This is a genomic window from Nocardioides lentus, from assembly GCF_039529515.1.
Taxonomy (GTDB): Bacteria; Actinomycetota; Actinomycetes; order Propionibacteriales; family Nocardioidaceae; genus Nocardioides; species Nocardioides lentus.
The window spans coordinates 1-113,624 of record NZ_BAAAMY010000007.1 but is presented as its reverse complement, the minus strand read 5'-3'; the positions used below and the strand labels follow the sequence as shown (position 1 = coordinate 113,624).

The window sequence follows — 113,624 nt, the reverse complement described above, 5'->3', positions numbered from 1 at the left end:
GAGGTGCTCGGGCCAGACCTCGCGCACGGCGTCGAGGGCCTCGATGAGGAAGCGGGCCCGGTTCTCCAGGCTGCCGCCGTAGGCGTCGGTGCGGGTGTTGGCCAGCGGCGAGTAGAAGCTGGCGCCGAGGTAGCCGTGGGCGAAGTGCATCTCCAGCCAGCGGTAGCCGGCCTCGTGCGCGCGCACCGCGGCCTCGGCGTACTGGCGGTGGATCGCGCGGATCTCCTCGACGCTGAGCGGGTGCACGGGGTAGGGGCGCTTGCCGAAGCCGTAGGGCACGTCGGAGGGGCCGACGACCTGCCAGCCCTCGGGGTGGTCCGGGGGCAGCTGGACGCCGAGCCCGCCGCCGACCCACGGCTTGAGCTCGCTGCCGTTGCGGCCGGTGTGGCCGAGCTGGATGGCGGCGACCGAACCCATGGAGTCGATCATCGACGTCACGCGGGCGTGGCCCTCGACCTGGTCGTCGCTCCAGATCCCGGCGCAGTGCGGGGTCGTGCGGCCGTCGGGGGCGATGGCGACCTGCTCGGGGAACACCATCCCGAAGCCGCCGGCGGCGCGGGCGCCGAGGTACATCACGTGGAAGTCGTCCATGCGCCCGTCGGTCGAGCGGTACATGGTCATCGGCGACATCGCGATGCGGTTGCGCAGCGTGACGTCCTTGAGCGTGTAGGGGCTGAAGAGGTGGGGCATCGGGGGCCTCCGGCGGGACGGGGACGGCGACGGGGTCGTGGACGGGACCCATCCCACGCCCGCCGCCGACCGGGGCGGTGTCGGCCGTGTGACGTCTCGCGAACGTCGACCTCACGGCCGCACAGCCCCTCCCACCGCCGCCGGTGGAGAGGGTCAGTACGAGCCGGCGGCGAACTCGAAGGACTCGACGCCGCCGCGCACCTCGGCCCAGGCGAGGGTGACCCCGGGCAGGAGGGTGTCGTCGAGGTTGGCCTCGACCCGGGCGCCCGAGCCGTCGACGAGGGTGACGCTCCCGACCGAGGAGCCGTCGCGGGTGGCGATCGCGACCAGGCCGAGCGCGGGACCACGGCCCGGGGGCTCCGCCGAGCTGGTGTCGAGCACCCGCCCGCTGAGGTCGGCGAGGTCGCCCACGTCGACCCGGGTGGACAGCCCGTCGCGCTCCAGCAGGAGGAGGGAGCCCCCGGAGGACGCGAGCCGGAGCTCGCCCGCCTCGGCGCGCACGGCGCCGTCGGCGAGGGCCGTCAGGTCCGGGTCGCCGCTGGTCTCGGCGCGGTCGGCGAAGTCGCGCCAGCCCTGCACCAGCCAGTCCGGGAAGGCACCGGGGGCGAACGTGTCGGGCGTGGAGTGGTTGGCGACGCCGAGCCCGATGCTGCGTCCCGCCTCCTCCGAGTAGCCGGTGGCGGGCGGCTCGAGGTCGGGGTTCGCCACCCGGGGGTCGGGCAGGTCGACCTGGGTCGGCGAGGTGCGCACGGCGCCGGGCACCTCGGCGAGGATCCGCTCCTGCAGGGCCGCGAGGTCCTCCGGGAGGTCCGGTGAGGCCTGGACGCCGTCGCCGTCGGGGTCCTCGGCCGCCGTCGGGCTCGGTGCGGCCGGGGCGGGGACCGGGGTGCCCTCGCCGCCGAGGACCAGGAACGGTCCGCCCACCAGCACGGCCACCGCGAGCGCGGAGGCGCCGGTGACCGCGAGGCGGTGCCCCGTACGACGGCGGCGTCCGGCGCGGCGGATGTCCGCGAGGCGCCGTGGCTCCAGCGGGGTGGGGGAGTCGGCGTGCAGCTCGCGCTCGAGGCGCTCGACGAGGTCGGTCATCGGGTGGTCCTTCCGGTGGTGCGCCCGCTGTCGGGGACGGGATCGGGGACGGTGTCGGAGAGGGGGTCGGGGGCGGGTGCGAGGCCGTCGCGGAGCTTGGCCAGCGCCCGGGAGAGGGTGCTCCTGACGGTGCCGCGGGCCACGCCGAGCTCAGCGGCGACCTGGGCCTCGGGGAGGTCGTAGTAGTGGCGCATCACCACGATCCGCCGCTCCTTGACGCTGAGGTCGGCGAGCAGCCGCACGACCTCGTCGCGGTCGGCGACGGTGTCGGCGGCCGGGCCCGCCGCCTCGGCGCCGAGCAGGGCATCCCCTCCCACCTCGGTCACCCCGAGCCGGCGGCGGTGCCGGTCGATGTTGAGGTTGACCAGCGTGCGGCGGGCGTAGGCGTGCGCGTCGGCGCGGCGTACCCGGCCCCAGGCGGCGTAGGTCCGCACGAGGGCGGTCTGCGCGAGGTCCTCGGCGAGGTGCGCGTCGCCGCACAGCAGGTACGCCGAGCGGCGCAGCCGGGGCCACGCCCCGGCGGCGAACTCGTCGAAGTCCGCGTCCTTGTCGCTCATGGTCCCCCGTCCGTGTGCGTGCCCTGTCGTCGATCCCTACGCAGCGCCCACGACGGAGGTTGAGCTCAGCGCAGGATCTTCTCCATCGCCTTCCCGCGGGCGAGCTCGTCGACGAGCTTGTCCAGCAGCCGGATCCGTCGCATGAGCGGGTCCTCGACGTCCTCGACCCGTACGCCGCAGACGACGCCGGTGACCAGCTCGGCGCGCGGGTTCAGCTCCGCGTGCTCGAAGAAGTCCGCGAACGTCGTGCGGGCGTCGAGGTGCGCGCGGGGGGCGGGCCCGTCGTACCCGGTCAGCCAGGTCGTCACCGTCTCGACCTCCTCGGCCGGGCGCCCCTTCCGCTCGGCCTTCGCGACGTAGTGGGGCCACACGTCCGCGACGGGGGTGGTGAAGATCCGGTGCACCCGACGAGGCTAGGCGAATCGGCGGCTTTGGGATGTCGAGGACGCCCGGACGGTTCCGTCCCCGGGGTGGAGGCGGCCACGATGGGCCGCACGACACGGAGGAGACGACGACATGAAGTACCTGCTGCTCAAGCACTACCGCGGCGGCCTCGGCATGGTGAACGACGTGCCGATGGACCGGTGGACCCCCGACGAGGTCGGCGCCCACGTGCAGTTCATGGAGGACCTGGCCGCGCGGCTGGAGGCGTCGGGGGAGTTCGTCGACGCCCAGGCGCTGTCGCCCGAGGGCTCCTGGGTGCGGTACGACGGGCCCGGCCGCCCGCCGGTGACCGACGGCCCGTTCGCGGAGACCAAGGACCTGATCGCGGGTTGGATGGCGATCGACGTCGACAGCCACGAGCGCGCCCTCGAGGTCGCGGCCGAGCTGTCCTCGGCGCCCGGCTCCGGCGGCGAGCCGCTGGGGGAGTGGCTGGAGGTGCGGCCCTTCCTGTCGCAGCCGCCGACCGTCACGGAGTGAGCCGCAGGTGAGCGGACACCCCGTCGACGAGCACGTCGTGCGGGCGCTGGTGCCCCGGGTGATCGCGGCGCTGGTGGGCCGCGGCGCCGACTTCGCCTCCGCCGAGGACGCCGTGGCCGACGCGCTCCTCGACGCGGTCCGCACCTGGCCTGCCGACCCGCCGCGCGACCCGCAGGCGTGGCTGGTCACTGCGGCCTGGCGGCGGTTCCTCGACGCGACGCGGGCCACCTCGGCGCGACGGCGCCGCGAGGAGCGGGTCGACGACGAGCCCGGCCCCGGCCCGGTCAGCGCGCGCGACGACAGCCTCGGGCTGTTCTTCCTCTGCGCGCACCCCTCGCTGACGGCCTCCTCGGCGGTCGCGCTGACGCTGCGGGCGGTGGGCGGCCTGACCACCCGCCAGATCGCCGGGGCCTACCTCGTGCCGGAGGCCACGATGGCCCAGCGCATCAGCCGGGCCAAGCGCACCGTCGCCGGCGTCCGCCTCGACGAGCCCGGTGACCTCGCGACCGTGCTGCGGGTGCTGTACCTGGTGTTCAACGAGGGCTACTCCGGCGACGTCGACCTCGCCGCGGAGGCGATCCGGCTGACCCGTCAGCTGGCCGGCCTGGTCGCCGGTCGCGACGACGGGGGCGCCGAGGAGGTCGCGGGGCTGCTGGCGCTGATGCTGCTGCACCACGCCCGCCGCCCCGCGCGGACCCGTCCGGACGGGAGCCTCGTGCCGCTGGCCGAGCAGGACCGCTCGCGCTGGGACACGGACCTGATCGCCGAGGGCGTCGAGATTCTCCAGGCGGCCCTGGCCCGCGACCGGCTCGGCGAGTACCAGGCCCAGGCCGCGATCGCCGCCCTGCACGCCGACGCACCCCGCGCCGAGGACACCGACTGGGTGCAGGTCGTCGAGTGGTACGACGAGCTCGTCCGCCTCACCGACAACCCCGTCGCCCGCCTCAACCGGGCCGTCGCCGTGGGCGAGGCCGACGGCGCCCGGGCCGGCCTCGCGGCCCTGGTCGAGCTGGACCCGTCACTGCCCCGGTACGCCGCGGTCTCGGCGTACCTGCACGAGCGGGACGGCTCGGTCGACGAGGCCGCGCGCCTGTACGTCGAGGCCGCCCGCGCTGCGTCCAACCTCGCCGAGCGCGACCACCTCACCCGGCAGGCCGCGCGTCTGCGGTCGTAAGCGCCGAGTCGTCGCGAAGTCCCGGGGTCGGGAGCGTCGAGTCGTCGCGAACTCCCGGGGTTCGAGGGGCTTCGATCCACCGCGGTGGCGTCGTGAGCACGAGATCCGAGTGGCCGCTGTCGACCTGCCGCGCGGCGCGGACTGGTCCGCGGGAGCTCGTGCCGGCTCGGGGGTCGTACGGCGGGAGCTCGTGCCGACTCGACGGGGCCTGCGCGCCGTGACGCGGTCCGGCGCGGTTGACTCCGGGGTCATGGCGACCCGGATGCTCCTGCTGGCCGACACGCACCTGCCGAAGCGGGCGAAGGTGCTGCCCGCCGAGGTGTGGGACGCCGTCGATGCGGCGGACGTCGTCGTCCACGCCGGGGACTGGGTCGACGTCGCGCTGCTCGACGAGCTGGAGGAGCGCTCGGCCCGGCTCGTCGCCGTGTGGGGCAACAACGACCACGGCGAGCTGCGGGAGCGGTTGACCGAGGTCGCGCGGGTCGAGGTCGAGGGCGTGCGGTTCGGGGTCGTGCACGAGACCGGCGACGCGAAGGGTCGGGAGCGGCGGTGCGCCGCGGCGTACCCCGACCTCGACGTGCTCGTCTTCGGCCACAGCCACATCCCGTGGGACACCACGACCGACACCGGCCTGCGCCTGCTCAACCCCGGCTCGCCGACGGACCGTCGCCGTCAGCCGCACTGCACCTACCTCACCCTCACCGTCGACGCCGGGGAGCTGCACGACGTCACGCTGCACCGCCTGCCGCCCCGCTGATCTTGCCGGAACGGCAACATAGTTTGCCGACGATGGTCCCCGGGTGCACGCTGGTCGCATGACGACGGAGCACGCAGACCACCAGCACGGCGAGGGCCACGGTCACGGCCAGCCGGCCACGACCGACCAGCCGGACATGTTCGAGCCCGAGGCGTGGGAGGACCGGTACGCCGGGGACGAGACGATGTGGAGCGGCAACGCGAACCCGCAGCTCGTCGCGGAGGTGCCGGCGCTGACCCCCGGGACGGCGCTCGACGTCGGCTGCGGCGAGGGCGGCGACGTGGTGTGGCTCGCCCGGCAGGGCTGGCGGGTGACCGGGGCGGACTTCGCGGCCAACGGCCTGGCCCGCGCCGCCCGGCACGCCGAGCAGGCCGGCGTCGCGGAGCAGTGCGACTGGTGGCAGGTCGACGCCCGCACGTTCGACCCGCAGGGCCGCACCTTCGACCTCGTGACCACGCACTTCCTGCACCCGCCGGACGCCGGCATGGGCGACGTCGTACGCCGGCTCGCGACCGCGGTCGCGCCGGGCGGCCACCTGCTCGTGGTCGGGCACGCCCCGTCGCCGCTGTTCACCCAGCTCAGCGAGAGCCGCCGGCGCGCGATGTGGCACGCGGCGGAGCTGGTGCCGAGCCTGCCCGAGGGGTTCGAGGTGGTCGTGGCCGAGGAGCGCCCCCGCACCACCGTGCGCGACGGCGTCAGCCACGAGATCGAGGACGCCACGCTGCTCGCGCGACGGGTCGGCTGAGCCGTCAGGACACGCACGAGCCCGGCCCGCCGGACGACGGCGGGCCGGGCTCGGCGGGGTCTCAGACGTCCTTGACCAGCGGGGCGACCTCGGTGCCGAGCAGCTCGATGCCGTGCAGCAGGTCCTCGTGGGCCAGGCGCGGGTTGGTCATCTGCAGCGAGAGCCGGTCGACGCCGCCGAGCTGGTCGGAGACCCGGCGGATCTTGTCGGCGACGGTCTGCGGGTCGCCCATGAAGAACGCGCCGTCGGGGCCGGCGGTGGCGTCGAACTGCAGCCGGCTGGGCTGACGGAAGCCGCGCTCGGCCGAGATCTTCGCGAACATCTCGTGCCAGCCCGGGTAGATGGTGTCGGCCGCGGCCTTGGTGGAGTCCGCGACGAACCCGAAGACGTGCAGGCCGACCTTCAACTTCTCCGGCGGGTGGCCGGCCTGGGCGCCGGCGCGGCGGTAGAGGTCGACCAGCGGGGCGAACTGGCGCGGCTCCCCGCCGATGATCGCGATCATCAGCGGCAGGCCGAGCAGGCCCGCGCGGGCGAACGACTCGGGGGTGCCGCCGACACCGACCCAGATGGGCAGCGGGTCCTGCAGCGGCCGGGGGTAGACGGTCTGCTCGACCAGCGGCGGACGGTGCTGGCCCGACCAGGTCACCGGGCTCTCGTCGCGCAGCTTGAGCAGCAGGTCGAGCTTCTCGGAGAACAGCGAGTCGTAGTCGGCCAGGTCGAGGCCGAACAGCGGGAACGCCTCGGTGAACGAGCCGCGCCCGACCACGAGGTCCATCCGGCCCTTCGAGATCAGGTCGAGGGTCGCGAACTGCTGGAACAGCCGCACCGGGTCGGTCGCCGACAGCACGGCCACGGCGCTGCCGAGGCGGATCTGCTCGGTGCGCGCGGCCGCGGCCGCGAGGATCACCGGGGGAGCGGAGTCGTAGTACTCGCTGCGGTGGTGCTCACCGATCCCGAACGAGTAGAGCCCCGTGCGGTCGGCGAGCTCGATCTCCTCGAGCAGGTGCGCCATGCGCTCCTCGGGGCCGATCACCCGCTCCGTCCGAGGGTCGGTCACTGCGGCCACGAAGCTGTCGATCCCGATGTGCATGCCGCCGGAACCGGTCGCGGCGGACCGCTATTCCGCAGCGGCCCGCAGCGGCGCCTGTGCAGCGGCTCAGAACCCGCCGAAGTCGAAGCCGCCGCCCATGTCGGCGCTGCCGCCGCCCTCGAAGCCGCCGAAGTCACCGCCCCCGCCGTCGCCACCACCGTCGCCGTAGTCACCCCCGCCGTCGCCTCCGCCCTCACCCGAGCCGTCGCCGTACGAGCCGTCGAAACCGCCGCCGGGCATCATCATCGACGACAGGAACATCATCGGGAGCAGGCCCGAGAGCACGAAGCCCCCGAAGTAGCCCTGCGCGTACGCGCCGTACGCCGGGCCGGCCTCGTAGTAGGGCACCATCCGGTTGCCGTCGCGGACCTTGCGGACGTCGGGCTCGGCGCCGGCGGCGACGCGGTCGGCGTCGGCCGCGCAGACGGGCACGTCACGCTCGACGCCCCCGGGCGGCGCCCAGTTGATGTCGCGGTCGGCCGGGCCGTGGTTGGGGTTGAAGAAGCACGGGGGGCGCCGGGTGGGCAGGTCGCGCCCGTCGCGCCGGGCGAGCACGCACGCCATCGCGTAGCGACCGTCCTCGAGCGCGGTGGTGACCTGCTTGAGGTCCTCCGAGGTCGTGGCGTCCTTGAGCAGCTGCTTGGCGTGCTCGTAGGAGTCGAGCGCCCGCTGGTAGTCCTGGCGCATCGGGGTGTCGAGCGTGTCGGTCAGCGTCTCGACGTGGAGGTCGGAGAGCTCCTCGCCGAAGCGCGTCACGTCCTCGTCGATCGGCACGCGCACCTTCGCGAAGGCATCGGCGGCCTCGAGCTCCTTCGCCTTCTTGGTGCGGTTGCTCGACACGAGGGCCACGCCGCCGATGACGGCGACGAGCAGCAGGACGATGAGCAGCTCTCCCATGACCCGAGTCTAGGTCGCGGCCCCGACCGCGCGACCCCGCGAGAAGTACACGGCTGTAGTTAGTGAGAATCACTCGCGTTACGCATGTGACGCGTGGTGCCATCGAGGCCATGCGTCCCCCGACCCGCCGTTCCCTGCTGCCCCTGGCCCTCGCCCTGGCGGGTGGGTGGCTGCTGGCCCCCGCCGCCCCGGCCGCCGCGGAGGGGCCGTCGCAGGTCACGTTCGAGGGCCACGGCTACGGCCACGGCATCGGGATGTCGCAGTACGGCGCCTACGGCGCGGCGCGCGAGGGCCGCACCCAGCGGCAGATCACGGCGTTCTACTACCCCGGCACGGAGGTGGGACGGGCCTCCGGCAAGGTCCGCGTGCGGCTCTCGGGCGACGCCGACGGCGACGTGGTCGTCGAGGCCCGCCCCCGGCTGCGGGTCCGCGACCTGGGCCGCAGCGGCGCCGCGGCCCTGACCCGCCTGCCCGACAACGGCGCCCGGCAGTGGCGGTTGCGCCCGGGCGCGGGCAGCGGCGGCGCGGTGGTCTCGTTCCGCGACGACCGGCAGTGGCGCTTCTGGCGCCGGCTGTCCGGCGGCGGCGAGCTCGACGCGCAGGGGGCGGCCGTGACGCTGGTGACCGCCGCCGGCCCGCGGCGCTACCGCGGCGCCCTGCGCCTGGCCGTCGGCGAGACGGTGAACGTGCTCGGCCTCGACAACTACCTGAAGGGCGTCGTCCCGCTCGAGATGCCGGCGGCCTGGGCGCCCGCCGCCGTGCAGGCGCAGGCCGTCGCCGCCCGCAGCTACGCCGCGTGGGAGCGGCAGCACCCCCGCGGCGACCACTTCGACGTGCACGACACGGTCACCAGCCAGGTGTACGGCGGGTTCGGGGCGGAGCACCCCGACTCCAACCGGGCGGTCGAGCGCACCGCCGGGGAGGTCCGCACCAGCGGTGGGCGCCCCGCGTTCACCCAGTTCTCCTCCTCCAACGGCGGCCACACCGCCCCCGGCTCGCAGCCCTACCTCCGCGCCCGCCCCGACCCGTACGACGGGTGGTCCGGCAACCCCAACCACGACTGGCGCACGAGCGTCCCCGCCTCGGCCTTCGAGTCCCGGTGGCCCGGGATCGGCGACCTCACCGGCGTGCGCGTCGTCCGCCGCGACGGCCACGGCGAGTGGAACGGCCGCGCGCTGCAGGTGCGGATCACCGGCAGCCGCGGCTCGACCACCGTCAGCGGCCCGGACCTCCGCTTCGCGCTGGGCCTGCGCTCGCACTGGTTCCGCGTGGTCTGACGCCCGCGGGGTCTCGTGGCTCGTCGCCAGGGCTCCTCGCGCCTCGACCTCCGGTGGGTCCCGGGCTCCTCGCGCCTCGACCTCCGGTGGGCGGGCCGGCGGGGTCTCGTGGCTCGTCGCCAGGGCTCCTCGCGCCTCGACCTCCGGTGGGTCCCGGGGCTCCTCGCGCCTCGACCTCCGGTGGGTCCCGGGGCTCCTCGCGCCTCGACCTCCGGTGGGTCCCGGGCTCCTCGCGCCTCGACCTCCGGTGGGCGGGCCTGCGGGGTCTCGTGGCTCGTCGCCGGGGCTCCTCGCGCCTCGACCTCCGGTGGGTCCGGGGCTCATCGCGCCTCGACCTCCGGTGGGTCCGGGGCTCCTCGCGCCTCGACCTCCGGTGGGTCCCGGGCTCCTCGCGCCTCGACCTCCGGCGGGCCCGGAGGTCGAGGTGCGACGTGCCGAGGGACGAGGCGCGGAGCCACGACACCCGGTGACCCGTACGCGCGGCCCGCGGGGCCGCCGTGCGGCGGGCTCAGACGCCCAGCGGACGCAGGAAGCCGTCGGGGACCTCGACCACGTCGGGGCCGAGCTGGTCGATCGAGGACAGCCCGAGCCCGAGCAGGGCGGAGTCGATGCCGGAGCGGAGCACGTCCAGGACGTTGCCGACGCCCTCCTCGCCGTTGGCGGCGAGCCCCCACAGGTAGGCACGGCCGATCATCACGGCGCGGGCGCCGAGCGCGAGCGCCTTCACGACGTCCGAGCCCCGCCGGATGCCGCCGTCCATGACGACCTCGACCTGGCCGCCGACGGCCTCGGCGATCGGGTGCAGCACGCGGATGGTGGCGGGGGTGCCGTCGAGGTTGTTGCCGCCGTGGTTGGACACCGAGATCGCGGTGACGCCGGCGTCGACGGCGCGCTTGGCGTCGTCGACGCGGCACACGCCCTTGAGCATGAAGGGGCGCCCGCTGATCTGCGACCAGGTCTCGCGCATCCAGTCGACGTCGTCCCAGGTGGGCGGGGTGGTGGTCATCCACTCGTAGTAGGCGCCGAAGAAGGTGGGGGCCTCGCCGCCGTCCGGCGGGGCCAGGTTGGGGGCGCGCAGGTCGGGGATCGTGCCGGTCCTGCCGAACTCCCACAGCCACCGCGGCTTGGTCGCCACCTTGGGCGCCATCCGCACCATCGTCTTGAGGTCCACCTTCTCGGGGATCTCGGGGCTGCCCCAGTCGCGACCCATCGAGAAGGACCAGTCGAGGGTCGCGATGAGGCCCTTCGCGCCGGCGGCGTGGGCGCGCTCCATGCGCTGGACCATCACGTCGCGCTGACCGGTCCAGTACATCTGGAAGAAGGTCCGGTCGTTGACCGCGCAGACCTCCTCGACGGACTTGGAAGCGAAGTTGGACAGCCCCATCACGGTGCCGCGCGAGGCGGCGGCGCGGGCCACGGCCACCTCGCCGTCCGGGTGCACCGCCTGCACGCCGGTCGGGCTGATCACCACGGGCAGGGAAATCTCCTGGCCCATCAGCGTGGTCGCCATGCTGCGCTCGGCCTGGTGGCCGGCGACGTGGGGCGCGAACTGGATCTCGGTGAACGCCCGCTGGTTGTCGTCGATGGTCTGGCCGCGCTCGGAGCCGGCGACCAGCGCGCCGTACACGGGGGCCGGCAGGCGCTTGCGGGCTCGCTCCTGGGCGACCGCCACCGACTCGAACCACGGGTTCTGCTTCCAGGGGTTCTGCAACCAGGTGGGCTTCGAGCTCATGGGACCTCCCCGTGACGGGGTACGACGGCGGATGGGACGGTGGTGCGGTGCGGTCGCTGTGACCTGCGCCACTCACGTTATGGCACCCTGGGCCACAACGGAACCGTCCGACCGGGTAGGAGGTGCACCGCCGTGACCACGACACGTCGGACCGCCCTCGGCCGCCCCAGCGCGACCACGCACGCCGAGATCGAGCGTGTGGCGTTCGCGCTGTTCGAGGAGCGCGGCTTCGACGCCACCCCGCTCGAGCTGATCGCCGCCGAGGTCGGGGTCGGGCGCCGCACGCTGTTCCGCTACTACCCGTCCAAGAACGACATCCCGTGGGGGCTGTTCGACCGCACCGTCGAGGACTTCGCCGCGCTGCTCGACGCCGCGCCCCTCGACGCCCCGCTGTGGGAGACCGTGCACCACGGCGTGGTGGCCTTCAACGACTTCCCCCGCGACGCCGACCCGCCCCACGAGCAGCGGATGCGCCTCATCCTGCGGACCCCGGCCCTGCAGGCGCACTCCGTGCTCCGCTACCGCCAGTGGCGCGAGGTGATCGCGGCGTACGTCGCCCGCCGTACCGGCGCGTCGCCGAGCGACCTGCAGCCGCGCACCGTCGGCCACGTCAGCCTCGCGCTCAGCCTCGCGGCGTACGACCGCTGGCTGGACGACCCGTCCGCGTCGCTTCCCGGGCTCGTCGACGAGGCCATGCAAGGCCTGCGCGCCCACCTGGACTGAGCCCCGGCCCCGGCCCCGGCCCCGCAGGGCCCAGGGAGGCTCAGGACAGGACGAGCACGAGGTCGCCGCCCTCGACGGACTGCGGCCCGCCGAGCGCGATCCGCTCCACCGTGCCGGCCTTCGGCGCGGTGATCGAGGCCTCCATCTTCATGGCCTCGATGGTCGCCACGGTCGCGCCGTCGGCGACCTCCTGGCCCTCCTCGACCACGACGGTGACGACGCCCTGGAACGGCGCGGCGACGTGGCCGGGGTTCGAGGCGTCGGCCTTCTCGGCCGCGGCGGAGTCGGCCTGCACGCTGCGGTCGCGCACGGCGACCGGGCGCAGCTGGCCGTTGATCGTGCACATCACGGTGCGCACGCCGCGCTCGTCGGGCTCGCTGACGGCCTGCAGGCCGAGGATCAGCGTCACGCCCTCCTCGAGCTCGACCTCGTGCTCCTCGCCCTGGCGCAGGCCGTAGAGGTAGTCGCGGGTGTCGAGCACCGAGGTGTCGCCGTAGGTCGAGCGGGAGTTGCGGAACTCCTCGGTCGGGCCGGGGAAGAGCAGCTCGTTGAGCGTCTCGCGGCGCCGCGTGGAGTCCAGCGCCTCGGACTGCTCGTCGGTGAGGTCGGAGTCCTTCGGCTCCCAGGTGCGACCCTCGAGCGCCTTCGCGCGGAAGGGCTCGGGCCAGCCGCCGGGCGGGTCGCCGAGCTCGCCGTGCAGGAAGCCGATGACGGAGTCCGGGATGTCGAAGTCGTCGGGGTCGGCCGCGAACGCGGCCGGGTCGGCACCGACGGCGACCAGGTGCAGGGCCAGGTCGCCGACCACCTTCGACGACGGGGTCACCTTGACGACGTTGCCGAGGATGTCGTTGGCCGCGGCGTACATGTCCTCGATCTGCTCGAACCGCTCGCCGAGGCCCAGCGCGACCGCCTGCTGGCGCAGGTTGGACAGCTGGCCGCCGGGGATCTCGTGGCGGTAGACGCGACCGGTGGGAGCCGCGAGGCCCGACTCGAAGGGCGCGTAGACGCGGCGCACGGCCTCCCAGTAGGGCTCCAGCGCGTTGACGGCCGCGAGGTCGAGGCCGGTCTCGCGGGGGCTGTGGTCGGTCGCGGAGATCAGCGACGACAGCGCCGGCTGGCTGGTGGTGCCGGCCATCGCGGCGCAGGCCGCGTCGACGGCGTCGACGCCGGACTCGATGGCCGCGGTCAGGGTGGCGAGCTGGCCGCCGGGGGTGTCGTGGGTGTGGAGGTGCACCGGCAGGTCGAAACGCTCGCGCAGCGCCGTGACCAGGGTGCGGGCGGCCGGGGCGCGCAGCAGGCCGGCCATGTCCTTGATCGCCAGCACGTGGGCGCCGGCGTCGACGATCTGCTCGGCGAGGCGCAGGTAGTAGTCGAGCGTGTAGAGCTTCTCGCCCGGGTCCGACAGGTCGCCGGTGTAGCAGAGCGCGACCTCGGCGACGGTGGTGCCCGTCGTGCGCACGGCGTCGATCGCGGGTCGCATCTGCGAGACGTCGTTGAGGGCGTCGAAGATCCGGAACACGTCGATGCCGGTGGCGGCCGCCTCGGCGACGAACGCGTCGGTCACCTGCCGCGGGTACGGCGTGTAGCCCACCGTGTTGCGACCGCGCAGCAGCATCTGCAGGCAGATGTTGGGCACGGCCTGCCGCAGGCTGGCGAGCCGCTCCCAGGGGTCCTCGGCCAGGAAGCGCAGGGCCACGTCGTACGTCGCGCCGCCCCAGGCCTCGAGGCTCCACAGGTCGGGCGTCGTCCGGGCGACGTGGCCCGCGACGCCGAGCAGGTCGCGGGTGCGCACGCGGGTGGCCAGCAGGCTCTGGTGGGCGTCGCGGAACGTCGTGTCGGTGACGGCGACGCGGTCCTGCGCGCGCAGCGCCGCGGCGAAGCCGTCGGGGCCGAGGGCGAGGAGCTGCTGGCGGGTGCCGTCGGGCGCGGGCACCGCGAGGTCGACCTTCGGCAGCTTGGCGGCGGGGTCGATGGAGACCGGCGCGGGCCCGTGGGGCTGGTTGACGGTGACGTCGGCCAGGTAGGTGAGCAGCTTGGTGCCGCGGTCGCCCGACGAGCGGGCGGTCAGCAGGTGCGGGTGGGTCTCGATGAACGACGTCGTGACCCGCCCGGCCGCGAAGTCGGGGTCCTCGAGCAGCGCCTGCAGGAAGGCGATGTTGGTCGCGACGCCGCGGATCCGGAACTCCGCCACCGCCCGTCGCGACTTCGCGACCGCGGTCTCGAAGTCGCGCCCGCGGCAGGTGAGCTTGGTCAGCATCGAGTCGAAGTAGCCCGACACCTCCGCGCCGGTGTACGTCGTGCCGCCGTCGAGGCGGACGCCGCCGCCGCCGGGGGAGCGGTACGTCGTGATCCGGCCGGTGTCGGGGCGGAAGCCGTTGGCCGGGTCCTCGGTCGTGATCCGGCACTGCAGGGCGGCGCCGCGCAGCGAGACGGTCTCCTGCGACAGCCCGAGGTCGGCGAGGGTCTCGCCGGAGGCGATGCGCAGCTGCGACTGCACGAGGTCGACGTCGGTGACCTCCTCGGTCACCGTGTGCTCGACCTGGATGCGGGGGTTCATCTCGATGAAGACGTAGTTGCCCTGCGGGTCGAGGAGGAACTCGACCGTGCCGGCGTTGCGGTAGCCGATCTCGCGGGCGAACCGCACGGCGTCCGCGCAGATGCGGTCGCGCAGCTCGGGGTCCAGGTGCGGGGCCGGGGCGATCTCGACGACCTTCTGGTGGCGCCGCTGCACCGAGCAGTCGCGCTCGAAGAGGTGCATGACCTCGCCGGTGCCGTCGGCGAGGATCTGCACCTCGATGTGGCGCGGCTCGACGACGGCCTGCTCGATGAACACGGTCGGGTCGCCGAACGCGCCGTCGGCCTCGCGCATGCAGGCCTCGACGGCCTCGCGCAGGTCGGACTCCGCCTCGACCCGCCGCATCCCGCGCCCGCCGCCGCCGGCGACGGCCTTGACGAACAGCGGGTAGTCGAGCCCGGCCGCCGCCTCGATCAGCGCGTCCGCGTCGTCGGTCGGGTCGACGCTCGACAGCGTCGGCACCCCGGCGGCCTTGGCGGCCGCGATGGCGCGCGCCTTGTTGCCGGTCAGGGTCAGCACCTCGGCGGTGGGCCCGACGAAGGTGATCCCGGCCGCGGCGCAGGCCTCGGCCAGCGCCGGGTTCTCCGACAGGAACCCGTAGCCGGGGTAGACCGCGTCGGCGCCCGCGCGCACCGCCGTCGCGACGATCGCCTCGGGGTCGAGGTAGGCGCGGACCGGGTGGCCGCGCTCGCCGATCTCGTAGGCCTCGTCGGCCTTCAGTCGGTGCTCGGACCAGCGGTCCTCGTGGGGGAACACCGCGACCGTGCGCGCCCCCAGCTCGTACGCCGCCCGCAGGGCACGGATCGCGATCTCGCCACGGTTGGCCACCAGCACCTTCGAGAACATGGGCCGCAGGCTAGCGGCGCCGGGCTGTGGGCTGGGTCACCACGGACGTCCGTGGACACCCGGGCCGTCCACCCGGGTCAGGTCCTGCGCGACCGGCCCCGGACCGTGGTGACGGCGAGGGCGATCGCGGCCAGGACGGCGGTGACGGTCAGGCCCGCCAGCACCCCCGAGGTGACGCCGCCCACGGTGCTGCCGGCCTCGGACGCGGCGAACGGCGAGGCGTCCGGCGAGCCCGTCGGCAGGCCGGTGACCCACTCGGTCAGCCGGGTGCCGGCCTCGCCGAGGAACTGCGGGCGCTCCTGCTCGTACGACGCGCCCTCGGGCGCCCAGCGGTGGCCCGGCGTGGCCTCGAGGTAGCCGTCGTCGGGGCCCTGCCAGAGCACGACCAGCGCGGGCTCGCCCGTCTCCTCGCCGAGCGCCCACGCCATCTGCTCGGCGGCCTGGATCGGGTGCTCGTAGCCGGCGAACCAGCTCGGCTCCCAGACCGTGACGTAGACCGGCAGGTCCCGCTCGACGATGGCCGCGAAGACCCGGGCCTCGGCGGCCGGCGGCAGCATCGCCCGCCCGTCCGCCGGGACGTGGACCCGGTCCTCGAGCATCCCGGCGACGGCCTCGGTGACCCGGTCCCCGGCGCCGCCGTAGCGCTCGACGCGCTGCTCGGCCACGGAGCCGGGTCCGGGCAGCACCAGCAGGAGGGCGGTGGCCAGTCCCGCGCCCGCGACGACCTCGGCCGCGAGCCGCGTGGCGGTCCTCACCGGCCGACCTCGCGTCGGGATCGCAGGTCGTCGGCGACGTGGGTCCAGAGCTCGTCGACGAAGGCGCCGTAGCCGGTGCGCGACCAGACGGTGTCCTGCTCGAGGTAGGGCTGCTGTCGGCGGCGCCACCGGTCGCCGGGGACCTGCATCACCGCGAGCCGGCTCGCGGGACGACGCTCGCAGGCCTCGCACACCGGCAGGTCCAGGGTCCGGTCGCCGACCGGCACCTCCCGGGTGCCCGTCGCCTCCCCGTGCCGCGGGTCGAGCGTGCAGCAGGCGTACGGCGTCGGCGCGGACGGCTCGCGGCGCCGGCGCCGCGGACCCCGTCCGGTGGTCGACTGCGCCTCCCGCAGCGCGGTGCGGGTCAGCACGAGGGCCCCGACGAGGTCGGCGAGGTGCTCCGCCTCCGGGTCCGCCGGCAGGCGGTCGGCGAGCCGGCGGGCGGTGTCGAGACTGCCGTCGCGCCGCTCGCGCCGCTCGGGAGCCGGGGACCCCTCGGTGCCGGCCGCCGCGGCCACCGCCTCCGAGGCGGCCGTCAGCTCGAGGTCGAGACGACGTCGTACGGAGGCGGCGTCGTGGAGGTCGTCCGGGCGGTCGCGCCGCCCCGACGTCGACGACGGGAGCCAGGTGGACGCCGGGGGTGCCGCGACCCGGAGGCGACGGACGGCCTCGGTCACGACCACGACCCCGCCGGTGACGGCCACGAGCAGCAGGGCCGGACCGAAGACGGCGTCGGAGGCGTCGGGGGGAGGGACGGCAGGCTCCCAGACGTCGGTCTCGGCCCACGGCGCGGTCGAGGCGTAGGCGTCCCAGGCGTCGTCGTCGACCCCGGCGTCGTCGAGCAGCACCTCGAGGTCGCGGGCCAGCACCCCGGCCGGGGTCACGCCGGCGGTCGCGCCGCCCTCGAACGCCGCGCCGGGCTGCCGCGCGAACAGCTCGTCGCGTCCCGGCGCCTCCCCGAAGCCGACCACCTCGTGGGTGTAGGACTCCGCGCCGAGGTGCACGAGGTAGGTGGCGTCCGCGTCGCCGGAGGCCTCGAACAGCCGGCTCGCGAGGTCGGCCGCCGGGTCGCTGCCGGAGAGGTCCGCGGGAGGGTCGACCATCACGACGTACGTCGGCAGGTCGGCGGCGGCGACCAGCTCACCGAGCTCCTGGCGCACGGCGGCGGTGTCGCCGTTGCCGAAACGGGGACCCACCAGCACCGGGTCCTCCGCCAGCGCGGCCGCGATCTCGTCGACCGTCGGGGGCGACGCGGCACCCGCCGCGCCCGCACCCGCAGCGCCCGCACCCACAGCGCCCGCGCCCGGCGCGGCGGCACCGGTCCCCGACCCGCTCACCGGGTCCGCCGGTGGAGCCGGGTGAGCAGGTCGGGGTCGAGCGCCCCGAAGCCGCTGGAGGCCCAGGGCTCGCGGTCGGTCTCGAAGTAGTGGGCCGGCGCCCCGCGGTGGACGACGTCGAGGATGTCGGGCCGGCGGCCCGCCTCCAGGTCGTGGCGGCACCGGCGGCAGACGGGGGCGTCGACGCCGGTGCCCGCCACCTCGAGCGGACGCGGGTCGGTCGCGGTGCCGTGCAGGGGGTTGAGGAAGCAGGGGCGCGGCGGGGCGAAGGCCGAGCCCCGTCTCGCCGCCTGCAGCGCCACCTCGCCGCGCTCGGCCAGCACGAGGGCGCCGACCGCGTCGAGCACGTCGACCTCGGCGCCGGCCTCGGCGTCCCCCGCGGCGTCGGAGGTCGCCGGCAGCAGCCGGCCCGCGGCGTCGTAGTGGTCGAGCGCCGCCTGCCAGGAGTCCAGCGCCGCGGGCCCGGCCCCGGGGTCCAGGTCCGTGGCGTCGATCCGCTCGCCGAGGGCCAGCACGGCGGTGCGGGCCCGTCGTACGGCGTCGGCGTCGCCGGCCTCGCGGACGCGCTCCAGCACGGAGGCCGGCAGCGCGAAGGGCTGGTCCGCCCCGCGTCCGGGCCGGGCCCGCGCCCGACGACGCAGCAGCAGCAGACCCGCCGCGGCGGCCGCGACCACGACGGCCGCCACGAGCGCCACCGGCAGCCAGTCGCCGGCCGTGCCGTCGGCGTCGTCGTAGGCCTGCGCCCGGGCCGCGGACGCCTGCTCCGCGACCTCGGTGAAGGTGCCGTCGGCCAGCGCACCGGTGACCTCGAGCAGACCCGCGCCCAGCTCCTGGGCCTGGCCCTCGTCCCCGTGGGACAGGATCCCGTCGACGTCGAACGAGACGTCGGTGGAGCCCGCGACCTCGCCCCACTGCTGCACCGACACGCGGACGCCGTCGTCGCCGACGAAGGGCTGCACGACGAGGCCGTCGGTGGTGGTGCTGACGAAGCCGTCGGAGACCCGGTCGACGCCGAGGTAGAGGCCGTCGCGGCCGGTGGCGTCGTGGAGCCGGAAGGCCAGGTCGCTGCCCCAGCTGCCGTCGGCGCCCTGCGGCGGGGCGGCGAGGACCACGAAGACCGGCTCGTCGGCGGCCGCGACGTTCGCCTCGAGCTCGCGGACCTCGGCCGGGTCGAGCCAGTCCTCGGCGCCGCGGCCGACGTACACGCCGTCGCGGGCGAGCTCCGCGGCGACGTCGTTGACGAGGGCGTCGTTCATCTCCGCCACCTTTCCCCGAGCCGTGCGACGGAAACCCTCTCAGGCCGGTCGCTCGTCGCCGCGGCCCCCTACCCTGGGTCGACGTGAGCCTCCTCCGACGCGCCGCCACCCTCGCCCTGCGGCACGGGCCGACCGTCTACCGCCAGGTCAGGGCCGCCCAGGCCCGCCGCACGGCGACCGCGGACCCGCGCCCCCCGACCCCCGGCCCGGCGCCCACCACCGGCGCGGGCTCGTCGTACGCCCCGCAGGCCGACGGGGAGCCCGACCCCGGCGAGGTCGTGTGGGGGTGGGTGCCCTACGAGGACGACCCCTCCCAGGGCAAGGACCGGCCGGTCCTGCTGGTCGCCGAGCGCGACGGCCGCTGGCTGGGGCTCTACCTGACCTCGAAGGACCACGACCGCGACGCCGCCGACGAGGCGCGGTGGGGCCGGGAGTGGATGGACGTCGGCACAGGCGGCTGGGACGCCCGCCGCCGGCCCAGCGAGGTGCGCCTCGACCGGCTCGTCGTGCTGGAGCGCTCCGCGATCCGCCGCGAGGGCGCCGCCCTGCCGCGCCCCGTCTTCGACGCCGTCGTGGCCCGCGCCCGGGGGCTCGGCACGCTCTGAGCCAGGACGGCGGACGTCTGGTGCCAGCTCGCGGCACCGCCGACCTGAGCCCGCTCGCCACGTGATGGAGGTACTGCTGGGTCACCTGGTGACCCAGCAGTACCTCCATCACCCCTCGGCGGGCACTCCGGGCACCGGACCAGCTCGCCGGTCAGCCGAGCTGCTGCATCAACGCCGCCGGTCGGGCCGCCGTGGGCGCGCTCGACCCGGTGCAGGTACGCCCGCTCCAGGAGCGAGCAGGCGCCGACCGCCAGGTCCGACAGCACGCCGGCGAGGAACGGTCGTCCTCGCACCCGGCGGCCGCGTCGAGCACCGCCTCCTCCACCCGCACCCTCGGTGGGGCGCGGTCGAGCTGAACCCTCGCCGCCAGGTCGACGACACGGTGGACCGTCACCCCGGTCGTCGCGCGGACCCTGCGACCGGCGTCGACGGCCACGTGGACGGGCCCCTCGCCTCCCCGTCGCTGCCGGATCCCGGGCCCGAGGGCCCGGGATCCGTAGAGCGCCGCGGGTGCCGCCCAGAGCACGGCCGCCCACTCCCGCTGCCGGGTGGTCAGCGCCCCGGTGTGGAGGACGTGGACCCCGTCGTGCCCTGGCGTCAGGAGCCGACCCCGACGCCGGCACCTGACCTCGTGGGGCTCCACCCCCGCGGCGACCAGCTGTCGCCGGCTGACGACGCCGTCCTGGTGGCGCGCCAGCGCGGCGACGGCGGGCGGGAGCTCGGGCACCGCGTCACCGTGTCGCGCCCGGGCCGGCAGCAGGACGAGCGGCCGGGGGTCTGCGGAGGAACGCGGCACCCGTGCGACGGAGGACGGCAACGGGCTCGTCTACCCCTCCCTCCCTCGGGGTACGGCGGGGCCATGACGCGATTCGGCTACACCCTGATGACCGAGCAGTCCGGCCCGAAGGACCTGGTGCGCCACGCGGTGGCCGCCGAGCGGGCCGGCTTCGACTTCGAGGTCTCGAGCGACCACTACTTCCCCTGGCTCTCCGCCCAGGGCCACGCGCCGTACGCCTGGACCGTGCTGGGCGCCGTCGCGCACGCCACCGAGCGGGTCGAGCTCATGACCTACGTGACCTGCCCGACGCTGCGCTACCACCCGGCCGTGGTCGCGCAGAAGGCGGCGACGCTCCAGCTGCTGGCCGACGGCCGCTTCACGCTCGGCCTCGGCTCGGGCGAGAACCTCAACGAGCACGTCGTCGGCGAGGGCTGGCCCGCCCTGGACGAGCGCCAGGACATGCTCGTCGAGGCCATCGAGATCATCCGCGCCCTCCACGAGGGCGGCCTGGTGACCTGGGCCGGCGAGCACTACCGGGTCGACTCCGCCCGGATCTGGGACCTGCCCGAGGGGGGCGTGCCGATCGGCGTCGCGATGGGCGGGCCGAAGGCGGTCGAGCGCTTCGGCCCGCTGGCCGACCACCTGATCGCCACCGAGCCCTCCGCGGACCTCGTCGGCGCCTGGAACGACACCGACGGCACCGCGACCATCGGGCAGGGCGCCCGCGCCATCGGCCAGATCCCGATCTGCTGGGACCCCAGCCGCGAGCGGGCGGTCGAGCGGGCCCACGAGCAGTTCCGCTGGTTCGCCGGTGGCTGGTCGGTCAACGCCGACCTGCCGACCACGGCCGGCTTCGCCGCCGCCACCCAGTTCGTGCGGCCCGAGGACGTGGCCGACAACATCCCCTGCGGCCCCGACCTCGACGCCATCGTCGAGGCGATCCGGCCCTACTGGGAGGCCGGCTTCACCGACGTCGCGCTGGTGCAGGTGGGCGACGAGGGCGTGGACCCGTTCTTCGAGCAGGCCGCCGAGCCGCTGCTCGACAAGCTGCGCGCCGCCGCCGGCTGAGCCGGCCACCGAGGGGAGACAGAGGTACTTCCGGGCCACCAGGTGACCCAGAAGTACCTCCCTCAGGTGGCGGGGGGTCAGGCGGCCGTGGTCAGACGATCTCGCAGACGACGGCGCCGTTGGTGAGGGTCGCGCCGACCTCGGCGGTGAGGCCGCTGACGGTGCCGGCCTTGTGGGCGGTCAGCGACTGCTCCATCTTCATGGCCTCGATGACCACCACGGTGTCGCCCTCGGCGACGTCGTCGCCCTCGGAGACGACGACCTTGACCACGGTGCCCTGCATCGGGGAGGTGACGGCGTCGCCCGAGGCGGCCGCCGCGCCGCCGGACTTCTTGCGGGAGCGCTTCGCCGGGGCCGCGGCCCTGCCGCCCCCGCCGCCCAGGGACAGCCCGCCTGGCAGCGACACCTCGAGACGCCGCCCGCCGACCTCGACGACGACGCTCTGGCGCTCGACCGGCTCGTCGGCCTCCCCGGCCTCCCCGTCGTACGGCGTGATCCGGTTGTCGAAGTCGGTCTCGATCCAGGTGGTGTAGACGTCGAAGGAGCCCTCGCCGGAGGGGTTCGAGGCGCCGACGTACGCCGGGTCGGTGACGACCGCGCGGTGGAACGGGATGACGGTGGGCATGCCGTCGACGTCGAACTCGGCGAGCGCGCGACGCGAGCGCTCGAGCGCCTGGGTGCGGTCGCGGCCGGTGACGACGAGCTTGGCGATCAGGGAGTCGAAGCTGCCCGGGATCGTCTCGCCGTTCTCGTAGCCCCCGTCCAGCCGTACGCCGGGCCCCTGCGGCGGGCTCCACCGCGTCAGCGTGCCGGGGGCCGGCATGAAGTTGCGGCCGCCGTCCTCGGCGTTGATGCGGTACTCGATGGAGTGCCCGCGGATCTCGGGGTCGCCGTAGCCCAGCTCCTCGCCGGCGGCGACGCGGAACATCTCGCGCACGAGGTCGATGCCGGTGACCTCCTCGGAGACGCAGTGCTCGACCTGCAGGCGGGTGTTGACCTCGAGGAAGGAGATGGTGCCGTCCTGGCCGACCAGGAACTCGCAGGTGCCGGCGCCGACGTAGCCCGCCTCGCGCAGGATCGCCTTCGAGGCGGTGTAGAGGCGCTCGACCTGGTCGTCGCTGAGGAAGGGTGCGGGCGCCTCCTCGACGAGCTTCTGGTGGCGGCGCTGCAGGGAGCAGTCGCGGGTGGAGACGACCACGACGTTGCCGTGGGCGTCGGCGAGGCACTGGGTCTCGACGTGACGGGGGCGGTCGAGGAACTTCTCGACGAAGCACTCGCCCCGACCGAAGGCCGAGACCGCCTCGCGCACGGCGGACTCGTAGGCGTCGGCGACCTCCTTCATCTCGCGGGCGACCTTCAGGCCGCGGCCGCCGCCGCCGAAGGCGGCCTTGATCGCGATGGGGAGGCCGTGCTCCTCGGCGAAGTCGACGGCCTGCTGGGCGTCGTCGAGCGGGTCCTTCGTGCCGGGGGCGAGGGGCGCGCCGACCTTCTCCGCGATGTGGCGCGCGCGGACCTTGTCACCGAGGGACTCGATGGCCTCCGGCGGGGGACCGATCCAGACCAGGCCGGCGTCGATCACGGCGCGGGCGAAGTCGGCGTTCTCGGCGAGGAAGCCGTAGCCCGGGTGCACCGAGTCGGCACCGGACTCGCGGGCGACCCGCACGATCTTCTCGATGTCGAGGTAGGACTCGGCCGGGGTGGAGCCGCCGAGGGCGTGGGCCTCGTCGGCGATGCGCACGTGGACGGCGTCGCGGTCGGGGTCGGCGTACACCGCCACGCTGCCGATCCCGGCGTCACGACACGCCCGGATGACGCGGACGGCGATCTCCCCGCGGTTGGCGATGAGGACCTTCTGCAGCGGTGTGACCTGCGACGTGACCTGCGACGTGGACATCCCGGCGGCTCCTGGCTGTGTGTGGCGGACGGGGACACGCGCCCCGGCGCGCAGGTTAGCGCCCGTCGGTCCGCGGCGGACACGTCCTAGGGTGTGGGCGGCGCCACTCGGGCGCCCGGTGAGGAGATGCTCGTGCTTCCTGGATTCCTGTCACGCGAGCGGACGGTGGCCGGCCCCGGCTTCAACCGCTGGCTGATCCCCCCGGCGGCGCTCGCCGTGCACCTCAGCATCGGCCAGGTCTACGCCACCAGCGTGTACCGCGCCGCGATGCAGGAGCACTTCGAGGCCTCGCAGACCGCGATCGGGTTCATCTTCTCGATCGCGATCGTGATGCTCGGCCTGTCCGCGATGGCGATGGGCACGTGGGTGGACCGCAGCGGCCCCCGCGCGGCGATGTTCGTGTCGGCCTGCTTCTGGGTCTCCGGCTTCCTCGTCGGCGCGCTCGGCATCGCCTCGGGCCAGCTGTGGCTGGTCTACCTCGGCTACGGCTTCCTCGGCGGCATCGGCCTGGGCATCGGCTACATCTCGCCGGTCTCCACCCTGATCAAGTGGTTCCCCGACCGCCCGGGCCTCGCGACCGGCATGGCGATCATGGGCTTCGGCGGCGGCGCGCTCGTCGCCAGCCCGTTGTCGGGCCGGCTGCTCGGGCTCTACGACAGCGACTTCGACCCGTCCGTCTCGGGCTCCATCGCCTCCGGCGGCGCCCTGGTCGGGCTGTTCCTGACCCTGGCCGCGATCTACGCCGTGTTCATGATGTTCGGCGCCTTCATCGTGCGGGTGCCCGCCGACGGCTGGAAGCCCGACGGCTTCGACCCGTCCACCGTGAAGGCCAAGGCGATGGTGACCACGGCGAGCGTGACCGCGCACAACGCGATCCGCACGCCGCAGTTCTACCTGCTGTGGATCGTGCTGTTCTGCAACGTCACCGCCGGCATCGGGATCATCGAGCAGGCCTCCGGCCTGATCCAGGACTTCTTCCGCGACGGCGCCGGCGGGGAGTCCTCGGTCTCCACCGCCGCCGCGGCCGGCTTCGTCGGGCTGCTCTCGATCGCCAACATGGCCGGTCGCTTCGTGTGGTCCTCGACCTCCGACGCGGTCGGGCGCAAGCCGATCTACATGGCCTACCTCGGCGCGGGCGCGCTGCTCTACCTGGCGTTCGCCACGGTCGGCTCCAGCTCGATCACGCTGTTCCTGCTGCTCGCGATCGTCATCCTGAGCTTCTACGGCGGCGGGTTCGCCACGATCCCGGCCTACCTGCGCGACCTGTTCGGCACGCTGCAGGTCGGCGCGATCCACGGCCGCCTGCTGACCGCGTGGTCCGCGGCCGGCATCGCCGGGCCGCTCATCCTCAACAGCATCCTCGACCGCGCCGGCGAGCCCGGCACCCTGGTCGCGGCGGACTACCGCCCCGCCCTGTTCGTCATGGTCGGCCTGCTGGTCGTCGGCTTCGTCGCCAACCTGCTGGTCCGCCCGGTGTCCGAGAAGTACCACGAGAAGGGGACCGATCCGGCCCTCGAGGGGAGCAAGGCGTGAACGCGCTCGTCAACAGCAAGGGCTTCATCGGCATCGCCTGGGCCCTGGTCTCCATCCCGCTGCTCTACGGCCTCGTCGAGACCGCCATCCGCGTCTCGCGGCTCTTCACCCAGTAGGACCCACGGCCCGGACAGTGGTCGTCGACCCCCGCGGACCTCGCGTCCGCGGGGGTTAACGATCGCTAACCTCCTCGGGTAGCCTGGGTCACATGACGACCCCAGGTTTCGGTGAGCTCTCCCGCGAGCACGAGGAGTTCCGTCAGAGCGTCCGCGACTTCGCGGAGGCCCAGATCGCGCCCCACGCGGCGCAGTGGGACCGGGAGCACCACTTCCCGGTCGACGTGGTCCAGCAGATGGGGAAGATGGGCCTCTTCGGCCTCACCGCCCCCGAGGAGTACGGCGGCGCCGGGCTCTCCGGCGAGGACGGCGGCTTCACCTCGCTGTGCCTCGCGATCGAGGAGATCGGTCGCGTCGACCAGTCGATGGGCATCACCCTCGAGGCCGCGGTGGGCCTGGGCATCAACCCGATCCTCGAGTTCGGCACGCCCGAGCAGAAGGAGCGCTGGCTGCCCGACCTGGTCTCCGGCCAGGCCCTCGCCGGCTTCGGCCTCACCGAGCCCGGCGCCGGCTCCGACGCCTCGGCCTCGCGCACCAGGGCCGCCCTCGAGGGCGGCGAGTGGGTCGTCGACGGCTCGAAGCAGTTCATCACCAACTCCGGCTCCGACATCACCTCGCTGGTCACCGTGACCGCCCGCACCGGCACCCGCACGGCCGCCGACGGCCGCGAGAAGCCGGAGATCTCGACCATCGTCATCCCCTCGGGCACGCCCGGCCTCGTCGTGGGCCCGGCGTACGACAAGCTCGGGTGGCACGCCTCCGACACCCACCCGCTGACCTTCGAGGGCGTACGCGTCCCCGAGGACCACCTGCTGGGGGAGCGGGGCCGCGGTTACGCGCAGTTCCTCGCCACCCTCGACGACGGCCGGGTCGCGATCGCCGCCCTGGCGGTCGGCTGCATCCAGGCCTGCCTCGACCTGTGCGTGACGTACGCCGGGGAGCGCCAGACCTTCGGCGGCCCGATCGGGCGCAAGCAGGGCGTCGCCTTCCAGATCGCCGACCTCGAGGTGCTGCTGCGCTCCGCGCGCCTGCTCACCTACGCCGCCGCCGCGATGAAGGACCGCGGCGCGCCCCAGAAGGAGTTCAAGCAGGCCGCCGCCGTCGCCAAGCTCCAGACCACCGAGGCCGCGGTGACCGCGACCCGGATCGCGACCCAGGTGTTCGGGGGATACGGCTTCATGGAGGAGTACCCGGTCGCCCGGTTCTACCGCGACGCGAAGGTCCTGGAGATCGGCGAGGGCACCTCGGAGATCCAGCGGATGCTCATCGCCCGCGGGCTCGGCCTGCCCGTCGAGTGAGGGTCGGTCCGCTTCACCCGCTCTGGCGGGTGAAGCGGACCTCGTCGAGCTCGGCCAGACGGTCGTCGCGGGCGAGCCAGTAGAGCGCGCCGAGGTCGTCCCACGACATCTCGTCGTCCGAGCGGGCCGCCGGGGGGCCGCCGAGCCTCGGCTCGGAGCCGACCTGCAGCACCGGACGCCACCGCAGGGGGTCTGCGGCGACCTCGGCCTCGACCGGGTCCTGCACGTGGTGGGCCCACCCGCCGAGCTGGTGCACGACCTCGTCGGGGCTCAGGTCCGGGGGTGCGAGGTGCGCGGCGAGCGCGGCCCGGAAGGCCTCGGCGTTGACGGGGTGGGACATCCAGCGGCGGTGGGCGGCCAGGCCGTCGCCCGCGGCCGGGTCGCCGAGCTCCTCGACCAGGGCGACGTCGGCCCAGCCCGGCGTGCTCACCGTGCCGCGGCCCCGCAGCACGCGCTCGGGGTAGACGTGCAGGCCCGCCGGCCCGTCGGCGGGCACCCGCGCGGCCGGGTCGTCGTCCAGGTGCAGCAGCCGCGACGCCGCCCGGGTGCCGGGGTCGTCGACGTCGACGACGCCGTCGGGGTCCTGCAGGAACGGGCCGTCGTAGTGGAACGCCAGCAGCCGGCCGCGCCGCGGCAGCGCGAGGCCCGGGTCGAGGCCGGCGGCGCGGACGGCGCCGAGGTCGACCTCCGCGACCAGCGGCAGCGGGCCGTGGCCCTCCCAGACGGGCCAGACGAAGCCGGGCGGCACGTCGGGCAGGCCGCCGAGGCGCCCCACGCGCGGCAGGTCGTCGTACGACGCGCCGCCGACGGGGCTGAGCAGCTGCACCGCCGGGCGCACCAGGCGCAGCCACCGCCGCGCCGTCTCGGGGTCGAGGTGCTCGTGCGCGAGACGGGTCACCACGGACTGCGGATCGTCATCGGGCGCGACCATGCCCACGACGCTAGCGAGCCGGGCCGATCCGCCGGGCGGCCGGGCGGCCCGCCACGGGCTCCGGGATGGCGTCCGCGGCCCCGGGCGCGGGTACCCTCCGTCCGTGGAGACGTGGAAGCGGCGCGGCAAGGAAGGCCTGCGCTTCGCCGAGGTGGGGGCCGCGGCGACCCTGGTCTCGCTGCTGCTGTTCAACCTGCTGCTCCACGGCATCTGGATCTACGACGACCCGTGGCTGAGCGGCTGGCCGGTCACGGCGTACGTGCTCGCCAACACCGTCGGCATGGGCGTCGCCTACGTCGGCAGCCGCACCTGGGCGTTCCGTGGGCGCGAGACCCAGGACAAGGACGGCGGCGTCGTGAAGTTCGTCGTCATCAACGTGGCGACGATGACGATCCCGATCGCCTGCCTGGGGATCAGCCGCGGCGTGCTCGGCCTCGACGACGCCCTCAGCGACAACGTCTCGGCCAACCTGATCGGGCTCGGTCTGAGCCAGGTGGCCCGGTTCTACCTGTTCCGCCGCTACGTGTTCGTCCGCCCCGCGGCCCCCGCGCCGGCCGCGCCGGCCACGCCGGCCACGGCCACCCCGGTCGCCCGCCCCGCAGCCTGACCCGCCGCCGCCTGGCGCGCGAGCCCGGGCCTCAGGCCCAGAGGTCGGTCCAGGCCACGTCGAGCCGCAGGCACATCTCGCGCAGCAGCGGCAGGCTGAGCCCGACCACCGCGTGGTGGTCGCCCTCGACGCCGCGCACGAACGCGCCGCCGAGGCCGTCGACCGTGAACGCCCCCGCGACGTGCAGCGGCTCCCCGGTCGCGACGTAGGCCGCGATCTCGGCGTCGGTGACGTCGGCGAAGTGCACCCGCGTCGAGGCGGTCCCCGCCTCGACCCGTCCGTCCGGCGCGCGCAGGCAGTGGCCCGAGTGCAGGACGCCGGTGCGCCCGCGCATCGCCTCCCAGCGGCGCGTCGCCTCCGCGGCGTCCGCCGGCTTGCCCAGGGCCTCGCCGTCGAGCTCGAGGACCGAGTCGCAGCCCAGCACCAGCGCCCCCGCGGGGACGTCGTGCCCGTCGGCCACCGCGTCGCACTTCAGGTGGGCCAGGGCCTGCGCCAGGTCGGCCGGCGCGAGGCCGGTCACCTGCGACTCGTCGACGCCGGAGACGATCACCGTCGGCTCCACCCCGGCGCTGCGCAGCGTCGCCAGCCGCGCGGGGGAGGCCGAGGCCAGGACCAGGTGGGGTCGCCCGTCGCTCACCGCGGCAGACCGCTGGCGCGCCACGCGCCGAGGCCGGGGTGGTGCGGGGCGCGCAGCCGGCGGGCCGGCCGCGCCCACTCCGTCGTCCGACGGGGGGCCGAGGCCTCACCGCCCGACGCCGCGGCGACCACCGCCACGAGCGCCGCCAGCTGCTCCGGGGTGGGGTCGCCCTTGACGATGCGGAGGGCTGGGTGCTCGTCGGTCATGCGCTCTCCTTCAGGTTCCGGACCAACCCTCTCGGGTCGGCCTCTGGTTGTCGACCGCACGGGGCTGCCCGGATCGCCGAGTCGGCACGAGCCTCCTGCGCTCGCTGGCGCTCGCTGCGTCGTTCGAGCCGACTCGGCTCCGGTGCGCCCCGGCGCCGCCGCCGGGCACCGGGCGCTCGCCGCGTCGTTCGGGCCGACTCGGCTCCGATCCCGCTGCGCGGCGACCCTCCGGGCCGCCTTACAGCGGGATGTTGCCGTGCTTCTTGGGGGGCAGCGTCGCGCGCTTGGTGCGGAGCAGGCGCAGGGCGCGGACGACCTCGGCGCGGGTCTCGTGGGGGGTGATGACCGCGTCGACGTAGCCGCGCTCGGCGGCGATGTAGGGGTTCGCCAGGTGCTTGTCGTACTCGTCGACGAGCTCGGCGCGACGGCCCTCGGGGTCGTCGGCGTCCTTCAGCTCGTTGCGGTAGAGGATGTTGACCGCGCCCTGGGCGCCCATCACCGCGATCTGCGCGGTCGGCCAGGCGAGGTTGATGTCGGCGCCGAGGTGCTTGGAGCCCATGACGTCGTAGGCCCCGCCGTAGGCCTTGCGGGTGATGATCGTGACCAGCGGGACGGTCGCCTCCGCGTAGGCGTAGATCAGCTTGGCCCCGCGGCGGATGATGCCGCCCCACTCCTGGTCGGTGCCCGGCAGGAAGCCCGGCACGTCGACGAACGTCAGCACCGGGACGTTGAAGGCGTCGCAGGTCCGCACGAAGCGGGCCGCCTTCTCCGAGGCGTCGATGTCGAGGGTGCCCGCGAACTGCATCGGCTGGTTGGCCACGACCCCGACGGGGCGACCCTCCACGCGCCCGAAGCCGATCACCATGTTGGTCGCGAACAGCGGCTGGACCTCGAGGAAGTCGCCCTCGTCGACCACGGCCTCGATCACGGTGTGGATGTCGTAGGGCTGGTTCGGCGAGTCGGGGATCAGGGTGTCGAGCGCCCGGTCCTCGTCGGTCGGCTCGAGGTCGGCGAGCGACAGCTCCGCGTCCGGGTCGTACGGCGGCTCGTCGAGGTTGTTCTGCGGCAGGTGGCTCAGCAGCGCCTTGACGTAGTCGAGGGCGTCCTCCTCGTCGGAGGCCATGTAGTGGGCGTTGCCCGACTTGGTGTTGTGGGCCCGGGCGCCGCCCAGGTCCTCCATCGTCACGTCCTCGCCCGTGACCGTCTTGATGACGTCGGGGCCCGTGATGAACATGTTCGACGTGCCGTCGACCATCACGGTGAAGTCGGTGACCGCGGGGGAGTAGACGTGGCCGCCGGCGCACGAGCCCATGATCAGGCTGATCTGCGGCACGACGCCGGAGGCGTGCACGTTGCGGCGGAAGATCTCGCCGTACAGGCCCAGCGAGACGACGCCCTCCTGGATCCGCGCGCCGGCGCCCTCGTTGATGCCGATGATCGGGCACCCGGTGCGCATCGCGAGGTCCATGACCTTCGTGATCTTCTCGCCGTACACCTCGCCCAGCGAGCCGCCGAAGACGGTGAAGTCCTGCGAGAACACGCAGACCTGACGGCCGTCGACCGTGCCGTAGCCGGTGACCACGCCGTCGCCGTAGGGCCGGCGCTCCTGGAGGCCGAACGCCGTCGAGCGGTGGCGCGCCAGCTCGTCGAGCTCCACGAAGCTGCCCTCGTCGAAGAGCTGCTCGATGCGCTCGCGGGCCGTCTGGCGGCCCTTGGCGTGCTGCTTCTCGATGGCCTTCTCGGACCCGGCGTGGACGGCCTCGTCGAGGCGTCGGTCCAAGTCGGCGAGCTTGCCGGCGGTGGTGTGCAGGTCGAGGTCCTCGGGGACCTCGGTGCCCGCCCCGCTCACGTCCGGGGCCGTGCCCTCGTCAGTCTGTGCGCTCACGTGCGCCAACCTAGTACCCGTGAGCGCCCCGTCCGAGCACCGTCCGCCCCTGGACCCGGGCCGCCTGGGTCCCGACCGGCTGCCCGCGGGCGTCCGCCTCGAGGTGGTGGACGCCTCCCCGTCGACCAACGCCGAGGTCGCCCGCCGGGCCGTCGCCGGGGAGCCCGCGGGGCTCGTGCTCGTCACCGAGCACCAGACCGCGGGCCGGGGCCGTCTGGACCGCGTGTGGACCACCCCGCCACGGGCCTGCCTGACCTTCTCGGTGCTGCTGCGCCCCGAGGTGCCGATGCCCCGGTGGCCCTGGCTGCCGCTGCTGACCGGGTACGCCGTGTGGGAGGTGCTGCGCGAGCACACGCTGACCGTCGGGCTGAAGTGGCCCAACGACGTCCTGGTCGCCGACCGCAAGGTCGCCGGGATCCTGGTCGAGCGCCACGAGACCCCCGTCGGGCCCGCCGCGGTCGTCGGGATCGGTCTGAACGTCACCCTCACCGAGGACGAGCTGCCCGTGCCCACGGCGACCTCGCTGCTCGTCGCCGACGGCGCCGCGCCGCCCCGCGAGGACCTGCTCGTCGGGCTGCTGGACCGTCTCACCGCGGGCGTCGCGGCCTGGGAGGCCGACCCGGCCGCCGACCGGCAGCGGGCGGCGTACGCCCGGGCCTGCACGACCGTGGGTCGCCGCGTGCGCGTCGAGCTGCCGGCCTCGCCGCCGCTGGTCGGACGGGCCGTCGACATCGACCCCGGCGGGCGGCTGGTCGTCGACGACGGCGAGCGGCTGGTCCCGGTGGGCGCCGGGGACGTGGTCCACGTCCGCCCCGACGCGCGCACGTCGTACCGCTCCGACTCCGAGATCCGCTAACCGCTCGCCGCGGTGGTGACAGACTGCGGACGTGGCCTTCCCGAGCAGACTCCTCAACGAGGGCGAGCGCGTCGTGGTCTCGACGCGCACCCACGTCAAGGTGCTGCTGGTGCCCCTGCTCGTGCTGCTGGTCACGCTCGTCGCGGCCGGCCTCGTCAGCCGCGTCGGCACCGGCACCACCGAGCAGGTCCTCGACTACGTCGCGCTCGGCGTCGCGGTCGTCGTGGTCCTGTGGTTCGTGGTGCGCCCGTTCCTGCGGTGGCTGACGACGACGTACACGTTCACGGACCGCCGCTTCATCGCCCGCTCCGGGATCATCGCGAAGGAGGGCCGCACGATCCCGCTCAACCGCATCAGCGGCGTCGACTTCGACATCGGCGTGCTCGACCGGCTGCTCGGCTGCGGGACCCTCGTGGTCTCCGACGCGAGCGTCGAGGGTCGCGTCGAGCTGCACGACGTCCCCCGGGTCGAGCGGGTGCAGCTGATGGTCGCGCAGGAGCTCCACGAGCTCGGCGAGGGTCGGACCCGCGGTGACGATGGCGCCTGATCCCGAGGGGCGCGACCAGCGCTCCCGTCTGGAGGAGGCCATCCTCGGCGAGCGGCCGACCCTGACCGGCGCCGAGGTGGTCGAGCGCGCCGGCGTCGACCCCGACCAGGCCCGTCGCCTGTGGCGGTCGCTGGGGTTCCCCGAGCTCGACGGCGAGCCCGGCAGCACCGACGCCGGCGGCACGACCACGACGATCGGCTTCACCGAGGCCGACGTGGCCGCCGTCCGGGACCTCTACGCCACCGCCGGCGAGGGCCTGATCGACCTCGACACCGCGGTGAACCTCACCCGTGCGGTGGGCCAGACGATGAGCCGGCTCGCCGAGTGGGAGGTGGCGACCCTCGTGACCCGCATCGAGGAGCTCGAGGCCCAGGGGTACGGCGTGACCGCCCGCGAGGACGGGACCGCCGGGACCCCGCCCACCCGCGCCGACCTCGCGCTGCGGCTCGTCAAGGACATCGGGTCGGGCTTCGAGACGATGCTGGTCTACGCCTGGCGGCGCCACCTCGCCGCCGCGGTGGCGCGGCTCGAGGCCCTCGGCGCCGCGGACGAGGACCTCCACGTCGCCCACGTGACGGTCGGCTTCGCCGACATCGTCAGCTTCACCGCCCTGTCCAACACCCTCGAGCACGACCGCATCGGCGACCTCGTCGAGCTCTTCGAGCAGCGCTGCCACGACGTCGTGCGCAACGACCGCGGCCGCGTCATCAAGTCGATCGGCGACTCCGTGCTCTTCCTCCACGACGACCCCGTCGGCGCGATGCGGTCCGCCGAGGGGATCATCCGGGTGATCGGCAAGGACCGGAAGATGCCCGACGTCCGCGTCGGCCTCGCCAGCGGCACGGTCTCGCTGCGCATGGGCGACGTCTTCGGGCCGCCGGTCAACCTGGCCGCCCGCCTCACCGCCGTCGCCCGCCGCAACCGGGTGATCATCGACGCCGCCACCGCCGAGCTGCTGCCCCCGTCGTACGAGACGTGGCGGCTGCCGGCGCGTCCGGTCCGCGGCTTCGGGCTGATCGAGCCCGTGGCCGTGCGCCGCAGCTGATCCTCGCGCACCCGGCAGGGCGAGTTTCCGGATTCTCCTGCCGGCGGCCTGACGGCTGCTTATCGTCGGACGGGTGCTCATCGGCCAGGACGTCAGCCTCGACCCCAACGCGCGCCAGGCCTGGCGGGCGGGGGTCCCGGTGGTGCTGACCCGCAAGGAGTTCGACCTCCTCCACGCGCTGATCCGGCGTCCCGGCCACCTCGTGACGCGCGCCGAGCTCATGCGCGAGGTGTGGCACACCGACTTCTGGAGCTCGACCAAGACCCTCGACGTCCACCTCGGCTGGTTGCGCCGCAAGCTCGGCGACGACCCCCGGCGGCCGACGCTGATCACGACGGTCCGCGGGCGCGGGCTGCGGTTCGAGGCCGGGGCACCGGTCGCGGCGGTGGACGGCGAGGCGCGGCACGACGGCGCCCGGACCCTCGAGGCCCACTGAGCCTCCGCCGAGGACGCCACTAGGCTCCTCGTCGTGGCTCTCCCGTCGACGCCCGGCCCCGCGCCGGGCCGTGCGCCGACCGTCGCGGTCATCGGTGGCGGGCAGCTCGCCCGCATGATGGCCGCCCCCGCCGCCGAGATGGCGCTGCCGCTGCGGCTGCTGGCCGAGGGGCCCGACGTGGCCGCGGCGCAGGTGATCGGCGACCACCTCGTCGGCGACCACACCGACCTCGCGGACCTGCGCCGGGTGGTCGAGGGCTGCGCGGTGGTCACCTTCGACCACGAGCACGTGCCGACCGAGCACCTGCGCGCCCTCGAGGCCGACGGCCTCGCCGTCCGCCCCGGGCCGGACGCGCTCGTCCACGCGCAGGACAAGGTCGTCATGCGCCGCCGCCTCAGCGAGCTCGGGGTCCCCTGCCCCCGCCACGCGGTCGTCACCACCCCGGCGGAGGTCGCGGCGTTCGGCTTCCCGTGCGTGCTCAAGACCAGCCGCGGCGGGTACGACGGGCGCGGGGTGTGGGTGGTCCGCGACGAGGCGGCCACCGCCGACGCGTTCGCGACCGCGCGGGCCTCCGGCGTCGAGGTGCTCGCCGAGGAGCTCGTCGACTTCCGCCGCGAGCTGTCCGCGATCGTCGTGCGCTCCCCGAGCGGGCAGGCCGCGGCGTACCCCGTCGTCGCGTCGCTGCAGACCGACGGCATCTGCCACGAGGTCGTCGCGCCCGCCCCGGACCTCGACCCCGAGCTGGCCGCGCACGCGCAGGAGGTCGCCCTGCGGATCGCGGGTGAGCTGGGCGTGGTCGGCGTGCTGGCCGTGGAGCTGTTCGAGACCGCGCCGAGCGACGGCTCCGGCGCGCGGATCCTCGTCAACGAGCTGGCCATGCGCCCCCACAACACCGGCCACTGGACGCAGGACGGCGCGGTGACCTCGCAGTTCGAGAACCACCTGCGCGCCGTCCTCGACCTGCCGCTCGGCTCGCCCGCGCCGCGCGAGCGGTGGACCGTGATGGTCAACGTCCTCGGCTCGGAGGACCCCGACGTGGGCCGGCTCTACGACGGCTACCCCCACGCGCTCGCGCGCGACCCCCGGCTCCGGGTGCACCTGTACGGCAAGGACCTGCGGCCCGGTCGCAAGGTCGGCCACGTCAACGCCTACGGCGACGACCTCGAGGACTGCCTGACCCGGGCGCGGCACGCCGCCGCCTGGTTCCGCGGGGACCTCGGCGACGAGAGCGAGTGAGATGAGCGAGCAGCAGACCGGCGAGACCCGGACCGGCCCCCGGGTCGGGATCGTCATGGGCTCCGACTCCGACTGGCCCGTCATGGAGGCCGCCGGGGACGCGCTCACCGAGCTCGGCGTGGCCTGGGAGGCCGACGTCGTCTCCGCGCACCGGATGCCCGAGGACATGCTCACCTGGGGCCGCGAGGCGGCCCGGCGCGGGCTGTCGGTCGTCGTCGCCGGCGCGGGCGGCGCCGCCCACCTGCCGGGGATGCTCGCCTCGGTCACGCCGCTGCCCGTCATCGGCGTGCCCGTGCCGCTGCGCCACCTCGACGGCCTGGACTCGCTGCTGTCCATCGTCCAGATGCCCGCCGGGGTCCCGGTGGCCACCGTCGGCATCGGCGGCGCCCGCAACGCCGGCCTGCTCGCCGCCCGCATCCTCGGCGCCTCCGACCCGGGGCTGCGCGAGCGCATGGTCGCGTTCCAGGCCTCGCTGCGCACCGCCGCGCAGGAGAAGGGCGCCGTCGTCCGCCGGGCCTCGGGCGGCGCGAGCCGACGGACGGGGTTCTGAGCACCGCCGCACCCGCCGCCGACCGCAGCGCCCAGCCCCGCGCCGGTCGGCTCGTCGGCCTCGACGTCGCCCGCTGCGTGGCGCTGCTCGGGATGGTCGCGACCCACGTCGTCGCCGAGCGCGACCTCGACGGCTCGCTCACCGCCGCCCACTGGGTCGCCGGTGGCCGGGCCTCGGCGCTGTTCGCCGTGCTCGCCGGGGTCACCCTCGCGCTGGGCACCGGCGGCACCGCCCCGGTCCGTGGTCGCGAGCGGGTGGCGCGCTCGTACGGCTTCGTCGTCCGCGCGGTCGTCCTCGCCGGGCTCGGCCTGCTGCTGGGCGCCGCCGGCTCGGGGCTCGCGGTGATCCTCACCTACTACGGCGTCCTGTTCGTGCTCGGCCTGCCGTTCGTCGGCCTCCGGGCGCGGTGGCTGTGGCTGGCCGCGGCCGTGTGGTGCGTCGCGGCGCCCGTGGTGTCCCAGGTGGTGCGGCCGGCGCTTCCCGAGCGCGGCTTCACGAGCCCGGAGCCGACGTCGCTGGCCGAGCCCGCCCGGCTGGTCTCGGAGCTGCTGCTCACCGGCTACTACCCGGCGGTGCCGTGGCTGACCTACCTGCTGGTCGGCCTCGCGATCGGCCGCTGCGACCTGCGCCGCCTCGACGTCGCCGCCTCGCTCGCGGTCGCCGGGGGCGTGCTCGCCGTCGCGGCCACCGCCGTCTCCCGCCTGCTCACCGAGCGCGCCGACGTGGTGTCCCGGCTGCTCGTCGACGTGCCCGCCCCCGACGGCGAGGCCCTGCTGGACCGTCTCGCCGGCGGCACCGGCGGCACCACCCCGACCGGCGGGTCGTGGGCCTGGCTGCTGACGGTCGCCCCCCACAGCGCCACGCCGTTCGACCTCGCGCAGACCGCGGGCAGCGCGATGCTGGTCGTCGGCGCCTGCCTGCTCGTCACCCTGCGCCTGCCGGCGGCGACGTCGCGCGCGGTCGAGGTCGGCTTCGGCGCGGGCCGGATGTCGCTGAGCCTGTACACGCTGCACGTCGTGCTGCGGACCCCCGACGTGTGGCCGCCCGACGACCACCTGGCGCCCCACGTGCTGGTGCTGCTGCTGATCGGTGCCGGGTTCGCCGCCGCCGGCCGCCGGGGACCGCTGGAGGCGGCCGTCACCGCCGTGTCGCGGGCGGCGGAGCGCTCCGTGCGGGGCCCCGCGCCGGGCCCCGGGCCGGGCCCGGATCAGTCCCCGCGCTGACGCCACTCGATGGCGGGGCAGGTGTCCATGACCATCGCGAGACCGGCCCGGCGGGTGCGGGCGAAGGCCTCGGCGTCGATCACGCCGAGCTGGAACCAGACCGCCTGCGCCCCGATCGCGACGGCCTCGTCGGCGAACCGACCGGCCTGCTCGGAGCGCCGGAACACGTCGACCACGTCGACGCCGAAGGGGATCTCCGCGAGCGTGGCGTAGCCGGGCTCGCCGAGCACCGTCGCGGCCCGCGGGTGCACGGGCACGATCCGCTTGCCGCGCTGCTGGAGCAGCTGCGCGATGGAGTACGCCGTCCGGCTCGGGTCGCCGCCCAGCCCGACGACGGCCCACGTCTCGAGGTCGTCCAGCATGAGGCGCACGGCCTCGGGGTCCTGCCACTCGGCGCTCACCGGGCCACCCTAGGACCGCCACCTAGGGTCGGGGCATGGGTGAGCGCATCGAGATCGACGTGGCCGGCGACGCCGTGGAGGCCTACCTGACCGGGTCCGGACCGGGCGTGCTGGTGTGCATGGACGCGATCGGGCTCCGGCCCCGCCTCGAGGAGATGGCCGACGAGGTCGCCTCCTGGGGCCACACGGTGCTGGTGCCGAACCTGTTCCACCGCGCCGGGCGGGCCGACGACCTCGCTCCCGCCGGGGACCTGACCGCGCCCGGTGCCCGCGAAGAGTTCTTCGCCGGTGCCATGCAGCGGCTGGGTGCCTACACGCCCGCCCAGGCCGTCGCCGACGGTCACGCCGGCGTCGCCGCCCTCCGGGCCCACGGCGTCGACGGGCCGGTCGGGGTGGTCGGCTACTGCATGGGTGCCGCGGTCGCCGTCCGCGCGGCCTCCGCGATGCCGGACGACGTCGCCGCGTGCGGGGGGTTCCACGGCGGCGGTCTGGTCACCGACGCCCCCGAGAGCCCCCACCGCACCCTGGCCACCGCGCGGGCGCGGTTCGCCTTCGGCCACGCCGACCAGGACTCCGCGATGCCGCCGGAGGCGGTCGCGACCCTGGGGGAGACCCTCGACGGGCTCGGGCTGGCGCACGTCAACGAGGTCTACGAGGGCGCCCCCCACGGCTACTCGATGGCCGACACCTCGGTCTACGACGAGGCCGCGACCCGGCGGCACTTCACCACCCTGCACGAGCTGTACGCCGACCTGCGGGCCTGAGCCCGCAGCCGCCGGCCCGGCCGGACCGGGTCGAGCCGGGTCCTCTCCGGCGGCGTCAGCCGGGGAACAGCTCCGGCGCCTCGGACGCACGGCCGGTGAACTCCGGTGACCGCTTCTCGCGGAACGCCGCGACGCCCTCCTTGCCGTCGCCCACCGACGCGTGCCACATGGCGAGCGAGTCGGCGCGGTGCGCGTCGAGGGGGTGCGCCGAGCCCAGCCCGGCGTACATCAGCCGGCGGGTCATCGCGACGCCGACGCGGGAGCGGTGGGTGGTGAAGCGCCGCGCGAGCCCGTACGCCGCGTCGAGCAGCTCCTCGGGGGCGTGCAGCGAGCGGACCAGCCCGCCCTCGTGGGCCTCGGCCGCCGTCAGCACGTCGGCGGCGTAGGTCCACTCCAGGGCGCGGGAGACGCCGACGATGCGGGGCAGGTACCAGGTCGAGCAGGCCTCGGGCACGATCCCGAGGCGCCCGAAGACGAAGCCGATGCGGGCCTCGGTCGAGGCGAGGCGCACGTCCATCGGCAGGGTCATGGTCGCGCCGATGCCGACCGCGGGACCGTTGATCGCCGCGATGACGGGCTTCGCACAGTCGTGGATCGCCAGGCTGACCGTGCCGCCGGTGTCGCGGACGCCGTCGGCGATCCGGGGCTCGTGCAGGCGGTCGCGCAGGTCCTCGGGTGTGGGGTGGGCGTCCTCGTCGAGGCCGAAGACGTTGCCCTCGGCGGAGAGGTCCATGCCCGCGCAGAAGGCGCGGCCGGCGCCGGTCACGACCACCGCGGCGACGTCGTCGTCGGCGCTCGCGCGACCGAAGGCGGCGACCAGCTCGCGCGCCATGGTGACGGTGAAGGAGTTCAGGGCGTCGGGCCGGTCGAGCGTCAGCGTGAGGATGCCGTCGCCGTCGACCTCCCAGCGCAGCGTCTCGTAGGGGCGCTCGTCGGGGGTGGTGCCGGTCATCAGGGGAGTCCTGTCGGGGTGCAGAGCTGGCGGCCGATCCGCTCGGTCTCGTTGTCGATGATGCGCCCGAACAGCTCGTCGGCGCGGGCGGTGTCCGGCGGCAGCGGGTTGGTGATGCCGGCGATCGGGTAGCTGCAGGTCAGGCTCCCCTCGCCGCCGACGTTGGTCATGGCGAAGGCGAAGCGACCCAGCGCGAAGGGGCCGGTGCCCTCGCTGACGTCGAGCGACGCGGCGGCGGACATGTTCAGGCGCCACCAGCGCAGCGGGTTGAGCACGGACCACGGCGACAGGGCCTTGTCGCCGACGGCCGAGACCACCTCGCGCTGGTTCTCGGCGCGCTGGATGTCGCCGTTGGGGAAGTTGCGGCTGCGGGCGTAGCCCAGCGCGGTCCGGCCGTCGACCTCCTGGCAGCCGCGGCGGACGCTCAGGTTGGCCAGCGGGTCGTCCATCGCCTGCTCGGGGCAGATCTCGATGCCGCCGACCCCGTCGACGACGCCGACGAACCCGCCGAAGCCGATCTCGACGTAGTGGTCCACGCGCACCCCCGTGGTCGCCTCGACCGTGCGGGTCAGCAGCTTGGCCCCGCCGTAGGCGTAGGCGGCGTTGATGCGGTCGCTGCCGCGGCCCGGGATCTCGACCTGCAGGTCGCGGGGCACCGAGAGCAGCACGTCGGGGCCGCTGCCGACGCGCAGCAGCAGGATGGTGTCGGTGCGCCGGCCCGCGGCGTCGCCGGTGCCGAGCTCCTCGCGCTCCTCGGCCGACAGGTCCTCGCGGGAGTCGCTGCCCACGATCAGGTAGGTCGTCCCGGGCTGGTTGTCGGGGCGGTTGTCGTCGTCGGGGAACGCGTCGACCCGGTCGATGCGGAGGTAGGCGACGATCGGGGTGACGACCAGGAACACCAGCCACAGGACGAGCAGCGCGAGGATCCAGCGCGGCCGCGGGCGGGGGAACCGGCGGCCGCCGGAGCGACCCGACGAGCGTCCGGGCGGGGGCGCCGGCTGCTGGGGCGGCGGCACCGGGCGGCGCGGCGGCGGCTCCTGCGCCGGTCGGTACGACGGGGCGCCGTACGGGGAGCCGGCGGCGGGCCCGGCGGGGGGCCCGGCGGCGGGGAACGTCTGTGTCCGGTCGTCGCCGCCCTGCGGGTCGGGGCGGCCGGAGGACCGGAACACCTGCGTGGACTCCTCGTCCGGGCTCGACGGGCCCGGCCCCGCGGCCCGACCGGCGTCGCCGCTGGTCGAGGTGCCGTAGAGCCAGTCGTACTCGGGCGTGCCCTTCTCGGGTCCGCCGGAGGAGTCAGCCATGCGGCGACCGTACCGGGCTGCCCGCCGTCGCCCCGGCCGGGCACGATGGCGGGCGTGCCGCACCACGACGCCCCGACGACCTGGCGCCACACCCGCACGGCCCGTCTCCTCCTCGACGCCCACGGGCCCGGCGACCTGCCCGCGGTGCACGCACTGCACGCCGACCCGGCGGTGTGGGGGCACTTCCCGTCCGGTCGCCACACGACGCTCGAGCAGACGGTCGCGACGGTCGCCGGCGACGAGGAGCGCTGGGCCGGCGACGGCCTCGCCCCCTGGTCGGTCCGACTCGCCGAGGCCGGTCCGGGCTCGCCGGTCGTGGGTCGCGCCGGGTGCTCGGTCCGGCGGACCGACGAGGGCCCGCTGCCGTGGTGGAACCTCTACTACCGGCTGTCCCCGGCGGTCCAGGGCCGCGGGCTGGCGACGGAGGTGGGTCGCCACGCGATGACCGCGGCCGCGGCCGTCGCCCCCGACCGCCCGGTGCTGGCCTTCCTCGTCGAGCACAACGTCGCGTCCCGTCGTACGGCGGAGGGCCTGGGGCTGCGGCTCGTCCACCGCGGCCCCGACACCGGCAACCCCGACCCCGACGCGGTCCGCCTGGTCTACCTCGACCGCGTGCCCACCGCGGAGGTGACCGCGGCCCTCCGCCGGCTCTGGGTCTGATCGTCCGCCCGCCGCGGGACGGTCCCTGACGTGGCGACCGCGCCCCACGACCGCGCCGCCCCGACACTCAAGTTCTACGTGAGGGTTACGGCGCGCCGTCACGGATGTGACGGCTGGGGCTGGTGATACTTGCGGCGCACTCGTCCGCGTCGCCTCGGCGACGTACCGGCGTCACTGCTTCCTTCCCCTGAGCAGAGAGGTCCCGATGGCGTCCGCTCCACCCCCGGGCAGCTCCAGCACCCCGCCCGGCCACCCGACCGCGACGGACTCCGTCCGCCACCCCGCACCCGTGCGGACGGCGACGGACGACCGGGCGGCGAGGGTGCGGTTCCGCCGCGCGATCACCCTGATGGTCCTCACGCTCGTCGCGCCGGGCTCCGCGCAGCTGATCGCCGGCAACCAGCGGGTCGGGCGCATCGCGCTGCGCATCTGGCTGGGCCTGCTGGCGGTGCTGCTGGTCCTGACGCTGACCGGGCTGGCGTGGCACGGGATGGTCTTCACCCTCGCCTCCGACACCGCGGTGCTCGCCGTCGTGCGGTTCGGGCTGATGCTGCTCGCCGTCGGCTGGGCCGCCCTGCTGATGGACGCCTGGCGCCTCGGCAACCCGCTCACGCTGCGCCAGGGCCAGCGGATCGCGATCGTCGGCGTCAACGGCCTGATGTGCTTCACGGTCGCGGGCACGCTGCTGTTCGGGGCGCACGTCGTGGGCGTCCAGCGGGACCTGATCGCCTCGATGTTCGGCGACGGCGAGGCCACCGCCGCCACCGCCGGGCGCTACAACGTGCTGCTCATGGGCGGCGACGCCGGGGCCGGCCGGGTCGGCCTGCGACCCGACTCGCTCACCGTCGCCAGCGTCGACGCCGAGTCCGGCAGGACCGTGCTGGTCTCGCTGCCCCGCAACATGTCGAGCTTCCCCTTCCCGAAGGGCAGCGAGATGCACCGCGAGTTCCCGCAGGGCTGGGACTGCGACGACTGCTACCTCAACGCCATCAGCACCTGGGCCACCGACCACCCCGAGGTCTTCAAGGGCTCCGACACCCCCGGCATCGACGCCACGATCCAGGGCGTCGAGGGCATCACCGGGCTGCGCATCAACTACTGGGCGATGGTCGACATGGCCGGCTTCACCGGACTGGTCGACGCGGTCGGCGGCGTCGAGCTCAACGTCCGCGACCGGATCCCGGTCGGCGGCCTCGGCTCCGACGTCACCGGCTACATCGAGCCGGGCGTGCGGAAGCTCGACGGCCACGACACGCTGTGGTTCGCCCGCGCCCGGGAGGGCTCGGACGACTACTCCCGCATGGCCCGCCAGAAGTGCGTGATGTCCGCGATGCTCCAGCAGGTCAGCCCGCAGACGGCGCTGAAGAACTTCAGCAGCATCGCCGAGGCCGGCTCCGCCATGCTCTCGACCAACGTGCCTGGCTCGGAGGTCGACACCTTCGCCCAGCTCGCGCTGAAGGCCCGCTCGGAGCCGATCGCCACGGTCTCGCTGGTGCCGCCGCTCATCAACACCGCGGAGCCCGACATCGAGCTGGTCCAGAACCGCGTCCAGAACGCGATCGACCGCGCCGAGGGCAAGCCCGCCCCGAAGCCGTCCCGCAAGCGGACCACCACCCCGACCACCATGACCGGCGGCTCGCTGGGCTCCATGAGCGACGGGTACGCCGCCAACCAGGCCGAGGACCTCGGCGCCACCTGCTGAGCCGCGCGAGCGGTCCGCCCGCCACCGGGACCCGGCGGTGCCACCGGGCACCCCGTCCTCCGCGGGTGCCGGTGGCGCCCGGCGGGTGCGGGGCGGCTCGATCGCCGTCCGCGGTGGTCAGCGCTGGGGGAGGCCCCGGGCGAGCGGGGCGACGGCGTCGAGGACCTGGGCGGAGCCGGCCACGAGCAGGGGGCCGCGCTCCCCGAGCCGGTGCGGGCGCGTCGGGTCGTACGGCGCGCCGTCGGCGCCGGCCACCGCGCCGCCGGCCTCGGTGAGCAGCAGCGAGCCGGGGGCGTGGTCCCAGGGCAGGCCGTTGCCGTAGAGGGCGACGTCGGCGAGCCCGGCGGCGACGGAGGGGTAGTCGACCCCGCAGCACACCCAGGTCAGCTCGAACGGGGCCATGCCCTCCACGCGCGTCCGCAGCCAGCGACGCGCCGAGGTGACGGCGCGCCACGACCCGAGGTCGCCGGTGGTGGCGGGCACGGTGAGCCGCTGCCCGTCGACCCAGGCGCCCGCGCCGCGCTCGGCGACGAAGGACCGGCCGTGCTGGGGCTGGTGGATCCAGCCGCGCACGACCTCGCCCTCGCGCAGCTCCGCGACCATCACGGCGTGGTCGGGCGAGCCGTGCACGAAGTTCTTGGTGCCGTCGACCGGGTCGACGGTGAAGGCGTGGCCCGCGCGCGCCGCGGCGGTGAAGCGGTCCATCACGGCCGGGTCGGCGGCGTACGCCTCCTCGCCGAGCACCACGGCGTCCGGGTAGGCGGCGCGCAGCGCGGCGGTCAGCTCGACCTCGGCCTCGCGGTCGGCCACCGTGACCAGGTCGCCGGGGTTCTTCTCCATGACCTCCGCGTCGTCGAGCGCACGGAAGCGGGGGGTGATCACGCGTTCCGCGACGTCGACGAGCAGGTCGAGGACGGCGTCGGTCGCGAGGTCGGTGGTCACGTCGGTCCACGGTAGTGCCCGCCGTTAGGGTCCCGGTCATGGTCGGACGTGTGCGGGTGGTGGCGGTGGTCGTGACGTTCGACCGCCTGGACCTGCTCCGGCGCCTGCTCGACCGCCTGGCCGAGGTGCCCGAGCTCGACGAGGTGCTCGTCGTCGACAACGCCAGCACCGACGGCACGGGGGAGTGGCTCGCCGAGCGCGAGGCCGCCGTGACGGGCTTGCGCAGCCACACCCTCGCGACCAACACCGGCGGTGCGGGCGGCTTCCACGCCGGCCTGGAGTGGGCGATGCGCCGCGACGCCGACCTGGTCTGGCTCATGGACGACGACGGCCTGCCCGAGCCCGGCTGCCTGGCCGAGCTGCTCACCCGCCACGGGGAGCTCGACTTCTGGGGTCCGGTGGTCGTCGACGAGGCCGACCCGGAGCGGCTCGTCTTCCCGATCCGGCTGCCGGGCTCGCTGCGCACCGTCCACCGCGTCACCGACGTCGAGGCGGCGGCCCTCGACGGGCTGGTCCGCGACGTCGTCATCCCCTTCAACGGCGTCCTGGTCACCCGCGAGCTGGTCGAGCGCATCGGCCTGCCCCGCGAGGAGTTCTTCATCTGGGGCGACGACCACGAGTACCGGCTGCGCGCCGAGAGGGCCGGGGGCCGCGTCGCGACGCTGCCCGGCGCCCGGGTGCACCACCCCAGCGTCGGCGAGCTCGGCACGCCGATGATGGGCGGCCGCACGACGTACAACCACAGCCCCAGCGAGCTGAAGCACTACTGCATGGCCCGCAACAACACCGTCAACCTCCGCGACTACCGCGGCTGGCCCCACGTGCTCGCGTTCTGGGTCAAGACCGTGTGGTTCTACGCCCTCACCCGGCCCCAGCCCGGCCGGATCGCGACCAGCGCCCGCGCGGCGTACGCCGGGCTGCGCGGCGACTTCACCGGCCACCGCGCCTACCTCCGCCGATGAGCGCCACCCCCGGGGCGCGCCCGGAGACCGTGGCCGTCGCGGTCGTGACCTACAACCGCGCCGACCTGCTGCGCGGCATGCTCGCCGGCCTGGCGGCCCTGACCCGCGCCCCCGACGCGGTGATCGTCGTCGACAACGCCAGCACCGACCACACCGCCGAGGTCCTGGCCGCCAGCGACCTGGTGGGGCTGCAGGTGATCCGCAGCGAGACCAACGTCGGGGGCGCCGGCGGCTTCCGGGCGGCGGTGAAGGAGGCCCACGACCGGGGCTTCGACCGGATCTGGCTCATGGACGACGACGTCGTGCCCGCGCCGGACTGCCTCGCGGTGCTGATGTCGTACGACGAGGACTGCCTGATGGCGGTCCGCGAGGACCGCGCCGGTGCGCTGGTGGAGAAGTCCGCGCTCCGGTTCGACCTGACCCGGGCGCGGGCGGTGAAGCCCAAGACCGCCATGGTCGAGACGACGTACCTCACCCGGGCGGCGATGCCCGCGACCGTCGAGCTGGAGAACGTCGCGTTCGAGGGCTTCATGGTCCGCCGCTCGGTCGTCGCCGAGATCGGCCTGCCCGACGCCTCGTTCTTCATCTTCTACGACGACGTCGACTACGCGATCCGCGCGCGACGGGCGGGCCGGCGGATCCTCGCCGTGCGCGACGCCGTGCTGGTGCGTCAGCTCGACTTCGACCAGCAGCACGACCTCGGGGGGTGGAAGGGCTTCTACATGTACCGCAACCTCTTCGCGGTCCACCTCCGCTACGGCGAGAGCCCCCTGGTGCGCGCCAAGCCCTGGCTGATCGCGGCCGGCGTGGTGGCGCTGAGCCCCGTGCGCGGGGGGCCGGGTGAGGCACGCAACGTCCTCCGGGCGCTGCGGGCGGCGCGGGGGATGCGGGCCCTGCCCGCCGATTCCGTAGAGTGATCGACCGTGTCACTCCCTGATCTGGTCGTCGTCGGGTCCGGCTTCTTCGGACTCACCATCGCCGAGCGCTGCGCGTCCGAGCTGGACCTGAAGGTCCTGGTGCTCGAGCGGCGCCACCACCTCGGCGGCAACGCCTACTCCGAGAAGGAGCCGACCACCGGCATCGAGGTGCACAAGTACGGCGCGCACCTGTTCCACACCTCCAACGAGCGGGTGTGGGAGTACGTCAACCGGTTCACCTCCTTCACCGACTACCGCCACAAGGTGTTCGGCAAGTACCAGGGGCAGGTCTACTCGCTGCCGATGAACCTCGGGCTGATCAACCAGTTCTTCGGCAAGGCGCACACGCCGGCCGAGGCGCGCGAGCTGATCGCCGAGCAGTCCTCCGAGATCGCCACCGAGGACGCCACGAACCTCGAGGAGAAGGCGATCAGCCTGATCGGGCGCCCGCTGTACGAGGCGTTCATCAAGGGCTACACCGGCAAGCAGTGGCAGACCGACCCCACGAAGCTGTCCGCCGACATCATCACGCGCCTGCCCGTGCGCTACACCTACGAGAACGGCTGGTTCTCCGACACCCACGAGGGCCTGCCGACCGACGGCTACACCGCGTGGCTGGAGCGGATGGCGGACCACCCCAACATCGAGGTCCGCCTCGAGACCGACTTCTTCGCCGTGGCCGACGAGTACAAGGGCAGGGTGCCGATCGTCTACACCGGGCCCGTCGACGAGTACTTCGGCCACTCCGAGGGCCGGCTGTCGTGGCGCACCGTCGACCTCGAGGCCTCCGTCGAGGACGTCGACGACTTCCAGGGCACCGGCGTCGTCAACTACAACGACGCCGACGTCCCCTTCACCCGGATCATCGAGTTCCAGCACTTCCACCCGGAGCGGGCCCGGACCCACCTGCCGGGCAAGACGGTCATCGTCCACGAGTACAGCCGCTTCGCCGAGCCCGACGACGAGCCGTACTACCCGGTCAACACCGCGGAGGACCGCGAGAAGCTGCTGCGCTACCGCGACCTCGCCAAGGCCGAGCCGATGGTCCTGTTCGGCGGCCGCCTCGGCACCTACAAGTACCTGGACATGCACATGGCCATCGGCTCGGCCCTGTCCATGTTCGACAACACGCTGCGCCCCCACTTCGCCGAGGGTGCGGCCCTGAGGAGCGGAGGGGTCGACGCATGAGTGCACGCCGACTGCTGCAGCGCCAGATCCTCCCCGTCGACGGGGACCTGGACGTCATCAGCCTGTACGTCGACTCGAAGCCCGCCAGCCTCGACCTCGACCGCTACGAGGTGGGGACCAACAAGACGGCCCAGGCCGTCAACGCGACCGCCATGCGCACCGGCGTCGGCGGCGGCGAGACCATCGGCCCCGAGCAGGTCGAGTCCCGCACCGCGATGCGGGTCCCCTCGGGCGAGCGGCTCTCGTTCGGCACCTACTTCAACGGCTTCCCGGCCAGCTACTGGCGCCGCTGGACCGTCGTGGACGAGGTCCGCCTCACCGTGCAGGTCGCCGGCGCCGGCGCCGGCCTCGTAGTCTACCGCTCCACCGCCGACGGCCGCTCGCAGCGCGTCGACGGCGGCAGCACCGGCGAGGAGTCGAAGGCCACCTTCACCTTCGACCTGCCGCTGAAGCCGTTCGCCGACGGCGGGTGGTACTGGTACGACCTCGTGGCGGGCGACACCGACGCGGTGCTGCTCGGCGCCGAGTGGAGCGCCGAGGTGCCCGACGACCGGGCCGAGCACGGCACCGTCGACATCGCGATCACCACGATGAACCGGCCCGACTTCTGCGCCAACCTGCTCGCGCAGGTCGGCGGCGACGAGCACCTGCGCGGCTACCTCGACACCGTGATGGTGATGGAGCAGGGCACGCAGAAGGTCGCCGACTCCCCGCAGTTCGGCGCCGCCCGCGAGGCCCTCGGCGACACGCTGCGCATCCTCGAGCAGGGCAACCTGGGCGGGTCCGGCGGCTACGCCCGCGGCCAGCTGGAGTCGGTGCGCAAGGGCACCGCGTCGTACGCGCTGATGCTCGACGACGACGTCGTGTGCGAGCCCGAGAGCATCGTGCGCGCGATCACCTTCGGCGACCTCGCGCGCCGCCCGACCATCGTCGGCGGCCACATGTTCAGCCTGTACTCCCGCGCCCGGCTGCACAGCTACGGCGAGAAGGTGCAGCCCTGGACCTTCTGGTGGGGCTCGGCCCCCGGCGTCGTGCCGGACTGGGACTTCTCCGCCCGCAACCTGCGCTCCACCCGCTGGCTGCACAGCCGCATCGACGTGGACTACAACGGCTGGTTCATGTGCCTGATCCCGCGCTCGACGATGGAGCAGATCGGCCTGTCGCTGCCGCTGTTCCTCAAGTGGGACGACTCCGAGTACGGGCTGCGCGCCAAGCAGGCCGGGATCCCGACCGTCAGCCTCCCCGGCTCCGCGGTCTGGCACGTGCCGTGGACCGACAAGAACGACGCGGTCGACTGGCAGGCCTACTTCCACCAGCGCAACCGCTTCGTCGCCGCGCTGCTGCACAGCCAGTACGAGAAGGGCGGGCGGATGGTGCGGGAGAGCCGCAACCACCAGATCGCCCGGCTGGTCTCCATGCAGTACTCGACGGTCGAGATGCGCCACCAGGCGCTGCTCGACGTCCTCGAGGGCCCCGACCACCTGCACCGCGTGCTGCCGACCCGGCTCGCCGAGGTCAATGCGATGCGCAAGCAGTTCCTCGACGGCCGGCTCGAGTCCGACCCCGACGCCTTCCCCGACGTGCGGCGCAGCAAGCCGCCCCGCAAGGGCCGCGACGGCAACCACATCCCCACCCGCAAGCAGCTGCTCCTGCGCGCCGGCCTGCAGCCGCTGCGCCAGCTCACGCCCCCGCGGGCGCTGTCGCGGACCCACCCCGAGGCGGAGGTCCGCGCCGCGGACGCCAAGTGGTACCGCCTCGGCACCCTGGACTCCGCGGTCGTGTCGATGAACGACGGCACCTCGGCGGCGCTGTACCGCCGCGACCCGGAGACCTTCCGCGCCCAGCTGGCCAAGACCCTCGAGATCCACGAGCGCCTCAAGCGCGAGTGGCCGCGGCTGGCGGCGGAGTACCGCGAGGCACTGCCCCGGATCACCTCGCCCGAGACCTGGGAGGAGACGCTGCGGCCCTGGCTCCACGGGCCCGACACCCCGGCGTCGGCCGAGGGCGACGGTGACTGACACCGCCGCCCGCCCGACCGGCGACGGCGAGCGCCCGGCGTACGACACCTCGGCGCTGCCGCTGGTGCCGCCGTCGGCGACCACCGGGCTGTTCGAGGTCTTCCGGCGCCGCTACCTGCTGCGGCTGCTGGTGCGTCGCGAGATCAGCGCCCGCTACCAGGGCTCGTTCCTCGGCATCCTGTGGTCCTACGTCAACCCGTTCACGCAGTTCCTGCTCTACTACTTCGTGCTCGGCATCGTCGTCGGCCTCGGCGACCGCTTCGAGAACTTCGCGGTCCACGTCTTCTGCGGGCTGGTCGTGGTGTCCTTCTTCACCGAGACCTTCAACGCCGGCACGCGCTCGATCGTCGGCAACCGGCAGCTGGTGCAGAAGATGGCCGTGCCCCGGGAGATGTTCCCGGTGGCGTCGATGCTGGTCTCCGGCTACCACGTGCTGCCGCAGATCGCGATCCTCGTGGTGATCTCGCTGTGGTACGGCTGGAGCCCGGACCCGGTCGGGATGCTCGGCATGGTCGTGGCGCTGCTGATCATCGGGGTCCTCGGCACCGCGCTCGCCCTGCTCTTCAGCGCGGCCAACGTGTTCTTCCGCGACTTCGCGCAGGTCGTCAACGTGCTGACGAACTTCGTGCGCTTCGGCGTCCCGATGATCTACCCCTACACGCTGGTCTCGGAGCGGTTCGGCTCGTTCGCCACGCTCTACCTGGCCAACCCGATCGCCGACGCCGTGCTGCTGGTGCAGCGCGCCTTCTGGGTGGGCACCACGCAGGATCCCGCGGAGTACACCCGGCTCCACATCCCCGACCACATCCTGCTGATCGGGCTGGGCGCCCTCGCCGGGTCGGTGGTCGTGCTGGTGGTCGGCCAGCTGGTGTTCAGCCGGCTCGAGAACAAGATCCCGGAGCGCCTGTGACCACCTCCATCGTCGTGGACGACGTGTCGAAGAAGTTCACGCTGCGCTACCACCGCACCCTCAAGCAGATGACGGTCGCCGCCGTGCGCCGCCAGGAGCTCACCGACAGCTTCTGGGCGCTGCGCGACGTCTCCTTCGAGGTGAAGCAGGGGGAGTCGATCGGGCTGATGGGCCTCAACGGCTCCGGCAAGTCGACGCTGCTCAAGCTCGTCAACGGCGTGATGCGCCCCGACCGCGGCCAGGTGCTCGCCCGCGGCCGGATCGCGGGGCTGATCGCGGCGCGCGCCGGGTTCCACCCGCAGCTGTCCGGGCGGGAGAACATCTACCTCAACGCCGCCGTGCAGGGGATGTCGGAGGCGGAGACGAAGCGCAAGTTCGACGACATCGTGGAGTTCGCCGACATCGGCAAGTTCCTGGACTCGCAGGTCGGTCACTACAGCTCCGGCATGGCGGCCCGCCTGGGCTTCTCGGTCGCGGTGCACGTGGACTCCGACATCTTCCTCGCCGACGAGGTGCTCGCGGTGGGGGACCGGCCGTTCAAGAAGAAGTGCATGGCGCGGATGGAGGAGATCCGCGACAGCGGCCGGACGATCTTCTACGTCAGCCACGCCGCGGCCTCGGTGCGGCGGATGTGCGACCGGGTGATCGTCCTCGAGCAGGGCCGGGTCGGCTTCGACGGTCCCACGGACGACGGCATCAAGTACCTCGAGTACGAGGACGGGCCGGGCGACGAGCCGGACACCGACGACGGGCTCGGCGCCGACGTCTGACGCGCCACGCCCAGCGTCGGGACTTTCTCTCGGCGTGTCGGCGTGTCGACTGGAAATTACAGTCGTGTACTTACTCAGTTCACCTGTCGTGGCCGGTGTGACTGGTGTGAAACTTGGGTGCTCGTGTGAACCGTCCCCGGCACCGGAGTCCCCCAGATGCGCCCTTCGCAGGCCCGATTCGTCACCGCCACCCAGCAGCTGCTGGCGCTGGGGGTGGTCCTCGTCGTCCTGGCGCCGGCGGCCGGTGTGGCCACCCTCGACGTGGTCGACCGCTTCCCCGGCGGTGCCAGCGGGGCCAGCGGGGCCGGCGGCCCGGGTGGCGCCGGGGGCGAGGTGCGGGTCGCGCCCGGCAGCGCGTCGTACGACCCGGACGCGGAGCGGGCCGAGGTCGAGACCGCCCCGGTCGAGGCGGACCTCGTCGAGCACCGGCTGACCACCCGCACCGGTGCGGCCGGCCCGTCGGCCCGCTCGGGCCGGGAGTCCCTCACCTCCGGCGAGGTGCTGAGCGTCGCCGAGCCGGTCTCCGGCTACGGCGCGGTCGGCGTGACCTGGGACTCCGCCGACGCCTACGGCGAGGACGACATCGCCGTCACCGTCCGCACCCGCACCGACGGCGGCCGCTGGACCGGCTGGGAGGAGCTGGAGTACCACGACGAGCACGCCCCCGACCCGGACTCCGCGGAGGCCCGCACCGCCCGTCCCGGCACCGAGCCCGTCTTCGTCGGCGAGGTCGACGAGGTGCAGGTCCGCACCCGCACCCCCGGCACGGCGGCCCCGCGCGACCTCCGGCTCGCGGTCATCGGTCCGGGGGAGTCGGCCGGCACCGAGCTCGCCGCCCCCGAGTACGCCGGGTCCGACGCCGGGCCGGGCGCCGAGGCCGTGACCAGCAGCGAGGGCGACCTGGCGCTGCAGGCCGCCGGCGCGGCGCGCCCGACGATCTTCTCCCGCCAGCAGTGGGGCGCCGACGAGCGTCTGCGCTCCGGCAGCCCCAGCTACGGCACGATCAAGGGCGGTTTCGTCCACCACACGGTCAACGCCAACGACTACAGCCGCGAGCAGGTGCCGGGGATGCTGCGCAGCATCTACGCGTACCACACCCGCAGCCGCGGCTGGTCCGACGTCGGCTACAACTTCCTCGTCGACAAGTTCGGACGCATCTGGGAGGGCCGGTACGGCGGGGTCACCCGCCCGGTGATCGGCGCCCACACGCTCGGCTACAACCACGAGTCGTTCGCGGCGTCGGCGATCGGCAACTTCGACGTCGCCTCGCCCCCCGAGGCCGTCGTGAAGGCGTACGGACGGCTGATGGGCTGGAAGCTCGGGCTCCACGGGATCAACGCCGCCGCCACGAGCGTCACCATCGCCGGGCGCCGGTTCGCGGCGATCAACGGCCACCGCGACGCGGGCTCGACCGCCTGCCCCGGCCGCTTCCTCTACGCCAAGCTGCCGCAGATCCGCTCGCTGGCCCGGGCGGCGCAGACCAGCACCGGTGAGCCGACGCCGCCGACCCCGACGCCGGACCCCGAGCCGCCGGCGCCCACGGTGAGCGGGACCCCCACCCTCGACTCCGACCTCCTGGGCACCCCGCACCCCGACCTGGTCGCCCGCCGCGGCCGCGACGGGCGCCTCCTGGTGGTCCCGACCGCGGGCGGCACCCAGCTCGTCGAGCCGCGGGCCCTCACGGGCACCTGGCCGAGCGCGGCGCGCCTGGTCGCCACGCACGACGTCACCGGGGACTCACGCGCCGACCTGCTCGCGCTCACGCCCGACGGCCGCGGTGCGATCCACCCCGGCGACGGGGCCGGCGGCTTCGGTGCGGCGGTGCGGACGGTCAGCGGCTTCTCGGGCATGTCGCTGGTCGTCTCCGCCGGCGACCTCAACGGCGACGGGCGCTCGGACCTCGTCGGTCGCCTCGACGGCAGCGGCCGGCTCGTCGCCTTCCTCGGCACGGCCCGCGGCGGCTTCGTCCGCTCCCAGGTCGGCACCGGATGGGGCACCTACCCGCTGGTGGCCGGCGCCGGGGACCTCGACGGCGACGGGTACGACGACCTGGTCGGCCGTGACCGCGAGGGTCGGCTCTTCGTGCACCGCGGCCTGGCGCCCGCCGACGGCCGCAGCGCCCGGCTCGCCAAGCGCGTCCAGCTCGCGGGCTCCTTCGGCGCCGTCAACGCGGTCCTCGGGGTCGGCGACGCGGACCGCGACGGCTCGCCCGACCTGCTGGTGCGCCGCGACGGCGGCGACGCCTACCTGCACCCCGTGGGACGCGACCTCGCCCTCGGCCCGGCGTACGGCCCGATCGGCGGTCTCGGCGGCCTCACCGCGATGACGAGCGGGCCCGACCTCACCGGGGACGGCTGGCCCGACGTGCTGGCGCGCAAGGGCGGCAGGCCCGTCCTGGTCGCGCACCGCGGCACGACCGAGACCGAGCGCCCCCGGGTGACCGACGTCGACGCGACGGGCGCCAACCGGATCATGAGCGCCGGCGACGTGGACGGCGACGGGCACGGCGACGTGGTGCTGCGCCAGGGCAGCGGTGCCCTGCTGCTCCACCGCGGCGACGGTGCCGGGGGCTTCGCGGCCCGGGTGAGGATCGGCACCGGCTTCGGCGACGTGACGGGCCTGCAGCCGGTCGGGGACGTGACCGGCGACGGCAGGGCCGACCTGCTCGGCACCCGCGCCGGCAAGCACTGGGTGTGGCCCAGCGGCGGCACCGGAGCGCTCGGCGCCCCGCTGGCCGCCCCGGCGTCGCTGGTCGCGGCGGTCCGACCCTCCGGCATCGACCTGTCGGGCTACGACTGGTGGGTGGCGATCAGCGACCTCAACCTCGTGGGCAAGCCGGACCTGGTGCTGGCGGAGCGGTCAGGCAAGCTGCTGTGGAGCCGCAACCGCCGCGCCGACGACTCCCACGACCCGCGCCGGCTGCTGACGCGCTGGTCCGGCACCTGGAACCTGATCGGCTGAGCCGCCGCAGGGCGGCCCCGACCGTCGAGCGGGGTCAGGCCGTGCGGCGGGTGGCCCGCTCGGCCTCCGCGAGGGCGTCGAGCCGGGCGTCGCCCTCGGCGCCGAGGCCCGTGACGAGCACCAGTGACGCGCGTCGCGCCAGCACGGCGGCGAGCAGCTCGAGGCCCGGCGCGCCGCCGAGGTCGTGGGTGGTCAGCACCCGGTCACCGTCGGCCACCAGCGCCGACGCCGAGGCCGCGGCGAGCAGGTCGCCCTGGGTCGTGGCGGGCCCGTGCCCGACCACGGCGGCGTCCTCGGGGGTCGGCGGCTCGTCGGCGACGAACGCATCCGGCTGGGACCAGATCTCCACGCCCACGTCGAGCACGCCGGCGGGCAGCGGGTCGGTGAACCGCACCCCCAGGGGGAGGAGCGCGCACGCCAGCACGACGACGCCGTCGGCGTGCGGCGCCCACCGCCCGAGCCCGTCGGGTCCGCAGACGACGACGTCCGGCAGGGCGGCGCCCGGGTCCTCGACGAGGTGGTGGTCGAGGTCGGTGGGCGCCACCGCGATCCCCGCGCTCCAGGCGGCCGCCGCGAAGACCGTCGAGAGCCAGTGCGGCGGCAGGTCCAGGCGCAGCACCGCCCCGCGCTCGAGGTCGCACTCCTCGGTCAGCAGGGAGGCCGCCTTCGCCACCCAGTTGGCCCAGGTCACGACCGACAGCTCGACCCGCTCGCCGGTCGCGTCGTCGTAGAACGTGACCAGCGGGCGGCCCGGGTCGCCGGCGAGGAGGGACGCGAGGAGGGAGGGGAACTGCCGGGGAGGGGTCACGCCGTGCAGCGTAGGGTCCGGGCCGTGACGCAGGACGCGGCGGGGACCGGCTTCTGGGCGATCGTCCCCGCGGGCGGCGCGGGCACCCGGCTGTGGCCGCTGTCGCGCCGGGACGAGCCGAAGTTCCTCCACGACCTCACCGGCAGCGGCCGCTCGCTGCTGCAGCAGACCGTCGACCGCCTCGCGCCCCTGGCGGGGGAGCGGGTGGTGGTCGTCACCGGCGAGGCGCACGCCGCCGCGGTCCGGGCCCAGCTGCCCGCCGCGGTCGCCGACCGCGTGCTCGCCGAGCCGTCGCCGCGCGACTCCATGGCCGCGATCGGCCTCGCCGCCGCCATCGTCGAGCGCGACGACCCCGACGGGGTGGTCGGGTCCTTCGCCGCCGACCACGTCATCGCCGACACCGACGCCTTCGCGGCCGGCGTACGACGGGCGGTCGCGGTGGCCCGCGACGGGTGGCTGGTCACCCTCGGGGTCACCCCGACGTACGCCGCCACCGGCTTCGGGTGGATCGAGCGCGGTGCGGGGCTGGGCGACCACGACGGCGCCTTCGCGGTGTCCTCGTTCGTCGAGAAGCCGGACGCCGCACGCGCCGAGGGCTACCTCGCCGGCGGGCGCCACCTGTGGAACGCCGGCATGTTCGTCGCCCGCGCCGACGTCCTCCTCGACCTGCTCGCCCTCGAGCACCCCGACTTCGCCGCGTCGCTGCGGGCGCTCGCCGCCGACCCGGCCACGCTGGGGGAGGTGTGGCCGACGCTGCCGCGGATCGCCCTGGACCACGCGGTCGCCGAGCCCGCCGGCGACGCCGGCCGGGTGGCCGTCGTGCCCGCCGCCTTCGACTGGGAGGACGTCGGCGACTTCGCCGCCCTGGCCTCCCTGCAGCCCGAGCGGCCCGCGGGCCCCCGGGTGCTGGGCGACGCCGAGCTCGTCCGGTCGGTCGACGCCACCGGCCTCGTCGTGCCCGCCGCCGGTCGCACCGTCACCGTCGTCGGCCTCGACGACGTCGTCGTCGTCGACACCGGCGACGCCCTGCTCGTCACGACCACGGCCCGTGCCCAGGACGTGAAGCGCCTCGTCGCCGACCTCGCCGAGACCCGTCCCGACCTGCTCTGAGCCGAGTCGGCAGTGGTGTGCGTTCCGGAGGGGCCGAGTCGGCAGTTGCGTGCGTTCCGGTCACCGCGCGACGTGGCGCCGTACCCTGCGCATCCGGGCCGACTCGGCGCCCTCACGTGCGCATCCGGGCCGACTCGGCGCCCTTCGCGTGCCTGTCAGACCGCGTTCGGCTCGGGGGAGTCCGTGTAGGGGAACTCGAGCATGAACTCGTCGAGCGCCGCGCCGCTGGGCTCGCTGCAGTACTGCCACGCGCCGGTCTGCTCGCCCTGGGGGACGAGACCCGCGTCGACGGCGGGGCCGTTGCCGGTGGACCAGCGGGTCAGGGCGACGTGCTGGCCCTCGGGGAACGGGTCGCCGTCCTCGGAGGTCCACGGCACGGCCTTGAACTTGTTGCGCAGGTCCTCGGAGCCGCCGAACTTGTCGGCGATCGCGCGGATCTCCTCCATCTGGGCGGAGTCGTCGGCGACGGTCTCGTCGTACCACATGATCGTGTAGCCGTGCTCGAGGTTGTGCACCAGCATGCCGAGCTCGGGGCGGTCGGCGGCGGTGTAGAACTTCGAGTCGAACCCGTCCCAGTTCTCCCAGTGCGTGCCGAACGCCGGGGGCGAGTCGGGGTAGGTCATGGGGGTGCCCTGCGGGACGTGGTCCTGGTTGCCGTCGGCCGGCTTCGTCGTCACGTCCTGGCACACGTCGGCGGAGGCGCCGATGTCGGCGACGGAGGCGTCGGCGTACTGGCGCAGGTTCCACCAGCTGCTGATCGGCTGGAACGCCGCGGCGCCGATGATCAGCAGCGCGATGAACAGGCAGACGCCCACGATGGCGAAGTTGCGTCGCTTCTCGCCTCGGCGCTGCTGCTTGCGCAGCTTGTCCGCCACCGCACGGCGGTCGGACTTCGGCGTGCTGTCGCTCTTGGCCACGGGTGCTCGTCCTCCGGTCTGGGTCGGTCGCCGGTGAGTCTACGGACCGCCCGGGAGGGGCTCGAGGCGGACGGTCGCCCCGGCCGGTGCCGCCCGCACGACCCACCCGTGGGCGTGGGCCAGCGCGGCCAGGCGGGCCCGCGCCGCGTCGGGGGCCCCGACCGGTCGTACGTCGAGCAGCGGGGCGCTCCCGTCCCCGCCCACGGTGGGCTCGCCGCACCCGACCCGGCGCACGGCCTCGGCGAGCTCCCCGGGCGGCGCCGGGGCGCCGAACGGCGCGGCGGCCGCCGGGTCGGCCTCCAGCGCGCGGACGACCGCCTCCCGGGCCCCGAAGCCGAAGAGGTCACCGCCGTCGGGCCGCACCAGCGCCCGGGCGCCGGGTCCGTCCTGACCGGGCGGGAGCACGTGGTGGGCGAGCCCGCGCAGCACGGCGAAGGGGCGACCGGTCAGCTTGCCCCCCGCGAGCTCGGCGGCGGAGGCGGCCTCGTCGGCCACGGCCGGGGCCGTCACCGCGAGGGGGTTGCCGTAGGGGTCGGTGCGCCCGGCGTGGTCGTCGAGGACCACCAGGCCGGCGGCGCCGATCGCGAGGTCGGTCTGACCCTCGCGCCAGGCGCGGCCGGCGGTGTCGCTCACGACGACCGCGACGTCCACGCCCGCCCGGGCGGCCAGCTCGGCGCGCAGGCGCCGCGCGGAGGCGTCGGGGTCGACGGGCAGCAGCGCCACCTGGCCGACGGGGAGGTTGGAGGCGTCGACCCCGGCCGCCGCCATCGTGAGGCCCAGGGGCGTGCGGACGATCCGGAGCTGGCCGCGCCGGGCCACCACCCGCACGGTCTCCGCGTCGATCGCCGCGTCGCGGTCACCGGGCTGCAGCCGCCCCTCCGCCTTGCTCACGACCTTGCTCGTGACCACGACGACGTCGCCGTCCGCGAGCCGGTGGTCCTCGGCGTCCAGCGCGTCGAGCAGCAGCGTCGCGAGGTCGTCCCCGGGGCGGACCTCCCCGACGCCGCCGGGGGAGAGGACCTCGAGCCGGCCGCTCACGGGCGGACGAGCGCCACGGCCTCGGCGGCCATGACCCCGGTCGCGGCGTCGTCGGTCATCAGCAGGGGGACGGCCCGGCACGCGATGCCGGCGGCCTCGACCGCGGCCACCTGGTCGGCGTCCTCCTCGGCGACCAGCCAGCCGTCCAGGACGCCGTCGGCGGCCCGGGCGCCGTGGTGGAGCGCCACCCCGGTGGCGCTCACGTCGACGCCGAGGCCCTCCAGCAGCTGGCGGGCCATGCCGTGCACGTGGTCGCGCCCGATGATGGGCGAGACCCCGACGACGGGGGCGGGCCCCGCCCGCAGCGCGTCGCGCAGCCCCGGGACGCCCAGGATCGTCCCCACGGACACGATCGGGTTGCTCGGCGGGACGAGGACGAGGTCGGCCCCCGCGACCGCCTCCAGGACGCCGGGGGCCGGTGAGGACCGGTCGAGGCCGACCACCACGACGGCCTGCGCGGCGGGCTCGGCGCGCAGGCGCACCCAGTACTCCTGGAAGTGGACCGTACGACGGCCGCTGGGCTCGGCGTCGTCGGCGAGGAGCACGTGCGTCTCGACGCGGTCGTCGGTCATCGGCAGCAGCTCCACGTCGGGCTGCCAGCGCCGGCACAGGGCCGCCGTGACGGCCGAGAGCGGGTAGCCCGCCTCGACCATCTGCGTGCGGACCAGGTGGGTGGCGAGGTCGCGGTCGCCCAGCCCGAACCAGGTCGGCTCCGCGCCGTACGCCGCGAGCTCGGCGCCGACGGTCCAGGTCTCGTCCTGGCGTCCCCAGCCCCGCTCGGCGTCGATGCCGCCGCCGAGGGTGTACATGACGGTGTCGAGGTCGGGGCAGACCTTCAGACCGTGGACCCACCAGTCGTCCGCGGTGTTGGCGACGACCGTGACGTGCGCGTCGACCGCGACACCGGGGAGCCGCCCGGCCCGGAGGGCGGCGAGGGTGCCGCGCAGGAAGCGGGCGCCGCCCACGCCGCCGGACAGCGCGACGACCGACCGGGCGGGCTCGGCGGAGGGGGCGGGCGGGACGCTCATGGGCACCAGCCTGCCGCACCGGGGGCGAGCGGCTCGGCGGCAGCCGCGCGACGCCGGGCGTCGGGGCCCGGTCGCGGCGCGGTGCCCCGGGTCGTGCTAGAGAGCCCCGATAACACAGAACGGCTTGACTTCGGCTGTACGACAGGCATGTAATTCCCCCAGTGTTCTTCACCGCCAGGGCTCGGTCGCACCCTGGCCCTGGTGGCCGGAGGCGCCGGGGTCAACACGGAGCACGACCGGGTCGAAAGGGTGTACGACGATGAGAGAGCTATTTCTGCTCGACTCAGAGACCGAGGAGATCGGCTGGCAGGACCGGGCGCTGTGCGCGCAGACCGATCCTGAGGCGTTCTTCCCCGAGAAGGGCGGGTCGACCCGTGAGGCGAAGCGCGTCTGCCTCACGTGCGAGGTCCGCGACGACTGCCTCGAGTACGCGCTCGCGCACGACGAGCGCTTCGGCATCTGGGGCGGGCTCTCCGAGCGCGAGCGCCGCAAGCTGAAGAAGAGCTTCGCGGTCTGAGGCCGGGCGGGCCCGTCCGCACCGACCTCACAGCCGCGGGACCGGTCGTTAGGGTGGTCGGCCGTGGCTGATCCGACCCAGCCCAGCGCGCTGCTGGGCGAGCTCCCCGCCGACGGTCCCGTCCCGGTGATCGCCGCCGGTCGGGTCGCCGTGGTGCTGGTGAGCCACGACGGGGAGCGCTGGCTCCCGACCGTCCTCGAGGGGCTGGCCGCCCAGCGGGTCGCCCCCGACCTCGTCGTGGCGGTCGACACCGGCAGCCGCGACGCCGGCCCCGACCTGCTGGCCGCCCACCCGGCCGTCGACGCCGTCGTCGACGCGGGACCCGGCACCGCCTACCCGGCGGCGGTGAGGGCCGGCGTGGGCCGCGCCGACGAGCTGGCCGCCGGCTCCGGCGGCGCAAGCGGCGCGGGCGGCGTCGAGTGGCTCTGGCTCCTCCACGACGACTCGACCCCCGACCCCGGCGCGCTGGAGCAGCTGCTGCTCGCCGCCGGCTCCGACCCGGGCGCCGACCTGCTCGGGCCCAAGCTGCGCGAGTGGCCGTCGCTGCGCCGCCTGCTGGAGCTGGGCGTCACGGTGTCCGGCACCGGGCGCCGCGAGACCGGCCTGGAGCGCGGCGAGTACGACCAGGGCCAGCACGACCGGCGCCGCGACGTGCTCGCCGCCAACACCGCCGGGCTGCTGGTGCGCCGCGAGGCCTGGGAGGCCCTCGGCGGGCTCGACGAGCACCTCCCCGTCTTCGCCGGCGACCTCGACCTCGGGTGGCGCGCCGCGGCGACCGGCCGCCGTACGACGGTGGTGCCGGAGGCGGTCGTGTTCCACGCCGAGGCGTCCCACCGGGGCACCCGCCGTGCCCGGGTGGCCGGTCGGCGCACCCACTTCGCCGAGCGCCGCGCGATGCTCTGGACGCTGCTGGTCAACGCCTCCGGTCGCTCCCTGCCGTGGCGCGTGCTGCGGCTGGCGCTCGGCACGCTCGTGCGGATGGTGGGCCTGCTGCTCGTGCGGGCGCCGGGGGAGGCCCTGGACGAGCTGGCCGCCCTGGTCGCCGTCTACCGACGTCCCGGCGAGGTGCGCGCCGCCCGGCGCCGGCGCCGGGAGCTGCCCCGGGTCGGCGAGGACCGCTCGCGGGAGCTGCTCGCGCCCGCCTGGCTGCCCTACCGCCACGGCCTGGACCTCGTCGGCGACCTCGTCGCCGCGGCCACGCGCCAGGCCTCCGACGTCGCCGAGCGGCGCCGCGACGAGCGGGCCGCCGAGGTGGCGGCCCGCACCGCGACGGGTCGCCGCAACCGCCACGCCTCGTCCACCGCCTCGTCCACCGCCTCGTCCACCGCCTCGTCCGCTGCCTCCTCGTCCGGCACGTCCACCGGCGGTCCCGCCGCGCGCGTCGGCGGGGACGAGGGCGGGGTCGACGGCCCGGGACTCGCGGGCCGTGAGGGCCGTGGCCCCGTCCTGCGCCTCCTGACCGACCCGGTCGCGCTGGCCGTGGCGGCCGTCGTGGTCGCGGGCCTCGTCGCCACCCGCGCGGCCTGGGGCGAGGTCGCCGGGGGTGCGCTGTCGCCGGCGCCGTCCGGAGCGGGCGCCTGGTGGTCGCTGCACCTGGAGGCCTGGCACCGGCTCGGGGTCGCGGGCACCGACGTGCCCGCCCCGCCGTACGTGCTGCCGCTGGCGCTGCTCGCCACCGTCCTGCTCGGCAGCGCGAGCGCCGCGGTGAGCGTCGTCCTGGTGCTGGCCGTGCCCGTGGCGCTGTGGGGCGCCTGGCGCTTCCTGCGCGTGGCGGCCCGGCTGGCCGACCCGGGCGGAGCCCCCACGTGGCTGCTGGCCGCCGGGTCCTCCGCCTACGCCGTGCTGCCGCTGACGTCCGGGGCGTTCGGCGAGGGACGCCTCGGCGCGGTGGTGCTCGTCGCGCTGCTTCCCTGGCTGGCCCACGCGGCCCTCGGCTTCCTGGACCCCGAGCCGGACCGGCGACGGCGCGCCGGGTGGCGCACCGGACTGCTCCTGGCCCTCGGCGTGGCCGTCACCCCGCCCCTGTGGGCGGTCGCGGTGGTGCTCGTGGTGCTCGTGCTCGGCGTCGGCTTCGTGCTCAGTCCGCGCGGGATGCGCTCACGCTCGGCCTGGGGCCCGCTCCTCGTGGCCGTCGCGACCCCGGCCGTCCTGCTGGCCCCCTGGGTCGTCGGCCTGCTCCGTGCGGACGCGTCCCAGGGGCTGCTGCTCGAGGCCGGCCTCCCGCCGGTGTCCGTCCCCGGCACCGCCGACCTGCTCACCGGCCACCTCGGTGGGCTGCCCGCCGCGACGACGCCCTGGTGGTGGCTCGGGGCGCTGCCGGCCGCGCTTGCGGTCCTGGGGCTCCTCGCCCGCCGCACCCGGGCGGCGGTCGTGACCTGCTGGGCCCTCGCCCTCGTCGCGCTGCTGGTGGGCCTCGGTCTCGGGGCCGTCCGTCTCGACCTGGGACCGGTGACGGTGCCGGCGACCACCGCCCCGACCGTCGTCCTCGTCGCGGGGGCCGCGGTCACCGCCGCCGTCCTGGGCGCGCTCGCCCTGCCGCCGCGCGGCCCGGGGGCAAGCGGCGCCGCGGTGGTCGCCGCCGTCCTCGCCGTCGGCGCCGTCGGCGGCCTGGCCTGGGCGCTCACCGTCGGCGACGGCGCGCTGGGCGACGACGTCGACGACGAGATCCCGGCCTACATGACCTCGAGCTCGCTCGAGGGCCCCGAGCGGGGGGTGCTGGTCGTGACCGGCGACCTCGAGAGCGGCCTGTCCTACACGGTGCGGCGCGGGGACGGCACCACCCTGGGCGAGGCGGAGGTCGAGGTGCTCGGGCGCCCCGCCGCCGACGGGACGGCGTCGCGGACCGTCGCCGCGCTGCTCGGTCGCCCGGACCCCGGGGCCGTGGCCGCCGTCGGCGGGCTGGGGGTCGAGTACGTCGTGCTGCCGGCGCCCGCCGACGGCCGGGTGGCGGCGGGTCTCGACGCCGTCGACGGCCTCGTGCAGGCCAGCGCCGAGGACCGCTCGACCCGGGCCTGGCGCATCGACGCCGAGCCCCGGGCCGGCGCGGTCGACGGTCCCGGGTCCTGGGTGCACACCGTCCTCGTCGTCGTGCAGCTGCTCGCACTGCTGGTGGTGCTCGTCCTGTGCGGGCCGAGTCGTCGGGAGGTCCCGTGACCGACCCCGTGACCGACCCCGTGACGGGTCCCGCACCCCGCGCCGGCGGACGCCGCGCCGCGCCGCGGTCCCGGCGCCGGCTCACCCCGGCGGTCGTGCTCGCCGTCGTGCTGCCCGTCGCGAGCCTCGCGACCGCCTGGGGCCTGGCCCCCGGCGCGCCCACCGACGCGCCGGACGCCGGGCCCGCCCGGGTGGCGCTGGCGGAGCAGACCCTCGTCTGCCCGGCACCGCCCGACGAGCCGGCCCCCGTCCTGGTGGGTCGGGCCCCGGGCACCGGGACGGGCGCCGTCGAGGTCGCCGCTCCGGCCGCCGAGGAGGACGCCGACCCGGCGAGCGCCGACCCGCCGGACGGTGGGGTCGCGGACCCGGTCGTCGTGGCCGACGAGCCCGCCGTCGTGCAGGGGCGCGACGACGCCGCGCCCGGGCTGCTCGCCGCCCGGTTCACCGCGGGCACGGTCGCGGGCACCGCGTGCCTGGAGCCCGCCGCGTCGGCGTACCTGACCGGCCTGGGCGCCGGGCCGGAGAGCTCGACGGTCCTGGACCTGGTCAACCCCGAGACCGGGCCCGCCGTCGTCGACCTCACGGTCCTCGGGCCGGACGGGCCGCTCGACGTGCCCGACGTGGCCGGGGTGACCGTGCCCGCGGGGGAGAGCCTGCGCCTGGACCTCGCCCGGATCGTGCCGACCGCGGACGACCTCGCCGTGAGCGTGGAGGTGGTGCGCGGCCGCGCCGGGGTGACCGCGCTCGACCGCAGCACCCCCGTCGGCGGGGCGGAGACCGTCGAGTGGCTGGCGTCCCAGCCGGCGCCCGGTCGCGAGCTGGTCCTGCCGGGCCTGGTGGGCGGGGCCGGCGAGCGGCGCCTCGTCGTCGCCAACCCCGGCGACGCCGCGACGCAGGTCGAGCTCCAGGTCGGCACCCCGGGCGGCGCGGTGACGCCCGTCGACGTCCGGCCGGTGCAGGTCCCGGCCGGCGGGGTCGCGGCCGTCGACCTCTCCGCCGAGATCGCGGCCCAGGTCGACCAGGGCGCCTCCAGCCTGCTCCTCACCTCCGCCGAGCCCGTCACGGCGACGCTCCGCTCGCGGGTGCGGGACGACGTCGCCCTGACCACCGCGACCGCCGCCGCCCCCGAGACCGCCGGGCTGGTCGCCGAGGGCGACGCCCGGGTCGTGCTCGCGCTCCCCGCCGGCGCCGCGGCGACCTCCGCGGTCGTCGTCGCGCGTGACGCCGACGGCGAGCAGGTGGGCAGCCGCACGGTGGACCTCGACCCGGGCGCGTCCGTCGAGACCGACCTGCCCGACGCCGCGGCGGCCGTCACGGTGGCGGCCGACGGCGACGTCGCGGGCGCCGTCGTGGTCCGTCGCGGCGACGGCACCCTCGTGCTCGGCCTGCGCCCTCCCGTCACCGACGGGCTGGTCCCCGCCGTGCGTCCCGGCCTGCCCTGAGCCCGACCGCTCCGGGTCCGCGGGACCGCCGTGGCCGGGCCGCCGAGGACGCGTCCGGTCACGCCCGGGTCACGACCGCGTCCGCTGCTCCGGGCTCGGGCGTGGCACGCGGGCGGCGTCGGTCCCGACGGGTACGGTCAGCGCCGTGAACACCGCCCGACGCTGCTCGCGGACCGCGTGCGGTCGTGCTGCGGTCAACACCCTGACCTACAACTACGGGGACCAGACGGCCGTGCTCGGCCCGCTGGCGACGTACGCCGAGCCCCACGCCTACGACCTGTGCTCCCAGCACAGCGAGCGGCTCTCGGCCCCGCGCGGCTGGGAGGTGCTGCGCCTGGCGCCGGAGAAGGTGGCCGCGGGCCCCACGACGGACGACCTGCTCGCCCTGGCCGACGCCGTCCGGGCCACGCCGCGACCCGCGGCCCCGAGCGGCGGAGGAGCGCCCGTCGGCGGTCACGACGACACCTCCCGCGGCGTCCGTCGGGGCCACCTGCGGATGCTCACCTCGGACTGAGACCGCGCCCGGACCGGGTGTCCGGGCCTGCCGCTAGGCTCCGCCGCATGGCAGCTCCCGGGTCCTCGGCCGACCCCGTCCCCGAGGCCACGCTGCGTGAGGTCTTCAAGGCCTACGACGTGCGGGGGCTCGTGCCCGAGCAGGTCGACGAGCACCTGGCCCGCGCGGTCGGGGCGGCGTTCGTGACGGTCGTCGGGGCCACCGAGGTCGTCGTCGGCCACGACATGCGGCCCAGCTCCCCGGGCCTCGCCGGGGCCTTCGCCGACGGCGCCTCGCAGGCGGGCGCCGACGTCACGATGATCGGCCTCGCCTCCACCGACCAGCTCTACTTCGCCTCCGGGCACCTCGGTCGGCCGGGCGCGATGTTCACCGCGAGCCACAACCCCGCGCAGTACAACGGGATCAAGCTGTGCCGCGCCCACGCCCAGCCGGTCGGGACCGAGACCGGGCTCGCCGAGATCCGCGACCTCGTCGCCGCCGGCCACCGGCCGACCGCCGCCCGGGAGGGGTCGATCACCGAGCACGACGTGCTCGACGCGTACGCCGCCCACCTGCTCTCGCTGGCCCCCGTCACGGGCCGGCGGCTGAAGGTCGTCGTCGACGCGGGCAGCGGGATGGCCGGCCTCACCGCGCCGGCGGTCTTCGATCGGCTCGGCTTCGACGCGGTCGAGCTGGACGCCCTGTACTTCGACCTCGACGGCAGCTTCCCGCACCACGAGGCCAACCCGATCGACCCGGCCAACCTCGTCGACCTGCAGCGCCGGGTCGTCGAGGTCGGCGCCGACGCCGGTCTCGCCTTCGACGGGGACGCCGACCGCTGCTTCGTCGTCGACGAGCGGGGCCGGGCCGTCTCCCCGTCGACGATCACCGCGCTGATCGCCGCCCGCGAGCTGCTCCGCGTGCCCGGGGCGACCGTGATCCACAACCTGATCACCAGCCGGGCCGTCCCGCAGATCGTCACCGAGCTCGGCGGCACGCCGGTGCGCACCCGGGTGGGGCACTCCTACATCAAGGCCCGCATGGCCGAGACCGACGCGGTCTTCGGCGGCGAGCACAGCGGGCACTTCTACTTCCGCGACTTCTGGCGCGCCGACTCCGGGATGCTCGCCGCCCTGCACACCCTCGCGGCCCTCGCCCAGACCGGTCAGCCGCTGTCCGGCCTGCTCGGGCAGTACGAGCGGTTCGTCGCCAGCGGCGAGATCAACTCCACCGTCGCCGACCCGGCGGCGGCGATCGCCGCGATCGCGGCGGCGTACGACGGCCGGGACGGCGTCACCACCGACACCCTGGACGGGTTGACCGTCTCGCACGAGCGGTGGTGGTTCAACGTCCGGGCCTCCAACACGGAGCCGCTGCTGCGGCTGAACGCCGAAGGTGAGGACGAGACGACGATGACCGGTGTGCGCGACGAGGCCCTGGCGATCATCCGCGGTGGTGCGGCGTGAGCGCCGGCGCGGGCGGCATCGACCCCCGCCTGCTCGAGGTGGTCGCCTGCCCCGACTGCCGCTCGACGCTCGAGGTGGAGGTGACCGACGCCGTCACCACGCTGCGCTGCACGGGCTGCGGCCTCGTCTACCCGGTCCGCGACTCGATCCCGGTGCTGCTGGTCGACGAGGCCACCCCCGGCCCGCGGCAGGGCTAGGAGCGGGCCGTGTGGTTCGACGAGACCCGCCTCGACGACGACCGCGCCCTGGCCGACGCCGACGCCACGCTGCGGGAGCTGGCCGAGTCCGGCGCGCGGGTGCGCCGTGCCCTCGGTGACGCCGCGGAGGACCTCGCCGTCGCGCGCGAGGTCGCCGGCGACCCGGACCGCCCCCGCGCCGTCGTCGTGCTCGGTGCCGGCTCCGACCTGGTCGCCGCCCGCCTCGACGAGCGCTGCGGTGCGCCGGTCGTCGCCCGCACCGAGACCGAGCTCCCGTCGTGGGCCGGCGGTCTCGACCTGCTCGTGCTGCTCGCGCCCGAGGGAGCGCCCGACGCCGCCGCGGCCCGCGCGGCCGCCGGTGCCGTCCGGCGCGGCTGCCGGGTGGTCGCCGTGTGCGGCCCGGGTTCCGCGGTCGCCGAGGCGGCCGCCGGCCGCTGGTCGGCGGTCCTCACCACCCGGGCGGGCGAGCCCCTGGTGCTGGCCCTGCTGGCGCTGACCCACCTGGCGGCCACGGGTCTGGCCGCCGACCCCGACCCCGACGCGGTCGCCGCCGCCCTCGACGAGGTGGCCACCGCGTGCTCGCCCTACCGCGACGCCACCGTCAACCCCGCCAAGACGGCCGCCGCGGGCCTCGGCGACTGCGTGCCCGCCGTCCTCGGCGCCGACGACGCCCTCGGGGCTCGCGCCGCGTCGGGGGTCGCCGCCGCGATGCGCCGCCTCACCGGGATGCCCGTCCTGGCCGGGGACGCCGCGGACCTCCTGCCGCTGGTCGAGTCGGCCCCGTCGCGCAGCATCTTCGACGACCCCTACGACGACGCCCCGGGCCGCGTCCGCCCGGCCGTCCTCGTCCTCGGCGGCCCCGACACCGGCCCCGAGCTGCGCGCCTCCGCCGAGTCCCGCGGGGTCCGCGTCGTCGACCTGCCCGGACCGGACGACGCCGGCCCCCTCCCGTCGTACGCCGCGACGGTGCTGCTCGGCACCTACGCCGGCGCCTACCTGCGCCTCGGGCTGGTCGACGACCCCCGCTGACCGCCCGCCCCGTCGGCAGCCGTGCGGGCTGCGCGACCGTCGGGTCGGCAGCGGTGCGCGTCCGTGGGCCCTCCGGGTGCACGCACGGGCCGACTCGGGCCTCCCGGCGTGCACGCGAGCGCCGACTCGGGCCTCCTGGCGCGCACGCGAGCGCCGAGTCGGCGTGGCGGGGGTCGGGGCTGGGTAGCCTGCCGCCATGGCCAGTGGACTGTTCGCCCTGCTCGACGACGTCGCCGCGCTGAGCCGGATGGCGGCGGCCTCGATCGACGACGTCGGGGCCGCGGCGGGCCGGGCGAGCGTGAAGGCCGCGGGCGTCGTGGTCGACGACGCGGCCGTGACCCCGCAGTACGTGCAGGGCGTCGCCGCCGAGCGCGAGCTGCCGATGATCCGCAAGATCGCGGTCGGGTCGCTGCGCAACAAGCTGCTGATCATCCTGCCCGCCGCCCTGCTGCTCTCGCAGTTCCTGCCGTGGCTGCTGACGCCGATCCTCATGCTGGGCGGGGCGTTCCTCTGCTACGAGGGCGCGGAGAAGGTCTGGCACAAGCTGCGACCCGCCGAGCACGCACCGGCCGCCGCCGACCGGGCGCAGGCCCCGCAGAGCCCCGAGGAGGCCGAGCGGACGATGGTCTCGGGCGCGATCCGCACCGACCTGATCCTGTCGGCGGAGATCATGGTGATCTCGCTCAACGAGGTCGCCGCGGAGGGCTTCTGGTCGCGCGCGGCGATCCTGGTCGTCGTCGCGGTCGGCATCACCGTGCTCGTGTACGGCGTGGTCGGCGTCATCGTGAAGGTCGACGACGTCGGCCTCGCGCTGGCCCAGCGGCCCTCCGCCGCCGCGCAGCGGGTGGGGCGCGGCCTCGTGAAGGGGATGCCGAAGGTCATGGCGGTGATCTCGGTGGTCGGGACCGCCGCGATGCTCTGGGTCGGCGGCCACATCCTGCTCGTCGGCGCCGAGGAGCTCGGCCTGGCCGCGCCGTACGACGCCGTGCACCACGTCGAGGTCGCCGTCCACGACGCGCTCGGCTCGGCCGGGGCCGTCGCGGGGTGGTTCGTCAACACCCTCGCCTCCGCCCTCGTGGGGCTCCTCGTCGGTGCGCTCGTCGTCGCCGCGAAGAGCGCGCTGCCCGCCTCGGTGGAGGCCAAGCTGTCGCACTGACCCCTCCGCGCGGGGGCCGCGAGGATTCCCGGTCCGTGCCGCGACCGACCTACCCTCGGAAGTCAGAGCACAGCACCTGACACCGGAGAGTGAGTCCATGGACTTCAAGGTCGCCGACCTCAGCCTGGCCGACTACGGCCGCACCGAGATCACCCTCGCCGAGCACGAGATGCCCGGCCTGATGGCCATGCGCGAGCGCTACGGCGCCGAGAAGCCGCTCGCCGGCGCCCGCATCGCCGGCTCGCTGCACATGACGGTGCAGACCGCCGTGCTCATCGAGACCCTCGTCGACCTCGGGGCCGAGGTCCGCTGGGCCTCCTGCAACATCTTCTCCACGCAGGACCACGCCGCGGCCGCGGTCGTCGTGGGCCGCCCCGAGACCGGCGGCACCGTCGACGCGCCCGCCGGCGTGCCGGTCTTCGCCTGGAAGGGCGAGTCGCTGGAGGAGTACTGGTGGTGCACCCAGCAGATCCTCGACTGGGCCGACGCCGAGCCCAACATGATCCTCGACGACGGCGGTGACGCCACCCTGCTCGTCCACCTCGGCGTCGAGGCCGAGAAGAAGGGCCACGCGCCCGACCCGGCCACCGCCGGCAGCGCCGAGCAGCGCGTCATCTTCGACGTGCTCGCCCGCAGCCTCGAGACCGACACCGCCCGCTGGTCGCGCGTCGCGAACTCCGTCAAGGGCGTCACCGAGGAGACCACCACCGGTGTCCTGCGCCTGTACGACATGATGCGCGAGGGCTCGCTGCTCTTCCCGGCCATCAACGTCAACGACTCGGTCACCAAGTCGAAGTTCGACAACAAGTACGGCTGCCGCCACTCGCTCATCGACGGCATCAACCGCGGCACCGACGTCCTCATCGGCGGCAAGGTCGCCGTCGTCGCCGGGTACGGCGACGTGGGCAAGGGCTGCGCGGAGTCGCTGCGCGGCCAGGGCGCCCGCGTGATCGTCACCGAGATCGACCCGATCTGCGCGCTGCAGGCGGCCATGGACGGCTACCAGGTCACCACCCTCGAGGAGGCCCTGCCGACCGCCGACATCATCGTCACCGCCACCGGCAACAAGGCCGTCGTGACCGTGGACCACATGCGGGCCATGAAGCACCAGGCGATCGTGGCCAACATCGGCCACTTCGACAACGAGATCGACATGGCCGGCCTCGAGGCCGAGGGCGTCGCGACCCGCAAGAACGTCAAGCCCCAGGTCGACGTCTGGACCTTCAACGAGGGCGCCGGCGCGGGCACCTCGATCATCGTGCTCTCCGAGGGTCGCCTGATGAACCTCGGCAACGCGACCGGCCACCCGTCGTTCGTGATGTCGAACTCGTTCACCAACCAGGTGCTCGCCCAGATCGAGCTCTTCGTGCGGACCGAGGACTACCCTGTGGGTGTCTACGTGCTGCCGAAGCACCTGGACGAGGAGGTCGCACGCCTCCACCTGTCCGCGCTCGGGGTCAAGCTCACCACCCTCAGCGACGAGCAGGCGTCCTACCTGGGCGTGCCGGTCTCCGGTCCGTACAAGTCCGACCAGTACCGCTACTGATCGCCCCTCTCCCCACGGCGGGTCGTCGGTGCACCGGTGCAGGTGCCCGACGACCCGGAAGAAGGCATGACTGACATCGCACCCCGTGGCCGCGTGCTCGTGGTCGACGACGACGCCTCGCTCGGCGAGATGCTCGCCATCGTCCTGCGCCAGGAGGGCTTCGAGTCCCGGATCTGCACGCGCGGCGACCGCGCGCTGGCGGAGTTCCGGGACTACAAACCCGACGTGCTGCTGCTCGACCTGATGCTCCCCGGGCGCGACGGCATCGACGTGTGCCGCGAGATCCGGGCCGAGTCGGGCGTGCCGATCGTCATGCTGACCGCCAAGGGCGACACCGTCGACGTGGTCGTCGGCCTCGAGTCCGGGGCCGACGACTACGTCGTCAAGCCGTTCAAGCCCAAGGAGCTGGTCGCCCGGGTGCGGGCCCGGGTCCGTCGCAACGACGAGCCCGGCGCGCAGACCCTCGCGATCGGCGACCTGCAGATCGACGTCGCGGGTCACACCGTGACCCGCGGCGGCCGGGCCCTGTCCCTGACCCCGCTTGAGTTCGACCTCCTCGTCGCGCTGGTGCGCAAACCCGGGCAGGTGTTCAGCCGCGAGGTGCTGCTCGAGCAGGTCTGGGGCTACCGGCACGCCGCCGACACCCGGCTCGTCAACGTCCACGTGCAGCGGCTGCGCTCCAAGGTCGAGACCGACCCGGAGAGCCCCGAGATCGTCGTCACCGTCCGCGGGGTCGGCTACAAGGCCGGCAACCCGGTCGCCGAGCGGGTCGACGAGTCGACCGCCGGCTAGTCGAGGTGGCCCGCCCGGCGCCGAGCGCGCCCCCCGGACCCCGGCGCGGCGACGACCCCGCGGCGGGCGTCGAGCCGCGCCCCGCGATGCCGTCGGCTCCCGGGCCCGTCGGTGCCGCCGCCGGGGACCCGCCGCCGTCGGCGCGCCGTGCGCGCCGTCCCGGCCGCACCGTCGTCCGACGGGGGCTCACGGTGTGGCGGCGCTCGATCCAGGTCCGCGTCGTGGCGAGCACGATGGCGCTCACGGCCGTCGTCATCGGCGTCGTCGGGTGGTTCCTGCTGCAGCAGACCCGCGACGGGCTCCTGGACGACCGGGTCGACGCCGTCGTGGCGGAGGCCGCCAACGAGACCCGCGAGGCGCAGGAGCGCCTGCTCGCGACCCCCGGCACCGACGCGGACGCCGCCGGCCAGCGGGTCCAGCTCGTCGAGCCCATCGTCAACCGCGGCGAGGCCCGCGGGTTCGCGGTGGTCCTGGCCGCCACGACCGAGCCCGGCGCCTCGCTGAGCGGGGCGGGGGGCACCCAGTTCACGCCCGGCCTCGACGTGGCCAGCGTCCCCCCGGCCCTGGTGGCCCACTTCGCGGAGTCGCCCGACCCCGCCTGGTCCTACACCCGCATGCGGCAGGAGGACGCCTCCGGCCGGATGCGCACGATGCCCGCGGTCGCGGTCGGCTCCCAGGTCGAGCTGCCGGCCGACGGCGAGAGCTACACCCTGTACTACCTCTTCCCGCTGGACGACGAGGCCGAGACGCTCGCGCTCGTGCAGCGGGCGCTGCTGGCCGCCGCGGTGCTCCTGCTGCTCCTCGTCGGCGGCGTGACCTTCCTCGTGACGCGGCAGGTCGTGACGCCGATCCGGCTGGCCCGCCAGGTCGCCGAGCGCCTGGCCGCCGGCCGGCTGCAGGAGCGGCTGCGGGTCAGCGGCGAGGACGACCTGGCGCGCCTGGCCACGTCGTTCAACCAGATGGCGTCCAACCTGCAGGCCCAGATCCGCCAGCTCGAGGAGCTGAGCCGCCTCCAGCGACGCTTCGTGTCGGACGTCTCCCACGAGCTGCGCACCCCGCTGACCACGGTGCGGATGGCCAGCGACGTGCTCTACGACTCCCGCGAGGACTTCGACGGCTCGTCCTCGCGCGCCGCGGAGCTGCTGCAGAAGGAGCTCGACCGCTTCGAGACCCTGCTGGCCGACCTGCTGGAGATCAGCCGCTTCGACGCCGGGGCCGCGAGCCTGGAGACCGAGGACCTCGACCTCGTCGAGGTCGTGCGCCGCGTCGTCGACTCCACCCGCGTGCTCGCCGACCAGCGGGGGATCACGCTCGCGGTCGACGCGGCCGGCCCGGTCCGCGCCGAGGCCGACGCCCGCCGGGTCGAGCGGGTCGTGCGCAACCTCGTCACCAACGCGATCGACCACGCCCGCTCCGCCCCCGACGCGCCCGACGCCCTCGGCGACATCGTCGTGCGGGTCGCGGGCGACGAGCACGCCGCGGCGGTCGCCGTGCGCGACTACGGCGTCGGCCTGGAGTCGGGGGAGTCCGCGATGGTGTTCAACCGCTTCTGGCGCGCGGACCCGGCTCGTGCCCGCACCAGCGGCGGCACCGGCCTGGGGCTCTCCATCTCCCTCGAGGACGCGCACCTGCACGGCGGGTGGCTGCAGGCGTGGGGTCGGCCCGGGGCCGGCGCCCAGTTCCGCCTCACCCTGCCGCGTCGCGCCGGTCACGAGCTCCGTCAGAGCCCGCTGCCGCTGGTGCCCGCCGACGCCGGGGCGCAGCGATGAGGCGCGCCGAGCCGTCGGCACGCCGGGCCGGCCCCCTCGCGGTCGCGGTGCTCGCCCTGGCCCTCGGCCTCTCCGGCTGCGTGCGGCTGCCGGAGTCGGGCCCGGTGGTGCAGGACGACCGCGTGACCCCCCGCGACGACGCCCCGGGTGCCTTCTACGTCCCGAGCGGGCCCCGGCCGGGGGAGTCGGCCGCGGACGTCGTGCGCCACTTCATGGAGGCCATGACCGCGACCCCGGTGCAGACCGGCATCGCGCGGGAGTTCCTCGCCGACGAGGACGCCGCGACGTGGGAGCCCGAGCGCGAGACCCTCACCTACTCCGGTGCGCTGCGTCCGGTGGCGCGCGCCGGCGGGAGCCGGGTCGACGTGCGGCTGCCGGACGCCAACCGTCTCGACCGTCGGGGCTCCTGGCAGGGCGAGGTGGCGGCCGGGGCCGGCGAGCTGAGCTTCCCGATGGTCCGCGAGGCCGGCGAGTGGCGCATCGCCGAGGCCCCCGACGCGCTGATCGTGCCCGAGGACTGGTTCGAGAACCGCTTCCGGGCGGTGTCGCTGTACTTCTTCGACCCCGAGGCCGAGATCCTCGTCCCGGAGCCGGTGTTCCTCCCCGACGGCGAGCAGCTCGCCACGACGCTGGTCCGGCGGCTGGTCGAGGGACCCGGCTCGGGCCGGGCGGACGTGTCCCGCTCCTTCCTGCCCCGCGAGGCGTCGCTGGAGATGTCGGTGACGGTCTCGGCGGCGGGGCTCGCCGACGTGGTGCTCCAGGGCGAGCGCGCCCTGCCCGACGAGGAGACCCTCGGGCTGCTCCTGGCCCAGCTGGCCTGGACGCTGCGCCAGGACCCGGCCATCGAGGCCTTCCGGGTGACCCTGGCGGGCGAGCCGGTCCGCCTGGCCGACGGCAGCTCGGAGATCCCCGTCGAGTACGGCGAGGAGTACTCGCCGTCGGTCTCGGCGAGCTCGAGCCGCCTGTTCGGCCTCCAGGACGGGCTGCTGGTCGACGTGTCGCCCGACGAGGGGGTGATGCCGGTGCGGGGTGCCTTCGGGACCTCCCGCTACGGCCTGCGCGACATCGCCGTCGACATGACCGGGGACCTCGTCGCCGGGGTGACCGACGACGGCGCGACGATCCTGCTCGGCGGGGTCGACGACGACGAGCAGGCCGTCCGCCCCGTGTTGGACGGGGGCGAGGACCTCGCCGAGCCCAGCTGGGACCACGCCGGGCGCCTGTGGACGCTCGACCGCACCGCCGAGGGCGCCCGCGTCGTCGTCGTCAGCGGCCGCGACCTGCGCGAGGTGGCCGTCCCCGGGGTCACCGGGCGCGACGTCACCGACCTGCAGGTCTCCCGCGACGGCTCGCGGCTGGTGGCGGCCGTGCGGGGCGCGCCCGGCACGAGCGACCGGGTCGTGGCCCACCGGGTCCGCTACGACCGGGACGGTGAGGTGCGGGCGGTCACCGGCGGACGCCTCGTGCTCACCGGCGGCGAGGACCCGCTGCGGGTGATCGACCTCGAGTGGAGCGAGCCCACGACGATCGCCGTGGTCGAGCGCATCTCGCGCGGCATCTGGACCGCCCGCCTGGCCCCGGTGGACGGCTCCCGGCCCAGCACCGACGACCTGCCGCCCGCGTCGTTCGACCGCGAGCCGGTACGACGGGTGGTCGCGGCGCCCGACGACGACCTCCCGACGTACCTGATGACGGACTCGGGCACGCAGCTGCTCGGCACCCCGGGCACGACCGACGTGCCGCCCGACGTCGTGTCGCTGACCTACGTGGGCTGACCTCCGTGGGCTGACCTCCGTGGGCTGACCTCCGTGGGCTGACCTCCGTGGGCTGACCCCGGGTCGGCCGGGGGCGGGCCACCCGACGTCCCCCGGGGCCCGCGCGTCCGCGTCCTCCCCAGGCCCCGACGGCCCGCCCGGCACCGGGCGGCCCGCGCAGGAGGCTGGGCGTCGTGGACCCGCCCCTGACCGCCGCCGAGGCCCTGCGCGACCTGCTCACGGGGTCGCGCTGCGCGGGGTGCGGGCGTCCCGGCCGCCTGCTGTGCCGGGCCTGCGCGGCCGGGCTGCCGCAGGTCGCGGTGCCCGCGTGGCCGGACCCGGTCCCGCCGGGGCTGGCGCCGCCGTGGGCGGCCGCCGCCTACGAGGGCACCGTGCGCGAGCTCGTGGTCGGCCACAAGGAGCGGCGCCGGCTCGCGCACGCCCCGCCGCTGGCGGCGCTGCTGGCGCTCGCGGTGGGGGCCGCCGCGCCCGGTCCCGACCCGGTGCTGATCCTGCCGGTGCCGAGCCGACGCGCGGTGGTGCGGGCCCGCGGCCACGACCCCCTCGGCACGCTGGGCCGGCTCGCCGCCCGGCGGCTGCGCCGTGACGGGGTCGCGGCCCTCGCCGTGCCCGGGGTGCTCGCGGTCCGGGGCCCGGTCCTCGACCAGGCCGGGCTGGGCGCCGCGGCGCGGGCCGCCAACCTGGCCGGGTCGCAGTGGGCGCCCGGCCTGCGCCGGCTCGCCGGGGCGCCGCCCGGCACGCGGCTCGTCGTGGTCGACGACGTCGTGACGACCGGCTCGACCCTGGCCGAGGCGCAGCGGGCGCTGGCCGCGGTGGGCGTGGCCGTCACGGGGCACGCCCTGGTCGCGGCGACCCCCCGTCGTCGGCCCGGTCCGCTTCCGCCGCCGTCCCCCAGGCACTAACGTCTCGTCATGGAGTCCGCCCGGGACCGCACCCCGCCTCGAAGCAGCGCCGTCGGCGCCTCGCGGCCGGCCCACGGAGCGGCACCGCCGCCCCGTCGTGCGTGCCCGTCACCGGCACGCCCTCCCGGGCCCGCCGGACGCGTCGCCCCCGACGCGTGGACTCCGCTCGCCCGCGAAGTTGGCCCTGCGGGGCCCAGATGAGGGAGGTCGCACCATGGAGGTCGTCGTCACGGCCCGACACTGTGAGGTGTCGGACGGGTTCCGCGCCCACGTGGAGGACAAGCTCGCCCGGTTGGAGAAGCACGACCACCGGATCATGCGCATCGCCGTCGAGGTGTCGGCCGAGCGCAACCCGCGCCAGCACGACCAGGCGGTGCGCGTGGAGCTGACCGCCTTCTCCCGCGGCCCGGTGATCCGGGCGGAGGCGGCGGCCGAGGACAAGATGGGTGCCCTCGACCTCGCCCTCGACAAGATGGCGTCGCAGATGCGGCGCGCCTCCGACCGCCGCCGCCACTCCAAGGGCCGCCAGCAGGTCCCGGTCGGGACGGCGGTGCCCGAGGTCCAGCCGGTCCTCGACGACGAGGAGACCTCCGACGAGGGCGTCACGTCGCGTCGCGTGGGCCCGATCGAGGTGCAGGGCGACGGCCCGCTCGTGGTCCGGGAGAAGACCCACGCCGCGACCACCATGACGCTCGACCAGGCCCTGTACGAGATGGAGCTCGTCGGCCACGACTTCTACCTGTTCGTCGACAAGGAGAGCGAGCGGCCTTCAGTCGTCTACCGCCGTCGCGGCTACGACTACGGCGTGATCTCCCTCGACGTGGACGTCGACGCCGACTGAGCCCGACCCCGTCCTCCCGCGGCGGCGTCCGCCGCCGTGGGAGGATCCGGCCGTGTCCGCCGACCCGTCCGTCCCGCCTGCGCCGTCGGTGCGGGTGCTCCTCGCGGACGACCAGGAGCTCTTCCGCCGGGGGCTGCGCCTGCTGCTGGACGCGGAGGACGGGATCGTCGTCGTCGCGGAGGCGGCCGACGGTCGCGAGGCCGTCGCCCGCGCGGTCGCGACGTCCCCCGACGTCGTCCTGCTCGAGGCCCGGATGCCCCACCGCTCGGGGCTCGAGGCCTGCCGCCGGATCACGGCGAGCGTGCCCGGGGCGCGCGTGGTCGTGCTCTCCGGCTCCGACGACGAGGCCGACCTCTACGAGGCGGTCCGCGGCGGCGCGATGGGCTACCTGCTCAAGGACTCCACCGTGGAGGAGGTCGTGCAGGCGGTCCGGGTGGTCGCTGCCGGCCAGTCGCTGATCAGCCCCGCGATGGCGCTCAAGCTCGTCAGCGGGATGCAGCCCACCGCGGCTCCGGGCGAGGCCCCGCCCCGCCCCGCCGCGCGACTGACCGACCGTGAGCTCGAGGTGCTGCGGCTGGTGGCCCGGGGGCTGGGCAACCGGGAGATCGCCGTGCGCCTGTCCATCAGCGAGAACACCGTCAAGAACCACGTCCGCAACATGCTCGAGAAGCTCGGTCTGCACTCCCGCGTGGAGGCCGTGGTCTACGCGCTGCGGGCCAAGCTCGTCGAGGTGTCGTGACCCGGGGAGCCGGGACGCGGGGAGCCGTGAGCCGGGGTGCAGGGACGCCGGTGCGGCTGGGCGCCGCCCGCGCCCGTCGGGTCGCGCTCGGCGCCCAGGGCTTCGCCGAGACTCCGCACGCCACGCCGACGCTGCGCACGGTGGAGCGCACGCTGCGCCGCACGGGGGTGCTGCAGGTCGACTCGGTCAACGTCCTGGCCCGCGCCCACTACATGCCGCTGTGGTCGCGCATGGGGCCCTACGACACCGACCTCGTCCGTCGCGCGTCCGAGGTCCGCCCACGACGCATGGTGGAGTACTGGGCCCACGTGCAGGCCTTCATGCCGGTCGACCTGTGGCCGGTGATGCGCCACCGCATGGCCCAGCAGCGGGCACGCCACGAGGAGCGCTCCCGCGAGCGCGGCGACGGCTGGGACCCGCGCGTCGAGGCCGACCTGCTCGCCGAGGTCGCCGACCGCGGCCCCCTCACGGCGCGCGACGTCGACGACGGCCACCCTCGTCGCACCGACCACTGGGGCTGGAACTGGAGCCGGTCCCGCCAGGTGATGGACCTGCTGTACCGCACCGGCGAGCTCGCCATCGCCGGCCGCACCCGCCAGTTCGAGGTGCTCTACGACCTGCCCGAGCGGGTCCTGCCGCCGGCGGTGCTCGCCGCGCCCACGCCCGACCCGGCCGCCGCGGCGCGCGAGCTCGTGCGCCGCGCCGCCGCCTCCCACGGGGTCGCCACGGTGCCCGACCTGGCCGACTACTACCGCATGTCGACCGCCGCGACGGCCCGCGCCGTCGAGGAGCTGGTCGAGGCCGGCGAGCTCGTCGCGGCCGCGGTGGAGGGCTGGGACCAGCCGGCCTGGCTGCACGCCGGGGCCCGCGCCCCGCGGGAGGTCCGGGCCCGCCGCCTGCTCAGCCCCTTCGACCCCGTCGTGTGGCGCCGTGAGCGCGCGGAGCGGCTGTTCGCCTTCCGCTACCGCATCGAGATCTACGTGCCCGCGGCCCGCCGCGTCCACGGCTACTACGTGCTGCCGTTCCTGCTCGACGACCGGCTGGCGGCGCGTGTCGACCTCAAGGCGGACCGGCCGACCGGCCGGCTGCTGGTCCACGGCGCGTGGGCCGAGCCCGGGGCCGCGACCCACCTGCCCGCGGAGCTGGCCGCGGAGCTCCTCGAGCTCGCGGCCTGGCTCGGTCTCGAGACCGTGGTCGTGGGCGACGCCGGCGACCTCGCCGGGGCGCTGTCGGCCGCGGTCGGCGCACGCTCCGGGCGGCGGTTAGAGTGAGGAGAGCCCCTGCGGACCGAGTCCGGGCCGCCCAGGAGCCCCCCAGGCTGTCCCGTTGATCAGGAGACCATCCGCGTGCCCGTCATCATCGACAAGCTGCTGCGCATCGGCGAGGGCAAGATCCTCCGTGAGCTGCAGGCGATCTCCAAGGCCGTCAACGCCATCGAGGACGAGTTCGTCGCCATGAGCGACGAGGAGCTCCAGGGCCAGACCGTGGAGTTCCGCAAGCGCCTCGAGGCGGGGGAGTCCGTCGACGACCTCATGCCCGAGGCGTTCGCCACCGTGCGCGAGGCCGCGAACCGCGTGATCGGCCAGCGTCACTACGACGTGCAGATCATGGGCGGCGCGGCGCTGCACCTCGGCAACATCGCCGAGATGAAGACCGGCGAGGGCAAGACGCTCGTCGCGACGCTCCCGTCGTACCTGAACGCGCTGTCGGGCGAGGGCGTCCACATCGTCACCGTCAACGACTACCTGGCCCGCTACCACGCGGAGTGGATGGGGCGGATCCACCACTTCCTCGGGCTGACCACGGGCGTGATCCTGCCCAACATGCGGCCCGACGAGCGCCGCGAGGCCTACAACTGCGACATCACGTACGGCACCAACAACGAGCTCGGCTTCGACTACCTGCGCGACAACATGGCCGGCTCGGTCGAGGAGTGCGTGCAGCGGGGCCACCACTTCGCGATCGTCGACGAGGTCGACTCGATCCTCATCGACGAGGCGCGCACACCGCTGATCATCTCGGGCCCCACGCAGGACGAGGTCAAGTGGTACGGCGAGTTCGCCCGCCTGGTGAAGAAGCTCGAGATCGACAAGGACTACGAGGTCGACGAGAAGAAGCGCACCATCTCGATCCTCGAGCCCGGCATCACCAAGGTCGAGGACCACCTCGGCATCGAGAACCTCTACGAGTCGGCCAACACCCCGCTGATCTCGTTCCTCAACAACGCCATCAAGGCCAAGGAGCTGTTCCGCAACGACAAGGAGTACGTCGTCATCAACGGCGAGGTCCTCATCGTCGACGAGCACACCGGCCGCATGCTGGCGGGTCGCCGCTACAACGACGGCCTGCACCAGGCCATCGAGGCCAAGGAGGGCGTGACCGTCCGCGAGGAGTACCAGACCCTCGCCACGGTGACGCTGCAGAACTACTTCCGCCTCTACGACAAGCTCTCCGGCATGACCGGCACGGCCATGACCGAGGCCAGCGAGTTCGACAAGACCTACTCCCTCGGCGTCGTGCCCATCCCGACCAACAAGGCGATGGCCCGCATCGACGCCGCGGACCTCGTGTACCGCACCGAGGAGGCCAAGTACGAGGCCGTGGTCGAGGACATCGCCGAGCGCCACGAGAAGGGCCAGCCGGTCCTCGTCGGCACGGTGTCGGTCGAGAAGTCCGAGCACCTGTCGGGGCTGATGAAGAAGAAGGGCATCCCGCACACGGTCCTCAACGCGAAGGTCCACGCCGACGAGGCCAAGATCGTCGCGCAGGCCGGCCACAAGGGCGCGGTCACCGTGGCCACCAACATGGCGGGCCGCGGCACCGACATCATGCTCGGCGGGTCCGTCGAGTTCCTCGCCGACCAGGAGCTGCGTCGCCAGGGCCTCGAGCCCGCCGGCGAGACCGCCGACGCCTACGAGGCCGCCTGGCCCGACATGCTCGAGAGGATCAAGAAGCAGGTCGGCGACGAGCACGACGAGGTCCGCGAGCTCGGCGGCCTCTACGTGATCGGCACCGAGCGCCACGAGTCGCGGCGCATCGACAACCAGCTCCGCGGTCGCTCCGGCCGCCAGGGCGACCCGGGCGAGTCCCGGTTCTACCTGTCGCTGCAGGACGAGCTGATGCGCCTGTTCAAGTCCGACTGGGTCGACCGCGTGCTGCAGGTCCTCAAGGTGCCCGACGACGTGCCGATCGAGAACAAGCGGGTCACCGGCGCCATCGCCAACGCGCAGGGCCAGGTCGAGTCGCAGAACTTCGAGTCCCGCAAGAACGTCCTGAAGTACGACGACGTCATGAACCGGCAGCGCGAGGTCATCTACGGCGAGCGCCGCCAGGTCCTCGAGGGCGCCGACCTCAAGGAGCAGGTGCGCTCCTTCATCGACGACGTGGTGACCGGGTTCGTCACGGGCGCGACCGTCGACTACGCCGAGGAGTGGGACCTCGAGGCGCTGTGGACCCAGCTCGGCCAGGTGTTCCCGATCTCGCTGGACCGCGAGAAGATCGTGGCCGACGCGGGCGGCCAGGCCGCCCTGTCGCGCGACGTCCTCATCGAGGACCTGCGCGCCGACGCCCACGCGGCGTACGACCGGCGCGAGCAGGAGGTCGGCGAGGAGGTCATGCGTGAGCTCGAGCGTCGCGTGCTCCTCTCCGTGCTCGACCGCAAGTGGCGCGAGCACCTCTACGAGATGGACTACCTGCGCGAGGGCATCGGGCTGCGGGCGTACTCGCAGCGCGACCCGCTGGTCGAGTACCAGCGGGAGGGCTTCGACATGTTCGGCGCCATGATGGACGGCATCAAGGAGGAGTCCGTCGGGTTCCTGTTCAACCTCGAGGTCGAGGTCGAGGAGCACGACCACGCCGACGGCGCCCACGACCACGACCACGACCACGACCACGGTCGCGAGGGTCACGTCCACCCCCGGGACGGCCACGACCACGACCACGGCAGCGACGGCCACGTCCACGCCCGCGACGGTCACGAGCACGACGACCTCGGCGTCGACGTGCCCGACGCGGAGACCGCCACCATCGGCGCCACCGCCCCGACCCGTCCCGACGCCCCGGTCATCAAGGCGAAGGGCCTGGAGCCCCAGCGCTCCTCGCAGCCGCTGTCCTACACGGCGCCGTCCGAGGACGGGGAGGCCGAGGTCCACCGCGAGGCCGCCCTGGAGCCCGAGGACGAGTACGCCGGTACCGGGCGCAACAACCTGTGCCCGTGCGGCTCCGGCAAGAAGTACAAGCGCTGCCACGGCCAGCCCGGCGGGCCCACCGGCCTGACCGCCCGCATCAACGGCTGAGCACCCCGGTCGACGGGGTCGACCGGTCCGCCGACCGGGCGGCTGGGTCGACCGGGCTCAGCTGACCGAGCCGGGGGGGATGCACGCGTCCCCCCCGGTCTCGATCTCGTAGGTGGTGCGGACCGCCCGGTGGTCGGAGGTGCCGACGAGCACCTGCGAGGCGACGGGCACGAACTCCGCCGAGCCGAGCAGGAAGTCGATGCGGGCCTGGGCGTTGCCGGCCGGGACCGTGTTGCCGGCACCGCGCCCCACGAGGGACCACGAGTCCGCCAGGCGGCCGCCGGTCGCCACCCGCAGCGGGTCGGTCCCCGGGCCGGAGTTGAAGTCACCCCCGAGGATCGCGGGCCCCTCGTCGGCGTCGACGGCCCGGATCACGGCGCTCATCTGGCGCACCCGCAGCGGGGCGTAGGGGCGCCGCGGCTCGAGGTGGGTGTTGTGCACGGTGACCTCGGTGCCGCCGATGCGCAGGCGCGCGCTCAGCACGCCCCGCGGCTGGCCCCCGCGCTCGTTTGGGAGGGCGGTGTTGAGGTCCGCGAGGATCGGGAACCGGGAGAGGATCGCCGTGCCCGAGGCCGCCCCGGGCCGCTCGCTCACGTTGGCGCCGAAGGTCCAGGACCACGACGGGCCGAGCGCCGCGGCGAGGGAGGCGGGCTGGTCGACGCGCCCGGTGCGGCTGCGGAACCGGTCGACCTCCTGCATCAGCACGACGTCGGGGTCCCACGACGCCAGCTCGGCGGCGATCGAGCCCAGCCCGCGCGGCGAGTCCCGGCCGGCCTTGATGTTGTAGGTGACGACGTCGACGGTCACGGTGCGTGGCGGCGCCTCGGTGCAGGCGATCTCGGGCAGGCGGGAGGCCAGGGGGCGCAGCCGGGGCAGGGCCCGCTCACCGCCGCCCCGACGCTCGCGCGGGGGACGGGACGCCGGCCCGGTCGGCGTGGCCGAGGGGGTCGGGGTCGGACCGGTGGAGGGGTCGGAGGTCGCACCGGGCGCCCCGCCGTCGGCCCCGTCCGCGCCGGCGTCGGTGGCCCGCTCGTCGGGCCCGGGGCGCAGCAGCACCAGGGCGAGCACCACGGCGATCACGGCGACGATCGCGACGGGGGCCAGGACGTTCTCCAGGCGTCGGCGGTCCATGCGGCCCTCCCTGTCGACTCCCGGCCCGGCTGGGCCCGCCGTGCATCGTACGACGGGCTGCGCGACGGGCCCCGCAGCGCCCGACGCGTCCGGCGCGGGTCGGCCGCGCGAGCGTCGGCAGGTCGCTCAGGCGAACTCCAGCGCGACGCACTGCCACCGGTCCCCGGTGACCTCGAACCGGGCCGCGATGGCCCGGGAGCGTCGGCCGTGGCGGACGTGGATGCTCGCCTCGGCGGCGTCGCGGGCGACGAAGCTGGTCCGCACGCCGAGCACCTGGGCGCGCACCGCAGGTCGGCGCGCGCGGCCCTGGCCGGGGACGTGCCCCCCGGCGCGGCCGACGAGGTGGGCCCGCCGCGCGAGGTCGGCGTAGACCGACGGCGAGGTCCAGCGCAGCAGCTGGCTCACGGGTCGGTCGCCGGCGACGACCTCCACCACGGACTGGGCGTAGCGCCAGGACCACGACTCCAGCTCGCGTCGACGCTGCCGGTCGATCGGGACGACGTCGGCGCCCGGCCGCTCCGCGGCCGGCGGTGGCTGCGGCGGCTCCAGCCGCGGCCCGAGGTCGAGGGCGAGCGTGCCCTGCACGCTGGTCGGGGGCACGCTTCTCGGGGGCACGCCGGCCGGTCCCACGCCGGTGTCGGGGACGGGGGGTGCGGGGACGGTCGTCGCGGGTGCCAGGACGGTCATCGGATCTCTCCTCACGGGCGCGGGGCCCCGGGGTGGTGGTCGGGCGGGTCGGTCGGTGCTGGCCCGGGCAGACGCAGGCGCTGGCCGGGGTGGATCAGGTCGGGATCGTCGAGACGGTCGCGGTTCGCGGCGTGCACGGCGTGCCAGCGGCGGTCGACCGCCGCGTCGTGGGCGGGGAGGCCGGCCGCACGGAGGTCGGACTCCGCGATCGCCCAGAGCGAGTCACCGGGGGCCACCCGGTGCCACGAGCCTCCCGGCGGAGCAGGGGGACCGGCTCCCGGCGGGGCGGGCTCGGCCGGACGGTCCGGTGGCCCCGGGCGGTCGTCGGACGCGCGGTGTCCCGGGCCCGGCGACCGGTCGGGCAGCGGCAGGCCGTCCAGGTCCGGGCGGGCCACGGGCCCGGCGGGGACCGACCCGGGGTCACCGTCCGAGAGCACCCCGCCGAGCGGCACGGGGGCGGGCGGGCTGTCCGCGACCGCGGGGCCGACCAGGCCACCCAGCACGCCCACGGCCACGCCTGCGCCGCAGGCGCCGAGCACCAGGCGGCGCAGCGCCTCCGGGCAGCCGCGGACGCGGGACCGACGGCCCCGGGCGGCGCCCAGCGCCACGAGCCCGGTGACGAGCCACCCCCAGGCCAGGGCGACCAGCGCGGCCACCGACGCGGTCCAGGACAGGAGCACCTCGAGCGGCACGGTGCCCAGTCGCCCGTCCCCGACGGTGGCGGCGGCGGCCGCGAGGTCGTGGCCGAGCGCGCGGGCGGCGCCCGCCGCGGCCGCGCCGCACGTCAGCCACACGAGGAGGCACCGCAGCGCGGACGCCGGGGCGTCACGGACGGCCTCGCGAGGACGGTGGGCCATGGTCGTGGACCGAACCTTTCGTTTGCGTTTGTTTGCGTCATTAGACGTCTGCTCGGAGTCGAGGTCAATCGTTCGTCCACAGTCGCGGAGACTCGCCGCGCGACGAGGGGGGAGGATGGACGCGTGGCCGGTGAGCGGGAGCTGTTCGCGTTCCTGGAGGACCTCGAGGCGCAGGCGGAGGCGGCGTGGGACGCCGAGCGCCGGGTCGACCTCGACGACCGCAGCCGGGCGGAGTACCGCGAGGTGACGCTGGCGGCCCGGGTCACGGCGTCCGTCGGCCGACCGCTCGAGGTCGACGTGCGTGGCGTCGGCCAGGTGCGGGGCGAGCTGGCCCGGGTGGGCGACGGCTGGTTCCTGCTGCGCTCGCCCCGTCAGGACTGGGTGGTGCGCACGGCCGCCGTCACACGGCTGGTCGGGGCCTCGGAGCGCGCGGTGCCCGTGGCGGCGTGGTCACCGCTGCAGCGGCTGGGGATCGGCAGCGTGCTGCGGCGCATCGCCGACGAGGGCGCGCGGTGCCTGCTGCACCTGCGGGACGGCCGACGTCACGAGGCCGAGCGGCTCGTGCGCGTCGGCGCCGACTTCGTCGAGGTGCTCGAGGGCGAGGTCGTCGCGGGGGAGGGGCGCCTGGTGCTGGTCACGCTGGACGGGCTCGCGGCGGTGCAGAGCCCGGACCCCGACCGCTGAGGGGCGCTCGGCTCAGGTCGCCTCGACGTCGTACGGCGGGACCTCGCCGGGCACGAGCGCCCGGGCGCGCATGCGGGTCGCGCGCGGTGCCTCGTCGGGCTCGTTCATCGCGTCGATGACGTGCTTGCGCACGATCGCGCGGGGGTCGAGGTCGCGCAGCTCCAGGTCGGCGTACTCGGGGCCGAGCTCGGTGCGCAGGTCGTCGCGCGCCGAGTTGGCGAGCTGACGGAGCTTGCGGAGCATCTGCCCCGCCTGCCGGGCCACCTCGGGGATCTTCTCGGGCCCGAAGACGAGCACGGCCACCAGGGCGATGACCGCGGCCTCCGCGAGGCCGATCCCGAACATCCCTCAGGCCCGGCCGGTCGGCGTGAGCCCGAGCTGCATCCCCGCGAGCCCGCGGCCGCGCCCGACGAGCTCGGTCGCGACCCGCGAGAGCTCGAGGGCGGCCGGTGCGGTGGGGTCGGCCTCGACGATGGGCTTGCCCACGTCGCCGCCCTCGCGCAGCGAGGGGTCGAGGGGGATCGAGCCGCTGAGGCGGACCTCGTAGCCGAAGCGCTCCGAGAGCGTCGACGCCACCCGCTCCCCGCCGCCGCTGCCGAACACGTCGAGCCGGTGCTCGGGTCCGCAGTGCGGGCACGCGAGCCAGCTCATGTTCTCCACGACCCCGACGACGCGCTGGTGCATCATCGAGGCCATCGTCCCGGCCCGCTCGGCGACCTCGGCGGCCGCCTCCTGCGGCGTGGTGACGACGAGGACCTCCGCGTTGGGCAGGTGCTGGCCGAGCGAGATCGCGATGTCGCCGGTGCCGGGCGGCAGGTCGAGGAGCAGCACGTCGAGGTCGCCCCAGTAGACGTCGGCGAGCATCTGCACGAGGGCCCGGTCGAGCATCGGGCCGCGCCACGCGACCACCTGGTCGCGGCGCGGCTTGAGCATCCCGATGGAGATGACCGAGACGCCGGAGGCCGTGGGCACGGGCATGATCAGGTCGTCGACCTGCGTGGGCCGGTGGTCGGCCACCCCGAGCATCGCCGGCACCGAGTGGCCGTAGATGTCGGCGTCCACGATGCCGACCCGCAGCCCGTCGCGGGCCATGGCGAGCGCGAGGTTGACGGTGACCGACGACTTGCCGACGCCGCCCTTGCCGCTCGCGACCGCGATGACGCGGGTCAGCGAGCCGGGCTGCGCGAACGGGATCTCCCGCTGCGCCTGCCCGCCAGCGAGGGTCTCCTTCAGCCGGCCGCGCTGGTCGGCGTCCATGACGCCGAGGTCCACGCGTACGCCGGTGACCCCGTCGAGGGCGGTCACGGCGGCCGTGACGTCGCGGTTGATCGTGTCCTTCAGCGGGCAGCCGGCGACGGTCAGGAGCACGTGGACCACCACCGCGCCGTCCTCGGCGACCTCGACGGCGTCGACCATCCCGAGCTCGGTGATGGGGCGCTTGATCTCGGGGTCGTTGACGCTCGCGAGGGCCTCGGTGACCCGCTCGACGGTGGGGACGCTCATGACTCCCCAGCGTAGGCGACGCCCCGTCAGCGGGACCGGTCGGTGGCGCCCGACGAGCCGCCGGGCCCGCCCGACGCCCCCGGAGCGCCCGGTCCGCCCGCGACGCCGGTCCCGTCGGCGTCCCGGTCCAGCTCGGCCAGCAGGGACCGGAGCTCGGACCGCACGAAGTCGCGGGTCGCCACCTCGCCGACCGCCATCCGCAGCGACGCCACCTCGCGGGCCAGGAACTCCATGTCGGCGTGCGCGCGCGCGTTGGCCTGCCGGTCCTGCTCGGCGATCACCTTGTCGCGCATCTCCTGACGGTTCTGGGCCAGCAGGATCAGCGGGGCGGCGTACGACGCCTGGAGGCTGAGGATCAGGGTGAGGAAGATGAACGGGTAGGCGTCGTAGGCGAGGGCGTCGGGGGCGAAGCGGTTCCACAGGATCCACACGACGACCACGAGGGTCATGTAGATCAGGAACTGCGCGGTGCCCATGAAGCGGGCGAACTGCTCGGCGAACACACCGAAGGTGTCGCTGTCGAGGCTGCGGCGCACGCCGAGCCGGCGGCGGGTGCCCTGCGGGGTGTCGAGCCGGGGACCGTCGGGCCGGACCTGCTCGAGGCGTCGGGTGCGCTCGCGGGGGGCGTCGGCCACGTCAGGGCCTCCCCGCCGCGGAGCCCGGCGCCCCCGGCGCCGGCTCCCGGGCCGGCACCTCGGGCCGCGGGGCGTCGTCGCGCCAGTTGGCCGGGAGCATGTGGTCGAGGAGGTCGTCGACGGTGACGGCGCCCAGGAGACGGCCCTCCTCGTCGACCACCGGGGCGGCCACGAGGTTGTAGGTCGCGAGGTGCGCGGCGACCTCGCCGATCCGGGCCTCGGCCCGCAGGTTGTCCATCGAGGAGTCTAGGGCGCCCGCGACCAGGCTGGAGGGGGGCTCGCGCAGCAGCCGCTGGATGTGGGCGACGCCGAGCAGGCGGCCCGTCGGCGTCTCCAGCGGCTGGCGGCAGACGTAGACCAGGGCGGCCAGCGACGGCGTCAGCTCGGGCCGACGGACGTGGGCCAGGGCGTCCGCGACGGTGGCGTCCGGCCCGAGGATGACCGGCTCCGGGGTCATCATCGCTCCCGCCGTCTCCTCCTCGTAGGACATCAGCCGACGGACGTCCTCCGCCTCCTCCGGCTCCATCAGCTCCAGGAGCAGCGCCCCGGTGTCGGGCGGCAGCTCGGCGATCAGGTCCGCGGCGTCGTCGGCCGACATCTCCTCCAGCACGTCGGCCGCGCGCTCGTTGTCCAGGCGCTCGAGGATGTCGACCTGGTCCTCCTCGGGCAGCTCCTCGAGGACGTCGGCGAGGCGCTCGTCGTCGAGGGCCGCGACCACGGCGCTGCGGCGCTCCACAGGGAGGTCGTGGAGCATCGCGGCCGCGTCGGCGGGCCGCATCTCGTGGATGGCCGCCACCAGGTGGGACGCCCCCTGGGACTCCTCGATGTCGACGAGGCCCTCGACCTCGCTCCACTCCAGCACGTGGGACTGGCCGCGGCGCCGCAGCCCGCGCCCGGGCTCCACGACGGCCACGCGGCTGACGATCCAGTCGCGGTTGCGGGCCTGCTCCATCGCCACGTCGTAGACGGCGCCCCGCACGCCCGACTCGCGGATGGTGACCGTGCGGTCGAGCACCTGGGCGATGACCAGCGTCTCGTTGGCCCGCTGCTCGAAGCGGCGCAGGTTGAGCAGCCCGGTCGTGTAGACGTGGCTGGAGTCCACGTTGGTCACGCGGGTCATCGGCACGAAGATCCGCCGGCGTCCGAAGACCTCGGCGACCAGCCCGAGCACCCGGGGCTGCGACTGCTGCGTGCGCAGGCCGACGACGACGTCGCGCACCTTGCCCACCTGGTCCCCCTGGGGGTCGAAGACGGGCAGGCCGACCAGGCGGGCGACGTACACGCGGGAGGGGGTGATGCTCACGAGGAGCCAAACTACCGGTCCCCGGACCCCGTCGGGCCGCTCGGAGGAGGCCGCCACGGGCCGCGCGACGGTGGGCACGGCCGCGGTGCGGCGGCTTGGTTCTGTCCGGGGCCGGGGTTAGGGTCACCCGGCGCCCTTCGGGCGTCACCGCCCACCGGCGGTGCCGGCGGTGGGGGTCGCCGCCGCGGAAGGACGACCTGCTCGGGGGTGAGGCACATGCGCAGGACCACGCACCGGACCACGCGCAGCACCACGCGTGCCGCCGCACTCCTCTGCGCAGCCCTGCTCGTCGCGACCGGCTGCGGGCAGCAGGGCGGCGACCAGGGCTCCGACGAGCCCGGCGCGGACGCCTCCGCCGCCGGCTCCCCGAGCCCGCGACCGACCGCCGACGGCTTCGTGCCCGGCGACCCGCGCAACGAGGTGCGCCGCGCGACCGCGGCCGACCTCGAGGACTGGCCGGCGTGCGACGACGTGTGGCGCGCCGGTGGCACGATCCCGGAGGACTACGAGGGGTGCGTGGACGGCGACGACGCCGTCGTCGCGGACCTCATCCGGTGCTCCTTCGGCGGGACCATGACGACCTTCGACGACCGCTTCCACGGCGTCGTCGGCAACGTCGTCAACGACGCCGGCCAGTCGCTGGCCGACGACCAGGCGTACGCGAAGGCGTACCGACTGTGCTCCGCGTGACCGGGCGAGATCCGGACGGTCACCGATCCGAGCCGCGGCACCACGCCGCAGTAGGGAGAACGATGTCCATCCGACGACGTACCAGGATCGCCGCCGCGGCGGTCGCCGTGGCCCTCGCGGGCGGGCTGGCCGCCGTGCCGGCCGCCGGCGCCGCCACCCCGGGCGCCAGCGCCGTGTCGGCCCTGAAGGCCGACCCCACCGCCGAGGGCGACGGGCAGAAGAAGTCCTTCTCCGTCACCGGCGGCGCGACCACCCGCGACGGCGGCGACGCACGCCAGGCGCGCGGCGTGAGCCCGCGCAACCCCTACCGCGCGCGCACCGGGGTGCTGATCAACGACCCGCTCGGCAACAACCAGCGCCGCCAGGTGCTCAACCAGCAGACCATCGACATCATCAAGTCGACCCCCGGCGGGCAGAAGATCCGTCTGTCGGAGTGGAACATCGACTCGAGCTGGTTCGTCCGCAACGCGCTGGCCGCCCACCGCCGCGGCGTCAGCTTCCAGATCCTGATGTCGGGCGGGGTCGCCTCGCGCCAGAACCCCGAGACGGGCAGCTTCTACCGGCTGCGCCGTGGCTTCGCCGGCTCGGGCAACAACAAGCGCAAGGCGGGCATGCGCAGCTGGATCCGCGGCTGCAACGCCTCCTGCCGTGGTCGCACCGGGATCAACCACGCGAAGTTCATGACGGTGACCAAGACCGGACGCCGCGCGAACGCCCGCAACATCGTCTCGGTGAGCTCGGCCAACATCACCTCGGCCGCGGGCAGCAACCAGTGGAACGACACCTTCACGGTGGTCGGCCGCCCGAAGGTCTTCAACTTCTTCGGTCGACTCTTCACCGAGATGGCGCCCGACAAGGTGCGCAAGAACCCCTACAAGACCCAGAAGCCGGCGTCCCCGACCTGGATCAAGGCCATGTGGGCGAACCCCGCCCAGGGGCGTGACCGGGTGCTGAACCTGCTCGACAAGGTGAAGTGCCGCGGCGCCACGGGCGGCACGGGCATCAACGGCCGGACCGCGGTGCGCATCGCGCAGACCGTCTTCTCCGACGAGCGCGGCCGCGCCATCGCGCGCAAGCTCAAGGCGCTGCAGGGCAACGGCTGCAAGGTGAAGGTCGTCTACACGCTCATGGACCGCGAGATCCGCGAGATGCTCGGCAGCGGCGGCGCGACCCGCGTGCCCACCCGCCAGCTGGTGCGCGACACCAACGGCGACGGCTACTACGACAAGTACCTGCACACCAAGATCACCACGATCAGCGGGCACTTCGGCAACAAGCGGAACGCCCACATCGTGCGGACCGGCTCGGAGAACTGGACGCAGATGTCCAAGCAGTCCGACGAGGTCGGCTTCGACATGGACAACGCCGGCTACGAGCGCCGCTACAGCAACTTCGTCGACAACGTGTTCAACAAGGCCAGCGCGTCGTACACGCCGCAGGACCCGAACGCGCGTCGCCTCGGCATCGACCCGTACAAGTACGTCGAGATCAACTGAGGCACCGGCGCCCCGCGCGTCCGCTCCACCCGACGGCCCCCGTGCCGGCCCGCGACTCCTCGCGGGCCCGGCCGGGGGCCGTCCGGCGTCCCCGACCGGTCGGGCCCGCGCGGCGCGTGGCTCCCGGCGGCGGGGCCCGGCGGGGAGTAGCCTGACCGCCCGTCGTCCCCCGCATCCGAGCCCGAGCAGGTGTCACCCGTGAGCAGCACGCCGGCGCGTCCGACCGCGCAGGACGCGCGGTTCGCGGTCGACGACGCCGGGCTGCGCGTGCCCGTCGAGCACGCCGGCCCCTGGCGGGTGGCCTTCGACGGGCGCGTCGTGCTCTCGCTGACCACCGCGCCCGAGGGCGACGACGACGTGGCGGAGGCGGCCTGGGTCGGGGTCACCAGCACCTTCCTCGACGGCGTCAGCCACGTGACCCTGCACCGGGGCGAGGAGGAGGTCGACCTCGGGGAGGTCGCCTTCGGCTCCGGCGAGGGCCGCGTCGACTTCAGCGACGGCGAGGGCCACCCGGTCGTCATCGACAAGTGGGGCCTCGCCCAGCAGCCCTTCGACACCCGCGGCGCCGACGTGCCGCGGTTCCTCGCCGAGCGGGCGCTCGAGCTGTGCGCGATCGCCCGCGACGAGTGCGGCATCGAGCTGTGGATCGCGTTCGGCACGCTGCTGGGCGCGGCGCGCAGCGGGTCGGTGATCCCGCACGACTCCGACATCGACCTCGCGTTCCTGGCCGACGACGACACGCCGTACCGCCTGCACGCCCAGCTGTACGCCCTGCGTCGGGCGCTCTCGCGGGCCGGCCTGTGGGTGGTCAACAAGACCGGCAGCTTCCTGACGGTGCGCTACGACGCCCCCGACGGCTCCGACGTCAGCATCGACGTCTACACCTGCTTCCACCTGCACGACCTGCTCTACGAGACGGCCAGCGCGCGTGCCCCGCTGCCGCGCGAGGCCGTGCTCCCGCTGACGACGATGACGTTCGAGGGACTCGAGCTGCCGGCGCCGGCCGACCCGTCCGCGCTGCTCGAGGTCTCCTACGGGCCCGGGTGGCGCCACCCCGACCCGAGCTTCGAGCACAAGCCGTCGTACGCCGTGCGGAGCCGCTTCGACGGCTGGTTCGGCAACGCGATGCGCCGGCGCCGCGACTGGGAGGTGCACTGGGAGAGCGCCGGCCGCTCCGGCAGCGCCTCCGACTTCTCGCGCTGGGTCCGCCAGCGCGTCGCGGAGGGCACCCTGGTCGTCGAGCTGGGCATCGGGCGCGGCGACGACGCCGTGGCCTACGCCCGCGCCGGGCTGCCCGTCGCGGGCCTCGACTACGCCCGGCAGGCCGGCCGTGCCGTCATCCGCGTGCGGGGCCAGATCCCCCGGTCGATGCTGGCGTGGTCGGTGGTCAACCTGTACGACCTGCGCGACTGCCTCGCGTGGGGCGCCGAGGTCGCCCGCCGCGGCGAGGAGCGCCGGGTGGTCGTGGCCCGCGGCACCCTCGAGGCGCTGCGGCCCGAGGAGCGCGACGGCTTCTGGGCGCTGGTGCGGATGCTGGGGCGCCGCTCGGCGGGCCTGCTGCTGGAGCTCGACGAGTCCACGGGCGTCGGCGAGGAGGGCCGCGACGGCACCTGGCGCTTCCCGGCGACCCGCGCCGAGGTGCGGGAGGCGGTCGCGCGCGCCGGTGGCCGGGTCGTGGAGGAGGTGCTCGTCGGCACCGACGAGTGCCAGGTCCGCGGCGGTGTCCGGTGGCGTATGGTCGCGGACTGGCCCCAGCCGTCCAGCCCCCGTCAGGAGAAGCGTTGACCGAGCGTGTGGTGCTCCACGTGGGCGGCCCGAAGTCCGGCACGACCTACCTCCAGGCGGTGCTCCGTGAGCACGCCGAGACCCTCGCGGGGGCCGGCGTGCTGGTCGCCGGGCGCGAGCAGGTGGACCTCGTGCACGCCGCCATGGTGCTGCGCGGCGACGCGCGCCTCGACGGGCTCCCGCCGCGCGCGCACCGCGCCTGGGACCGCCTCGTCGACGAGGTCGCCGGCTGGTCCGGCGAGATGGCGGTCGTCAGCTACGAGCTGTTCAGCAACCTGGAGGCGGACGCGGTCCGGCGCGCCCTCGAGGACCTGGCCCCGCGCCGGGTGGACGTGGTCGTCACCGCCCGCGACCTCGGCCGCTCGCTGAGCTCCGCGTGGCAGGAGCGCCTGAAGTTCGGCGTCTCCCAGCCGCTCGAGCGGTTCACGCCGCCCGACGACGACGTCGTCGACTCCGAGTGGGGCTGGCGCACCCTCGACCCCTCGTCGGTCGCGCAGCGGTGGGGGGCCACGCTGCCCGCCGACCGCGTGCACGTCGTCACGGTCCCGCGCGACGGCGAGCCGGGGGAGCTGTGGCGCCGCTTCGCCGACGCCGCGGGCCTCGAGGGCCTCGTCACGGACCCGGCGCCCGTGCGCGCCAACGAGAGCCTCGACGTCGTGTCCGCCGAGGTGCTGCGCCGCACCAACCCCCACCTACGCGACTTCCTGCGCACCCCGCGCGAGCGGGCGGTGTGGTCGCGCGACCTGCTCGCCAACCGGGTGCTGGCCCCGTTGGGGCAGGAGCCCCTGGCGCTCGGCGACGCCCAGCTCGCAGGCGCCCGCGAGCGCTACGAGGCCTGCCGGCGCGCCGTCGTCGCGGCCGGGTGGGTCGTCCACGGCGACCTCGCCGACCTGGAGCCCGTCGCCGGCCGGGGCCGCTCGCCGCGGGAGGTCAGCGACGCCGAGGTGGCGCAGACCGCGGTCCGCGCCCTCGCCGCACTGCTGCGCGAGACCCGCAACGACAGCGTCGCGGCCGCCGCCGCTGCCCCCGCCGCTGCCCCCGCCGCCGGCTCTGGGTCCGCCCCGGCGGGAGCCGGTGCGGAGGAGGGCCGTGGCCTGCGGGGACTGCGCTCGGTCGTCACCGGGGCCAGCAGCCGCGCCGTCGCCGCCCGCGCCGACGAGCTGCACGCCCGTGTCGACGAGCTCGAGCGCGCCCTCGACGACCGTCGCCGACTCCAGCAGCGTCTCGCGATGCTCACCGACCTCGTCGGCGAGCTCCTGCTCCCGCTGGAGGAGGCCGACCCCGCCGAGCAGCAGCGGCTGGCGGAGCAGTACCGGCGGACGACCACGTGAGCGGTCCCCGGTCGGCCCGCTGGGACCGCCTGCGCGAGGAGGCCGGCTGGGCCGCCCTCGACCGGGTGGCCGAGCGCGTGGAGTCGGCCGCCGAGTCCGTCGCGGACGAGGTGCACCTCTCCGCGCAGCTCGAGGTGGGCCTCGCCGACCTCGAGCGCACCGTCCTCGCGGTCGTCGACCGCCGTACCGCCGGGAGGCGATGAGGTGGCCCGCAGGCTCGTGCTCCACGTCGGGGCCATGAAGTCGGGGACGAGCTTCGTCCAGCACGTCCTCACCACCAACGCCGAGCGCCTGCGCGACCACGGCGTGCTCTGGCCCGGGCGGACCTGGTGGGACCAGGTGGGCGCCGTCCTCGAGCTGATCGAGCACGGCTCGGAGGGGCAGGAGCCGTTCGCCGACGACGGTCCGTGGCGTCGCCTGGTCGACGAGGTCCACGCCTGGGACGGCGACGCGGTGGTCTCGATGGAGTTCCTCGGTCCTCGCAACGCCGACAAGATCCGCCTCGTCCTCGACGCGTTCGGCGACACCGACGTGCGGGTCGTCGTCACGGCCCGCGACCTGCCGCGGCAGCTGCCCGCGATGTGGCAGGAGTCGGTCCAGAACGGCGGTCAGCACTCCTGGCCGGAGTACGTCGAGGCCGTGCGCGCCTTCCCGAAGCAGGTCTCCAAGCCCGGCCGGTCCTTCTGGCGCCAGCAGGGCGTGGCCGAGACGGTCCGACGCTGGACCGAGGCCGTGGGCCGCGACCGGTTCACGCTGGTCACCGTGCCGCCCCCGGGCAGCCCCCCGGGCGAGCTCTGGGACCGGTTCACCGAGGCGACGGGGCTCCCCGCCGGGGTCTGCGAGGTCGAGGGACCGCGCAACGCCTCCATCGGCACGGCGTCGGCGATGGTGCTGCGCGACCTGAACCGACGGCTCGGCGACCGGCTCACCCGCCACGAGTACGACGTGGTCGTCAAGTACGGCCTCGCGAAGACCGCGCTGTCGGGCCGGGACGAGCCCAAGGTCGGCTTCGACGAGGCCTGGCTGCGGGAGCGTGCGCAGCGTCAGGTCCGGCGGTTGCGGGACCTCGACCCCCACGTGGTGGGCGACCTCGCCGACCTCGAGCCGAGGCCGGTGCCGGGGGTGGCCTTCGCCGACCTCGACGTGGCCGGCCGCCTCGACGCCGCCACCGACGGTCTCGCCCACCTGGTGGACCTCGCCTGCTCCCAGCGCCGCGACATCAAGGAGCTGCGCCGCGACGTCAAGGCCCTGCGCCGCAAGGTCCGCCGCCGCGACGCGGAGCTCGCGCGGCTGCGGGGCGCCGCGGGCCCCGGCCCGCTCGCCGCGGGGACGGAGGACTGAGGTGCGCGGACTCTCACGCCTCGTCGGCGACCGTCCCGGGCCGGCCCCGGAGGTCCCCTCCCGGCGGCCCGAGCCCGCCTCCGCGCCGCTCGCCGTCCTCACGATGGCGCGTGACGAGGGCCCGATGCTGCGCCGCTGGGTGGAGCACTACGCCCGTCATGTCGGCGCGGAGCACCTCGTGGTCGTCGACGACGGCACGACGGACGGCTCGACCGACGACCTGCCCTGCCCGGTGCTCCGGCTGCCGCCGATCACCCGGCCGTTCGAGCGGACCCGGATGGGTGTGCTCTCCGGCCTGGCCCGCGGCCTGCTCGAGGCGTACGACGCGGTGCTGTTCGCCGACGCCGACGAGCTGGTCGTCGCCGACCCCGACCGCTGGACCGACCTGGGCCACCTCGTGCGGGAGCGGCCGGAGGCGCTGGCGCTCGGCGCGCTCGGTCTGAACGTCCTCCACGCCCGCGACGAGGCGCCGCTCGACCCGGACGCGCCCGTCCTCGGCCAGCGTCGCCACGCGACGTTCGTGCCGCTGATGTGCAAGCCCGCGCTGAAGTGGGTCGCGGCGGACTGGGTGGCCGCCTCCCACGGACTGCGCGCGCCGTACGCGGTGGACCCCGACCTCTACCTGTTCCACCTGAAGTTCGCCGACCGCGACCACCTCCGCGCGGTCGCGGACCGACGCCGCGCGATGGTCCGTGCCGACGGGCGGGCCGCCGGCACCAGCTGGAGCAAGGGCCCCGAGGAGATGCTCGAGGTGCTCGACCGGGCGGCGGCCCGGCTGGCGCGGTCCTCGCCGGAGACCTTCCGCGCCCCGGCCGGGGCCGACCTCGACGCCCTCGTGGTCCCCGGCGACGACCCGGGGGTGTGGCGCGCGCCCAAGGGCGGTCAGGTCCAGGCGATGGTGCAGCGCCCGGCGCACCGGCTGGCCGATCGGTTCCTCGGTCTGCTCTGAGCAGCGGGGGTCGGGCCGGGGTCCCCGGATCGGCGTCCGAGGTCCCGTAGGCTCGCGCCGTGCAGCTGTCGATCGTGGTGCCCTGCTACAACGAGCAGGAGGTGCTGCCCCGACTGGTGACGACCCTGCAGGAGGTCCTGCCCGCGCTGGTCGACACCTTCGAGGTCCTCCTCGTCGACGACGGCAGCCGCGACGGGACGCTCGCCGAGATCCGGGCCGTCCACGAGGCCGACGACCGCTTCCGCTACCTCGCCCTGTCGCGCAACTTCGGCAAGGAGGCGGCCATGCTGGCCGGCCTCAGCCACTCGCGCGGCGAGGCCGTCGCGATCCTCGACGCGGACCTGCAGCACCCGCCCGCCCTGCTCGCCGAGATGCTGCCCCTGCTCGACGAGGGCTACGAGCAGGTGGTCGCCCGGCGGACCCGCGCCGGTGACCCGGCCGGGCGCAGCGCGGTCAGCCGCGTCTACTACGGCCTGATGAACCGCATGGTCGAGGTCGACCTCGAGGACGGCGTGGGCGACTTCCGGGTGCTGAGCCGGGTCGCGGTCCAGGCGCTGCTGTCGCTGGGGGAGGTCAACCGCTTCTCGAAGGGGCTGTTCTCCTGGATCGGCTTCAAGGTCGCCGTCGTCGACTACGAGAACGTCGCCCGCGACGTGGGCGCCAGCAAGTGGCGGCTGCGGGACCTGCTCGACTACGGCATCGACGGCGTCCTGTCGTTCAACTCCAAGCCGCTGCGCCTGTCCATCTGGTTCGGCACGTTCGTCGCGCTCGTGGCCTTCGTCTACGCCCTGTGGGTGCTGGTCGACGCCGTGGTCAACGGCAACCCGGTGGCGGGCTACGTGACCACCATCTGCGCCGTGGTGGGGTTCGGCGGCGTGCAGATGATCCTGCTCGGGGTGATCGGGGAGTACCTCGGTCGGATCTACTCCGAGACCAAGCACCGCCCGCACTTCCTGGTCCGGGAGACCAGCGAGGGCCTGGGCCACCACCCGGTGACCGTGCCCCTCGGCCCGGCCCACGACGCGTACGCGGCGGCGAGCGAGCCCCGCCGCGCCGCCGAGTGACGGCGCCGACGCGCGCCGACGCGCCCGCCCCGGAGGTCGTCCGGGAGGGCGTCGACAGCGGCGGCTCGCGGGCGGGCCGGTGGCTGTGGCCGCTGCTCGTCGTGCTGGCCACGGCGGCGTTCGCGACGATCCCCGCGGTCCTCGAGCCCGAGTTCTACCTGCGTGGCGACAGCGCGGCGCAGTTCGCCCCGACCTGGTGGTACCTCGGCACCCTGCTGCGCCGCGGCGAGTTCCTGCCGCTGTTCGACCCCGGCTCGTTCGCCGGGGGCAACTACGCCGCCGAGACCCTGTTCGGGGTCTACAACCCGGTGAACTGGCTGATCTGGCTGGTGGTCTCGGGCGCCGACGACCTCCGCGTCTCGGTGACGGCGGTCAAGGTCGTCCTGATGGCCCTGCTGGCGCTGGGCACCTACGTCCTGGCCCGCGAGTACGGCGCGGCGCGGTGGGCGTCGGCCGCGGTCGCCGTGGCCCTGCCCTTCAGCGGCTTCACGCTCTTCTGGGACGCCGGGTCCTGGACCAACGGGCTCGTGGCCTTCACCTGGACGCCGTGGATGTGGTGGGCGCTGCGGCGCACCCTCCACGGCCGGCTGAACCCGTTCTGGGGCTTCCTCGTGGCCGCCATGGCGGTGCTGCAGGGCAACCCGTACGGCACGCTCGCGGTCGTCGTCGTCGGTGTCGGCCTCGTGCTCGAGGGCCTGGTCCTGCGCCGCTGGCGCGGGCTGGCGGTCCTGGCGGTCGTCGGGGCGTGCGTCGCCGCGCTGCTGCCGCTGGTCTACCTGCCGCTGGTCGAGACCGTCTCGCTCGCCGCGCGGGCCGAGGGCGCGCTGGTGATGAACAACGGCAGGCTGCGACCGACCCTCGCGGACCTGCTGCTCGCCGGGTCGCCGACCCACGTGCCCCCGATCGCGGCCATCACGGGCCCGATGGCCGTGCCCGCGACGTACTGGGCGTGGTTCGTCGTGCCGCTGCTGCCGTGGTTGCGCCTCGACGCCCTGCGCGAGCGGCTGGGCGGGCTGACCGCGGTGGGGGTCGCCGGCCTCGTGTGGTTCGCGATGACCGTCGGACCGTCCAAGCTCTGGCTCTTCCGCTGGCCCCTGCGGCTCAGCGAGTACCTGTTCCTGTGCCTGTCCCTCGTGCTCGCCGTCGTGCTGAGCCGGGGCCTGGCCCGCGACCGCGTCCTGCTCCGGGGCGCGGCCTCGGCCGGCCTGGTGCTCCTGTCGGGCTGGCTGGCGCTCTCGGAGGACCCCGAGCTGCTGCGCCGGGTCGGGCTCGGCACCGTCGCCGTGCTCGCCCTCGCGCTGGTCGCGCTGGCGGTCCACCGGCTGGCCCCGGCCCGGCTGGGCGCGGCGCTGCTGGCCGGCGTCCTGGTGCTCGGCACCGGCGCCACGACCGCCCTCCAGGTGCGCGTCTTCGGCGAGAACGCCAGCTCGCGGGTCTGGCACGTGCCGACCGACGTCGCGGGCCTGCAGGCCCGCTTCGCGGACTGGGGACCCGGCACCGTCGTGCAGATCGCCGACCTCCGCGGCGTCCAGGAGCGGGGGAGCGACGAGCGGCTGCGCGCCCAGTGGTCGGACTACCTGGCCGGCAGCATGTTCCACGTCGCGGGCGTCGACGCCGTCAACAACTACACCGGCATGGGGCTCGAGACGTTCACGAGCTCGCTGTGCATGAACTACGACGGGCTGGCGCGCGCCTGCGGCTACGAGCGGCTCTGGCAGCCCGTGGGCGAGGACGGCGCCACGCTCGCCGACCAGCTGAAGCTGTCGACCGTCGTGACCCAGCCGCAGATCGCCCGCGGTCGCACGACCGACGCCGGGTGGACGCGGGACCGGTCCGTCGACTCCCGCGCCGTCGTGCTGCGTCGCGACGACCCGCTGCCCTGGCCGGACAGCCGGCTCGCACAGGCGCCGGGGGACGTGGCGGTCGTCGCGGCGCGCAGCGACGGCCCGCGCCGCGACGAGGTCGAGCTCCGGGCCCCCGAGGGCGGGACCCTGGTGTTCGCCACGCTGGGCTGGCCCGGCTACGAGGCCAGCCTCGACGGCCGCCCGGTGCCGGTCGGCCGCAACGAGGTCGGCCTGCTCGAGGTCGACCTGCCCCCCGGGTCCGAGGGCACCCTCGAGGTGGCCTTCACCCCGCCCGGGCAGCGGGTGGGTCTGCTCCTCGCGGGCCTCGGCACGCTGCTGGCCGCGGCGACCGGCGCGCTGGTCGCGGTCCTCTCGCGGCGGCAGCGGCGCCGTGCGGAGGTCAGCGACCGCGCGGACGCCAGCGGTTGAGGTCGTAGGTCACCCGCACGGCGGGGTGGTCGGAGTTGACGTCGTGACGCGTCATCCCGGTGGTGGTCGTGCGGCGGTTGGCGACGTGCACCAGGTGGTCCAGGCTCATCGGGGTCGCGTCGTACACGACGGCGTCGCCGAGGAACGGGAACCGGATCCGGTTGACGTCGCCGCCGCCGATGACCGCGTGGGCCCGGGTCGCGAGGTCCCCGATGACCTCGAGGGTGACGCGGCGCTGGTTGCGCCACTCCTTCTTCAGGGTGTCGCGGTTCCGCTTCTGGGCGGCGGAGCCCTTCGAGGTCCAGGCGCCGGGCACGAAGTGCAGGTTCCAGCGGGCGACCTTGATGCCGGTCTGGCGGTCGCGCAGCACCACCCACGAGATCCACCGGTCACCGGCGACGTCCTTGACCGGGTTGCTGGTCTGACGCGTGCCCTTGGCGATCCGCTGCCACTTGTCGGTGCGGTAGGAGATGGGGCTCTGGTTGGCGGAGCGCCGCGACGGGGAGCCGTCGCGGAAGCCGTCCGGCCAGTACGTCGCCCAGCCCTGCTGGTCGCGGATCGCGTCCTGCTGCGCGGGGTTGGCGATCTCCTGCCAGCCCACCACGTCGGCCATCGCGGTGACGGTGGCGATGTCCTCGCGCTGCAGCTTCGCCTTCATCGGGAAGGAGTTGTTCATCGTCACCTGGGCGGTGGTGGTCGCGAGGCGCTCGCGGCCCTGGGCGGCGGCGGCGACGGGGCCGGCGGCAGCGGCGGGACCGACGGGCGCGACGAGGACGGACAGGCCGGTGACGCAGGCGGCGACGGCGACACCGGCCGCCGTCCGGCGGCGGGTGCGGGGCGTGGTCGAGGGCGGCAGGGTCATGAGGATCCTTCGGCGCGGGGACGGGAGCGGCTCGTGACTGGGGACGAGCGGTGCCTGGAGGTTAAATCCTTGGAGGGGCGCGTGTTCATGCATTGACGGAAGTGACGCAAGTGGTAGAGGGGACCATGCCACACCTGGGCGGATCCGGCGAGGGGTGGTCATCGTCACGTCCCGGCGACCGGCACACGGGGTTAGTGTTCGTTCACCTCATGCGAAGGAGCGTCACCGTGTCCCGTCTGTGCCAGACCGAGGGGCTGTCCGAGGACCAGAGCGAGATCCTCAAGGCCGTCCGCACGTTCGTCGACGAGAAGATCCTGCCGGTCGCGACCGAGCTGGAGCACGCCGACGAGTACCCCACCGCGATCGTCGAGGAGCTCAAGGAGCTCGGCGTCTTCGGGCTGATGATCCCTGAGGAGTACGGCGGGCTCGGCGAGTCGCTGCTGACCTACGCGCTCGTCGTCGAGGAGATCGCCCGCGGCTGGATGAGCGTCTCCGGGGTGATCAACACCCACTTCATCGTGGCCTACATGCTGATGCGCCACGGCACGGACGAGCAGAAGCAGCGCTACCTGCCGCGGATGGCCACCGGCGAGGTGCGCGGCTCGTTCTCGATGTCCGAGCCCGGTCTCGGCTCGGACGTGTCGGCCATCGCCACCAAGGCCAAGCGGGCGCAGATGGACGACGGCTCCGACGGCTACGAGATCACCGGCCAGAAGATGTGGCTGACCAACGGTGGCTCCTCCAACCTGGTCGCGGTGCTGGTCAAGACCGACGAGGGCTCCGAGTCGGTCTACCGCAACATGACGACGTTCCTGGTCGAGAAGGAGCCGGGCTTCGGCGAGACCGCCCAGGGCGTCACCATCCCCGGCAAGATCGACAAGATGGGCTACAAGGGCGTCGACACGACCGAGGCCATCTTCGAGGGCCACCGCATCGGCGCCGACCAGGTCCTCGGCGGCACGCCCGGCCAGGGCTTCTACCAGATGATGGACGGGGTCGAGGTCGGCCGTGTCAACGTCGCCGCCCGCGCCTGCGGCGTCGCGAACCGCGCCTTCGAGCTGGGGATCGCCTACTCCCAGCAGCGCGAGACCTTCGGCAAGCCGATCGCCCAGCACCAGGCGATCCTGTTCCGTCTGGCGGAGATGGCGACCAAGGTCGAGACCGCCCACGCGATGATGGTCAAGGCGGCGCGGATCAAGGACAACGGCGAGCGCAACGACGTCGAGGCCGGGATGGCGAAGTACCTCGCCGCCGAGTACTGCCACGAGGTCGTCGAGGCGTCCTTCCGGATCCACGGCGGCTACGGGTACTCCAAGGAGTACGAGATCGAGCGCCTCTACCGCGAGGCGGCGTTCCTGCTGATCGGCGAGGGCACCGCCGACATCCAGAAGATGATCATCGGGCGCAGCCTCCTCAAGGACTACAAGCTCTGAGGTCCTGAGGCTCAGCGGCCACGCGACGGGCGCGGGAGCGCGGCCCGGGCCCGTCGCCGTACGGCGCCCGCGACCCGGCGCAGCCGGGCCGGCGCGGGGACCGGGGTGGGCTCCTGCGACGGCGGCGGGGTGCGGGTGGGCCCGGCGTTCCCGCTGGGCCCGGCGTCCGCAGCGTCCCGCTCGGCCCGGGTGCGGCGACGGAACGAGTACGTGCACAGGTTGGCCAGCGTCGTGATGGCGGCCTGCGCGACGGCGGCCTCCTCGAGCGGGGGCAGGGCCCGGGCGTCGTCGTCGGCGGGGACCAGCGCGTCCAGGTCGCCGTCGACCCGGTAGCCCGCGGCCCGCACCGCGTCGCGCGTGCGCAGCGCCTCCTCGCGCACCCAGTCGAGGTGCTCGGGGGGCAGGGTGATGCGCGCGCTGGCGCCGCGCGGCAGGACCCCCTTGGTCAGGGGACCTCGGACGGCGGGGTGGTACTCCCGCTCGTAGTCGCGTAGTCGGTTGCCCAGGGCCACCCCGACCCGGCGGTAGACCTCGGCCTCCACGTAGCCCCAGGAGGGGTTCACGTCCGCGGCGGGCCAGTCGATCGGCGCGGGGTCGAAGCCCGCGAGCTGCCCGAACGCCCGGTAGAGGGCGTCGGGGTCACCGCCCCGCGCGGACACGACGAGCACCCGGACGCGGTCGGCGCCGATCACGTCGGCCCAGCGCCGCAGGATCGTGGGCGCGTCCTGCCGCCGCCAGAAGTGGGAGGCCTCCGGACCCTCGTGGTCGCGCACGCGCGCGAGGAAGGTCGGGTAGTCCAGGGTGACGCGGTGCTTGAGGAACTGCTGCCACTCCGACGGCACGACCGACGCCAGCGAGCGCAGGGAGAGCACGACGGTCGGACGCAGGCCCGCGTCCTCGACGCACCGCACCAGCGCGCGCACCCGCGGCTCGTCGGCCTCGCACAGGTCCTCGCAGGACACCACCAGCCGCTCGCCCGGCGCGGACCGCAGCCGACGGGTGAGGCGCTCGAGACCGTCGGGGTCCACGTCGTGCACGAAGCCCCGGGCGGTCTCCCAGCCCAGCGGACGCAGCAGCCGTCGGACGTTGGCGCGGCGGTCCGGCAGCGGCAGGCCGACCCCCTGCGCGGCGAGGCCGTCGACCGACGCGGTCAGTCCCGCCTGCAGCGCGGAGGTGCCCGTCTTGCTGGCGCCGACGTGCAGCAGGAGCTCGCGCGGGCGCCCCGGGGACGTGGACGCTGGGGAGTCGGTCACGGGCCGCCACTATGCCAGCCCGGCCGGGCGCGCCGGGCGCCCCGGCCGGGGACGCTCAGTCCTCGAAGTCGAGGGACTGCGTCACCGTGTCGATGTCGTCCTGACGGTCGGCCTCGGGGGTCTCGGTGCTGTGGGAGAAGGTCACGGACCACGCCGTGCCGTCACGCACGGTGAGGAACTGGTCGACCCGGATGCCGACGCCGGACTGCCGCAGGACGCCGGTGGTGCGGCTGGCCTCCTCGCCGTCGAGCTCGGCACGGTCGAGCGTCTCCGCCTGCTGCAGGCCGCCGGCCTCCAGCTCGCGCAGCGTCTGCTGCTCGATCTCGCCGAGGTCGTCGGTCGGCAGCTCGCCGAGCGAGATCACGTTGACGTTGTCGGCGAAGGTGGTGGCCTCGGTGTCGCGCGCGGCGGAGGCGAGCTCGCGGCCGGTGTCGCCACCCACCTGGCCCGCGGCCTGGCCGGCGACCTCCTCGGTGACGTCCTCCCAGCCCTCCGGGACGTCGTAGGTCACGCCTGCCGCCTCGCCGGCGTCCTCGGAGGCGTCCTCCGAGGCGTCGTCGGAGGCGTCGTCGGAGGCGTCGTCGGAGGCGTCGTCGGAGGCGTCGTCGGAGGCCTCCGAGGTCGGGTCGGCCTCCGGCTCGTCGGAGTCCGAGGAGCAGCCGGCGAGCACGAGCGTGCCGCTGACGGCGAGCGCGGCGAGACCGCGGGCGAGGGATCGGGTCGGTCGGGTCGTCGTACGCATGGGGCCAACGTAGGAGGCACGTGGGTGCCACCGCCCCGGCGGGTCGGCCCGCAAACCCGGTCGCGGCCCCGGCGTGCGACTGCGAGGGTGGCGGCACGGCCGGCGAGCGCCGGGCGTCGGCGAGAGGAGCAGTCATGGCCGAGCACACCCCGCACGACACGTCGGGCGACACCGCAGGGGCGTCGGCGGGCACCGACGACATCAAGGCCCGGATGCGGGAGGCGCTGGACCGCAAGAAGGGGGCCTCCCACCCCGACGACTCCGCCGGTCCCCGCGCCAAGGCCCACGGCTCGGAGGTCGTCGGCGGCGGTCCGCACCTGCACCGTCGCAAGGCCGGCGGGGGCGGTTCCTGAGCCTGTCGGAGGGAGGTTCCCGGGACCTGGGCCCCGGCGGTCGGCGGGCTCGGCCATGATGGGCCGAGCCCGCCGCACAGCCCGGGGCGGGTCCCCGCGAGCGCAGGAGGGTCCATGCAGTTCGGCCGCAGCTACGAGGAGTTCGAGGTCGGGGCGGTCTACCGGCACTGGCCCGGCAAGACGGTCACCGAGTTCGACGACCACCTGTTCTGCCTGCTGACGATGAACCACCACCCGCTCCACCTCGACGCGAACTACGCCGAGCAGACCACCCAGTTCGGCCGCAACGTGGTGGTGGGCAACTACGTCTACTCCCTGCTGCTGGGCATGAGCGTCCCGGACGTCTCCGGCAAGGCGATCGCCAACCTCGAGGTGGAGTCGCTGCGCCACGTGGCGCCCACGTTCCACGGCGACACGCTGTACGGCGAGACGAAGGTGCTCGACAAGTGGGAGTCGCGGAGCAAGGACGACCGGGGGGTCGTGCACGTGGAGACCATCGGCTACAACCAGGACGGCACGGTCGTGTGCGTCTTCCGCCGGAAGGTGATGGTGCCGAAGGAGAGCTACCTCGACCAGCGCGGCGGTGAGCAGCCCGGGCGACCGACCCCGCGACCCGACAAGAACTGGCCCGGGCCCGACGGCACCGGCGGCCACGAGGACTGAGGGGCCACCATGGTCGACGAGCTCTGGCTGGTCCGGCACGGCGAGACGGAGTGGAGCGCCGCGGGGCGCCACACCTCGACGACCGACCTCCCCCTGACCGACCGGGGGTCCGAGCAGGCCCGTGTGCTGGCGCCGGTCCTCGCGGGGACGTCGTTCACCCTCGTGGTCACGAGTCCGCGGCGCCGGGCGGTGCAGACCGCCCGGCTGGCGGGCTTCGAGGACACCGCCGCCGACCCCGACGTCGCCGAGTGGGACTACGGCGACTACGAGGGCGTCACCACCCCGACGATCCGCGAGACCGAGCCCGGCTGGACGGTGTGGAGCCACGGCGCCCCGGGCGGGGAGACCGCCGAGGACGTCACCAGGCGGATCGACCGCTTCCTGCGCGGCCTCGAGTCGATCCCGGGCCGGGTGCTGGTGTTCTCCCACGGCCACGCCTCGCGCTGCGTGGCCGCCCGGTGGCTGGACCTGCCGGTCACCGAGGGCGGACGGTTCACCCTCGACACCGCGACCGTCTCGGTGCTCGGGCACGAGCACGGCCGCCGGGCCGTGGCCTGCTGGAACAGCCCGGGCGGCCCCCGGTGAGCCCGACGGTCCCCGAGGGCCTCGGGCCCCCCGGCCCGCTGAGCCCCTCCTGCCCCCGCTGCGCCGGCCCGGCCACCGCCGGGGAGGACCTCCCGGTCGAGCTCGTCGACTGCGCGACCCACGGGCCGGTGCCGCCGCTGTGGCGCCCCGACACCGCGTCGTACGACGCGCTGGTGGCCCAGCTGGCACGCGCGACCGGGCTGCCGACCTACCTGCCCTGGCCGCTGCGGCCGGGCTGGTCGCTGACCGACCTGGGCGTCGTGGGCGCGGAGAGCGACGTGCGCGCCACGATGAGCGGCTGCACCGGGGCCAGCGACCTCGACGGCGCCGTGGACCTGCTGGTGGTCGTCGAGGAGCCCGGCACCGGGCTCGGGGCCGCGCGGGCCGGGCTGCCGCACGACGGCCCCCCGCCGGCCCTCTTCGAGGAGTCCCCGCAGGCCCGGGTCCGCACCGGCGGGCACGACGTCCGCCTGTGGGCGGTGCCGCTGCCCGAGGACCGCTCCGAGGTGGTGGTGCCGGACTCGCCCGGGGCGCTGTTCGACCCGCTGGCCGACGTCGGCCTCGACCGCTCGGTGCTCGTGGGGGAGGTCCGGGGCCGGTGGCTCTGGCTGCTGGTGCGCCCGGCCTCCGCGCTGCTGCTGCTCGGCGGCGACCTCCAGCTGGGTGACGCCGCCGACCTGGGGGCGTCGTTGCTCGAGGTCTCGTTCGCGCACCCGCCGCCGCGCTGGTGACCCCGGCCGCCCCGGTCGTCGGGGTCGGGTGTCGGCGGCGCGTCGTAGGTTGACGGCGTGTCCACCGAGCCGCGGATCGACCTCCACACCCACTCCTCCGTCAGCGACGGCACGCAGACCCCGACCGAGCTCGTGCGGGCCGCCGCCGCGGCCGGCATCGACGTGCTGGGTCTCACCGACCACGACACCGCCCGCGGCTGGGACGAGGCGGGCCGGGCGGCGGCGGAGGCCGGCGTGGCGCTGGTGCGGGGCATGGAGATCTCGACCCGCTACGGCGGCCCCGGCGGCCCCGGCGTCCACCTGCTGGCCTACCTGCTCGACCCCACCCACCCGGGGCTCGACGCCGAGCTCGACCGGGTGCTCGGCGGGCGCGGCGGCCGGGTGCCGGCGATGGTGGAGGCCCTGCGGGGCCTGGGCATCCGGATCACGGTGGCGGACGTCGAGGCGCAGGCGACCGACAGCGTCGCGACCGGTCGGCCCCACGTCGCCGACGCGCTCGTCGCGCTGGGGGTGGTGGGCCACCGGGACCAGGCCTTCGCGGAGTACCTGCAGGAGGGCCGGCCCGCCTACGTCGGTCGTCACGCCGCCGACCTGCGCACCATGGTCGGGCTGGTCGCCGACGCCGGCGGGGTCGCGGTCGTCGCCCACCCCTGGGGCCGCGTCGACCCCGCCCGTCTGGACGGTGCGGCCCTCGCGGGGCTCCGCGACGCCGGGCTGACCGGCCTCGAGGTGGACCACCAGGACCACACCGACGCGCAGCGTCGCGAGCTGCGCGCGATCGCCGCCGACCTCGACCTCGTGGTCACGGGCTCCAGCGACCACCACGGCACCGGCAAGACCGACCACGACCTGGGGTGCCACACCACCGCGCCCGCGGAGCTCGACCGCCTGCTGGGTCGCGCCGCGGCCGCGGCCGCCGCCTCGGGGCGCGCTGTGCCCCCGGGCCCCGGCTCCCGGCCGGTCTGAGCGAGGGTCAGCGGCCCATCGTCTGCAGCCGCTGCAGCACCCGGTCGGGGACGGCGCGGGCGACCCGCGTGAGGGCGCGGTAGCGACGTGTCGGCACGGACAGCGCCCGACCGGCGGCGAGGTCGTCGAGGGAGTCGGCGACGACCCGGTCCACGTCGAGCCACAGCGGCCCGCGTCCGGGGGTGACGCCCATCCGGGTGTGGAACTCGGTGCGCACGAAGCCGGGGCAGGTCACCGAGACCTGCACCCCCCGGGGCCCGTACTCGGCCGCCGCCCAGGTGCTGAAGCGCACCAGCCACGCCTTCGCCGCGCCGTACGTGCCGCGGGGGAGGAAGGCGGCGACGCTCGCCACGTTCAGCACGCGGCCGTGCCCGCGCGCGGTCATCGGGCCGAGCGCGGCGTGGGTGAGTCGCATGGGCGCGGTCACGAGGAGGTCGAGCATCGCCTGCTCCTGCTCGACGTCGTGGTCGAGGAAGCGGCCCTTGAGCCCGGAGCCCGCGTTGTTGACGAGCACCTCGACCGGGCGGTCCGGCTCGGCCAGCCGTCGTTCGACGGCGGCGAGCTCGACGGGGTCGCTGAGGTCGGCGGGCAGCTCCTCGACGTCCACGCCGTGGGTGCGGCGCAGCTCGCCCGCGACCGCCGCCAGGCGCGTGCGGTCGCGGGCGACCAGCACGAGGTCGTGTCCGCGCCCGGCGAGGTGGCGGGCGTAGGCGAGGCCCAGCCCGGCGGTGGGGCCGGTGACGAGGGCGGTACCGGCGTGGCGGACCGGCGGGGCGGGCGTGGAGGGGGCGGCGGCGTCCGAGACCATCGGGCCAGCCTCGCCGGGGGTGGGGCGGCGGCACAAGTGTGCGCGGACGGTCGGGTCCCGGCGGCCAAGGTGTCGGGCATGATGGGCGCTGATGACCACGTGCCTCGCGATCGCCAACCAGAAGGGTGGCGTCGCCAAGACCACCTCCGTCGCGTCGCTGGGCGCCGCGCTCGCCGAGCTGGGGCACTCCGTGCTGCTGGTCGACCTGGACCCGCAGGCGTGCCTGACCTTCTCGCTCGGCATCGACCCGGAGGACGTCGAGGTCTCGGTCCACCACGTGCTGACCCAGGGGGTCGACCCCGGCGGGGTCGTCGTCGACACCGAGGACGGCGTCGCGCTGCTGCCCGCGACGATCGAGCTCGCCCGTGCGGAGGCGGACCTGCTGACCCGCACCGGGCGCGAGCACGTGCTCCGCGGGGTGCTCGAGCAGCTGGCGGAGGGCGACCGCCACTACGACTGGGTGCTGCTGGACTGCCCGCCGTCGCTCGGCGTGCTCACGGTCGCGGCGCTGACCGCCGCCGATGGGGTGGTCGTGCCGCTGCAGTGCGAGACGCTGTCGCACCGCGGGGTGGGGCAGCTGCTCGACACCGTCCACGACGTCCGCCGGTTCACGAACCGCTCCCTCGAGGTGTGGGGCGTGCTCCCGACGCTGTACGACGGCCGCACGAACCACGCCCGCACCGTGCTCGAGACCATCTCCGAGACCTACGACCTCGACGTGCTCGAGCCGCCGATCCCCAAGACCATCAAGTTCGCGGAGGCCCCGGCCGCCGGCCGGTCGATCCTCGCCACGGCCCGTCGTACGAAGGGGGCGGAGGCGTACCGCGCCGTCGCCCAGTCCCTCGTGGCCCGCGCCGCCCGCTGACCGCCGTCCAGCCGGGTCGGGGTGAGCTGCAGCCGGGTCGGCGCGAGTTCCCGGTGACGTCGTGCCGGGTCGGCGCCAGTTCCAGGTGACGTCCTGCCGGGTCGGCGTCAACTTCGCCGGCCCATGGTCGAGTCGGCGCCAGTTCCCGGGATGTCGTGCCGGGTCGGCGCACGTTCCGGGGAGGTTCTGCCGGGTCGGCGTCAACTTCGCTGGCTGTGGCCGAGTCGGCGCGAGTTCCCGGTGATCTGGAGCCGGATCGGCACACGTTCCGGTGAGGTTCTGCCGGGTCGGCGTCAACTTCGCCGGCCCGTGGTCGAGTCGGCGCGAGTTCCCGGGACGTCGTGCCGAGTCGGCGTACCTTCCGGTGATGTCCTGCCGGGGCGGCGGGGGTGGGCCGGGAGGTCGTGCCGGGTCGGGTCAGAGGGCGCGCATGCCGGTGGCCGGCACGAACGAGGTGCCCTGGAGGACCGGGACGCTGGTGCTGCTGTCGTGCTCGGCGGCGAGACGGACGTCGTCGGTCCAGCCGGCCCCGGCAAGCTCGCGGCCGCTGTCCGTCGCCAGAAGCGCCCCCGCGAGGTCCGCTCCGCTGCGAGGGCGCACGTCGCGCCACGCGGCAGCCGCGGCGCGGGCGCCCGGGGAGCAGGGCAGGTCGGGCAGGACCCGCAGGACGGCCTCGAGCACGGCGCCGGCGCCCCAGAGGTCCTCGACCGCTGGCCGCAGCGAGTCGTCGGCCGCCCAGCGCTCGCCGGCGGCGACGAGCAGCAGGTCGTGACCACCCTCGGCGACGAGGTCGGCGACGTGGTCGGCCACCGCCGTGGCGTTGCGCAGCGAGCCCGCCACCACCGTGGCGCCCGCCTCGGCGAGCGCGAGCGCGACCGTGGCGCCGTTGGGGGAGGGGAGCACGAGACGTCGCAGGTCGACCGGGGCGTCGCGGACCGACACCGGCGACAGGCTGGGCCCGCCGTCACGACGTGACTCCGACCGTCCGACGGCGAGGTGTGCCGCGTGCTCGTCGGCGTACGACGCGGCCCCGGCGGGGTCCCGCCAGCGCCAGGGGAGCACGGCCACCCCACGGTCGGCGGCGACGCCGACCGTGGTGGTGAAGCTCAGGACGTCGACCACGACGGCCGCGACCGGCGCGGGTCCGCCCGCGAGGGCGACCGCGCCGGCCGGGCCCCACGCGAGGCGGGCTCCGCCCGCCGGGTCGTACGACGGGGGCGTCACGTCGACGTGCCGCCGACCGGTCAGTCGGTCCCGGCGCCGGCGGCGGGCGCCGACTGGCCGTCGGTGCCGACGGACTCGCCCGCACCGCCGCCCGAGCGGCGACGGCGGCGACGGCGGTTGCGGCTGGGGCGCTCGGCGCCGTCCGCGACCGGGCCGGACCCGTCGCTCGACTCGGTCGCCGGTCCGGTGGTGGGCGCCGCGGTGGCCTCGGCGGAGCCGTCCTCGCGGGTGCGGGTCCGGTTGCGGTTGCGGCTGCGCGCGGGGCGGTCCCCGTCCCGTCCCGCCTCGCGGCCACCCTCACGACCGCCGGAGCGGCCCCCGGAGCGGCCCCCGTCACGACCACCGTCACGGCCACCGTCACGGCGGGGGGCGGCCTCGCGCGGCGCGGGCGGCACGATCCGACCGGTGGTGCCCTCGGGGATGCCGAGGTCGGTGTAGAGGTTCGGCGAGGTCGAGTAGGTCTCGGGCGGCTGCGGGAACGGCAGCTCGAGGGCGTTGTTGATCATCGTCCAGCGGTGGAGGTCCGACCAGTCGACGAAGGTCAGCGCGACGCCGGAGGCCCCGGCGCGACCGGTGCGGCCGATGCGGTGGAGGTAGGTCTTCTCCTCCTCCGGGCAGGTGTAGTTGATGACGTGCGAGACGCCGGCGACGTCGATGCCGCGCGCGGCGACGTCGGTGGCGACGAGCACCTTGACCTTGTCCTCGCGGAATCGCGCCATCGCCTTCTCGCGCGCGGTCTGCTGGAGGTCGCCGTGCAGGGGAGCGGCGGAGAAGCCGCGCTCGGCGAGGTCGTCGGCCACCCGCTGCGCCTGGCGCTTGGTGCGGGTGAAGACGATCGTCTTCTCGCAGTCCGGCGCCTGGAGCACACGGGCGATGATCTCGGGCTTGTCGAGGTCGTGGGCCTGGTAGACGAACTGCGTCGTCAGCGGCACGGTCTGCGTGTCGGTCGACGACTCCGCGCGGATGTTCATCGGGCGGCGCATGTGACGACGCGCGAGACCGACGATGGCGCTGGGCATCGTCGCCGAGAACAGCATCGTCTGCCGCTTCTCGGGCGTCTTGGCGATGAGCCGCTCGACGTCGGGCAGGAACCCGAGGTCCAGCATCTCGTCGGCCTCGTCGAGCACGAGGCCGTGCACGTGGGACAGGTCGAGCGCGCGACGGTCGGCCAGGTCCAGCAGCCGGCCCGGGGTGCCGACGACGACGTCGACCCCGGTCTCGAGCGCGTCGAGCTGGGTGTCGTAGCCGACACCGCCGTAGACGGTCAGCACCCGCAGGCCGAGGTCCGCGCCGGCGAGGTGGAGGTCGCTGGAGACCTGGAGCGCGAGCTCGCGGGTGGGAGCGACCACGAGGGCCTGCGGCTTGCCGGTGGGGCGGTCCGCGTAGGCCGGGTCGTCCGGGGCGGTGCTGCGCTGCAGCAGCGGGATGCCGAAGGCGAGGGTCTTGCCGGTGCCGGTGCGGGCCTGACCGATCAGGTCGGTGCCGGCCAGCGCGACCGACAGCGTCATCTCCTGGATCGGGAAGGGGTGGACGATCCCCTTGCGCTCCAGCGCGTCGCAGATCCCGGGGTGCACCCCGAGCTCGCGGAAGGAGTGGGTCGGCGCGTCGGGCGTGGCCACGACGGTCTCGGCGACGGTGTCCTCGAGGGACAGCTCGCCGTCGGCGCTCGTGTCGGCGATGGTCTTCTCGGTGGTCTTCTCGGTGGTCAGGGGTCTGTCGCTTTCGTCAGCAGTTCTGTACGGCGGGCGCCGAGAACCGCTCGCGGACCCACCGCGCACATCCACACGCCGGGGACGTCGGGCCTCCGCCGTGCCGTCGCAGCCTCGCCGGGAACGCCCGGACCACGCTGGGTGGTGCCGGCGGACCGGCGGCTGCGCGGGTCCGTGCGGGGCGGCCGGGGTGGGTCGCACGCCGCGCGGACGTGGTCCAGCGTATCTGTAGGGTGCGCGCATGACCGCACCAACGCCGGACGAGGCCGCGTCCCCGACCCCGGCGGCGGTGCTGTCGGTGAGCGACGAGGCCCTGGCCGACGACGGTTACCGGGCCGCGGTCGTCGACCTCGTCGCAGCGGTCGCCTACGGCGAGATCTCGGCGTTCGAGCGGCTCGCGGAGGACGCCAAGCTCGCGCCGACGCTGGCCGACAAGGTCGAGCTCGGGTCGATGGCCGCGGCGCAGCTGGGGCACGTCACCGAGCTCCGCGAGCGGCTCCACGCGCTCGGCGTCGACCCCTTCGAGGCGATGGAGCCGTTCCGCGAGCCGATCGAGTCGTTCCACCGCCACACGGCCCCCTCCGACTGGTGGGAGGGCCTGGTGAAGGCCTACGTCGGCGACGGGCTCGCCGCCGACTTCTACCTCGAGATCGCGGGCTTCCTCGACGAGTCCACGGGCGACCTGATCACCCGGACGCTGACCGACGTGCGGCACTCCGAGTTCGTGGTCGGCCGGGTGCGCGCCGCCATCGAGGCCGACCCGCCGCTCGGCGGACGGCTCGCGCTGTGGGGCCGCCGGCTGATGGGGGAGGCCCTGTCGCAGGCCCAGCGCGTCGCCGCGGACCGCGAGGCCCTGATCGCGCTCGTCGCGGGCGGTGTCGACCGGCCCGGCCTCGACCTCGCCGAGGTGGGCCGGGTCTTCACCCGCCTCACGGAGCGCCACAACGAGCGGATGGGCCGGCTCGGCCTCGCCTTCTGAGACCGAGCACGGCCCGGCGGCCGGCGGGGAGCCGACCGACGACCCCGGGTGACTAGGAGCGGAAGCCGACCGTCCCGGTGGTCGCGGCGCCGATCTCGACGTACGCGAGGTGCGCGGTCGGGACGATGACGGTGCGGCCCTTGCTGTCGGCCAGCGTCAGGGTGCCGCCGTTGCCGACGGCCTCCGCGACCTGATTGCTGAGCTCCTCGGCGGACAGGGTGCTGTCCAGCGTGATCTCGCGGGGGGCGTTGCGGATGCCGATCTTGACGTCCATGAGGTCCTCTCGGGTCGGGGTGCTGCGGGGTGGAGCGGGGCGGGCCGCGCCGGAGCGCGGACGGCGGTCGGGCTGCGGTGTCACTCGGTGTCGTGGCGGGGGTAGCCCCGGATGCCGCGCCAGGCCAGGCCCGAGACCAGCGCCGCCGCGGTGCCGCGGTCGATGTCGCTGTCCTCGGCCAGCCAGAACCGCGCGCTGACCTGCGCCATTCCGACGAGCGAGACCGCCAGCAGCCGCGACTCGGCGTGCGGCAGGTCGGTGTCGTCGTGGATCACGGCGGCGATCATGTCGGCGCACTCCGTGGTGACGCGGTCGACCTGCGCGCGCACGGCGGGCTCGCTGGTCAGGTCGGACTCGAACACGAGGCGGAAGGCGCCCGCGTCGTCGGCGACGTAGGAGTAGAAGACGCCCATCGCGGCCTCGACGCGCAGCCGGTTGTCCTGGGTGGCCTCGAGCGCGACGCGGCAGTTCTCGATCACCGCGTCGGCGGAGCTGTCGAGCAGCGCGAGGTAGAGGTCGAGCTTGCCGGGGAAGTGCTGGTAGAGCACCGGCTTGGAGACCCCGGCCCGCTCGGCGATGTCGTCCATCGCGGCGGCGTGGTAGCCCTGGGCGACGAACACGCCCAGGGCGGACTCGAGCAGCTGCTCGCGCCGCTCGCGTCGCGGCATGCGTACGCCGCGCCCGCTCGGCTCGGGCGTGGCGTCGGCTCGGTGCTGGCCTGCGGTCACCCGGCGAACCCTACCGGCGGGTCTCACCGCCACCGACCGGCGCCGCGGCGGCGGAACAACCCTGGGACCATCGTCGTTCTCGACTGCACAGCACCGCGCCGCCGGATCGCTGCACCCGCACCGACCGCGGCCCGATCGACCGCCACACCCAAGGGAGTACGACGTGAGCTACCCGCCGCTCGTGGAGCCGGCCTCCGAGCTGACCATCGACGAGGTCCGCCGCTACAGCCGCCACCTGATCATCCCCGACGTCGGGATGAGCGGGCAGAAGCGGCTCAAGAACGCGAAGGTCCTGGTCATCGGCGCCGGCGGCCTCGGCAGCCCCGCCCTGCTCTACCTCGCCGCCGCCGGCGTGGGCACCCTCGGGATCGTCGAGTTCGACGAGGTCGACGAGTCCAACCTGCAGCGCCAGATCATCCACGGCCAGTCCGACGTCGGCCGCCCGAAGGCGGAGTCCGCGAAGGAGTCGATCGCCGAGGCCAACCCCCTCGTGGACGTCGTCGTCCACGCCGAGCGCCTCGACAACGACAACGTCTACGAGATCTTCGACGGCTACGACCTGATCGTCGACGGCACCGACAACTTCGCGACCCGCTACCTGGTCAACGACGCGGCCTTCTTCAAGAAGATCCCCTACGTGTGGGGCTCGATCTACCGCTTCGACGGCCAGGCGTCGGTCTTCGCGCCCTCGATGGACGACGACGCGCCCTGCTACCGCTGCCTCTACCCCGAGCCCCCGCCGCCCGGGATGGTCCCCTCGTGCGCCGAGGGCGGCGTGCTCGGCGTGCTGTGCGCGTCGATCGGCTCGATCCAGGTCAACGAGGCCATCAAGGTGCTCACCGGCATCGGTGACCCGCTGGTGGGCAAGCTGATGATCTACGACGCCCTCGAGATGGAGTACCGCAAGCTGAAGGTCCGCAAGGACCCCAACTGCGCGCTGTGCGGCGAGAACCCGACCGTCACCGGGCTCATCGACTACGAGGACTTCTGCGGCGCGGTGTCCGACGAGGCCGCCGAGGCCGCCGCCGGGTCCACCATCTCGGTGACCACCCTCGAGCACATGCTCAAGGAGCGCGAGGAGGGCACGCGCGACTTCCTGCTCGTCGACGTCCGCGAGCCCAACGAGGCCGAGATCAACGCGATCCCGGGCGCCGTCCTGATCCCGAAGGGCGACTTCCTCAACGGCTCCGCGCTGGAGAAGCTGCCCAGCGACAAGCAGGTCGTCATGCACTGCAAGACGGGCGTGCGCTCCGCGGAGACCCTCGCCATCGTCAAGGGCGCCGGCTACGCCGACGCCGTGCACGTCGGTGGCGGCGTCGCGGCCTGGGTCAACCAGATCGACCCCAGCCAGCCGTCGTACTGAGGCCGCGGCGCGAGCCGCCGCTCGCCGCCACGACCCGGCGCTCCCGGACCGGCTCCTCCTACCAGGAGGGGCCGGTCCGGTCTTTTCCGGGGTTCGGCGGACCGCGCAGGACGCGCGACCTACGCTCGGAGCAGGAGCCGTACCGGGCGGTTCCCCCACCCCCCAGGGAGCCCCCGTGCGCGTCTCGCGTGCCCTCCGAGCGGGCCTCACGGCCTCGCTCGCCGTCGCCCTGTCCACCCTGGCCGGCGCCCCCGCGCCGGCCGCCGGACCCGCGAACCCCACCACCGCCCCCCTCGCCGCCCCCCTCGCGGCCTCCGTCGACGCGACGGCCCCGACCCCCGCCGCGGCCCCGCGGGCCGAGGCCGCGGGTGCCCTGCGGGTCTCCCCGCGCGTCTTCGTGGGCGGGCAGGCGCTGACGTTCGCCGGCCGGCTGCCCGGCCGAGGCGTACGCCGGGTCGTGCTGCAGCGCAACGGCAACCGGCCCGGCGACAGCTGGAACCGCGTCGACGGCAGCGGCGCCCGCACCCGGCGCGACGGCTCGTTCTCGTTCACCCACCCGGCACCCGCGATGTTCGGGATCAGCTACCGCGTCGTCTCCGGCGGCACCGCCACGCGCGGGGTGAAGCTGACGGCCCGGAGCCAGGACCTCACGCTCGCCGTCGCCGGCACGTCCTCGCCGACCCGCGCGCCCGCCGGCGAGCCGTTCCGGCTCGTCGTCGACACCACCCCGACGCTGCAGCGTCGTCCCGACGCCCGGGGCCTGCCGGTGTTCGCGGGCCGCGACCTCACGCTCCAGGAGCGCGGGCCCGGCCCGGCCCACGCCTGGACCACCGTCGCGCGGAGCACCGTCGGCCCGAAGGGCCTGGGCTACTTCGGTGGCCTGCGCCGCCCCGCCGGCCAGAGCGTCTTCCGGGTCCGCCAGGAAGCCGTCACGTCCGGCGCGAACGCGATCGGCTGGTACCCGTCGTTCCCGACCGCGATCACCGTCGGCGGGAGCGCCCGCCCGGCGCAGGCGCCCGCGGGCCGC

At 74.9% G+C, this 113,624-nt stretch carries 105 protein-coding genes and 1 pseudogene (1 of these 106 running past the window's edge); 67 read left to right on the top strand and 39 right to left on the bottom strand.

The features are described 5' to 3' along the window. The 4 genes from ABD158_RS14930 to ABD158_RS14915 form a co-directional block, all read right to left on the bottom strand. A protein-coding gene (locus ABD158_RS14930) for an NADH:flavin oxidoreductase/NADH oxidase (RefSeq protein WP_344008346.1) crosses the window boundary here: on the bottom strand, positions 1-690 show its 5' portion. The gene continues 495 nt to the left of window position 1, outside the view; only the first 690 of its 1,185 coding nucleotides appear in the window; its start codon is at positions 688-690; its stop codon lies beyond the left edge, outside the window. A gap of 153 nt (positions 691-843) precedes the next feature. Beyond that, positions 844-1,776 (bottom strand): hypothetical protein, encoded by a 933-nt coding sequence (locus tag ABD158_RS14925; protein ID WP_344008345.1) that lies wholly within the window; start codon positions 1,774-1,776, stop codon positions 844-846. Next, positions 1,773-2,333: a SigE family RNA polymerase sigma factor gene (locus tag ABD158_RS14920; protein ID WP_344008344.1), complete on the bottom strand. Its 561-nt coding sequence runs from the start codon at positions 2,331-2,333 to the stop codon at positions 1,773-1,775. Before ABD158_RS14920 ends, ABD158_RS14925 begins: the two co-directional genes overlap by 4 nt. Positions 2,334-2,398: 65 nt before the next feature. Then, positions 2,399-2,737 (bottom strand): DUF2200 domain-containing protein, encoded by a 339-nt coding sequence (locus ABD158_RS14915; protein ID WP_344008343.1) that lies wholly within the window; start codon positions 2,735-2,737, stop codon positions 2,399-2,401. A gap of 112 nt (positions 2,738-2,849) precedes the next feature. On the opposite strand from ABD158_RS14915, the gene ABD158_RS14910 reads away from it, so the two are divergent. The 4 genes from ABD158_RS14910 (at position 2,850) to ABD158_RS14895 (ending at position 5,930) form a co-directional block, all read left to right on the top strand. Beyond that, positions 2,850-3,254, top strand: coding sequence for a YciI family protein (locus tag ABD158_RS14910; RefSeq protein WP_344008342.1), 405 nt, complete (start codon positions 2,850-2,852; stop codon positions 3,252-3,254). A gap of 7 nt (positions 3,255-3,261) precedes the next feature. After that, entirely contained in the window at positions 3,262-4,428 is a 1,167-nt protein-coding gene (locus ABD158_RS14905; RefSeq protein ID WP_344008341.1) for an RNA polymerase sigma factor, read from the top strand. A 250-nt stretch (positions 4,429-4,678) separates the two neighbouring features. After that, the gene (locus tag ABD158_RS14900) at positions 4,679-5,185 is read left to right on the top strand and encodes a metallophosphoesterase family protein (protein ID WP_344008340.1); all 507 of its coding nucleotides are present in this window, start codon (positions 4,679-4,681) and stop codon (positions 5,183-5,185) included. Positions 5,186-5,243: 58 nt separating this feature from the next. After that, entirely contained in the window at positions 5,244-5,930 is a 687-nt protein-coding gene (locus ABD158_RS14895) for a class I SAM-dependent methyltransferase (protein WP_344008339.1), read from the top strand. Positions 5,931-5,991: 61 nt separating this feature from the next. Here ABD158_RS14895 and ABD158_RS14890 read toward each other — a convergent pair whose 3' ends face one another. Both ABD158_RS14890 and ABD158_RS14885 read right to left on the bottom strand, forming a co-directional pair. Continuing rightward, the gene (locus tag ABD158_RS14890; protein WP_344008338.1) at positions 5,992-7,020 is read right to left on the bottom strand and encodes an Atu2307/SP_0267 family LLM class monooxygenase; all 1,029 of its coding nucleotides are present in this window, start codon (positions 7,018-7,020) and stop codon (positions 5,992-5,994) included. Between the two features lie 66 nt (positions 7,021-7,086). Further along, a complete protein-coding gene (locus ABD158_RS14885) occupies positions 7,087-7,917 on the bottom strand; it encodes a hypothetical protein (protein WP_344008337.1) in 831 nt (276 codons plus the stop codon). Positions 7,918-8,027: 110 nt separating this feature from the next. On the opposite strand from ABD158_RS14885, the gene ABD158_RS14880 reads away from it, so the two are divergent. After that, positions 8,028-9,194 (top strand): SpoIID/LytB domain-containing protein, encoded by a 1,167-nt coding sequence (locus tag ABD158_RS14880; protein ID WP_344008336.1) that lies wholly within the window; start codon positions 8,028-8,030, stop codon positions 9,192-9,194. Between the two features lie 508 nt (positions 9,195-9,702). Here the strand turns inward: ABD158_RS14880 and mftD are convergent. Further along, the gene (gene mftD / locus ABD158_RS14875) at positions 9,703-10,926 is read right to left on the bottom strand and encodes a pre-mycofactocin synthase MftD (protein ID WP_344008335.1); all 1,224 of its coding nucleotides are present in this window, start codon (positions 10,924-10,926) and stop codon (positions 9,703-9,705) included. Between the two features lie 132 nt (positions 10,927-11,058). Here mftD and mftR point away from each other — a divergent pair, with 132 nt between their 5' ends. After that, on the top strand, positions 11,059-11,649 hold the full coding sequence (mftR, locus tag ABD158_RS14870; RefSeq protein ID WP_344008334.1) for a mycofactocin system transcriptional regulator: 591 nt from the start codon (positions 11,059-11,061) through the stop codon (positions 11,647-11,649). A gap of 40 nt (positions 11,650-11,689) precedes the next feature. Here mftR and ABD158_RS14865 read toward each other — a convergent pair whose 3' ends face one another. The 4 genes from ABD158_RS14865 to ABD158_RS14850 all read right to left on the bottom strand — a co-directional run bounded on the left by ABD158_RS14865 (position 11,690) and on the right by ABD158_RS14850 (position 18,418). After that, positions 11,690-15,070, bottom strand: coding sequence for a pyruvate carboxylase (locus ABD158_RS14865; protein WP_344008333.1), 3,381 nt, complete (start codon positions 15,068-15,070; stop codon positions 11,690-11,692). Between the two features lie 77 nt (positions 15,071-15,147). Further along, positions 15,148-15,825 carry a hypothetical protein gene (locus ABD158_RS14860; protein ID WP_344008332.1) on the bottom strand — a complete coding sequence of 226 codons (678 nt, stop codon included), beginning with the start codon at positions 15,823-15,825 and terminating at the stop codon, positions 15,148-15,150. Next, positions 15,822-17,162 carry a hypothetical protein gene (locus ABD158_RS14855; RefSeq protein ID WP_344008331.1) on the bottom strand — a complete coding sequence of 447 codons (1,341 nt, stop codon included), beginning with the start codon at positions 17,160-17,162 and terminating at the stop codon, positions 15,822-15,824. The genes ABD158_RS14860 and ABD158_RS14855 overlap by 4 nt, the downstream gene beginning before the upstream one ends. Then, entirely contained in the window at positions 17,159-18,418 is a 1,260-nt protein-coding gene (locus tag ABD158_RS14850; RefSeq protein ID WP_344008330.1) for a hypothetical protein, read from the bottom strand. Before ABD158_RS14850 ends, ABD158_RS14855 begins: the two co-directional genes overlap by 4 nt. 83 nt (positions 18,419-18,501) lie before the next feature. Here ABD158_RS14850 and ABD158_RS14845 point away from each other — a divergent pair, with 83 nt between their 5' ends. Continuing rightward, complete coding sequence (locus ABD158_RS14845) at positions 18,502-19,023, top strand: type II toxin-antitoxin system PemK/MazF family toxin (protein ID WP_344008329.1); 522 nt, start codon at positions 18,502-18,504, stop codon at positions 19,021-19,023. A gap of 859 nt (positions 19,024-19,882) precedes the next feature. Next, positions 19,883-20,869 carry an LLM class F420-dependent oxidoreductase gene (locus tag ABD158_RS14840; RefSeq protein ID WP_344008328.1) on the top strand — a complete coding sequence of 329 codons (987 nt, stop codon included), beginning with the start codon at positions 19,883-19,885 and terminating at the stop codon, positions 20,867-20,869. A gap of 91 nt (positions 20,870-20,960) precedes the next feature. On the opposite strand, the gene ABD158_RS14835 is transcribed toward ABD158_RS14840, so the two are convergent. Further along, entirely contained in the window at positions 20,961-22,763 is a 1,803-nt protein-coding gene (locus tag ABD158_RS14835; RefSeq protein ID WP_344008326.1) for an acetyl/propionyl/methylcrotonyl-CoA carboxylase subunit alpha, read from the bottom strand. A gap of 132 nt (positions 22,764-22,895) precedes the next feature. Here ABD158_RS14835 and ABD158_RS14830 point away from each other — a divergent pair, with 132 nt between their 5' ends. The 3 genes from ABD158_RS14830 (at position 22,896) to ABD158_RS14825 (ending at position 25,710) form a co-directional block, all read left to right on the top strand. Beyond that, positions 22,896-24,296, top strand: coding sequence for an OFA family MFS transporter (locus tag ABD158_RS14830; RefSeq protein WP_425573212.1), 1,401 nt, complete (start codon positions 22,896-22,898; stop codon positions 24,294-24,296). Then, complete coding sequence (locus ABD158_RS19275) at positions 24,293-24,412, top strand: MFS transporter small subunit (RefSeq protein ID WP_425573211.1); 120 nt, start codon at positions 24,293-24,295, stop codon at positions 24,410-24,412. Before ABD158_RS14830 ends, ABD158_RS19275 begins: the two co-directional genes overlap by 4 nt. A gap of 92 nt (positions 24,413-24,504) precedes the next feature. Then, complete coding sequence (locus tag ABD158_RS14825) at positions 24,505-25,710, top strand: acyl-CoA dehydrogenase family protein (RefSeq protein WP_344008322.1); 1,206 nt, start codon at positions 24,505-24,507, stop codon at positions 25,708-25,710. Between the two features lie 13 nt (positions 25,711-25,723). On the opposite strand, the gene ABD158_RS14820 is transcribed toward ABD158_RS14825, so the two are convergent. After that, a complete protein-coding gene (locus tag ABD158_RS14820) occupies positions 25,724-26,641 on the bottom strand; it encodes a DUF1963 domain-containing protein (protein ID WP_344008320.1) in 918 nt (305 codons plus the stop codon). A gap of 103 nt (positions 26,642-26,744) precedes the next feature. Between ABD158_RS14820 and ABD158_RS14815 the strand changes: the two genes are divergently transcribed. Further along, on the top strand, positions 26,745-27,248 hold the full coding sequence (locus ABD158_RS14815) for a GtrA family protein (protein WP_344008319.1): 504 nt from the start codon (positions 26,745-26,747) through the stop codon (positions 27,246-27,248). A 31-nt stretch (positions 27,249-27,279) separates the two neighbouring features. Here the strand turns inward: ABD158_RS14815 and ABD158_RS14810 are convergent, their stop codons facing one another. The 3 genes from ABD158_RS14810 to ABD158_RS14800 all read right to left on the bottom strand — a co-directional run bounded on the left by ABD158_RS14810 (position 27,280) and on the right by ABD158_RS14800 (position 29,940). Then, positions 27,280-27,885, bottom strand: a complete 606-nt coding sequence (locus ABD158_RS14810) for a Maf family protein (protein ID WP_344008318.1) — start codon at positions 27,883-27,885, stop codon at positions 27,280-27,282. After that, positions 27,882-28,091: an acyl-CoA carboxylase subunit epsilon gene (locus tag ABD158_RS14805; RefSeq protein ID WP_344008317.1), complete on the bottom strand. Its 210-nt coding sequence runs from the start codon at positions 28,089-28,091 to the stop codon at positions 27,882-27,884. Before ABD158_RS14805 ends, ABD158_RS14810 begins: the two co-directional genes overlap by 4 nt. A 238-nt stretch (positions 28,092-28,329) precedes the next feature. Beyond that, positions 28,330-29,940, bottom strand: a complete 1,611-nt coding sequence (locus ABD158_RS14800; RefSeq protein ID WP_344008595.1) for an acyl-CoA carboxylase subunit beta — start codon at positions 29,938-29,940, stop codon at positions 28,330-28,332. Between the two features lie 55 nt (positions 29,941-29,995). Here ABD158_RS14800 and ABD158_RS14795 point away from each other — a divergent pair, with 55 nt between their 5' ends. The 7 genes from ABD158_RS14795 (at position 29,996) to ABD158_RS14765 (ending at position 35,869) form a co-directional block, all read left to right on the top strand. Further along, positions 29,996-30,832 (top strand): biotin--[acetyl-CoA-carboxylase] ligase, encoded by an 837-nt coding sequence (locus tag ABD158_RS14795; RefSeq protein WP_344008316.1) that lies wholly within the window; start codon positions 29,996-29,998, stop codon positions 30,830-30,832. Positions 30,833-30,863: 31 nt separating this feature from the next. Then, on the top strand, positions 30,864-31,379 hold the full coding sequence (locus ABD158_RS14790; protein WP_344008315.1) for a PH domain-containing protein: 516 nt from the start codon (positions 30,864-30,866) through the stop codon (positions 31,377-31,379). Next, positions 31,369-32,424 carry an adenylate/guanylate cyclase domain-containing protein gene (locus ABD158_RS14785; RefSeq protein WP_344008594.1) on the top strand — a complete coding sequence of 352 codons (1,056 nt, stop codon included), beginning with the start codon at positions 31,369-31,371 and terminating at the stop codon, positions 32,422-32,424. The genes ABD158_RS14790 and ABD158_RS14785 overlap by 11 nt, the downstream gene beginning before the upstream one ends. A 73-nt stretch (positions 32,425-32,497) precedes the next feature. Then, positions 32,498-32,860: a winged helix-turn-helix domain-containing protein gene (locus ABD158_RS19270; protein ID WP_425573210.1), complete on the top strand. Its 363-nt coding sequence runs from the start codon at positions 32,498-32,500 to the stop codon at positions 32,858-32,860. Between the two features lie 33 nt (positions 32,861-32,893). Continuing rightward, positions 32,894-34,096: a 5-(carboxyamino)imidazole ribonucleotide synthase gene (locus ABD158_RS14775; RefSeq protein WP_344008314.1), complete on the top strand. Its 1,203-nt coding sequence runs from the start codon at positions 32,894-32,896 to the stop codon at positions 34,094-34,096. Position 34,097: 1 nt separating this feature from the next. After that, on the top strand, positions 34,098-34,646 hold the full coding sequence (purE, locus tag ABD158_RS14770; protein WP_344008313.1) for a 5-(carboxyamino)imidazole ribonucleotide mutase: 549 nt from the start codon (positions 34,098-34,100) through the stop codon (positions 34,644-34,646). Next, on the top strand, positions 34,643-35,869 hold the full coding sequence (locus tag ABD158_RS14765; protein ID WP_344008593.1) for a heparan-alpha-glucosaminide N-acetyltransferase domain-containing protein: 1,227 nt from the start codon (positions 34,643-34,645) through the stop codon (positions 35,867-35,869). Before purE ends, ABD158_RS14765 begins: the two co-directional genes overlap by 4 nt. On the opposite strand, the gene ABD158_RS14760 is transcribed toward ABD158_RS14765, so the two are convergent. Continuing rightward, entirely contained in the window at positions 35,854-36,270 is a 417-nt protein-coding gene (locus ABD158_RS14760) for a CoA-binding protein (protein WP_344008312.1), read from the bottom strand. The genes ABD158_RS14765 and ABD158_RS14760 overlap by 16 nt on opposite strands. 35 nt (positions 36,271-36,305) lie before the next feature. Between ABD158_RS14760 and ABD158_RS14755 the strand changes: the two genes are divergently transcribed. Continuing rightward, positions 36,306-37,034 (top strand): dienelactone hydrolase family protein, encoded by a 729-nt coding sequence (locus ABD158_RS14755; RefSeq protein WP_344008311.1) that lies wholly within the window; start codon positions 36,306-36,308, stop codon positions 37,032-37,034. A gap of 55 nt (positions 37,035-37,089) precedes the next feature. On the opposite strand, the gene ABD158_RS14750 is transcribed toward ABD158_RS14755, so the two are convergent. Together ABD158_RS14750 and ABD158_RS14745 are read right to left on the bottom strand one after the other, a co-directional pair. Then, the gene (locus tag ABD158_RS14750; protein ID WP_344008310.1) at positions 37,090-37,986 is read right to left on the bottom strand and encodes a crotonase/enoyl-CoA hydratase family protein; all 897 of its coding nucleotides are present in this window, start codon (positions 37,984-37,986) and stop codon (positions 37,090-37,092) included. After that, positions 37,986-39,287 (bottom strand): LCP family protein, encoded by a 1,302-nt coding sequence (locus ABD158_RS14745; protein ID WP_344008309.1) that lies wholly within the window; start codon positions 39,285-39,287, stop codon positions 37,986-37,988. Before ABD158_RS14745 ends, ABD158_RS14750 begins: the two co-directional genes overlap by 1 nt. A gap of 54 nt (positions 39,288-39,341) precedes the next feature. Here ABD158_RS14745 and ABD158_RS14740 point away from each other — a divergent pair, with 54 nt between their 5' ends. Then, positions 39,342-39,947 carry a GNAT family N-acetyltransferase gene (locus ABD158_RS14740; RefSeq protein WP_344008308.1) on the top strand — a complete coding sequence of 202 codons (606 nt, stop codon included), beginning with the start codon at positions 39,342-39,344 and terminating at the stop codon, positions 39,945-39,947. Between the two features lie 289 nt (positions 39,948-40,236). Then, the gene (locus ABD158_RS14735) at positions 40,237-41,649 is read left to right on the top strand and encodes an LCP family protein (protein WP_344008307.1); all 1,413 of its coding nucleotides are present in this window, start codon (positions 40,237-40,239) and stop codon (positions 41,647-41,649) included. A 117-nt stretch (positions 41,650-41,766) separates the two neighbouring features. On the opposite strand, the gene ABD158_RS14730 is transcribed toward ABD158_RS14735, so the two are convergent. Next, positions 41,767-42,591, bottom strand: coding sequence for an inositol monophosphatase family protein (locus tag ABD158_RS14730; protein ID WP_344008306.1), 825 nt, complete (start codon positions 42,589-42,591; stop codon positions 41,767-41,769). Between the two features lie 38 nt (positions 42,592-42,629). Between ABD158_RS14730 and ABD158_RS14725 the strand changes: the two genes are divergently transcribed. The 7 genes from ABD158_RS14725 (at position 42,630) to ABD158_RS14695 (ending at position 52,317) form a co-directional block, all read left to right on the top strand. After that, positions 42,630-43,553, top strand: a complete 924-nt coding sequence (locus ABD158_RS14725) for a glycosyltransferase family 2 protein (protein WP_344008304.1) — start codon at positions 42,630-42,632, stop codon at positions 43,551-43,553. Next, complete coding sequence (locus ABD158_RS14720; RefSeq protein ID WP_344008303.1) at positions 43,550-44,470, top strand: glycosyltransferase family 2 protein; 921 nt, start codon at positions 43,550-43,552, stop codon at positions 44,468-44,470. The genes ABD158_RS14725 and ABD158_RS14720 overlap by 4 nt, the downstream gene beginning before the upstream one ends. A 6-nt stretch (positions 44,471-44,476) precedes the next feature. Then, positions 44,477-45,658 (top strand): UDP-galactopyranose mutase, encoded by a 1,182-nt coding sequence (gene glf / locus ABD158_RS14715; protein ID WP_344008302.1) that lies wholly within the window; start codon positions 44,477-44,479, stop codon positions 45,656-45,658. Beyond that, positions 45,655-47,676, top strand: coding sequence for a glycosyltransferase (locus ABD158_RS14710; RefSeq protein ID WP_344008301.1), 2,022 nt, complete (start codon positions 45,655-45,657; stop codon positions 47,674-47,676). The genes glf and ABD158_RS14710 overlap by 4 nt, the downstream gene beginning before the upstream one ends. Continuing rightward, positions 47,669-48,586 carry an ABC transporter permease gene (locus tag ABD158_RS14705; protein ID WP_344008300.1) on the top strand — a complete coding sequence of 306 codons (918 nt, stop codon included), beginning with the start codon at positions 47,669-47,671 and terminating at the stop codon, positions 48,584-48,586. The genes ABD158_RS14710 and ABD158_RS14705 overlap by 8 nt, the downstream gene beginning before the upstream one ends. Further along, entirely contained in the window at positions 48,583-49,356 is a 774-nt protein-coding gene (locus ABD158_RS14700) for an ABC transporter ATP-binding protein (RefSeq protein ID WP_344008299.1), read from the top strand. The genes ABD158_RS14705 and ABD158_RS14700 overlap by 4 nt, the downstream gene beginning before the upstream one ends. Positions 49,357-49,512: 156 nt before the next feature. Then, complete coding sequence (locus ABD158_RS14695) at positions 49,513-52,317, top strand: FG-GAP-like repeat-containing protein (protein ID WP_344008298.1); 2,805 nt, start codon at positions 49,513-49,515, stop codon at positions 52,315-52,317. Positions 52,318-52,351: 34 nt separating this feature from the next. On the opposite strand, the gene ABD158_RS14690 is transcribed toward ABD158_RS14695, so the two are convergent. After that, the gene (locus ABD158_RS14690; protein WP_344008297.1) at positions 52,352-53,125 is read right to left on the bottom strand and encodes a TIGR03089 family protein; all 774 of its coding nucleotides are present in this window, start codon (positions 53,123-53,125) and stop codon (positions 52,352-52,354) included. Between the two features lie 24 nt (positions 53,126-53,149). Between ABD158_RS14690 and ABD158_RS14685 the strand changes: the two genes are divergently transcribed. Beyond that, a complete protein-coding gene (locus tag ABD158_RS14685) occupies positions 53,150-54,235 on the top strand; it encodes a mannose-1-phosphate guanylyltransferase (protein ID WP_344008295.1) in 1,086 nt (361 codons plus the stop codon). 155 nt (positions 54,236-54,390) lie between these two features. Here the strand turns inward: ABD158_RS14685 and ABD158_RS14680 are convergent, their stop codons facing one another. The 3 genes from ABD158_RS14680 to cofD are packed head-to-tail and all read right to left on the bottom strand — an operon-like array spanning position 54,391 to position 57,218. Continuing rightward, positions 54,391-55,152, bottom strand: a complete 762-nt coding sequence (locus ABD158_RS14680; RefSeq protein WP_344008294.1) for a DUF3105 domain-containing protein — start codon at positions 55,150-55,152, stop codon at positions 54,391-54,393. Between the two features lie 39 nt (positions 55,153-55,191). Then, positions 55,192-56,190 carry a coenzyme F420-0:L-glutamate ligase gene (cofE, locus tag ABD158_RS14675; protein ID WP_344008293.1) on the bottom strand — a complete coding sequence of 333 codons (999 nt, stop codon included), beginning with the start codon at positions 56,188-56,190 and terminating at the stop codon, positions 55,192-55,194. Next, complete coding sequence (cofD, locus tag ABD158_RS14670; RefSeq protein WP_344008292.1) at positions 56,187-57,218, bottom strand: 2-phospho-L-lactate transferase; 1,032 nt, start codon at positions 57,216-57,218, stop codon at positions 56,187-56,189. The genes cofE and cofD overlap by 4 nt, the downstream gene beginning before the upstream one ends. A 259-nt stretch (positions 57,219-57,477) precedes the next feature. Between cofD and ABD158_RS14665 the strand changes: the two genes are divergently transcribed. From ABD158_RS14665 to secA, 17 genes are all read left to right on the top strand, one after another. Beyond that, on the top strand, positions 57,478-57,735 hold the full coding sequence (locus ABD158_RS14665) for a WhiB family transcriptional regulator (RefSeq protein ID WP_344008291.1): 258 nt from the start codon (positions 57,478-57,480) through the stop codon (positions 57,733-57,735). Between the two features lie 63 nt (positions 57,736-57,798). After that, a complete protein-coding gene (locus ABD158_RS14660; RefSeq protein WP_344008290.1) occupies positions 57,799-60,888 on the top strand; it encodes a glycosyltransferase in 3,090 nt (1,029 codons plus the stop codon). After that, positions 60,885-62,330, top strand: a complete 1,446-nt coding sequence (locus ABD158_RS14655) for a DUF5719 family protein (RefSeq protein ID WP_344008289.1) — start codon at positions 60,885-60,887, stop codon at positions 62,328-62,330. The genes ABD158_RS14660 and ABD158_RS14655 overlap by 4 nt, the downstream gene beginning before the upstream one ends. A 145-nt stretch (positions 62,331-62,475) precedes the next feature. Further along, complete coding sequence (locus ABD158_RS14650; protein ID WP_344008288.1) at positions 62,476-62,844, top strand: DUF3499 domain-containing protein; 369 nt, start codon at positions 62,476-62,478, stop codon at positions 62,842-62,844. 47 nt (positions 62,845-62,891) lie between these two features. Then, positions 62,892-64,289: a phosphomannomutase/phosphoglucomutase gene (locus ABD158_RS14645; protein ID WP_344008287.1), complete on the top strand. Its 1,398-nt coding sequence runs from the start codon at positions 62,892-62,894 to the stop codon at positions 64,287-64,289. Further along, positions 64,286-64,486, top strand: coding sequence for a Trm112 family protein (locus ABD158_RS14640; RefSeq protein WP_344008286.1), 201 nt, complete (start codon positions 64,286-64,288; stop codon positions 64,484-64,486). Before ABD158_RS14645 ends, ABD158_RS14640 begins: the two co-directional genes overlap by 4 nt. Positions 64,487-64,495: 9 nt before the next feature. Continuing rightward, complete coding sequence (locus tag ABD158_RS14635; protein WP_344008285.1) at positions 64,496-65,515, top strand: hypothetical protein; 1,020 nt, start codon at positions 64,496-64,498, stop codon at positions 65,513-65,515. A gap of 196 nt (positions 65,516-65,711) precedes the next feature. Continuing rightward, complete coding sequence (locus tag ABD158_RS14630) at positions 65,712-66,671, top strand: DUF808 domain-containing protein (RefSeq protein ID WP_344008284.1); 960 nt, start codon at positions 65,712-65,714, stop codon at positions 66,669-66,671. A gap of 97 nt (positions 66,672-66,768) precedes the next feature. Further along, positions 66,769-68,217 (top strand): adenosylhomocysteinase, encoded by a 1,449-nt coding sequence (gene ahcY / locus ABD158_RS14625; protein WP_344008283.1) that lies wholly within the window; start codon positions 66,769-66,771, stop codon positions 68,215-68,217. 66 nt (positions 68,218-68,283) lie between these two features. Next, entirely contained in the window at positions 68,284-69,009 is a 726-nt protein-coding gene (mtrA, locus tag ABD158_RS14620) for an MtrAB system response regulator MtrA (protein ID WP_344008282.1), read from the top strand. An 86-nt stretch (positions 69,010-69,095) separates the two neighbouring features. Further along, positions 69,096-70,778 (top strand): MtrAB system histidine kinase MtrB, encoded by a 1,683-nt coding sequence (mtrB, locus tag ABD158_RS14615; protein WP_425573208.1) that lies wholly within the window; start codon positions 69,096-69,098, stop codon positions 70,776-70,778. Beyond that, positions 70,775-72,553 (top strand): LpqB family beta-propeller domain-containing protein, encoded by a 1,779-nt coding sequence (locus tag ABD158_RS14610; protein WP_344008280.1) that lies wholly within the window; start codon positions 70,775-70,777, stop codon positions 72,551-72,553. The genes mtrB and ABD158_RS14610 overlap by 4 nt, the downstream gene beginning before the upstream one ends. Before the next feature lie 173 nt (positions 72,554-72,726). After that, positions 72,727-73,455 carry a phosphoribosyltransferase family protein gene (locus ABD158_RS14605; RefSeq protein WP_344008278.1) on the top strand — a complete coding sequence of 243 codons (729 nt, stop codon included), beginning with the start codon at positions 72,727-72,729 and terminating at the stop codon, positions 73,453-73,455. A 214-nt stretch (positions 73,456-73,669) separates the two neighbouring features. Continuing rightward, positions 73,670-74,296, top strand: a complete 627-nt coding sequence (gene hpf / locus ABD158_RS14600) for a ribosome hibernation-promoting factor, HPF/YfiA family (RefSeq protein WP_344008277.1) — start codon at positions 73,670-73,672, stop codon at positions 74,294-74,296. A 52-nt stretch (positions 74,297-74,348) separates the two neighbouring features. Further along, positions 74,349-75,035, top strand: a complete 687-nt coding sequence (locus ABD158_RS14595) for a response regulator (protein ID WP_344008276.1) — start codon at positions 74,349-74,351, stop codon at positions 75,033-75,035. Positions 75,036-75,061: 26 nt separating this feature from the next. Beyond that, entirely contained in the window at positions 75,062-76,306 is a 1,245-nt protein-coding gene (locus tag ABD158_RS14590) for a winged helix-turn-helix domain-containing protein (RefSeq protein WP_344008275.1), read from the top strand. A gap of 75 nt (positions 76,307-76,381) precedes the next feature. After that, a complete protein-coding gene (gene secA / locus ABD158_RS14585) occupies positions 76,382-79,330 on the top strand; it encodes a preprotein translocase subunit SecA (RefSeq protein ID WP_344008274.1) in 2,949 nt (982 codons plus the stop codon). A gap of 57 nt (positions 79,331-79,387) precedes the next feature. On the opposite strand, the gene ABD158_RS14580 is transcribed toward secA, so the two are convergent. The 3 genes from ABD158_RS14580 to ABD158_RS14570 form a co-directional block, all read right to left on the bottom strand. Then, on the bottom strand, positions 79,388-80,461 hold the full coding sequence (locus ABD158_RS14580; protein WP_344008273.1) for an endonuclease/exonuclease/phosphatase family protein: 1,074 nt from the start codon (positions 80,459-80,461) through the stop codon (positions 79,388-79,390). Between the two features lie 126 nt (positions 80,462-80,587). After that, positions 80,588-81,148, bottom strand: a complete 561-nt coding sequence (locus ABD158_RS14575; RefSeq protein WP_344008272.1) for an Rv3235 family protein — start codon at positions 81,146-81,148, stop codon at positions 80,588-80,590. Between the two features lie 11 nt (positions 81,149-81,159). Continuing rightward, a complete protein-coding gene (locus ABD158_RS14570; RefSeq protein WP_344008271.1) occupies positions 81,160-82,005 on the bottom strand; it encodes a LysM peptidoglycan-binding domain-containing protein in 846 nt (281 codons plus the stop codon). A gap of 123 nt (positions 82,006-82,128) precedes the next feature. Here ABD158_RS14570 and ABD158_RS14565 point away from each other — a divergent pair, with 123 nt between their 5' ends. Then, the gene (locus tag ABD158_RS14565; RefSeq protein WP_344008270.1) at positions 82,129-82,689 is read left to right on the top strand and encodes a hypothetical protein; all 561 of its coding nucleotides are present in this window, start codon (positions 82,129-82,131) and stop codon (positions 82,687-82,689) included. 12 nt (positions 82,690-82,701) lie between these two features. Here the strand turns inward: ABD158_RS14565 and ABD158_RS14560 are convergent, their stop codons facing one another. From ABD158_RS14560 to ABD158_RS14545, 4 genes are read right to left on the bottom strand one after another with little or no spacing between them, the layout of a single operon-like run. Next, complete coding sequence (locus ABD158_RS14560; RefSeq protein ID WP_344008269.1) at positions 82,702-83,034, bottom strand: sec-independent translocase; 333 nt, start codon at positions 83,032-83,034, stop codon at positions 82,702-82,704. A gap of 3 nt (positions 83,035-83,037) precedes the next feature. Then, positions 83,038-84,192, bottom strand: coding sequence for an Mrp/NBP35 family ATP-binding protein (locus ABD158_RS14555; protein ID WP_344008268.1), 1,155 nt, complete (start codon positions 84,190-84,192; stop codon positions 83,038-83,040). A 26-nt stretch (positions 84,193-84,218) separates the two neighbouring features. Then, a complete protein-coding gene (locus tag ABD158_RS14550; RefSeq protein ID WP_344008266.1) occupies positions 84,219-84,827 on the bottom strand; it encodes a DUF1003 domain-containing protein in 609 nt (202 codons plus the stop codon). 1 nt (position 84,828) lies between these two features. Then, a complete protein-coding gene (locus tag ABD158_RS14545) occupies positions 84,829-86,130 on the bottom strand; it encodes a magnesium transporter MgtE N-terminal domain-containing protein (RefSeq protein ID WP_344008265.1) in 1,302 nt (433 codons plus the stop codon). A gap of 216 nt (positions 86,131-86,346) precedes the next feature. On the opposite strand from ABD158_RS14545, the gene ABD158_RS14540 reads away from it, so the two are divergent. From ABD158_RS14540 to ABD158_RS14500, 9 genes are all read left to right on the top strand, one after another. Continuing rightward, positions 86,347-86,820 (top strand): hypothetical protein, encoded by a 474-nt coding sequence (locus ABD158_RS14540; protein ID WP_344008264.1) that lies wholly within the window; start codon positions 86,347-86,349, stop codon positions 86,818-86,820. A gap of 62 nt (positions 86,821-86,882) precedes the next feature. Then, complete coding sequence (locus tag ABD158_RS14535; protein ID WP_344008263.1) at positions 86,883-88,316, top strand: phospholipase D-like domain-containing protein; 1,434 nt, start codon at positions 86,883-86,885, stop codon at positions 88,314-88,316. A gap of 198 nt (positions 88,317-88,514) precedes the next feature. Next, entirely contained in the window at positions 88,515-90,101 is a 1,587-nt protein-coding gene (locus ABD158_RS14530) for a LicD family protein (protein WP_344008262.1), read from the top strand. After that, the gene (locus ABD158_RS14525) at positions 90,098-91,432 is read left to right on the top strand and encodes a DUF6752 domain-containing protein (RefSeq protein WP_344008260.1); all 1,335 of its coding nucleotides are present in this window, start codon (positions 90,098-90,100) and stop codon (positions 91,430-91,432) included. Before ABD158_RS14530 ends, ABD158_RS14525 begins: the two co-directional genes overlap by 4 nt. Next, positions 91,429-91,635 (top strand): hypothetical protein, encoded by a 207-nt coding sequence (locus ABD158_RS14520; protein ID WP_344008259.1) that lies wholly within the window; start codon positions 91,429-91,431, stop codon positions 91,633-91,635. The genes ABD158_RS14525 and ABD158_RS14520 overlap by 4 nt, the downstream gene beginning before the upstream one ends. Before the next feature lies 1 nt (position 91,636). After that, the gene (locus ABD158_RS14515) at positions 91,637-92,773 is read left to right on the top strand and encodes a hypothetical protein (RefSeq protein WP_344008258.1); all 1,137 of its coding nucleotides are present in this window, start codon (positions 91,637-91,639) and stop codon (positions 92,771-92,773) included. A 1-nt stretch (position 92,774) separates the two neighbouring features. After that, a complete protein-coding gene (locus ABD158_RS14510; protein ID WP_344008257.1) occupies positions 92,775-93,722 on the top strand; it encodes a glycosyltransferase family 2 protein in 948 nt (315 codons plus the stop codon). A gap of 59 nt (positions 93,723-93,781) precedes the next feature. Then, positions 93,782-94,786: a glycosyltransferase family 2 protein gene (locus tag ABD158_RS14505; RefSeq protein ID WP_344008256.1), complete on the top strand. Its 1,005-nt coding sequence runs from the start codon at positions 93,782-93,784 to the stop codon at positions 94,784-94,786. Continuing rightward, the gene (locus ABD158_RS14500) at positions 94,783-97,059 is read left to right on the top strand and encodes a hypothetical protein (RefSeq protein ID WP_344008255.1); all 2,277 of its coding nucleotides are present in this window, start codon (positions 94,783-94,785) and stop codon (positions 97,057-97,059) included. Before ABD158_RS14505 ends, ABD158_RS14500 begins: the two co-directional genes overlap by 4 nt. On the opposite strand, the gene ABD158_RS14495 is transcribed toward ABD158_RS14500, so the two are convergent. Then, the gene (locus ABD158_RS14495; protein ID WP_344008254.1) at positions 97,031-97,921 is read right to left on the bottom strand and encodes an exonuclease/endonuclease/phosphatase family protein; all 891 of its coding nucleotides are present in this window, start codon (positions 97,919-97,921) and stop codon (positions 97,031-97,033) included. The genes ABD158_RS14500 and ABD158_RS14495 overlap by 29 nt on opposite strands. Positions 97,922-98,148: 227 nt before the next feature. Between ABD158_RS14495 and ABD158_RS14490 the strand changes: the two genes are divergently transcribed. Beyond that, complete coding sequence (locus ABD158_RS14490) at positions 98,149-99,354, top strand: acyl-CoA dehydrogenase family protein (RefSeq protein WP_344008253.1); 1,206 nt, start codon at positions 98,149-98,151, stop codon at positions 99,352-99,354. Positions 99,355-99,365: 11 nt separating this feature from the next. On the opposite strand, the gene ABD158_RS14485 is transcribed toward ABD158_RS14490, so the two are convergent. Together ABD158_RS14485 and ABD158_RS14480 are read right to left on the bottom strand one after the other, a co-directional pair. Next, the gene (locus ABD158_RS14485; protein WP_344008251.1) at positions 99,366-100,607 is read right to left on the bottom strand and encodes a hypothetical protein; all 1,242 of its coding nucleotides are present in this window, start codon (positions 100,605-100,607) and stop codon (positions 99,366-99,368) included. Between the two features lie 55 nt (positions 100,608-100,662). Next, entirely contained in the window at positions 100,663-101,349 is a 687-nt protein-coding gene (locus ABD158_RS14480; protein ID WP_344008250.1) for a hypothetical protein, read from the bottom strand. A 134-nt stretch (positions 101,350-101,483) separates the two neighbouring features. Between ABD158_RS14480 and ABD158_RS14475 the strand changes: the two genes are divergently transcribed. The 5 genes from ABD158_RS14475 (at position 101,484) to ABD158_RS14455 (ending at position 104,647) form a co-directional block, all read left to right on the top strand. Beyond that, the gene (locus ABD158_RS14475) at positions 101,484-101,702 is read left to right on the top strand and encodes a DUF5302 domain-containing protein (protein WP_344008249.1); all 219 of its coding nucleotides are present in this window, start codon (positions 101,484-101,486) and stop codon (positions 101,700-101,702) included. 114 nt (positions 101,703-101,816) lie between these two features. Beyond that, entirely contained in the window at positions 101,817-102,365 is a 549-nt protein-coding gene (locus tag ABD158_RS14470) for a MaoC family dehydratase (RefSeq protein WP_344008248.1), read from the top strand. A 9-nt stretch (positions 102,366-102,374) separates the two neighbouring features. Then, entirely contained in the window at positions 102,375-102,950 is a 576-nt protein-coding gene (locus ABD158_RS14465; protein ID WP_344008247.1) for a histidine phosphatase family protein, read from the top strand. Continuing rightward, entirely contained in the window at positions 102,947-103,681 is a 735-nt protein-coding gene (locus ABD158_RS14460) for a DUF6758 family protein (protein ID WP_344008246.1), read from the top strand. The genes ABD158_RS14465 and ABD158_RS14460 overlap by 4 nt, the downstream gene beginning before the upstream one ends. Positions 103,682-103,738: 57 nt before the next feature. Continuing rightward, on the top strand, positions 103,739-104,647 hold the full coding sequence (locus ABD158_RS14455) for a PHP domain-containing protein (protein WP_344008245.1): 909 nt from the start codon (positions 103,739-103,741) through the stop codon (positions 104,645-104,647). A 7-nt stretch (positions 104,648-104,654) separates the two neighbouring features. On the opposite strand, the gene ABD158_RS14450 is transcribed toward ABD158_RS14455, so the two are convergent. Continuing rightward, positions 104,655-105,455: an SDR family NAD(P)-dependent oxidoreductase gene (locus tag ABD158_RS14450; protein WP_344008244.1), complete on the bottom strand. Its 801-nt coding sequence runs from the start codon at positions 105,453-105,455 to the stop codon at positions 104,655-104,657. Between the two features lie 91 nt (positions 105,456-105,546). Between ABD158_RS14450 and ABD158_RS14445 the strand changes: the two genes are divergently transcribed. Continuing rightward, complete coding sequence (locus tag ABD158_RS14445) at positions 105,547-106,320, top strand: ParA family protein (RefSeq protein WP_344008243.1); 774 nt, start codon at positions 105,547-105,549, stop codon at positions 106,318-106,320. 417 nt (positions 106,321-106,737) lie between these two features. Here ABD158_RS14445 and ABD158_RS14440 read toward each other — a convergent pair whose 3' ends face one another. Continuing rightward, the gene (locus ABD158_RS14440) at positions 106,738-107,544 is read right to left on the bottom strand and encodes a 2-phosphosulfolactate phosphatase (RefSeq protein ID WP_344008242.1); all 807 of its coding nucleotides are present in this window, start codon (positions 107,542-107,544) and stop codon (positions 106,738-106,740) included. 20 nt (positions 107,545-107,564) lie between these two features. Continuing rightward, entirely contained in the window at positions 107,565-109,196 is a 1,632-nt protein-coding gene (locus ABD158_RS14435) for a DEAD/DEAH box helicase (RefSeq protein ID WP_425573218.1), read from the bottom strand. Positions 109,197-109,494: 298 nt separating this feature from the next. Here ABD158_RS14435 and ABD158_RS14430 point away from each other — a divergent pair, with 298 nt between their 5' ends. Continuing rightward, positions 109,495-110,232, top strand: coding sequence for a ferritin-like fold-containing protein (locus ABD158_RS14430; protein WP_344008241.1), 738 nt, complete (start codon positions 109,495-109,497; stop codon positions 110,230-110,232). Positions 110,233-110,284: 52 nt separating this feature from the next. On the opposite strand, the gene ABD158_RS14425 is transcribed toward ABD158_RS14430, so the two are convergent. Both ABD158_RS14425 and ABD158_RS14420 read right to left on the bottom strand, forming a co-directional pair. Beyond that, the gene (locus ABD158_RS14425) at positions 110,285-110,506 is read right to left on the bottom strand and encodes a DUF3107 domain-containing protein (protein WP_344008240.1); all 222 of its coding nucleotides are present in this window, start codon (positions 110,504-110,506) and stop codon (positions 110,285-110,287) included. Between the two features lie 80 nt (positions 110,507-110,586). Beyond that, complete coding sequence (locus ABD158_RS14420) at positions 110,587-111,234, bottom strand: TetR/AcrR family transcriptional regulator (RefSeq protein ID WP_344008238.1); 648 nt, start codon at positions 111,232-111,234, stop codon at positions 110,587-110,589. 163 nt (positions 111,235-111,397) lie between these two features. Here ABD158_RS14420 and moeZ point away from each other — a divergent pair, with 163 nt between their 5' ends. Next, positions 111,398-112,597, top strand: coding sequence for an adenylyltransferase/sulfurtransferase MoeZ (gene moeZ, locus ABD158_RS14415; protein ID WP_344008237.1), 1,200 nt, complete (start codon positions 111,398-111,400; stop codon positions 112,595-112,597). A 175-nt stretch (positions 112,598-112,772) separates the two neighbouring features. Beyond that, positions 112,773-113,624 (top strand): annotated as a pseudogene (locus ABD158_RS14410) (hypothetical protein); the annotation flags it as partial.

Excerpts from the sequence above, each read along its gene's own strand:
- ABD158_RS14925 (WP_344008345.1), bottom strand. The coding sequence starts at position 1,776 with ATGACCGACCTCGTCGAGCGCCTCGAGCGCGAGCTGCACGCCGACTCC.
- ABD158_RS14920 (WP_344008344.1), bottom strand. The coding sequence starts at position 2,333 with ATGAGCGACAAGGACGCGGACTTCGACGAGTTCGCCGCCGGGGCGTGG.
- ABD158_RS14910 (WP_344008342.1), top strand. The coding sequence starts at position 2,850 with ATGAAGTACCTGCTGCTCAAGCACTACCGCGGCGGCCTCGGCATGGTG.
- ABD158_RS14900 (WP_344008340.1), top strand. The coding sequence starts at position 4,679 with ATGGCGACCCGGATGCTCCTGCTGGCCGACACGCACCTGCCGAAGCGG.
- ABD158_RS14895 (WP_344008339.1), top strand. The coding sequence starts at position 5,244 with ATGACGACGGAGCACGCAGACCACCAGCACGGCGAGGGCCACGGTCAC.
- ABD158_RS14890 (WP_344008338.1), bottom strand. The coding sequence starts at position 7,020 with ATGCACATCGGGATCGACAGCTTCGTGGCCGCAGTGACCGACCCTCGG.
- ABD158_RS14885 (WP_344008337.1), bottom strand. The coding sequence starts at position 7,917 with ATGGGAGAGCTGCTCATCGTCCTGCTGCTCGTCGCCGTCATCGGCGGC.
- ABD158_RS14880 (WP_344008336.1), top strand. The coding sequence starts at position 8,028 with ATGCGTCCCCCGACCCGCCGTTCCCTGCTGCCCCTGGCCCTCGCCCTG.
- mftD (WP_344008335.1), bottom strand. The coding sequence starts at position 10,926 with ATGAGCTCGAAGCCCACCTGGTTGCAGAACCCCTGGAAGCAGAACCCG.
- ABD158_RS14865 (WP_344008333.1), bottom strand. The coding sequence starts at position 15,070 with ATGTTCTCGAAGGTGCTGGTGGCCAACCGTGGCGAGATCGCGATCCGT.
- ABD158_RS14850 (WP_344008330.1), bottom strand. The coding sequence starts at position 18,418 with ATGAACGACGCCCTCGTCAACGACGTCGCCGCGGAGCTCGCCCGCGAC.
- ABD158_RS14840 (WP_344008328.1), top strand. The coding sequence starts at position 19,883 with ATGACGCGATTCGGCTACACCCTGATGACCGAGCAGTCCGGCCCGAAG.
- ABD158_RS14835 (WP_344008326.1), bottom strand. The coding sequence starts at position 22,763 with ATGTCCACGTCGCAGGTCACGTCGCAGGTCACACCGCTGCAGAAGGTC.
- ABD158_RS14825 (WP_344008322.1), top strand. The coding sequence starts at position 24,505 with ATGACGACCCCAGGTTTCGGTGAGCTCTCCCGCGAGCACGAGGAGTTC.
- ABD158_RS14820 (WP_344008320.1), bottom strand. The coding sequence starts at position 26,641 with ATGGTCGCGCCCGATGACGATCCGCAGTCCGTGGTGACCCGTCTCGCG.
- ABD158_RS14805 (WP_344008317.1), bottom strand. The coding sequence starts at position 28,091 with ATGACCGACGAGCACCCAGCCCTCCGCATCGTCAAGGGCGACCCCACC.
- ABD158_RS14785 (WP_344008594.1), top strand. The coding sequence starts at position 31,369 with ATGGCGCCTGATCCCGAGGGGCGCGACCAGCGCTCCCGTCTGGAGGAG.
- purE (WP_344008313.1), top strand. The coding sequence starts at position 34,098 with ATGAGCGAGCAGCAGACCGGCGAGACCCGGACCGGCCCCCGGGTCGGG.
- ABD158_RS14755 (WP_344008311.1), top strand. The coding sequence starts at position 36,306 with ATGGGTGAGCGCATCGAGATCGACGTGGCCGGCGACGCCGTGGAGGCC.
- ABD158_RS14750 (WP_344008310.1), bottom strand. The coding sequence starts at position 37,986 with ATGACCGGCACCACCCCCGACGAGCGCCCCTACGAGACGCTGCGCTGG.
- ABD158_RS14745 (WP_344008309.1), bottom strand. The coding sequence starts at position 39,287 with ATGGCTGACTCCTCCGGCGGACCCGAGAAGGGCACGCCCGAGTACGAC.
- ABD158_RS14725 (WP_344008304.1), top strand. The coding sequence starts at position 42,630 with ATGGTCGGACGTGTGCGGGTGGTGGCGGTGGTCGTGACGTTCGACCGC.
- ABD158_RS14720 (WP_344008303.1), top strand. The coding sequence starts at position 43,550 with ATGAGCGCCACCCCCGGGGCGCGCCCGGAGACCGTGGCCGTCGCGGTC.
- ABD158_RS14710 (WP_344008301.1), top strand. The coding sequence starts at position 45,655 with ATGAGTGCACGCCGACTGCTGCAGCGCCAGATCCTCCCCGTCGACGGG.
- ABD158_RS14695 (WP_344008298.1), top strand. The coding sequence starts at position 49,513 with ATGCGCCCTTCGCAGGCCCGATTCGTCACCGCCACCCAGCAGCTGCTG.
- cofD (WP_344008292.1), bottom strand. The coding sequence starts at position 57,218 with ATGAGCGTCCCGCCCGCCCCCTCCGCCGAGCCCGCCCGGTCGGTCGTC.
- ABD158_RS14665 (WP_344008291.1), top strand. The coding sequence starts at position 57,478 with ATGAGAGAGCTATTTCTGCTCGACTCAGAGACCGAGGAGATCGGCTGG.
- ABD158_RS14645 (WP_344008287.1), top strand. The coding sequence starts at position 62,892 with ATGGCAGCTCCCGGGTCCTCGGCCGACCCCGTCCCCGAGGCCACGCTG.
- ABD158_RS14630 (WP_344008284.1), top strand. The coding sequence starts at position 65,712 with ATGGCCAGTGGACTGTTCGCCCTGCTCGACGACGTCGCCGCGCTGAGC.
- ahcY (WP_344008283.1), top strand. The coding sequence starts at position 66,769 with ATGGACTTCAAGGTCGCCGACCTCAGCCTGGCCGACTACGGCCGCACC.
- mtrA (WP_344008282.1), top strand. The coding sequence starts at position 68,284 with ATGACTGACATCGCACCCCGTGGCCGCGTGCTCGTGGTCGACGACGAC.
- mtrB (WP_425573208.1), top strand. The coding sequence starts at position 69,096 with ATGCCGTCGGCTCCCGGGCCCGTCGGTGCCGCCGCCGGGGACCCGCCG.
- ABD158_RS14610 (WP_344008280.1), top strand. The coding sequence starts at position 70,775 with ATGAGGCGCGCCGAGCCGTCGGCACGCCGGGCCGGCCCCCTCGCGGTC.
- hpf (WP_344008277.1), top strand. The coding sequence starts at position 73,670 with ATGGAGGTCGTCGTCACGGCCCGACACTGTGAGGTGTCGGACGGGTTC.
- ABD158_RS14580 (WP_344008273.1), bottom strand. The coding sequence starts at position 80,461 with ATGGACCGCCGACGCCTGGAGAACGTCCTGGCCCCCGTCGCGATCGTC.
- ABD158_RS14575 (WP_344008272.1), bottom strand. The coding sequence starts at position 81,148 with ATGACCGTCCTGGCACCCGCGACGACCGTCCCCGCACCCCCCGTCCCC.
- ABD158_RS14570 (WP_344008271.1), bottom strand. The coding sequence starts at position 82,005 with ATGGCCCACCGTCCTCGCGAGGCCGTCCGTGACGCCCCGGCGTCCGCG.
- ABD158_RS14560 (WP_344008269.1), bottom strand. The coding sequence starts at position 83,034 with ATGTTCGGGATCGGCCTCGCGGAGGCCGCGGTCATCGCCCTGGTGGCC.
- ABD158_RS14555 (WP_344008268.1), bottom strand. The coding sequence starts at position 84,192 with ATGAGCGTCCCCACCGTCGAGCGGGTCACCGAGGCCCTCGCGAGCGTC.
- ABD158_RS14540 (WP_344008264.1), top strand. The coding sequence starts at position 86,347 with ATGCGCAGGACCACGCACCGGACCACGCGCAGCACCACGCGTGCCGCC.
- ABD158_RS14535 (WP_344008263.1), top strand. The coding sequence starts at position 86,883 with ATGTCCATCCGACGACGTACCAGGATCGCCGCCGCGGCGGTCGCCGTG.
- ABD158_RS14495 (WP_344008254.1), bottom strand. The coding sequence starts at position 97,921 with ATGACCCTGCCGCCCTCGACCACGCCCCGCACCCGCCGCCGGACGGCG.
- ABD158_RS14480 (WP_344008250.1), bottom strand. The coding sequence starts at position 101,349 with ATGCGTACGACGACCCGACCGACCCGATCCCTCGCCCGCGGTCTCGCC.
- ABD158_RS14475 (WP_344008249.1), top strand. The coding sequence starts at position 101,484 with ATGGCCGAGCACACCCCGCACGACACGTCGGGCGACACCGCAGGGGCG.
- ABD158_RS14470 (WP_344008248.1), top strand. The coding sequence starts at position 101,817 with ATGCAGTTCGGCCGCAGCTACGAGGAGTTCGAGGTCGGGGCGGTCTAC.
- ABD158_RS14465 (WP_344008247.1), top strand. The coding sequence starts at position 102,375 with ATGGTCGACGAGCTCTGGCTGGTCCGGCACGGCGAGACGGAGTGGAGC.
- ABD158_RS14450 (WP_344008244.1), bottom strand. The coding sequence starts at position 105,455 with ATGGTCTCGGACGCCGCCGCCCCCTCCACGCCCGCCCCGCCGGTCCGC.
- ABD158_RS14445 (WP_344008243.1), top strand. The coding sequence starts at position 105,547 with ATGACCACGTGCCTCGCGATCGCCAACCAGAAGGGTGGCGTCGCCAAG.
- ABD158_RS14430 (WP_344008241.1), top strand. The coding sequence starts at position 109,495 with ATGACCGCACCAACGCCGGACGAGGCCGCGTCCCCGACCCCGGCGGCG.
- ABD158_RS14425 (WP_344008240.1), bottom strand. The coding sequence starts at position 110,506 with ATGGACGTCAAGATCGGCATCCGCAACGCCCCCCGCGAGATCACGCTG.